Below are 115,343 nucleotides of genomic sequence, written 5' to 3'. Positions count from 1 at the left end.
CAAAGGCGCTCATCGGCGCAGAGACAAGGGATTGCCGGCAACCGCCCCCTCAGCGCCCCGCACTCATCGAATAAGGCCGCTGCTTCGGATCGCTCGCCCACGCCTTATTCGGCGTCCCCTGCATGGTAAACCGCAGTTCCCCGCCCGCCATGATCTCTTCGTGGCGCAGGAAGCTGCGGTCCAGCGGTCGGCCGTTGAGGGTGGCGGCGCCGATGTAGGTGTGGGCGTCGTCCAGGCCGTCGGCGACGACGGTGAAGCGTTTGCCGTTGGGCAGGTTGAGGGTGGCCTTCGGCAGGAAGGGGCGGCCGATGGCGTATTCGTTGCTGGCCGGGGCCACCGGGTAGAAGCCCAGGGCGGTGAAGACGTACCAGGCCGACATCTGGCCGAGGTCGTCGTTGCCGGCCAGGCCGTCGGGGCGCGGTGCGTACTGGCTGGCCATGATCTGCTTGAGGCGCTCCTGGGTGCGCCAGGGTTGGCCGGCGTAGCCGTAGAGGTAGGCGACGTGGTGGCTGGGTTCGTTGCCGTGGGCGTACCAGCCGATCAGGCCGGTGATGTCTTCCATGTGCTCGAACACTTTCGGGTCGACCTTGGCGTCGAAGACCTGGTCGAGTTTGGCGACGAGCTTGGCATCGCCGCCGTGGGCGTCGATCAGGCCGGCCACGTCCTGCGGCACGTACCAGGAGTACTGCCAGGCGTTGCCTTCGGTGTAGTCGGTGCCGTAGCCGCTGGCGGTGGGGTCGAAGGGTTCGCGGAAGGCGCCGTCGCGTTTGCGCGCGCGCATGAAGCCGCTGTTCGCGTCGAAGGCGTGCTTCCAGTTGCCGGCGCGTTTCTCGAACTTGGCGGCGATGTCCTTGCGGCCCATGTCGCCGGCCATGCGCGCGATGGTCCAGTCGTCGAAGGCGTATTCGAGGGTCTTCGAGGCGGCCTCGCCTTCTTCGTCGATCGGCACGTAGCCGAGTTCCATGTATTGGGCGATGCCGTCGTAGGGGCCGTAGCTGGCGCTGGCGACCATCGCGTCGAGCGCTTCGTTGGTGTCGTAGCCGCGGATGCCTTTCATGTAGGCGTCGGCGATCACCGGCACGGCGTGGTAGCCGACCATGCACCAGGTTTCCTGGCCGTGGAAGGACCAGATCGGCAGGATGCCGTAGGGGCTGTGGCGGCGCGAGGCGAGCAGCGAATTGACGAAGTCGTTGTTGCGTTGCTCCGGTTGTACGAGGGTCAGCAGCGGATGCAGCGCGCGGTAGGTGTCCCACAGCGAGAACGTCGAGTGGTAGCGGAAGCCCTTCGCCTGGTGCACGGCGTTGTCGGGGCCGCGATAACGGCCGTCGCTGTCCATGAACAAGCTCGGCCCCATCAGCGTGTGATAGAGCGCGGTGTAGAAACTCTTACGCATCGGCTCGGGTGCGTCGGCGTCGATCGCCGACAGCGCTTCGGTCCAGGTCGCGCGCGCCTGCGCGCGGACGCCGTCGAAATCCCAGCCGGGCACTTCGGCGTCGAGGTTGGCGATGGCGCTGTCTTCGCTGACCGGCGAGATCGACACCTTGACGATCAAATCCTCGCCGTCGGCATCGGCGAAGTCGAGGCTGCCGACGAGCTGGCGGCCTTCGATCTGCGCGCGTTTCGCCGGGTCTTTTTCGCCCGGCGGCGGGAAGCCCTTGTAGGCGACGTCGGCTTCGGTGTCGTGGAAGCCGTGACCGCTGACCGGGCGCGAAAAGCGCATCGCGAAATACAGCTGACGGCCCGGCGCCCAGCCGCGGGTTTCGCGGTAACCGGTGACGGTGCCGTCGGCGCGCAGGCGCAGCCGCGACCACAGGATCTTGCCGGGGTAGTCGTACAGGCTGGTGCGCAGGTCGACCAGCACGTGCGCGGCATGCCCTTTCGGAAAGCGATAGCGGTGCACGCCGACGCGCTCGGTGGCGGTGAGTTCGGCGCGGACCTGGTAGTCGTCGAGGGTGACCGCGTAATAGCCGGGCTGCGCGACTTCGTCGTCGTGGCGGAAGCGCGAGCGGTAGCCGCTGCGCGCGAGCTTGGCATCGCCGCGTTCCAGCTTGACCTCGCCGGCGATCGGCATCAGCAGCACGTCGCCGAGGTCGGAATGGCCGGTGCCGGAGAAATGGGTGTGCGAGAAACCGACGATGCTGCTGTCGCTGTAGCGATAGCCGGCGGCCCAGCCGTAGGCCTGCTTGCGTGGCTGGATCTCGGTGTCGGGGCTGAGCTGGATCATGCCGAACGGCACCACCGCGCCCGGGAAGGTGTGGCCTTCGCCGCCGGTGCCGATGAAGGGGTCGACCGATTCGTAGGCCCGGCGGCCGGCCTCGCCGTCCGGGGCTTTGCCGGCCGGGCCGGCGGTCGCGCCAACGGCGCAAGCGGCCAGGGCGGCGGCGGCCAGCCAGCGCAGGGCGAGACAGGCGCGGCGGGAGGTGAGAGGCTGGGTCGGCCGGGTCATCCGGGGCACTCCGTCTATAGGGCACAGGGGCCCGGACACGGCCGGACCGGCAAAAAACCCGGCGGCCACTTTTAGATCGTTCTAAATGCGGGCAAGCTAACACGCGACCCAGGCCCCTTCATGCTGCAATGCAGAATGCAGGGACGGGGCTGAGGCCGCAGGATGACGGCATTTAGAACGATCCAAAAGCCGCCGAGAGCCATGATTGCCGACCGACCACCCCTTGTGAGGTGTCAACGATGAACGACGCGCCCGCTCCCCGCGGCCGGGTCACCCTGGCCGACATCGCCCGTGCCTGCGGCCTATCGCGCGCGACGGTCTCGCTGGTCCTGCGCGGCAGCCCGCTGGTCCACGCCGACACCCGCGCCCAGGTCGAGGCCGAACTCAAGCGCCAAGGCTACGTCTACCACCGCGGCGCGGCCAATCTGCGGCGCAAGGTGTCGACCGGCGTGGCCCTGGTCATCAACGACCTGTCCAACCCCTTCTTCGCCGAATTCGCCGCGGGCGTCGACGAATGGCTGGCCACGGCCGGCTTCGTCACCCTGCTCGGCAGCACCAACGAGTCGGTCGAACGCCAGCAGGCGGTGCTGACCTCGCTGATGGAGCACGACCCGGCCGGCATCATCCTGTCGCCGGCCGAAAGCAGCGACGGCGCGCGCGTGCGCGCCCAGGTCGGCGAACGCACACCGGTGCTGGTGTTCAACCGCGAGCTGGATTCCACCGACTGGGATTTCCTCGCCCTCGACAACACCCACGGCGCGCGCCTGGCGACTCGGCATTTGCTCGAGCGCGGCCATCGCCGCATCGCCTTCTTCGGCGGCCATCGCGATTCCAGCTCGTGCCGGCAGCGTCGCCAGGGCTATCGCGAAGCCTTGGCCGAGGCCGGTGTCGACCCGGAACCGCAGTGGCTGGTGGAATGCGCGCCGACCCGCCTGGAAGCGGCGCAGCAGACCGGTGCGCTGTTCGTGCGCGACCCCGCCCCGACCGCGGCGGTCTGCTACAACGACGCGGTCGCGCTGGGCCTGATGGCCGGCCTGGTCGCACGCGGGCGCCGCCCGGGCGGCGATTTCGCCGTCATCGGCTTCGACGACATTCCCGAAGCCTCGGTCGCCTCGCCCACCCTGACCACGATCGCGGTCGACCCGCGCGCGCGCGGCCGCCAGGCGGCCGAGCTGATCCTCAAGCGGCTGCGCGACCCCGACATGCCGCCTGCCCATACCGTCGCCCCCGTCCGGCTGCAGGCACGCAGCAGCAGCGAGGTGCTCGTTCTGCCCGGAGAGTCCGCATGACCCGTCGCGACATGTCCTACACCGCCGCGCTCGCGGTGGTGACCACGATCTTCTTCACCTGGGGCGGCCTGACCAGCCTCAACGATGTGCTGATCCCGCATCTGAAAGCCGTGTTCCAGATGAACTACGCGCAGTCGATGCTGATCCAGTCGACCTTCTTCGGCGCCTACTTCCTGATGTCGCTGCCGGCGAGCAAGGTGGTGGCGAAGGTCGGCTACAAGAACAGCATCGTGATCGGCCTGATCGTGGCCGCGGCCGGCGCGGCGCTGTTCTTCCCGGCCGCGCGCATACCGTCGTATCCCTTGTTCCTGGCCGCGTTGTTCGTGCTCGCCAGCGGCATCACCCTGCTGCAGGTTTCGGCGAACCCTTACATCAGCCTGCTTGGCGACCCTGCCGGTGCGCCGAGCCGCCTCAACCTTGCGCAAGCGCTGAACTCGCTCGGCACCACTTTGTTCCCGTACGTGATCGGCCCGCTGATCCTGTCGACCGCGGTGCTCGGCACCGCCGAGCTGGCGGCGATGTCGGTCACCGAGCAAGCCGCGTACCGCGCGCATGAAGCGGCCTCGGTGCAGATGCCGTACATGATCATCGCCGGCTGCCTGCTGCTGCTCGCGGTGTTCGTGTACCAGATGCGCATTCCCTCGCTGGCCGAAGCCACCGAGAGCGCCGACCCTGTGCACCACAGCTTCGCCGAGGTGCTGAGCCAGCGCCATTTGTTCTACGGCGTGATCGCGATCTTCGTCTACGTCGGCGCCGAGGTCTCGATCGGCAGCTTCCTGATCAACTACATCTCGGCGCCGGAAATCGGCAACATCGACCACGCCCAGGCCAGCGAATACCTGGCGTATTACTGGGGCGGCGCGATGGTCGGCCGCTTCATCGGCGCCGCCCTGCTGCGCCGCTTCGACGCGCGGCGCCTGCTGGCGCTGTTCGCGGTCGCCGCGATCGGCCTGCTAGCGCTGACCATGAGCACCAAGGGCACGGTCGCGATGTGGGCGGTGCTGTCGATCGGCCTGTTCAACTCGATCATGTTCCCGACCATCTTCACCATCGCCATCGAACACCTCGGGCCGATGACCAGCAAGGCGTCGAGCCTGCTGATCATGGGCATCGTCGGCGGCGCGGTCGTGCCGTGGTTGCAGGGCGTGTTGTCCGACCGGATCGGTATCCAACCTTCGTTCGTAATTCCGGTGGTGTGCTACGCCTTCATCGTCTGGTACGGCTGGCGCGGTTCGCGCGTGCTCGCCGGCCAGGGCCAGCACGTCACCGCCCAGGCTTCGGGAGTGATGCATTGATGTCCGTTGTGCTATCCGCAGAACCGCGCAACGGCGCAATCGTCTGCTTTGGTGAGGCCCTGATCGATTTTCTCGCACGTCCCTCGTCGGTCGCCGGCGAGCCGCGTCATTTCGTCGAGTACGCCGGCGGCGCGCCGGCCAACGTCGCCGTCGCCGCGGCGCGCCTGGGCGGCCATGCGCGCTTCGTCGGTATGCTCGGCGAAGACATGTTCGGCGACTTCATCGCCGCGCAGTTGCGCGACTACGGCGTCGACACGCGTCATCTGTTGCGCACCGCCGAGGCCAAGACCGCGCTCGCCTTCGTTTCGCTCGACGGCGACGGCGAACGCAGCTTCAGTTTCTACCGACCGCCGGCCGCCGACCTGCTGTTCCGCGATTCGGATTTCGGCAGCGACAGCTTCGCCGAAGCCCGCGTGTTCCACGTCTGCTCCAACAGCCTGACCGAAGAAGCCATCGCCGCGACCACCTTGGCCGGCATGCGCCGCGCGCGCATGGCCGGCGCCCTGGTCAGCATGGACATGAACCTGCGGCCGTCGCTGTGGCCGGCCGGCTTCGACCCGGCACCGCGCTTGCTGGCGGCGCTACTCGAAGCCGATCTGATCAAGCTGTGCGGCAGCGAGTTCGAGTTCCTGGCCCGCCACCTCGGCGGCGAAGAAGCCGCCTTGCAACGGCTGTGGCACGGCTACGCCACCTGCGTGCTGATCACCGACGGCGCCACCCCGATCCGCTGGCATACGCGCACGCGCCAGGGCGAAGTGGCGACCTTCCGGGTCGCCCCGTCCGACACCACCGGCGCCGGCGACGCCTTCGTCGGCGGCCTGCTGCAGCGCTTGTCGACTCTCGGGGTGAATGCCGCCGGCTTCGGCGATTTCCTCGCGCGCGAGGCCGATTTCATCGGCGCGCTGCGCTATGCCGCGGCCGCCGGCGCCCTCGCCACCACCCGACACGGCGCCTTCGCGGCGATGCCGAGCGCGGCCGATGTCGAACGCCTGATGCAGGAACAGTCATGAATCTTCCGTTGCACCCGCTTCCCGATTTCCGCAAGGCCGAGACCTTGCGCGCGCACATCGCCGACACGATGGCGTTCTACGACCCGGTCGCGCGCGACCCGGAGGGCGGTTTCTTCCATTATTTCCGCGACGACGGCGCGATCTACGACGCCTCGCACCGGCACTTGGTCAGCAGCACCCGCTTCGTCTTCAACTACGCCATGGCGGCGATCGAGTTCGAGCGCGAGGAATACCGCGAACTGGCCCGCCACGGCCTGCGTTATCTGCGCGAGAAGCACCGCAACGCGCAGACCGGCGGCTACGCCTGGACCATCCGCGACGGCCAGCCCGAAGACCGGATGAACCACTGCTACGGCGGCGCCTTCGTACTGCTCGCCTATTCGACCGCGCTCAAGGCCGGCATCGACGAGGCCGCGGCCTGGATGGATGAGACCTGGGAGCTGCTGGAGCGGCGCTTCTGGGAAGCGCCGCACGGCCTGTACCGCGACGAAGCCGACGCCGACTGGAACTTCAGCGACTACCGCGGCCAGAACGCCAACATGCACATGTGCGAGGCGATGCTGGCGGCGTTCGAGGCCAGCGGCCAGCGCCGTTATCTCGACCGCGCGTTGACCTTGGCGCAGAACATGACCCAGCGCCAGGCAGCGAAGTCCGAAGGCCTGGTGTGGGAGCACTACGACCGCGACTGGAACATCGACTGGGACTACCACCGCGACGACCCCAAGCACCTGTTCCGCCCCTGGGGTTTCCAACCTGGTCACCAGACCGAGTGGGCCAAGCTGCTGCTGATCCTCGACCGTCACCTGTCGCCGAGCGGCGAAGCGCCGGACTGGCTGCTGCCGACCGCGCGGCACTTGTTCGACGTTGCCGTGGCGCGTTCCTGGGACAGCGAACACGGCGGCCTGTTCTACGGCTTCGCCCCGGACGGCTCGGTCTGCGACGACGACAAGTATTTCTGGGTCCAGGCCGAATCCCTGGCGACCGCCGCGTTGCTGGCCGCGCGCACCGGCGACAACCTGTATTGGCAGTGGTACGACAAACTGTGGGCCTACGCCTGGCAGCACATGGTCGATCACCGCTACGGCGCCTGGTACCGCATCCTCGATCGCGAGAACCGCAAGTACAGCGACGAGAAGAGCCCGGCCGGCAAGACCGACTACCACACCATGGGCGCGTGTTACGAAGTGATGCGGCTGTTGCGTCAGGGCTGATATCGCGTGACGTTATCGTGGGGCCGAACGGGGCGCTATGCGCCCCGTTTGCGTTGCGGCGGGGCCTTTGCTTCAGGGTAGGAGCGACGCGAGTCGCGACAACGCTGCACCGGACTTGCGACTCCTCTCTCAAGCAAGTTCAAGATCAAACGCCAAAAGCTTCTGCCACTAAAGCGGCGGGTTACTTTCTTTTGTCTAAAGCAACAAAAGAAAGGTAACCAAAGAAAAATGCTTCTCTTTGAGTCAAGGGCCCGCACGAGCGGTACCTCCGCGGGGATCTACATACGGGACATCCCTGTCCCGATGAAAAACGGCGCGCATCCCTGCCCGCCGCCCTCCGGGTCTTCTATAGCCTTCGCTAGTGGGAAGCGACGCACAGCAAAAGCAAAAGCAAAAGCAAAAGCAAAAGCAAAAGCATGAGCGAGAATCTCAGCGCGGCGACGCGCCGTCCCTGTAGGAGCGGCGCAAGCCGCGACCGCGAACCTGCGGCTGCCGACGCAGGCAATCGGGATTGCGTGGTCGCGGCTCGCGCCGCTCCTACCCCAAAGCCAAGCCGCTACGTGCCGTTGCCGTTGCCGTTGCCGTTGCCGTTGCCGTTGCCGTTGCCGTTGCCGTTGCCGTTGCCGTTGCCGTTGCCGTTGCCGTTGCCGTTAGAGCTTGGCACAGCACCGAGCTTGCGAGAACACCCATAGACCCGGAGGGCGGCGCACAAGACGTGCGCCGTTTTCCGATAGAGCGAAGGACATTCATTTAACTACTTGTTTTGTAAAGACAAAACTGTCGGTCGATCAGCTTAGTACCAGCATGGGTACCAGCAAATTGTCCCCCAGGAATGGGAGCCAATCGATACCGCGAACTGTCGACATCAAGTGCGGGCCGATCCGCCTTGGTGAGCATCGTCGACGTCACCGACGAGCGAGAGGGCTTGGGACTGCGCCGTCCACATCAATAGGGGGGCGGTGGGTATCACGTAACGGTAGGTCGGTTCGGGAGAAGGAAAAGGATGCTGAAAGCGGCAGCCGTGGTATCGGCGTCCCGCACTAATCAGCGCCCCGAACCTTCGGCTCAATAGCTTCCACCCCCAGGAGCTCAGCAAGTTCCTCGACATCCGGGAAAAAGTCACCAACCTGGCACCCCAGCGCGACCGCGAGCCTCGCAAGCGTAGGTATGGTCGCCGCACGCTTCCCGTTCTCCAACAGCCCAATGTGGGCTCGGTCCATGTGCATGCCGTAGGCCAAGTGGTCCTGGCTGATACCGCGCGCGACCCTGACCTCACGAACCTTCGCCCCCACCGCTCCCAAGACAGGCGGCGGCGGCGATTGCCGCGCCTTCGTTTTCGGGGCGGCGGCCGGCGCCGGGGTTTGGGGTGCGGAGGATCGCTTCTTGTTCATCGGCATAAAACTAGGCCGAAGCGGCTTAAACGCCCTCTGGCGGAGCACCCTCTGGCGGCCGCCATCAGAAAGTGAGAGCCTAATGGGGCTGATGCGATGCACTCGATCTGGCCACTTCCAAGCCGCCCCAGAACCGTCTCGCTCGAAACCATCGAGCCCAGACCGAGGCAAGGAAGAACGAAGCTCGACGAAACAGCCACTGAGCTGCGACGAAGCGCGACTGATCGATGCTCATAGCAAGGATCAAGGTGACCGCTAAGTCACCCCCAGAAGCAACTGTGATCGCGCGCTCTGATCGTCGATCTATGACTGAGTGATGTGGCGTCGGAAACAGACGCGATGGCGGGTAGGAAAAATCCTACAAGGAGGACACGAGAAGCGATCCAGGCACGCTATTCAACGTCCATCGACACCCAAGAGATAGGGCTTCACGAACGCTATATGTGCGACTGCCGCGTTCTCGACCGCACTCTGAACACAACAAACCAACGACCAACCTGTGAGCCGTAGCACATTGAAAAACGGGTAATTTTCGGGGGATGACATTCACATAGGCTTCCGGCAAGACTATGTCCCATTGGTGACAGGGGCAGGAAGCCAACAGCAAACGCTTAAGGACAAGGATATGGAGCATCTAGTTGCAGATGACCACCCAAGCATGGTCATGGCCATTGAAGGGCTGCTGAAAATTCAGTGCGACCCGAAGACCGACACGTTTCGTTCAACTAACAACACCGCAGAGCTTTTTGAACTGATAAGCGCCGCCGATCCGACCAGCACCATGCTGATCCTTGACCTCGTGATGCCCGGAAAGTACAAGCGACTCCCACTACTACAGGAGCTACTTCGCCGCAATCCCGGATTGAGAATCGTGGCGTATACGAGTGAGGAAAGTCCGTTCCTGGCAACGGATGCCTTGTCGATCGGTGTATTGGGGTACGTGGCGAAATCAAGCCGCAAGAAAACCCTCATTGATGCGATCAATCAAGTACGGGACGGCGGAACCTTCCTAGACCCCGCAATCGATGTAGAGAGCATCAAGAAGCATCCGTGGAGCAAGCTAACCGACAGACAGCGCTGGGTCGTGATCGAGCTGTGCAAGGGCGCACCACTCGCTGAGATTGCCTCGGTCGCCGACAGGGATTACGACACGATCTCACAACACAAACGCAAAGCAATGACGACGCTAGGGATACGCGGAGCAACAAAATTGGTCTCTTATCTCTACGAGAACAGGCTAGCGTACCTACTGGATGAGTAAAGGATGAATTCTCCATGGACGGAAACAACGTACTGCCCTTCCCGACCAAGATACCCCAGCAAGATATAGAGACCATCGAAACCATCATGATGGTCTTTCGGGCCCAAGAGATCTCCTTCGATCAAATCGAGTCCACGACGGAATCGCTTGATGCACTGCTCGCACGCCTGCGTCAAGAGCAAGACGTGGAGCAAATAGCTGAGCAGGTATCAAGCTCAGCGTGGCGCTTTAGGACCGTGCAACTGACCTACAGCATAGTCACAGGAAAGCGGCTATCCCTGGTGCTCATCGACCAGGGCAGCTATCGGTTCTTCCACTATCGATCCGAAGAAATCAGCGTCGGACCGTCTGCGAAGTACAGGTAGTGCGAGCGACAGAACAATAAGAGCATCGCGCCAAATAGCTCTCTTGCAACAGTTCAACAAGACATGGAGTCAATATGAATTTTCGCAGCAAAGGTAGAACGCACCCAATCGCAGCCCTGTTGACTGTAGCGACCCTCCTGGGGAGCGGAGCGGCAAGTGCACAGCTCGTGGTCAATGATCCAGTTAACTATGCGGCAAAGCTTCAGCAACTAACGAAAGATGCCGCGGAGTTCGGCAAACAAGCGAAGCGCTGGAGCGAGACCGCGAGCCACTATCAACAACAGCTAGTCCGCTTACAGCGTATGAACTTCGGCGGCCTGCAGATGCAAGATACTTTCGATCCCCGGCCGATGGACTACGGGATGGAGGATCTTTGCCCTGGCAAAGGAGGCGGCATTAGGGAACAGCTGACCTCAAAGCTGCGCCAAGCCCTCCCCAAGCTTGATGGCAACATCGTGGATGAGCAGCAAGCAATATGTCAGCGCATGGTTCACGCGGAAAATTCCAAGTACAACGACTCGGTTCAGATGCTCCGCAGCCTGGCCGTACGCAGTCAGCAGTTCCAGTTGATCGAGCAGCAGCGCGACGCCACGGGAACGAGCCAGGGTGCGTTGGCGGCGAACGACAACGAAGCCCAGCGATTCGTACTGCGAACAGAACTCGAACTGGATCACTGGCAGGCCCGCATGAAAGCCTACAACGACTACATCGAGTCCCTGAAATGGGATCAATCGCGCTTAGCCAAACGTGCGCTACGCGGGAAAAAGGGCTCACTGGACAGCATCGTGCCTTCGGACGCCATAAAGTCCGCTCTGCTGAACTAGCGTTCGCGATTGCTGCGTCCCTTCCCTTCGGAGGTTGAAGGGTTTCGATCAAATCATGTCGTCCTGGTGGAAAATGAATCCCTTCTCGCACTCGCCCCTTGACTGGCTGGCGCAAATGTCCCAGTCGGGCTTAGCAGAGTTCGCTGTCTTCCGAATCATGAACAGCTGGCTATCCAGCCGCATCAGCGAGTTCGGCCTCGACCTCATGGGACGTTCCATGGGCTGGGCAGCGGGCATAGCCCTTACCCTAGTGACTCTCTGGATTCTGTTAAAAGGTTACCGCATTGCCACTGGATCATCCCGTGAGCCAATGATGGGGTTGGTAGTGGATAGCCTCAGGATCGCCCTGGTGATCGGAGCAGCGACCACAATGGGATTCCAGGGGACCAATCTCCATGAATTCTTGAGCAATGATCTCAACCGCGAGATCCATGAGCTCGTCACAGGCGAGAATGGCAAGACGGCGGCCGATAGCATTGATAGGAATCTAGCCTTCCTTCAGATAGCGATATCGTCTATCGATGCCATTCAAATCGTAAATGACGACCCCGAGCTGCTTCAAGAGAAGTCCAACGCGAAGCTTCTAGCCGGCATCGGCATAGCCGGCCCGGCGATCGCCGCCGGGGTGATGCTGCTATTGCTAAAATTCGTGATCGCGATGTGGGTTGGATTCGGTCCAATCTTCATAATCTGCCTGATGTTTGAGCAGACTAAGGACATGTTCAAACGCTGGCTACAGTACGGGCTCGGCACGCTCTTCTCGATGGCGATGCTGAGCTTCGTAATCGGCCTGGCACTGGAGATGATGGCGCGTGTGTCGGCAACCCTCTGGCTAGCGAAGCTTGTCAACATCCCTGGTTTGAGCCCCGAGGGCATCACCAGCCAAGCGATGCAGCAAGGCGGAATGGGCATGATCCTCACACTTCTGATCGTGTCGGTTCCGCCGGTCGCAGCCCACTTCTTCCAAGGTCAAATCGGCAGTTTCATGCATTTCTCTGCCTTCGGGGGCTCCGGTAGCCAACAGGGACCACAAGGCCAAGCACCTGGCTCATATAATCCCGCTCAAATGGCACGCTCGCAGGAACGCCAAGATCTGCCTACAGGCGCACACAGCCCCTTACAGAATCATGGCACCCGGGTTAGTGGGGATACGCGCCCAACGTACTCAGATTCGATCAAGCAATTGGATAAAAGGGAGTGATCCATGCGTGTGCATGCATATCTATCGTTGGCACTAGCACTAGGCGTTGTTCATTCAGCACAGGCTGAAGGGGGCTGCCCTCCGGGCCAGATTCCATATTCAGGAACATCCGTTTCCAGCTGTGGTCCGATGCAGGGGCAGCAACTTGGACCTGCTTGGTCGAACCGGTGGGGCGCCATAGCATCTGATACTAAAGGCATTTTCGGCATCAGTGCGGACGCCAGCAGCAAGCGCAAAGCGCAAAGTACGGCTCTGTCGGAATGCAAGAAACGCGGTGGGATCGCCTGTAAGGTCGGCACTACCTATGCCAACCAGTGCGCGGCGGTATCCACTAGCGAGGATGCATCATCGAGCGCGAGGGCGCCTACCGTAGAGGAAGCGGCAAAGATCAGCATGGAAGGCTGCACAGAGCGAAGTGGCGGAAAAGAGTGCTGGGTCTACTACAGCGGATGCAGCTTACCCGTGCGCGTTCGCTAGACACTTTCGCGAAGAGGCAGGAAACGACAATGGCCGTCAAGATCGCGGATACAGATGAGTCCGTATGGCTATGCGACGAAAATTCATTGCAGAACGCGGCAGCCGTGGCGGTCGTGACGGTAGCGCTATCCGTCCTCGTATCCTTCCTTGGCGCGAAGATGGAGATTATGCCGCTATCGCTGCTCTCTAAATGGCTGGCCGTCGCTGCCGTCGCTTCACATCTGTGGTTCGCGATCCTAAAGACGAGGTATGTCGGTGCGCTCTACATGTTCATAACATGGCGTTGGGGCTCTTCCGCAAGTCCCGAAGTACGGACAGTCCGCACATGGGCCAGACGCATTGCAACCGGAACAGTTGGCGCCTGGGCTGTAGCAGCTATGGTCGCCCCCCTTCCACTGCTGATGCATGTCACCCAGCAGTTCTCGACGACCATCGCGGTAATCTCCATCCCGATCCTGTTCTCAGTCGCGCAATCGGCTTCATCGCTGTCCATGCACCATAGGATGCGAGCCAGTCTTCTGCGGGCACGCTCCATTCCACCTTCATGTCTTGTCAGGCTCTAAGCAGCTCCGGCAGCTTAGGTTTCTCGCGCACACAGGAAAAGACTATGCGAGCACGACTCGTACGACTGCTCGGCACCTCGCTTCTGGCAGGCCTGTCGTCATGCGCAAATCCGACCTCGGAAGCGCGTCCGGTCTTCAAGATCAACTCAGAAGCAAACGACAACTACGAGATCGCAGTTGATATTGACAATGCGCCTGGAAAGTTCGATTCAATCAAGGGTTACGTGCAGTACAACGTAACCAATCATTCCTGCCTCCCAGCGCCTGATGGCGCTAGCGGGATGCCAGCTTCGATCCCGATGGTCGTGCGACCCTTTACGTTCATCCCGGCATCGGGAGGTCAGCTACTGGGTCAGGTACAGGCCGACCTAATGACGGACGAAGACTACTATGGCCGGGGCGTTTGCCATTGGCAATTACAAGAAGTCAGAGTCGACGCTAGAGCGAACGAATCAAACGGCATGACCGAATTCGTGTCGAATATCTCAGCCGAGGCATTAACACTCGGGAAAGCGACCACTACCTATCACCAACGAAGGCTGTATCCCGGCCAGGTCAATACAACCGGCCAGAAGTCCTTCGGTCAGCAGGACAAATCTAAGCTAAGTCCGTCTATAGCCGAAAGTGATCTGTTCAGCGTAACCATATCGCCCAGGAAGGTGATCCGTGAATAGTAAGGAATATGCAGCTCTAGTTGGCCATAGCTACGACACACCTGACGCATACGGCGTAGGAAATGAAAGCGTAAAGATCGGCGATGTTCAGTACCGGGTTGTTGAACATATCGGACGGCCATCGGGTTATCAGGGTGTGATTTACCAACGAGTGGACACGGGCGAAGTCATCGTTGCCCACCGCGGGACCGAGTTTGACCGTCAATTCATCAAAGACGGCGCGTTAGCGGACGGCGGCATGGTAGTCACGCGGGTCAACTCCCAGATTGGTGACGCAAGCGAACTGACTCAGCGCGCGATCGAGTACGCAAAGCAGAACAGCAGTGGGTACGAGCCTGCCCCGCAAGTGACCGTGGTTGGTCATTCTCTGGGCGGTTGCCTCGCACAAGTTACCGCAGCTAGGTTCAACTTGAATGGGGAGACATTCAACCCGTACGGCGCACCAAGCTTAGGCTTGCGAATTCCCGAGGGTGGCAATCAGGTGATCAATCACGTGATGGCAGGCGACCTCGTGAGCGCGGGGAGCAAGCACTTTGGTGAAGTCAGGATGTATGCCGTTAGTCGCGAGATTGACACGATCAGAAGTGTTGGGCGGTACGAGGACAATGGCAGCAGCCTGGACATACGGTTCGCGATTCCCGCTGCTATAGCCGGCGCTGACTCCCACAAGATGCACAACTTCCTCGATATCGACGCGAAGGGGCAAGGCGATCAGTCGGTATTAGACGGACGTCAGGCTAGACAACTAGCCGAACAGCACCGACCGATGTTTGATAAGTATCGAAACGACGTCTATCTATCCCGAGAAGGACTTTCGATTGGCTCAGCGATTCTTCGCGGGACTCAGGGAGTCGCCAATGAAGTATGGCGTCACCTCCCGGACGATAAGCCTGAGAGTCCCTTTAAGGAAGCACATGGGGGACTGGACGGTAAAACTCAACTACATGACCCGCGTCATACGAGCCACCCGGCCCACGAAATGCATGAGACGATCAAGCATGGTGTAGAGCAGGTCTACAGCCAGCAGGGGCTCCCCTTGGGCGAGGGGGTCGAGCGCACGACGGCCGCCTTGCTCGTGAGTTCAAGGCAAGCTGGGCTGGAACAGATTAACCATGTTGTGCCGGGCCGAAACACAAATGCGGGCACTGACGTTTTTGCTGTCCAAGGCGAACTGCATGACCCGGCGCATAAGCGCGCCCAGGTGAACACCGAAGTCGCCGCGCAGATCCCCGTCGAGGCTTCGTTCCGGAAGCTGGCCGAGGCAGATCAACAGCAAGCCGTTGCTCAAAGCCAGCAGAGCCAAGAGCAGACGCGGACTCAAGCCGCTCGCACCGCCTAAGTTCGACCCACCCAACCCGACCTCAGCCGCACCGCCCCGAAAGGGGCGGTCAGGAGCGCTTTGTGTCCCAAATTTACCCCCCGGCGAACATGCATTGGATGCTACCGAATTGGTTACGCCGGCTTTTCTTCTCTGACGCGGTGGAGAGCTACCAGCGGCGACGCGGCCTCTACCAGTCAATGTTCACGGCTGCGCACGCGCGCTCCACTGCCTGGGGCTTGCAACCGCCGCGCTTTGAGCCGGTTCCCCTACGACTTGCATCAGCCGAAGGTATCGCTTCAGTTCAGAGCATGTTGGATTACGGTCTCGCTGATACCCGCGAAGACCTGATCTCGGCGCAACGGTTCGGCTTGACCGTAATGGTGAAAGGAATGCTTGAGGCCCTGCTGCGCGTTCGCGTGGCCTACACCTTGGGCTACGTTTGCCAGGACAGCCAGCGATTCTGCCACACCCCCATCGAGGGATTGGAGCAAATGCTGCGTACTGGCATTGCACCGGGCGCGCGAGTCAACTTGCACGCATGGCTAACGCTACCAAGCCACGAAATCGTAGACCCAACCTTCTGGGCGATGATCCCGGCACTCAGCAGTGCAGACGAGCGCGAAGCCCGACACCTCTTCATGCATCCGGACGAGATGCGCATTCGCACCTATCACCCGCAATGGATCGGAGACGGGTTCGCTCGGCGCATTGGAATTCTCAAGGAGTACGAAGGATGGTGAGCACAAGGATGGTGCACTTTGACGTTGTCTGTCGCGGGTCTTTGAACTGGCGCGTTTCCGTCAACGGCGTGGACGAGCATGTGCCGTTTGCCTCAAGGGAGATGTGCCTAGCCGCCGCCAGCGCGCGAGCCCGCCAACGGCATCTCGATACGGGTGCTCCTACGGAAGTGCGGGCTCCCGGCATCGATGGGACGTTGCTATCACAAGTCAGCTACATGCTTCCGCAGGAGCATCGTACGTTATGTGTCGAGACCGAAAGCGAAAGCAGTCTCCGACTTCGTGAAGCGTGCGACATCTACGGCATGGCTGCTGCGCGCCCATGACCCTCAAAGACCCAGCTTCGATGCTGGTACTGACTCGCAAACCAGGGCAGGCGTTGATGATTGGCGATGGCGTCGAAGTTCGCCTTCTGACGCCGCGATTCGTTGGCGAGGTGCGCATAGGCATAACCGCGCCCGGCCTCCGGATAGTGCGCGCAGAACTGCTTTGTCGGCCACGGCGCGGCCCTAAGGCGAAGGGTCGCACTAGCAGCTAGATCACGAACTGTGCCGATTGGCGGGTCAGTTCTGGGCCATTCGATCACAGACGACTCGTCGCAACAGGGAAGACGGCAGCGTTCTAGGGTAGTCATGAGCCGGTTCCTGTTGTGCACCGCGCTGCTCCTCTGGCTCACACCGAACTATTGCTGCCAACAGGAGGTGTCGATGACATAGCTTCGGTAGAACCGATCAGCACCTCAATCCTGAGCAGTTGTGACGCGACGTCGCGCCAGGGCTGCTTCCATTTCTATACTCAAGGATGGTTCAAATGAACTTCAAAGGAACTCTGGGAAGTCAAACCCGGAGATTGCACACCATGACGGCAAGGACAAGAGGCCTTGCCGTCATGCTGGCAAGCCTTGCCCTTCCGGGCGCGGCATTTGCCCAGGAGAGCGGCCACAAATGGCGCTTCTTCGACACTCCCTACAACACACAGCAGGAAGCCGAGGCCGCGATCCGGGCCATCGGTAACGGCTATGAGTACGTCAGCGTCGTGCGTGATCGTCGCATTTCTGAGCACAGGATCGAACTCGTCTACGGCATTCCAGACGAGCTGGGCGCCCTGCGCGACTGGCACTCTTACATTTCCCCGAATGGCGGCTCGACCACGTCCGAACAGGCGAACCTGGATGCGATACGCGCGTACTACAACAACAAGAGCACAGCCGCAGGCTGCACGCCCAATACGACGATAACCGTTGATGGAGCATGGCGTGGGGTACGCTTCTGGAGCGACGGCGTTGCGCACCAAGAAGCTACCTACTATGACGTGCGATACGTCGCCAAGCCTACTGGCGGTGGGGCCTGCACAACCTACTCGGCCGACGACTCCGCGCTGCGTGATCGCCGCCGTTGCTCGAACGAGCACCTGACCTGGAATACCGGGAACGTTTGCAAGAACGACGTCTACAAGCACACGCTGGAGGCCCCGCTAGTCGCATGCGAGCCGTGCAATCTCGTCGGGAACCCTACAGACATCTCCACGGGCGACAAGTTCGAGACCGAAACTGATTTCGATCTGGGCTGGATTTTGCTCCAGCGCTACTACCACTCGGCCACTTCCAACAACGGCAATGGCGGGTTCGGCCATGGTTGGACGCATTCGCACGACTTCAAGCTTGCGATCAACGCCAACGATTACCCGACCGTCATTGGCCTGGTGCAGCCGAATGGCTCCCATCTGGCCTTCCGCAATCTGGGCTCGAATGTCTTCGAGGCCGCAGACGACAGCGGCGATCGCATCATCGCGAACGGAACCACCTGGGAGCTGAGCCGCTCAGATGAGGTAATGGTCTTTAATGCCAGTGGCCGCGTGGTTGAGCGGCGTTTCGAGAATGGCACCAGCCTGGCCTACGTCTACGACGCAGCGGGTCGACTGACGACGATCAGCCACTCCAGCGGCCGGTCGATGGTCGTTAACTACGGTGGCCTGTCCACTGCCTCACCCATTACCTCGATCACCTCGGCCGGCTCGGCGCTTGCGACCTATGGGTATAACGCGAACGGCCAGGTGCAGACGGTGCAGTTCGCGTCGCCGGAGTCGCGCACCTACCACTACGAGGACACCAACTTCCCGCTGCACCTGACTGGTATCAGCGCCGAGGGAGGGGTGCGGTTCAGTACGTTCTCCTACGACACGCAGGGCCGCCTGATCGTTAGTCAACACGCCGGGGGAGTGGACAAGGTGTCCCTGGCCTACACCCCCCAGGGCGGCGCTGTTGTAACGGACGCTCTCGGCTATCAGACCAACTATGGTTTGAACGACGCCGGTTCCACGCTGCCCAAGCCGCGCAGACCAGGCGATGTGGTCGACAGCAAGGGCACCGTCGCCAGCACTTACTACCCCGAGTCCGTCGACTTCCGCCGTCGCCTCGACACCGTCACCGACCGCAACGGCACCCAGACCAAGCACACGTATGCCGAAGCCAACGACCCGGTCACCGGGCTGCCGGCGCGCACGCATACGGTCAAGGAGGCGGTCGGGCTGGCGCAGGAGCGCAGCAGCACGGAACGTCGCGATGTGGCCAGCAACCGCACCGTGCTGACCCAGGTCGGTAACCGCGAGACCCGCATCGTTCGCAACGCGCGCCTGCAACCGGTCACGGTCACCGCGCGCGACACGGTCAGCAACCAAACCCGCACGACGGCCTATGCCTACTGCGAAGCCGCCGACGTCGCCGCGAGCAACAGCACCTGCCCGATCCTGGGCCTGGTCAAGTCGGTCGATGGCCCGCGTAGCGACGTCAACGACGTCACGACCTTCCAGTACTACGGCAGCGACGACAGCACCTGCGCGACACAGCCGGCGCTGTGCACCTACCGCAAGGGCGACCTGCGCAAGGTCGTCGATGCGCTGGGCCGCACGACCGAGACCTTCGGCTACGACCCGCAGGGCCGTCCGCTGTCGGTTGTCGACGCCAACGGCATCGTCACCGACTACGAGTACCACCCGCGCGGCTGGTTGACCGCGACCAAGGTGCGCGGTGCCGACAACAGCGTCGAGACCGACGACCGCATCACCCGGGTCGAGTATTGGCCGACCGGCCTGGTCAAGCGCATCACCCCGCCGGGCGGCGCCTACATTACCTACACCTACGACACCGCCCAGCGCCTGACCAGCGTGGCTGACAAGGCCGGCAACAAGATCCAGTACACCCTCGACCTGGCCGGCAATCGCAAGCAGGAAGACACCAAGACCGCGTCCGGCACCTTGAAGCGCACCCTGTCGCGCGTCTTCAACACGCTCGGACAGTTGCAGACCGTCAAGGATTCGTTGGCACACGCGACCACCTTCAGTTATGACCCCGACGGCAATCCGGACCTGACCACTGACGCCTTGACTCGCAAGACGGATCAAGACCACGACCCGCTCGATCGTCTGAGCCGCACCTTGCAGGACGTCGGCGGCCTCGCGGTCGAGACCAAGCTGGAATACAACGCGCTCGACCAGGTCACGAAGGTCACCGACCCGAAGGGCTTGAACACGACCTACGGCTATAACGGCTTCGGCGACCAGGTCCAGCTGTCGAGCCCGGACACCGGCATCACCACCTACGGCTACAACAGCGCCGGCCTGCTCGCGAGCAAGCAGGACGCCAACGACGCCCAGGCGCATACCTACACCTACGATGCCTTGAACCGGCCGAAGACGGTGTCCTACAGCGGCGGTACGGCCGACGTCGAGTACGACTACGACACCGTCAACTCGGTCTGCGCCGCCGGCGAGAACTTCGCCCTGGGGCGTGTGACCGCGATGCGCGCCGACGGCACCGAGCTGAAGTACTGCTACGACCGCTGGGGTCAGCTCGTGCGCAAGATGCAGACCGTCGGCACCCGCAGCTTCACCCTGCGCTACGCCTACACCAGCTCGGGCCAGGTGCGCAGCATCACCTACCCGGACAATGCCCTCGTCGACTACGTCCGCAACACCCTGGATCAGGTCACCGAAGTCGGCGTCAAGCCGGCCGGCGGCGTGCGCACGGTGCTGCTCAACAATGCGGCTTACGAACCGTTCGGCCCGGCCACCGGCTGGACCTACGGCAACGGCCGCAGCCTGGCCCGCACCTACGACCAGGACTACCGCGCCAAGACGATCCTCGACAGCGCCAGTGGTGGCTTGTCGTTGGCCTACGGCTACAACGAAGTCGGCGAACTGACCGAACTCAAGGACGGTCTGCAAAGCGCGTTCCTGGCCAAGTACGACTACGACACCCTGGGCCGGCTCAAGATCACCCGCGACGGCCCGACCGGCACGCCGCTGGAGACCTACGGCTACGACGCCACCGGCAACCGCAATAGCCTGCTGCACGGCGGCATCACCACCAGCTACACCTACCCAGGCACCAGCCATCGTCTCAGCAACGTCGGCGGCATCAGCCGCGGTTACGACCCGGTCGGCAACACCCTCAACATCGGCGGCACGGCCAAGGAGTTCGTCTACAACGCCAACGACCGTATGAGCCAGGTCAAGCAGGCCGGTGTGGTGAAAGCCAGCTACCGCTACAACGCCAAAGGCCAGCGGGTCTCGCGGGCCGACAACGCGACGGGTGCGATCACCGGCTACACCCTGTACGACGAAGCGGGGCGCTGGATCGGCGACTACGACGCCAACGGCGCGACCAAGCAGCAAGCCATCTGGCTAGGCGAGGCACCGGTCGGCCTCGTGGTGGGAGCTGGCGTGGCGCAGACCCTGCGTTACGTGCAACCCGACCACCTGGGCACCCCACGCGCAGTGATCGACCCGAGCCGCAACCTCGCGGTCTGGACCTGGGACGCCAAGGGCGAAGCCTTCGGCAACAACCCGCCGAACCAGGACCCCGATCAGGACGGCACCGCGTTCGTGTTGGACATGCGGTTCCCGGGGCAGCGCTTTGATGCGGCAACGGGCATGAATTACAACTACTTCCGTGACTACGATCCCAAGATTGGCCGCTATACACAGGCGGATCCCATCGGCCTCAAAGGCGGACTATCGCTGTACGGCTATGTGGGTAGCGACCCGCTTCGGTCAATCGATCCCTTCGGGCTGGACAAGAAGCCCCCAGTACCCGCCAATACAGTAGTTTGTGGCGCTGGCGGTGAGCTTGTAGTTAAGATCGACGGAGATTCTTCCGGTGGCTATTGCGGAATGAGCGCGTGTCTCGTCGCGCACGAAGAATGTCACGCGAAAGAAATGTCTCAAGACAGCAGGATCGTCAGCTTCTGCTCGATTCCGGCGAATAAGGGCAGTACGATACCTCTGGTTGATTTTGGTGGGCTAGATCAAAAGCAGGCACTTGAACTTACCGCCACCACTGTCGAAATGTCCTGCCTGAAGAAGGCTAAGCACGGGCAAAATTTTGGCTGTCAGCAAGTCATTGACGCCAGAATCAAGAAGATCAAACAAAATAGAGCCGAGTGCGAAGCTGATAAGAAAAAGTGCAACTTCAAATAAGGAATGGACGCATGAGAAATCTATTGCTGATGCTTTTGTTACTCGCCCCCTGCCAAGCTGCTCTTGCGGGTTCCGATTTCGGCATGACTGTTAGCCCTGATGTAGATCTAAAGCAGGGCGATGCGGTCCTTAATTTTGAGCTCAAGTACAACGGATCTGCACCAGCTGTGATCACGAGAAGCTCAGTACCTGGCGTACAGGACACAGCCATCTGGATCGCCGTCGAATCATTTCCGGAATATGGCGACAATTACCACCCTTGCCCTAGACCAGCCGACAAGCTTGTTATCGATGACGGCGTGCTCGGAACCATGACGATTCAGCCAGGCCAATCAATAAAACAGGCCGTAAGCCTCTCGGGTCGCTTCACAAAAATCCGTGAAGTACTCGGCAAGTGCGATCTTGTCGTCTTCTGGAGTTATGCCCCCGAGTCCGAGAACGGCGTCGGCGAGAGGCTCGCCGGCTCCATCGTCTTGCCTGCCCTGAAATAGCTTTCGATCATAATTGCGAGATGGTTAACTAGTCGGCGCCTTCAATCGAAGGCGCCGATTTTCGTTCTGCCCGGACATTTTCTGCCGATCTAGGTTGCCCGACAACGCTCACTTGAAAACCTGCCGCGTCGCCACCGTGCTTATGCCCAGCACACCGACAGTGGCTTAACAGTTCATCGTTGGCGATGACCGGTCGCGGCCACTGAGACTGCGTACCGCAGAATGCGCCCATGGTCACAGATCTTCCCTCACTCGGCTCTAGAGGCATGTCCCCCGGGAACATCGGCTCGTTGCCAGAACTCCCGCCTGGATTCGAGTGGGCTCGCCCGAACTATGGCAGCGTCGATGCGAGCGACAGTGTTGAGATCACTGTGGCGAGGACGAGAGTCGCGCTAGTAGGCCCTCTTGCTACCCGTAACGGCTGGGTGGGTCATATTGGCTGCCATCGCGACGACCTCAAACGACGTCATTACGTTTGGACTAAGACCTTTGAACGAGCAATCGATTACGTCGTTGGCTGGGTGAGTCGATATCCGGACGCGATTCGCGCCGAGGCTGAGGCGAAGCACGATGAGTTGCTAAGCAGACACAGCCACAGACATGTCCGTTGACCCGGCACCATCCTGCGGGTGATCGCAGGGAGCGTTGCATGACGACGCAGTAGAAAGACGTCATCGCCTAGCTATCGCCAGGCTTTGTTCGCGTCATTGGCTACGTTTGCAACACCGTTCGCCCCCTATTCTCAGCCGTCGGACTCTACCCCCTTCGGTTGATAGCCTACTAGGGCGCGCATGCGGCGCGTTACGGTGATGCCACTCACGCTCAAAGCAGAATGGCGACGACGGGCCTGCTGTGAGCGTTGCAAAGTTTCGCGGGTAATTGAATAGGCCGGATTTGCTCGGTTGAATTCCCGAACCTCCTCCAGCACCTCTCTCGCCCCATCTCCGTCTAGTTGTCGGATCGCGAGGAAGTAATGATTGATGAGGCGCTGCCGGCGCCGGGTCATCCGGGCATCGGCCCCTTTCAGCTCGCTGTTCTTCGCGTACTGCTCGGCGACGGCCAGCGGGGACAGTCCCAGTGCCTGCGCCAAGACCCCTGCCGGGCCGACGTCAGTAATGGCCTCGCCATCGAGCGTGGTCGCCCCTTCGCCTGCGTAGCGCAGCGCGCGGAGCGGTGAGCGCAGGAACGCCGGCAGCATGGTTTCGGTGCCGCGCTCGATGTGGCCTTCGTGCATCTGTTGGAGCCCAGTGAATACGTTCTTCGGGATCGCCAATGCGGCACCAAGCACCTGCTCCATCCAGAACAAATACGCATCGCGCCCTTCCAGTTCCCGATCCGGACTGCGGAACCACAGATTCGGCAGGCCGATGCGCTCGGAAACATCAACGCCCAACACGGTTCCCGGCACACCGCGCAGCAGCAAGCGGGCGGCCTCTTCCCCAAGCAGCTCCTGCGCTCCCTGCACGAACTGCTGTTCCGCGGTGAACGGGTCGTCCTCGTCATCGAACACCCCCGCCAGCATGACCGCGAGCCCGTACAGCGGCACTCCGGTGACGCCGGCCATGAGCGCGTACAACCCCATCATCGCGCCGAGCTGCCGCCGGGCTTCAGAACGGGCAGCCGGCGTCTCCGCGCGGAAGGATTCGTGTACGTCGCGGAACAGCCGATAGATCAGGTTGACGTTGTAGTTACGAAACACGAACAACACCTTCGCCACGTCACCTTGCAACCAGCGCGGGCGGTTGGCCGCCGAGTAGTCGAAGTGCACCTCGTAGGTCAGCTTGGCCGCCCGCTGCACCGCGGCGTCGTGCGGATCACCGGCCTCCCGCGCCAGCCGATAGGCCGTCAACGAGGTCACTTCGCGGTTGAACCGCTCGGACTGATGGAAAATCCAACCCAGCTTCGCCATCACGCGTTGTCGCACCGCCGAATACTCCACTCCCTTGTCGCCGACGCCGGCCAGGTCGTGCGCCTGGGTCTTCTCCCAAACGCCCATGTCGATGAAGGCCTGGGCGGCCTTCTGCTCGGCCGGGGTCAACGCGGCGCGCTCGATGTGCCCGCGCCCTTGGGCAAAATCCCGCGTCGCCTGGGCCAAGGCCCGGCTGGCACGGCCGAATCCATAGCGCGAGCCCAGGATCGGCACCCCGAGCATCAAGGTCTGCGTGGCGTTGAGGAACAGGTGCGCCGGATTCGCGCCCAGGTGATAGACGAAGGCCGCACTAGTGGCGACTTGTGCCGCGACGCCGCCCTGCGGGTTCAGGATGAACTCATGCCGCTTACGCAGTTCATTGACCAGCAGCACCCCATCGATCGGCGCGTGTTGTTTGGCCTGCTGTTCGGCGACATCCAGGGCTTCGCCCATCTCCAAGGCGTACTTGAGGCGGGCGAGCTGATAGCTGCCATGGAACATGGCACTGCCGAACGCTCGGAGGGCGTCTGCGTTGTAGCCGGGCACCTTCTTGCGATGGATGAAGCTCTTGCGCAGGCTCAGATCAGGTAAGCGCTCTAGGTAGAGCTGGTAGATCTCATCGCGCAGGAAGTCCGGTGCATCGGCGTTCTCCAGAATCTGCTGCACGTCGCTCACGAAGCGCGGGTCAATGGGCTGCCGCAGCGTGTTCTTCTCGGTATCCACCCCGGTTCGGACCTCCTGTCCTTCGCCCCGCATCTTCTCGGCAAAGGCGTCCAGTTCGGCTTTGCCCTCGAACTTGGAGAATCCCACCATTCGACCGTCACGCTTGACCACCGCAAAGTAGCGGCCAAAGCGCTTCAGCGGAAAGTACGGGGCCTCCACGCGCTGCGCCTGGAACTTCCGCTGCAATCGAATGACCTGCACATTCGCTTGCCGGTTGGCTTTGCGAAGCCCCGCTGCGTGAGCGTATGCGGCGCGCGTCCGTTCCTCCTCTTTTCCGGCGTCGTCCAACTCGGGGTCTTCGTCGATCTCTTCCAGCCGTTCGACGTACGATCGGTCCGCCCGATTCCGGTTGATCTGGATGGCGCGCTTCAGGTTGTCGACCAGCGCCTTCTCGATCAGCTTCATTTGCTCCGTGTACGCATTGCGCGCCGAGACGTAGAGCTTCTGACCCTCGGCAGGCAAGGCCTCGTACCGCTGCCGAAGTGCCCGGTGCAAACGGACCTTCTCCGAGTCTTTCTGGTAGGTCGCCTCGGGCAGCGTGGGATCGACCCCCGCGACCGTGCTGTCGTGCATCAGGTCCGCCAATGCACGCGCCCGTGCCGTGGGTTCTCGGCTCAGCAGCGCGCGCGCACCGCCGACCGTCGCAAACGACAACCAGGCCTGTGCGATGGCATCCGTTTCGACATAGCGTTGGTGGCGATAGGCGTCGAGTTGGTAGCGCAGATCCAGATAGTGCCCGATGCCCGGCATCTGCTTGGGCGCAAAATCGGCCAGCGCATTCATCGGCACCGCGCCGAGCAACGCCGGTTTCAAGTCGGTGAGCTTGGCGATGCCGCGTTTGGCCAGCCAGCTCTTTACGGGCGCTCGTCCCTCCGGCGACGCCTTCAGCCGGGCCGCCGAACGATCCGGATCGGGTCGGCTGAACATCGGCAACCCCGCGCGCGCGGCCTCTCGCATCGCCGGGGTAATGTCCAGAACGTGCGACCCACCGTCGGCCTCGCCCTCAAAACCGAGTTCGCCCCGCTCGCTGCGCGCGCCGAAGCGCTTCGCCCATTGGTTGACCGCCGTAGGCACAATTTGGTCGTAGAACATCTGCAAGCCCCGTTTCCGACGTTCGCGCTTCTGATCGTTGCCGCCGAAACGAAGTGCTTGTTGTTCGCCTGAAGTCCATGCGATTCGATCCAACCCGTGATCGACGGCCCATCGGACCATCCGCTTGAACGCCAGCAAAGACCAATCGGCCGCGTTTTTCATCGGAGCATCGGGGACGCCACTGGACTCATCCTCTCCGTAGATTTCGTACAGCGCCGAGAATCGCTGTTCCTCTTCCTCGGTTAGCTCCTCGTTGCCTTCTGCCCGATACGACAGTGCCCGATATTCAGCTTCCTCGGCCGTATCCGGTCCACGGGGCCGGTAGCCTTCCTTTCGGCCTTGCTGGTGCCAGTCCGATTGAATTTCTTCGATGAAAAGGACACTGCGCCCGTCTTTGTCGGTCCGTTCGCTGAATCGGACGTGCGCGAGGATGTTGGAGTCCTGCGGAAAGTGGTGAGTGAAATATTCGCCTTGGGAGACATCGCCAAGCTCTGCTCTCTCTGCGCGAGTAAGCGTGCTGGACGGGCGCGCTGCCAGCGTTTCTCTACGCTCACGCTGTCCGTGCGTCAGGTGACGGCGACCGCGTGGGATGCTCAACAATAGCTCTCGATAGCGTTCGCCACCGATCACTGAGTACTCCTTGTACAGCTCCTTGAGGCTCCGATCGCCGTTGGCTTGCTCAATCTTCATTGCCGCTTGGTAGAGTTCCTCGCCGAAGGGTTCGTAGAGACTATCGGCCGAGACGAGTACACCCAGCCTGTCCCTATGTTGCAGTCGCTTCAATCGATGCGGGTCGTCGCGCAGTTCGACGACCTCGAATCCGTGCTCGGCCAGCTTGCTGGCATCCTCCTGCAATACAACCGGCACCTTGGCCGTCATCCATTCCTCTGGCGCGAGCGGCTTGGACAAGTCGAAGAGGAGGGTCTCGTAGATCATCAATTCGTTGGACTCGACAAAGCCCTCAAGCTCCTGGCGAGTGATTCGACCTTGCCCCTTCAGCCAATCATCCACCCCCGACCAATCACGTTCGCCTTGACGAAACTCGCCCCGGCGCTGCGCGCCGTCGAGCCATTGCTTCCACTGTTCCGACGAGCCGGCCTTCGGGGCACCCTTGGCCTGGCGGATCGCCTCGGTAAAAGCCGAGTAGAAACGCGGCGCCGGCCGGGAATAGGCCGCAGCCTCGCTCAGCGGCACTGCGCGCGGGCGGGCGCCGTCGCGCACGTACCGGGCCGCCTTGACGATCAGTTGACGCAGTTCGGCCCGGCTGAAGCGAAAGCTGAATCCCAGCGTACGAAGGAAGCGAAGCACGGCCGCGATCACCCGGTCGATGACGCTGTTCTGGATGCCCCGTTCGGCCATGATCGCAATCGCCTCACGCGTGGCGATGACCCGATTGGCGCCCTTATAGCGGCGATCAACGTCTGCAAACAGGTCGGCGTAGCGACCACTGGACCGCATTCGATCCACCGTCGATTCCAATTGCTCCCAGAGTGCCGGCCCGGTGATCGACTCGATACCGTAGTGCCCAACTGCTTCATGTGCGAGCACGGCTTTGGCACGGTCGGCGTCTTCTAGATTCGCCGCGACCAAGTAGACCGTGCCTCGACCGTCATGGAACCCTTCGCTCTCGTTGTAGTCCTCTTCGGACTTTGCAGACGCCGGCAAGTCCTCGCCCGTCTCGACCACGACCACACGGGGTGCGTTGACCGACCAGCGCGCGATGATCGGGGCGATAGCGCGACGGACGGCAGTGGCTTCCATGCCGCGCGCGACGGGCCGGCGCGGACGGCTAAATGCCCCGATCGGCGCCGGGTCGCCGTCAACGGCCTGCTTGCCAGCCCGCAACGCCGCCACGACCTTCTGGAACCGGTCCCGCTTCGCGTCCAGTTCGGCTTGCTGCGGAAACGCACGCGTCATTTCCTCGCTGGCCTGTTTGGCTTCGCGCTCGAACTTCTGGACCCGTGCCTCGGCCTCGGCCACCAGCCGCTCGGACCCCTTGACCATATTCTCCAAACGGGTGACGAAACCGCTCGGGGTAATGCCTTCCCGACCGAGATCGGTCGTGCCAACGCCGAAGCCGTCGACTTGCAGGCTGACTCGGAATTCGTCGCCGCGGTATTCGATGTCGATGGTCGCGTTACGGAACGTCCCGACATGGACAGGGCCATCGGCCGCAGTGGCTCGCTTGAAGGCTGCCAACACAGGTTCGACTTTGACCGCCTTTCGTTCGTCGAAGGTACGTTGCCCCAAGGTCAACGCAAAGGGGCCGTCGCGGTCGAGCTGCTCGACAGCCCGCCGGGTACGGTCCCGGTCTGCGTAGCGTCGGTCGTCGCCCTTATTGAACACACGGACGATGGTTTCCAATTGGTGAATCGACCGCTTGTGCGAGCGCTCCTGCGCTTCCAGATTTCGGACTTGGCTACGCAGGCGCACCGACTCCAGAATCAAGGGATTGCCGGATGCCGATCCCTTCATCTCGGCCGCATTGGCCGCCTCGCTGGATACGTCCTCGATCTCGCGAACGCTGGCGTCGCCGGCACGGAACGACTCAATGCCACCCGCCTTGCTCTCCAGAATCTCCCATTGCCTCGCGTCGTAGGTTTGCTTGGTCGCGTAGCGCAGAATCTCGATCTCGAACCCGTCCGGATCGGCCTCGTAGAACTCGTTGCCCTGCCGGTCGATACGCCCCTGGCGCTGTGCCAGATCGGACGGCCGCCACGGCGCATCCAGATCGTGCAACCCGACCAGCTTGCGCTGGACGTTCATGCCGGCGCCCATCTTCGCCGTGGAGCCCATCAGGACGCGGATGTCACCGCGATTGACCTTGGCGTACAGGTCGGCCTTGCGTTGATCGGTGGCGTAGTCGTGAATGAACGCGATCTGGTCAGCGGGAATGCCATGTGCGATCAGCTTCGCCTTGACGTCGTCGTAGACGCTGAAGCGGCTTTGATCGGCGAGTAGCTCGTCCAGGCTAATGACCGGCTGCGCGGTGTCGGACTCACCTTCGCCATCCTCAGCCTTGGCGCCTTCGGCTTCGGCTTGATCGGCCTCCCAGCGCGCGACGTAGGCGTCGATGTCCTCCGGGGGAATCGCTTGGGACTCGAAGGTGGACTGCCAGTGCTCGCGCTCCTTCGCCAATCGTGCGTTGGCCAGATCGATCGCATCCTGGCGTTTGACATCACGAGCGACCTCGGCGCCGGAGGCGGCATCGATGATGACCTGCGCGCCGCGCTTCTTATGCAGGAAGAACAGTCGATCCGGCCAGGCCGATAGCGCCACCTTGGCGCCTTCCACATGCGCCAACTGACCGGACTCGTTTCGCACGAACCACACCGGTCCCTTCGACTGCGCCGCCTCGGTCGCCCGTCCACGCGCGGAGGCCGGGACCGATAGATCGCAGAAGACGAGCTGGGTGCCGCGACGGGCCTTGTTCGCTTTCCAGATCCGCACGATGTGGCTGACGGCAGTATTGATCTTGGAACCGGCAAAGTCCGGCGCGGACGGATCGATCAGGCGATAGTCCAACCCGGCCTTGCGCGCATCGCCCGTCGCCTTCAGATGGTTGTCGATGCTCGGGTCTTTGGGCATGTTCTCCATGCGCCCGATGATCGAATCGCGCGGGTATTGCTCCTTCGGTGCTCCGGTCTCCGGATCGAGCAAGGGCTGTCCGTTTGCGTCGAGCTGCGGTTTGGGAATACCGATGTAGGCCGCCTGTAGCGGCGAGCGCTCGACGACGATGTTTTGCGGACCGCCGGTCTTGATCTTGGGCAACGGAAACCGCTGCCCCTGCGCCTGGGCATCGCGAATCAGGTCCGCTCGGGTCACGGTGTCGGCAAATTGCCGCCACATCGTGCGCAGCTCGGGCAAGTTGGCGAACTTGCTGAAGCGCTTCTTCTCCTTGAAGCGACCGGCCGCATCCATCTCCCAATCGGCGACCATCGCCCCGAACGTGCCCGACCAGGCGTCGAACTGGGTCAGGTTCAATTGGCGCAAGGCACCATATTGCAGGTAGCGCTGGAAGTGGAACACCTCCGACAACGTGTTGGACACGGGCGTGCCGGTCAGGAACACCCGGTTCTTGCCTTGCTGCACGCCCTCGAGGTATCGCATCTTCACGAACAGGTCGAAGGCCTTCTTAGACCCCTCCGGATTTCCCAGGCCAGCGACGTTGCGCTGCGTGGTGACGAAGTACAGGTTCTTGAACTCATGCGCTTCATCGACGACCAGGGCATCAACGCCCATCTCAGCGAAATCCAGCAGGTCGTCCCGGCCGCGTTCCGCAATACGTTCCAGTCGTTCGGCGATGCGATCCTTACGTTTCTGCAGCTGCTTGAACGACAGTGACTTCTTGCCTTCGCTGTCCCGCATCGCGTCCAGCGCTTCGGTGATTTCGCCCACCTCGGTCGTGAGGATGGCGGCCTCGGCGTCGGCCGGTAGCGGAATGAAGCCGAACGAGGAATGGGCCACGATCACCGCATCCCACTCGCCGGTCGCGATGCGCCCAAACAGTTCGCGCCGTTTACCGCGCTCGAAGTCCTGGCGACTGGCGGCCAGGACGTTCGCGCCGGGGTAGAGCCGCAGGAAGTCGACCGACCACTGATCGACGAGATGGTTCGGCACCACGATCATGGGCTTGCGCCACAGGCCGAGCCGGCGCATCTCCATCACGCCCGCGATGGAGGCGTACGTCTTGCCGGCGCCGACGACGTGCTCGGCCAGCGCGATACCGTCCTGAATCATCCGGTAGGCGAACCCGGATTGGTGGGGCCGCAGTTGACCGTCGGCGAGAATGCCGCGCGCCATGCCCGGAAAGCTCATGTGGGCGCCATCGAACCGGCGCTCGACATTCGTGTTGAAGGTGTCGTTGTAGAACCGCGCCAGGCGCTCGCGCCGGTCGGGGTCTTTCCAGATCCAATCGCCGAAGGCCTGGGCCAGTTCGGCGGCCTTGCCCTGTGCGGCGGCGGTCGCCTCCTTGTTGAGGATCGGTGGCTTGTCGCGCACGCCGCTGGGGTCGTAGACGCTGATCGACTTGTTCATCATCAAGTCGGCCATCAACTCGTCCGCGCCCATGCGCGGCGTCCCCCACCGATCCAGGTTGAGCACCTCGTTCTGGCTCTTGACCTTGACCGCCCACTGCCCGAGCGCGGGCACATGCTGGCCCGTCAATCGGCCCTCGAAGGTCTCCATGGCGAATGCGGCGTAGTCGCTCGCCGGTATCCACGGCGTGCCGAGCTGCACGAAAATATCGGCCGGGTCCACATCCACCGGCTGCACCGCTTCCAGCGCTTCGACGTTGCGGCGATACGCAGGGTCTTGCTCTGCTGCCGCGCGCGCAGCGACGAGCTTGGCTTTGACGTTGCCCGACAGGTATCCGTCCGCAGGTTCGACGGTGCCATCCGGCAGGCCATACGCCAGGTCGCCCAGTTCACGCAGCATGTCCTCGGCCGTGGGGCTGTGGTACAGCGCGCGCATGAAGTCCATGTCGATGCGGCCGTGCTCGTTGAGCGAGGCCAACATCGCGCTCTTGGCATCGCTCGCCTGAGTAACGGGGCGAATCGGGTACTGCACGCGCTTGGTGAACAGGTCGGCCTTGCGGGCCGATTCCGGTCGCGCCTCAATGCCGCGCTTCTTGGCCGCCTCGCGCGAGACGCCGCGGTCATAGTCTCGTTCCAAACTCAACAGCAGCGGCGAGTCCGGATCGGGACGGAACGCGCGCTTGTTGACGTCGCGGCTCAGCAAACCCGAGGCCTTCGTGTACGTGTCGTAGACCCGATTCAAGTCCGTGCGCAGGTCGGCCAGCTCCGCATCGGTACTCGCCTCGCGCAGTTCGGCCGCCAACAACCTCCGCATCGCGTTGCGAATCACGACCATCCCGCGCACGCGCTCGGTGTCGCCGGCCTTGAAGCTCGTCTCGACGTGGGTGACTTCGCCGTTGTGGTCCGGTTGGCGTTGGCGAAGCGTGCCCTGGCCATCGACGTAATAGCCGTAGACCTTGACGCCCGACGCGGGGTTGCCGACGCGCTCGGACGCTTGCTCGGTCTTGCGGGCGGCCTGTTCCATCTGCTCGATGGAGGCACCGGGCGGGCGGTACACCGCTTGAGGCAGGGTGGATACCGCCTCGTTCAAGGCCTGGGTCAGATCGACACCGGGGGTCGCCTGCAACACCGCGCCCTGCGCGCCGTAGGTGGTGTGGGTGCTCCACACCATGCGGCCCAGCATTCGCTCCGGGTGATCGAGGAAGGTGCGGTTCAGGGCGAACGACTCGCCTGCCGCCTCGTCCCGTGCCTCGCCGACCTGCACCCACGCCTCCGGATTGGAGGCCTCTCCGTCCGACAGCCGTTGCAGGAAGACGATGTCGGTGGTGACCGTGGTGCCGGCGTTCTGGGCGAACGCGGTTTGCGGCAGGCGGATCGCGCCGAGGAACCGCGCGCGTTCGGCGATCCACTGGCGGGTCGTGCGCGTGTTCGCGTCGAGGAACGAGTTCGACACCACCATCGCCAACAGGCCGCCAGGGCGCAGGGCCGCGACGGATTTGGCGAAGAAGTAATTGTGGATGCTGAAGCGCGACAGGTCCGGGTACTGCGGGTCGTGCACCGACTGCGCCCCGAACGGCGGATTGCCGATGACCAGGTCGAAGCTGTCGGGCACCGTGCGCAGCTCATGGAACCCGCGCACCTGCACGTTGGCCGTGGGATACAACAGCCGCGCAATGCGCCCGGTGATCGCGTCCAGTTCCACGCCCGTACGCTGGGTCGCCGCGCGCAGAGACGCCGGCATCCGGCCAAAGAAATTGCCGGTGCCCAGGCTCGGTTCCAGCACGCGGCCGTGGGTGAACCCCAGGCGCTGCACCGCCGCCCACATCACGTCGACTACATTGCGTGCGGTGTAGTGTGCGTCCTGCGTGGACCGGCCTGCGGCGGCCAACTCCTCGGCAGACAACGCCGCTTGCAGGTCGGTCGCGCGTTCTTCCCAGCCCTTCTTGGTCGCGCCCGTGGTCGGGTGGCGGAAGGCCTGCGGCAATCCCCCCCAGCCGACGTAGCGTGCCAGCGTGGACTGTTCGTCCCGCGTCGCCGGGGTGCCGCGTGCCTCAACGGCCTTGAGTACCCGGATAGCGCTGAGGTTGTGGTTGAACTTCGTGACCTCACCGACACCCCGGAATTCGAGTTCGTCGGTGAGGGTGAAGTCGGACGGCGCGGTTACAGCGTCAGGGGCAGCCCGGCCATTTGCAGGCACTCGCTCGGCGTCAGATGCAGGTTCATCTGCCGCGTGTCGCACGCTTCGTCCAGAGCGTGACGGTACGTTTTCTTCAGCAGCGGCACGAGTTCGCCGTTTTCGATCAATTGCCGGAACTGCTTCGGGCTGCCTACGTACCAAATCTCCAGCAGATTCCACACGTCCAGGATCGGCAGGTCGCTGGTGTTCAGCGCCTCGAAGTTCTCCCGACCGATGGCTTTGATGACTTGAGTCAAGTAGTTCCCCACTGCGCTGCTCCTTGTCGTTGGACGGCGAATCATAGGCTGCCTCCGGGACGGATGGCAGGGGGGATGGCGCAGACGCCGCTTGCAACGGCGGCGACGTATCGGTGTCGACGTTGCGGTCCGACTCGGGTGCGTTAGTTGCGGCTGCAACTGGCTCTGCCATTCGTCGCTTACGCACCGCTACGAGTCCGCCGCCGCGCGACACCAAGTCGAAGTCCTCGGGCGATTGGCCGTGTTGTTCGATCGCCACCAAGGCGGCACGCCGGGATCGGAATCCTTCGTCGGCCGCCGACTGCGCACCGCGCCGAGTGATCTCGCGCACACCCTTCCAGGCTTCCCGCGCGCGGCTGCCGTCCGGATCGAGGTTCGCGCGCGCGATACCGCCGCCGGCCTTGCGCTGGCCGTTGGCCGCAAATCGGGGCAGCAGCTTGCCCGTACCTTCCAGGTCCGTCGTGCGTATGCGGTGGGTTTGCCCGTAAACGTCGCGCACGCGAAGGAATATGCCGCGTTGATGATTGCTAGCTGGCACGGAGGGACTGGAGTCGGCCGCGACGATGTCTGCCGGCGCACGTGCGACCGCTGCGTGGGGTTGCGCGGCCGGTGCAGATGCGGGTTGGGTCTGGGCAGGCGTGTCCGCGTCTACGGCCGCGCGAAAGCTCGCGGGTGCGGTAGGTGCCGACTCGGCCACGCCCGACGTGGTTGCATCCGCGTCCGCTACGGCGACTCGCGTGTCGGCAACCGTCTCAGGCGCATTGGAAGCTAGTTCGCCAGCGGTGTTCGATGCAGGCGATGCGGCGGGCCGAGCCGTGGAAGTCGCAGCCGACGTCGGCCGGTCGTCGGTCGGCGATGGCAATTCCGATGTGATCGTGTCGGGCACCGACGTCATCGGCTTCGATGGTGTCGCTGCGTCCATTGCCGTAGGCACGACCGGCGAACGTGACGGCACGGTCTTGGGTGCCGGCGTCAATACCGCCGCCGGTTCGAGGGCATCACTCACGGGCGGCGGAGGCGCAGCAATCGGACGCGCTGCCCGCAAGGCGGAATCTTCGGCCTGTATGCGTTTGCGTCGGTCGACGAGTACCTCATTACGCAACTGGCTCATCGAGCGCTTCGTCAAGCCGAAGACCGACACCAATTGCTCGGTCTTCGGCAACGGGCCGCGTTCGGCTTGAGCGGTGAGGTAGTCGCGGACCCGGCTGACCGCTTCCGGGTCTGGATTCACGGGCGGGCGCGGGGCAATATCGGGCAGCCCCGCGCGCGACTCCTCTCCTCGGTTCGGCAAGGACAGGTTCCGGGACGGCGAGCCGGCCTCCCGCGACGCGTCCATCGCGCTGCGCGACTCAAAGCCACGCGTCGGCAGAAGCGTGCTGCTATCGAACTGAGTGGGCTCGGACGCCTTTTGCAGCGCACCGTTCTGTGCGGCCACATGGACCGCGCGCGACAGAGGACCGCTATTCGGATCAGGCAGCACGCCGGCTGATGCGTTCGATCCGCTCGGCGACGGCGGCGCGGACCGAGGCTTCCCGGTGAGCGAGGTCGACATCCCACGCCCCTGCGGAAACCGCATCTCGGGCTCGGCATAGACACGCGGCGCTACCGGGCTGTTGGGTACAACCGTGCCCTCGCTATCGACCACCATCGTGTCCGGAGGCGGCAACGCCAGAAACGTGCCGGGCGGGGGCGGCGGTTTCTTGAGCGAGGTCGACATCCCACGCCCCTGCGGAAACAGCATCTCCGCTTCGGCATACACGCGTGGTGGAACCGGACTATTGGGGACCACTACGCCATCGGGCGAAACCACCATCGTCTCCGGTGGCGGCAACGCCAACGGGGCCGGCGCGTTCGGCGGCTGGGATTCGGGCAGCGCGCGACGGACACCACCCGCCGCACCGAACACACCGCCGCCCAATGCGCCGGCCGCAATGTTCTCGATGTAGTCGTCGACTGCTTCCGTGCCGGTTAGGGCTCGCTGCGCACCCCATCGTTCCACAGCGGCTTGAACGCCTTCAGTCGCACCTTCCGTGATCGCACCCTGTGTCGCACCCGCCAGCAATCGGCGTGCGACGCGCGGGCTGGTCGACGCGCCCTTCAGCAAGCGGCCAACACCGATCCCTTCGGCTGCACTATCCACTGCGCCCGCGACCGCGCCCGCCCCGAGCGCGCGCCACGCGTCGCCGGCATCGAGCGACTCGCCGGTCGTCGCCGCGTCCTCGGCGCGGCCGGTATAGGCGATGCCGGTTTCTTGCGCAGTGTTCAGGCCCAAGCCGGCCACGGTCGCGCCGCCGACCTGTTGCAGCCGCCGTTGCAGCGCGGTCTTGCCGGCCGCCTCGGCCAGTTCCCGCGACACGCCCTTGCGCATCTGGTCCGCGACCAGCGACTCGACCGACTCGGTGATCAGTTTCTTCGCCGCACCGCGCGCGACCAGGCCGCCGACCGCGCCTGCGGCCGTGCCCGCGCCGGGCGCCGCGCTGCCGATCGCGGCGCCGGCTCCCGCCGTCGCCAAGCTCTGCAACGCCTGTCCACCGAAGTTGCCCAGCACATCGCCGGCCCATTCGCCCGCGCTGTCGTCGCCGGCCAACACGCCTTGGAACGACGCCTGGTTCTGCAACGGCCGAACTTGCTCGCGCTCGATGCGCTGGTAGTTCGCCAACGCGCTGTCGCGCCATTCGTCGGCACCGACCGCACCGGCCAAAGCCGCCCCGGCGCCGTACAGCAGGCTTTGGGTCTCCGGGAGGCTGCGCTTAAAGCCACGCGCCGCGGCGCTCAAGAAGCCGGTCGGTGCCGGCTTCTTCGTTGGTGGAGCAACCGGGACGGGGGCAAAGGGGTTGATCAATCCGGTCGTATCCGGAATGTCGTAGGGGTTAATCAGGTCCGTCATGGATTACCAAATTCTTGTTGGTAGAACGCCTTCAATTGCGCGTCGGTAGCACCGGGATTCTTCCGGCGGCCTTCGATAAGGAACTGGCTCAAAGTCGGCCTGGCTTGTGCCGTCGGCGCGAACAACGCCTGCGCGCGTGCATCCAAGGCCGACAGTTGCTCGGCGCGCTGTTCCTCATTGAGCGACAAGCTGTCCATCACGGCCTGTTGCTGTTGGCCCAGGTAGTCGAGCTGGTCTTTGGGCGTGATGCGTCCGCTCAGATCGGCCTTGACGGCCTCCTGCACCGGTCGGCCGCTGGCGTCGGTGATCGGGGTAAAGCTGCCGTCCTGGCGCAACGCGCCGGTTCGGCCGTCGGCCGTGTTGAGCGTGCGCAGCACGCGCTGCCCCTCGCCGAGCTGTTGCTGCTGTACCGCAGCGCTGTCCATCTCCAAGCGCCGCGCCTCTTGGCGTCGCTGGGAAAAGGCTTCGTTGGCCGCGTTTTCGGCGTTTGCGCCGGCTTGGATCAATCCATTCGCCGCCTGCTGGCCCGAGGCGCTGGCTTGATTCATCGCACCCAACTGGCCGAACAACGCCTGCGCCGCCGCTGCGCGCGAACCGGGCCGGCCCTTGTTCTGATAGCTGCCCTGGGAAATCTCGAAGCGCCGCATCAACTCCGCTTCAGAACCGAGCCCGTCGGTCACCAGGGAGCCGGCGTCGGCGCGCGATTGCAGCGCCGCGACCCGAGCGCCTTCCAATGCGCGCTGGGTCGTGTCCGCCACGCGTGGCGCCGTCGACGCCGGGGCGACCATCGATGTCGGCAGCGTACGAATGGCTCCGGTCGGCTGTCCCGCGTTCTGCAACAGGCTCGGCACTGCGCGCGTTGCGCCATTGGCGCCGGTAAACGTGTTGACATCGCCTGGGCGCAGGCTCGGTGCATTCGGCAAACCCGATGCCGCGTTCGCGGAGCGGCGACCCGGCTCGGTCGGCGTTCTTGCCGTCGCAGACGCGGCGGCGGTCACCGGCAGTCCATGGGCCATCGACGGGGCCGCAGCGACCGGGGCGCCCGCATTGCGCATTAGGGTTTCAGTCTGGGTGCGGTTGGTGAAGTCGCGGTACTTACCCGCCATCTGCTGCAACGGCGCGACGTAGGCTTGTTTGGCCGCTTCGGCTTGGGCAAGTTGCCCGTCCAGTTGCCGCAGCGCGCGGGCACCGTTAGGCACCCTCGATAGCTCATAAGGTGCTTGAAACTCGTTCCGGGGGACGATCAGTTCGGGGCTGGCGGTCTCGGCCAAGCGTCGACGCGCACCGGAGAGGGTTTGCGTGCGTTGGGTCGCCGCATCGAAGCCGCTGCGCAGTTGGCCGTACTCGGAATGCAGGCCTTTCAGTTCGGGGTTGAGCGTTCGGCGACGCGGGGGCGTTGTCGTTGGGCTAGCGGCCACAGGTCAGATACTCGAATCGGCGATTTCGCCTTGGAAGTTGAAGTCGGTGCTGCACGACTTGGACTCGCTACGCGTGCTGCTGACGGCGGCGCTGTAGTTGACAGCGGCGGCGCTGGAGGCTGCGAGCTGGCCCATGACCTGAGCCAGCATCTTGCGTACCTCCAACAGCAGGCTGGTGAGCTGGATGTTTTCTTGCACTCGGATCTCCGCGGCTTTGAGTTGGGTGTTAACACGCGCGTTCTCGCGCTCTAAACCAAGCTGAAACGTGCGATCCGCTGCTGCACTGGCCGATTGCTCGACGCTGCCTTGCGCGGTGTAGATACGCGCCTGGGCTTCCACGCGTTGCCCCACTGCGCCCAGGCGCGCTTGTTCGGTCGCCAGCAAGGCGCGTATGCGCTCCAAATCGGACTGGAACACCGTGATCTGCTGCCCGTGCTGGGCAATACGCAGACGCTCGCGGTCCAACCGCGCGCCGTTGCCGGCGGTGACGGCTTGCACCTTCGCCGAGAAGGCCTCGACCAGATTGCGATGGACCGTGACCTTGCTGTTCTCGGCCTCGACGCTGGATCGATAGCCGTCCCACTCCTTGCCGTAGGCATCCCAGCGCGCGCCGTAGGCATCGACTTCGGCCTTGTAAGACTCGATGATCGAGCGCTCGACGTCGGCTTGCGCTTTAACGCCTTCGATACGCGCCCGGTAAAAGTCGGCCAAGCTGTTCAGCGCGCGAATCTGTTCCGCATACAGACGAACGCGCTGTTCGTTGATCTCCCCGCGCGCACGCTCGCCCTCTATCTGGGCGCGATAAACCTCGACCTTGGCCAGTTCGGCGCGGATGCGCTCGGCGAAAACCTGCGCCTCGGTCTGATAGGCCTGCAACCGCGCGTTGAACGCACTGATGCGGGCGTTCAGTACCGCAATGGCGCTGTCGCGCAGGAATTGCGCCGCCTGCAAGGCCAGGCGCTGTTCCTCGGTGTGCAGATTGATCGCCACCCCTTCGAGCGCGATGCCCTGTTGTACTGCGAGCCGCATGTTGGCGAGGGACTCGTCGAACTGCTTGATCGCGACTTCGCGGCTGTACTCGGCGATGCGACTCTGACCGGCCTGCCGGGCGGCGTCGACCCGCGCCGCCAACATGCCCGGTGGCTGGGTGAAGCCGCGCGCGGCGAAGTCCTCGTACAACTGCTCGACGCTGGCGGCCGTTTCCAGTTCGATCCGGCCACGTCCCCGCTCGAACAGCGCACGCTCGATGGCCAGCGGCAGCGCCGACTCGCCGTCGAGCCACGCGCCGACCTTGCCGCGTAGCTTGTCCAGCAGCGCTGAAACGTAGGCCTGCGGCGAGAACGCCCAGTCGTCGTTGAACGGCGGTTCCACGAACACCGGACGCTCGCCGTCGAAATGCGGCAGCCGAATGTCGGGGACGGTGGGCAGGTGCAAGGCCTCGAAGCTCGGCAGCGCCGGCAAGGCATAGCCCGGCGTCTCCGGCACGACCAACGGACTCGGTCGCCGGGGCGGGGTCGGCACCGCCAGGTGCAGCGCGTCGGGCTTCGGCCCGTAGGCGAGCGTCGGCGCCGGCAATGTGTCTTCCGGCAACTCCGCCAGATCGAGCGTTTCCGCTACGAACGTGGGCGGTCGCGCTGGCTCGGCCGGTACACGCAACTCGAACTCGCCGGCATCCACGCGCGGGGCAAGTGGACGCTGTAACGGTGCCTGCACCGCGTTGTAGTCGAAGTTGACGGTGAACGTCGTCGGCAGTGCCGTGAAGCCGGCTAGCTGTGCGCTTTGCTGGATCGCCAGCTCGTACGTGCGCGTCGCCAAGTTCATGAAGGTCTTGTGGCCGTCGCTGACGTACAGCACGGCCGGGTCCGCCGAGAGCACGGGGCAGAAGTCGGTCACAGAGGGGGTTCCGAAGGACGGTTACAATCGCGGTCCGCGCAGTGCGGCCGGAGCCGTCAACTCAAGGACGGCACGAAGTGCTCAAGCAAAGGAGGCTTGATGAAGAAGGTGTGGGGTGTTGTCGGCGTCGTCGGCGCCGGGATGCTTTTGTTAATCGGCATGGGCATCGGCAAGCTCATGGGGCGCACAGGTGCCGAACTGCTGTTCGACGGGACGACAGACGAGAGCCTGTCCACCGCGATCACGCTGACCAATCAACAGCTGCCGCGCATGGTGGACGAGGCGACGCGTCTGGATCGCGTGTCCAGCGGGTCGGGGCGTGTGCTGACCTACCACTACACGTTGGTGGGGTACTACGAACCAAATCCGGACCCCTCTGGATTGATAAACCCTTACAAAGCGACTGATCCACTCCGTATCTATGACGACCTTGAAGGTTTCAAAGCCCGTATCGCTCAGGGCGCCTGCGAGTCACCGTCTACACGGGCGTTTCTCTCAAAGAAGTTGACCGTCGTGTACCAATACCGCGATGTGCACGCCCGCAAGCTGTTCGACGTTACGATCACACCGGAGGGATGCGGCCTGTAGGGGCCAAGACGTGCACCTTCAGTGGCAGCCGTGGAAGAAGCCCAGCGGCAACGGCGGTCCGCCATCGACGCGGATCGTCGCTCGGGCGTCAGGCGGACTGCACGGCAGTACGTCCATCCAAGCCGAGTAGAAGAAGCCCGGCTCCTCCTCGTTCTCACTCGGCCCCAACGGGAACGCATACTCGTCGCTCTCCACCACGAACACAGTGGGCACGACGAACGTATAGGTGCCGCCGAACGAGGCCTGGACGGGTCGGCCACCGGAGGCCGTGGTCGTCATCGCTAGGTCCGCCAGCACGCCCCAGGCAAAGGCGGGATCCAGCGGCGGCAGATCGCCTGCGAAGCTGGCGCGGAAGGTGCTGTCGTTCGCATTCGCCTCTTGCCCCACCAGGGTGACCGGGAACGTACCGGCCATCGGGAACGTTTCCAGTACCGCGCCGTCGCTCGGGCTCAACCGCACGATGCGAACGTTCTCGACGGTCCCGACGTAGCCGTCCGGAAAAGCACCATAGGCTTCAAAGAAGGACGAGCCGTTGATCTCGATCTGTAGGGTCCGGTCGAACCCTACCAGCGGACGAAAGCCGTCCGGTACGGTTTCGCTGCCGGCCGGAATCCGCACTACGTTGCCCACGGTACGAGGCGACTGGAAGAAGACGTGACCGTTCATGCCTTGCGCCGACCACTCGCTCGGCGGCACCGGGTCTTCGCACACCTGGGTCACGCCTTGCAGGTCGGTCCAGAAGCAAAGCGGCATCAGCGCCTCCCGCTGCTATTGCCGCGCACGCGGCGGTCCACCCGCAGGGGCAGGAACTCGATCACGTCCAGGGCGAAGTCCGCACCATCGATGTTCTCGATGACGTAGTCGAAGTAAACCGATTGCAGACCCGCGCCGACCTTAACCCGGCCTTCGCGTACGCTGTCGGCGGCACGCGCCCGCAATCGATAGGCGTGTGCGACGCGCTCACCGGTTCGCGGGTCGGCGGCGACCACGCTCAGCCTCAGATCGCCATTCGCGGTGTAGCCCAGGTACAGGCTGGGAAAGCCCTTCTTGAGCTGCGAACCGAAGGCGGACATGCCCTGGCGAATCCGCGCATGGATCGGCTCGCCGGCATCGGTGTTGCCGCCCAGTCGGTACAAGCCGGTATCGGCGGCGCCGTAGGTGATGCCAGCGAGCCCCAGGTAACTGTTGAAGGGGTAATTCGTGTATTGCGACAGCGATTGGCTCTGCGTGTTCATGACCCAGGCGATGTACTCGCCCGAGTCGAGGTGAATCCGCACGAGCGCCCCGAGGCAGTCTTGCAGCAATACATGCGCGTCAAGGCGCTCGCGAGCGCCGCTGGACAACGCCAGTCGATCCGTCAATGCGACGATGCGTACCACGCCGGGGCGTAGCGCCGCCTGCAGGCGCACTTCGTCCAGCCAACGCTCGGCCGCCACCAGGGAATCGGCGGTCGTCGCCCCCACCGTCAGGCCGCTGATCAATGTGCCGATGCGCAGCGGATCGAGCATCGCACCGAACGCGAGGGCTTCGGCGACCAACGCCAGGGCATCCCATTCCGTATCCACCGCGTCGCCCAGCAGCAATGCATCCACCATGTGCTCCACGGCGGTTGCCGACAGGGTCGATCGATCGCCGAGGGCCACCGCCGTCGCCAGCAACTCGCGCAGGATCAGGCCGAGCGACTCGCTTAGTGTCGCTTGCGAGTGCAAATGCCGCGTGCCCTGCCAGCGCGCGCGCGGCGTTGCCGACAACGCCACGTTGACGTGCAGCAGGGCCGTTTGCACCGCCGAAAGCCGCGACCGGATACGCAGGTCCGCATTGAGACGAACCGCGTCTTCGCCGTTGGTCGGCGGCACCCGCAGCTCACTACCAAAGCCGGTCAGCGTGATCGCACCGTCGCCGACCTGGCCGAAGGCCGATGCCTGTCCGATGCCCACCAACAACCCGTCGCCGTGGGCGGGCGGGAGCACGCCCGCACCGTACCCGTAGGTCGCTGCCAGTTGCAGGGCGCCGTCGCCGATGCAGAACGCGACCGGCGGCGGCGCGACACCGCCGCTCTCCGGTAGTACCCACAGCTCGCCGTCGCCGATGGCCGCCTCTCCCAGACCACGCGCAAAGCCGTAGCCGCTGAGCGTCAGCGCGCCATCCGCGACCGCCGGCTCGGGCGCCTGCGGCGGCGCCAAGATTTCAAACAGTATTGTGCTCAAAGGTCAGGGTCCGGTCCGCGTGCCGATAATGTGCCTTGCCCTGCAAGGCAGCGTCGTGTAAGGATCAAATATGTAGGTCGGATGCCGTATAGGGCGACAGTAAGGAAACTCACAAAAAGCCCGGAATACGGGCGGCAGCAGAAATAAACTCACTTCGCGTGACGTCATTGCCCTCTTCGTTAGGCACTTATGATGAAAAAAATACCTACCGCCGCATGGATAGCTAGCGTGCTCCTGCTGTTGCTTGGAGTGGCACTTTTCTTTAACCAGAAACGCTCCCCAACCACGGAAACAAGCCCGGCCGCGACTTCTACCAGCGCAGATCCTGCACCCCGCGCACAAGCGACGAACGGCGCATCGACGAATGCGGCGCCGAAAGTTGCTCATAAACAAGCGTATTCGCTTCGAGGCAGCGTTTATACGCCTCCGGGAGATGCGGCGCAGGTCATTGAGCGGCTACGCCCGCTTGCAGAATCCGGCGATGGCAGGGCCGCGCTTGAGATATTCGTGAAGCTACAGGACTGCTTTCGTGCGCAGGGAAGCGTCACTGACACAGATGTCAAAATTTACGAACGAATCGGCGTTTCGGCGCAGGCGCTTGCCGCGACACAACAGAAGACACTGAGCGAATGCGCCTCTGCCCAGTCGGCCATGGAAGACCGAGGCAAATGGTTGGAAATGGCAGCGGCCTCAGGAGATGAGCACGCACAGCTGCTTTACTCGGGAAATCCCGGCTTCGTGCTCGGAAATGCTACCGAAATGATTCGCGACCCCGACAAAATCAAAAAATACAAGGAGGTCGCGCGTGGCTACCTCACCAATCTTGCATCGAAAGGCAACATCGACGCCCTAATGGCCCTTGCAGGCGAATACCAAGGCGGAGTCTTGTATCCCAAAGACCCTGTCCGCGCATACGCCTATTACCGCGCTATTGAGCTGGCAAAGCCTGGCGCCATATCGAAACAGCTAATGGATTATCAGGCAAAAGAGGTTCCATATGGCCGACTTTCAGAAGCGGAGGCTTTGGCAAAAAGGATATATGGAAATTGCTGTGCAAACTAAAAAAGGAGCGTTATATGCGTAAGCTTGCAGTTATTTTGTTAGGACTTGTTGTTGCTATCGGAGCTGTCGCCTCGGGCACTATCGTCGCAGGCTCGAACATTACGAATTTGCCTGGATCATACGGGCCCTATACCTGCATCGGCTCATGTCAACTGCAAATGCCCTCTCCTGACCAACCCACATTGGAATACATCAGGTCGATGGATGGGAGCCACTTTGGATATGTACCGAACTATAAGCAAGTGGCTGGCGACAAGTTCAAAATTTGCAATACCGACTGGTGCGTGGATTACTTTAGATCAGACAGCGTGCATCAATTTTGGGGTGGAAACCCTACGCCGGTTGTTACGCCGGGCGGTGATCCCAATGTCGGCGGTGGCGGTGAAGGCGGCGGCGCGTCTAATCCCGGCGGCGGTGGTGGTTACTCCGGCCCGATAGGTGGTGGTTACGGCGGCGGTGGCACGGTGGATGTCGGCCCGGTTATCCCGATCCAGAATCCCTGACGTTCCATAGGGCCATCTGAGGCACGGGTCAGGTTCATTTGCCATCCCAAGTGAACCTGACCTTTTGAACTACGTTGATCTCATCTCCTGGCGCCGACTCGGCCGCCTGCGTTGGACTTGGAACAGCAACTTCGACCGCGCTCAAAGCACGCGGTCCTGCGCGAGGTACAGGGCGGCGCCGACGAGTACCGGCCCGGTCGACAGGTTCGGAGAGACGTACACGCGCCGTCCGTTGATCGAGAACGCCACCTGGCCCGCCACCCGCCGCAGCTCGAACTGGGCGTCGCGTTCGTAGGCGGTCGGCGCGTCCATCCAGCGACCGAACTCCATGCAGGCGACACGGCGGGTGCCGGCAATGGGATCGCTATCGAAGTAGAACGCGTGCGAGAGCGAATCGAACCGGCCCACATCCGCATGGCCGCCCGCGAAGCCGACCGCACCGGCCGCCGCGATGTCGACCTGAAACACGGTGCGTAGATCGCCATCGAGGCGATCCACACTGTTTGCGCCCGCATTCCAGCCTTCGTGGACGTCGACGCTCTCGATGGCGGGCACCGCCGGCACCGCGCCACGCCCCGGAAAGCCCGACAGCATGACCACGCGGCACGGGCCACCCGTTTGGCAGCCCGGCGGGTCGGTGTAGGTGCCGTCGCGCGGTATCCACAGCCCCCGTGGCCCGTCCCGGTAGTAATCGCGCGCCTCCCGATGAACACCGCTGCCGGTCGGCACCTCGAAGACGCCGCGGATCGGTCCGTCGTGCCCCGGATCGGGATAGCCGTTGCCGATGGCGCTCACGCCGGGAAAACGCACGAAGCTCATGTGACCGATCGGACCGTACCAGCCGTCAGGGGGCGAAGCGTCGAGCTGGCTCCATTGGTGGAAGTGCTCGGGCCGATTCGGAAAGCTTCCCTTCTGTCGGAACGCGGTTGAGCGTGGCGACGGCGTCGCGAACAGATGGAACGGGATCGCAGCGACTGGCGGATAAGCCGGCGCCCCAGGCGTCGCCGTGACGGTTGCGACCTTAGTCAATGCGCCCACGATTAACCGCCCGCGCTGGCCTGCGGCAGTCGCCAGCCGAAGTCGCCGACCGGCTGCTCGTTGCCGGCGGTGAGCGCGGCCACGCCCAGACGCAGTTCGGCGCCACTGCTCGGACCGCCGACCGCACCCTGCAAGCGGTGCCCGGTGAGGGTGTCCGATGCGGTGCGGCCGGTGTCGCCGGCCGCACAGAATCGATAGAACGTCGGCGTCAACGTCGTCTGCGTGGCGTCCGCGCCCTCGAACTGCGTGGTGCCGCGCCAGATCTCATTCGGCGCCTTGGTCAATACGCCGTTGATCGGGGTATCAAAGGTCAATCCGGTGCCGGTCCCGTTGAGGCCGATTCGTACCAGCTCGGTATGAGTGTTCGCGATGTCCAGGGCCTCGGCGGCCGTGCGCGGCACCGTGCCGGCAAACAGGATCAGCACACCGCCGTCGAGCTTGGTTTTGATTTGCGCCAACAGGACGTTGGCCAACGCGGGCGTTAGCAGAAGCATGGTAGGTTCCGAGAGAGGGAAAGTGAGCGGCTACAGCGGCGTGGGTTGCCCGAGCAACCACACCGGGTGATAGCGGGCCTGGTCTTCGCCGACGCCGGTCAGTCCGCCCAGGCGCTGCCCGGTGGCGTGATTGGCGATCAGCTCGACGCCACGGGTATAGAGGTTGGTGTTGTACGAACACACCGTGGTGCCGCGAGTCGTAGCAAACCCCGGCATCGTCGTGTGGCCGGCGAAGTCGACTTGCTGGTTCGACGCCGAGTCGCTGGCCGTCGACGCGGTGTTACGGATTGCCAGCCACGCGCCTTCCGACTGCGCGATCCGCGTCTGTCCGAACGTGTCGGCCTTGCGAAACGGCGTAATCAGCGGCGTCGCCAACAGCGACAGGCCGAAGTTCGTCGTCAGGCCTAGGTTCGAGGGGCCAAACGCGTGCAGATGCATCAGCGCCAAAGGCGCGACCGGCGCTTCTGCCAATCGCACCAGCGTCGCGGTGTAGGTCGGCGTCATGGTGAATGCCGTGCGCTCGACCGGCGTCTGCGCCACGACCGTCTCGGTGCCGCGTTGCCACAGCACGACGCGGTACGAGAAGCGCAACGCGGGCGACGGCCCACCAGCGAAGAGCTGTCGCGACTCCAGCAGCAGCAACACGCCCTCGCGCAGATCGGCGCACAGCACTTGGCGGCGCACCCAATCCACGCGTCCCGGCGTGAAGTCCGTGACGTCGCCCACCTCCCACGCAGGTGTCTCCGCGCCGGCCAATCGATAGGCCAGTCCGCGACCACGCCGCACGACCTGCAACACGGCCGCGCCGTCCTCGGCCAGCGGCGCGACCGTCCCGTCGCCGGCCGCCAGTGCCACCTCTGCGCGCGTCACGGCCACGGTTCCGTCCGCACTCAGCGCGAGTTGCAGGCGCGTGTGCGCCTCGGACGGGCGCGTCCAGTCCTCGCCGCGTCGGACGGTCTGCGCCGAACTCGGCGGCACATGCGAGACGGCGACGCGGCCCTCGGTGTCGAAGTGCCAGGGCGCAGTCGCACGCGGTTCGACGCCCTCCCACAGCGTTTGGTGGGAACGCGCGAGCACACGTCGCTTCATCGGCCCCGGCAGTGCCGGGTCGATGACCATCTCGAAGCGGCGCAGCGCGAGGGGCACGTCGCCCATGAAGTACGACGGGCTGGCCCAACCATCGGGATGCGCGGTCGCCGCTTCCGGCGCCGCCGGCCACGACACCTCCGACAGCGCGGCCAACACCACCATCAACCATCGACCGTCGAATGCGGCGCCCAACACCGTGCGCTCGGGGAAGTCCACCTCGCTGGCCAGGCAGTACGCATCCAGATCGAGCAAGGGTTGTCCCAGGCAGAAGACCCAACGCCCGTACTGCGCGAGCGGGCGGCGGCAGCCGTCGACGAAATAGCGGCTGGACGGTCCGTACCAATGGATGCGTTCGCCGTCCCGGCTGCGCCAGTCCACGTTGGCGGCGTAACGCAGTCCGTCCGGAAACCGCGCGCCGTAAGTGCCTTTTCCACCGCCGAACTCCGCGTAGCCTTCGGTACGGCCGTCGTGGAAGAACGTCGTCCAGCCCGGCCGCAGGATCTGTTGCGGAAACCGGGGGTCGAGTCCATACGGATGCTCGACGTCGCGTGCCCACACCACGAAGTCGTCTTTGCCGTGGGGCGGTACGTCAGGCCGGGGAACCAACGGCGGCGGAACAATCGTGACGCGTGGAATGCCGCCGCGCAGTTCCCCGATCACCACCGCGCCGTCGCGCAGGCGCTGGGTCACCTGGTGCGTACGTAACCCCAGGTGCGCGGCGTCGGCGACGACTGCCCCGAGCACCTTGCGCGCGAACGGCACGTAGCCGGCCGCCTGCACCCGGTCGCCGACCACATGGACGTGCGTCCAGTCGGTATGGCGAGCGCCCGGCACGTCAGCCGGCGTCGGTGGCGGTGAAGACGTACTCGATGCCGAGCTGATCGCCGCCGGTCATGTTGAGCCGGGGGTGATCGAAGCGCACCGCGGCCATGCCGATGCCGGTCGTGGTCCCCTTCGCCGACGATGAGACGATCAAGCAGCCATAGAGGTTGTACGGCCCGCCTGCCGCCAGCGTAATGCGGGCCTCGTTGCCGGTGTTGCCCGTACTCTGCGCCGTCGCCAAGCGCGGGATCACCAGGGCGGGACGCGTGGTGGCCGTGTACGCCGTGAACTCGTCGGCCACGACCGGAAACTGCGCGGCGGTCAGGGTCGGATCGGGGGCGTAGTTGCCTTTGAAGGGAGCCAGATACCACTGCGTGATCTGCGCATAGCCGCCTGTGGGCGGGAAGCCCACATTCAGCAGATGGTTCAACCCCTCGTTGAGCAAGGTATTTGCGTCGATCGCCACCGTCTGCTGATGGCCGTCGCGGAAGTCGCGCACTTTCATCGCGCCACCGACGAACACGCCCATGCGCGTCAACAGCACGCCATCGTCGCTGCGGTGATAACGGTGTTGCCGAAGCTCGCGCGCGATTTCGTCGGCGTGGGTGCGCCAAAGGTCTTGGGTCATCGAAGTTCCTTCACCACTTGCCTTCGGGGCAACGCGCGCCGAACAGCCGGGTCTTGAGTTGGAGAAAGCAGCCGCAGCGCGCGCAACTCGCGGTCGGCAGCGTGCTGCCGCCGGGAAGCGCTACGGCATGGGTCTGGAAGTGCGGACAGGCGCGACAGACCGCCAAGCGCGCCTGGACGGTATCGGCGGGAGCGAAAGGCTTCATGGGTCGTCGTGTCGGTAGACGCGGGTGATCGCGCGATCCCGCAAGGCCAAGGCCTGCGGCTGCGCGTCGCGCAAGGTGGCGATGAGCTGTTGTTTGCCTCCGTGGTCGCGGTACAGCAGTGCGCCGCGCGCGGCGGCGTCGAGTAAGGCATCAGGGCCGCCCTCCCTCGGCTGCGGCGTGTGCACCTGGCCGCCCGGTAGCCCGACGCAGACGCGGCCGTTACGGGCGATCCACACCGGCAACGGCGCTTTGGTCGGCAGGTTCCAGACTTCTCCAGAGAGGCGGATCAATGCGCCGGGGATCGCTCCGACCGGATAGGCGATGACCTGCCGCCACTCGGTTGGGGAACTGCCGGCCAGGAAGTACGTGCGTTTCGCGTCCGCGACAAATAACCCCGCACCGTCGCCGCCATCGGCAACGGGCGCGATCAGATCGACCCGACCGGCGAAGCCGACCCGGTCGCGTCCCGGGTGGGTGAGCCCGTAGCGCAGCGGCGGCGAGAACCACACCTCGGCGCCGCGCGCGACGAACTGGCGACCGTTGTGGACACACACGCCTTGACCCGCCGGTAGCGGGCGAAGGTGCAAGGTCTCCAGTACGCGCCCGCTCGCGGGCTCACCGAGCACCAGGTCCGACACGCCCGTGGGAACCGTCGCGGCGACCCGGAACACGCCATCGGCGCCTGAGCTGAGGTAGACACGGATGCGCGGCACCCGCAGCGGATCGAGCGGCTGCGGCAGTTGCGACAACTGCAATCGGCTGTTCGCGGGCACCTCAACGGCGACCGCACTCGATGCCCCAGACTCGCGGCCCCGCGCATCCAGGAAGGTCATCGCCAGTTGGTAATGTCCCGCAACGAGCGCGCCGCCCGATTCCACCACGATGTGCGGTGCCCGGTCCGGCGTCGGACAGGCCCAAGGCATCGCATCCAGGTCCAGACCGATCAGCCCGGATTGAACGCCGTTGCTCCACAGCACCGCATCGTTCAAGCGCTCGTAGGCCACCGGCCAACCCGTCGCCAAACCCTCAACGAGCGGTTCGGTGCGCTCGTCCGGATGCAGCGCGGTCAGGGTGTCGTCGGTAACGAACAAACCCCACGGCCAGGCCGCGTCGCCCCAGGCGCTGTGCACCCGCGACCCCGGAACAGCGATGGTGTAGCCGTCTCGCCGCTGCGGCTTGCCGGCGACGTCAAAATCGACATTGCGGGCTTCGCGCACCGCCAGAGGTGCACCGTTCTCGGCGACCGGCAGCGCGGTCTCGGACGCGAGGTTGTTGACGCCCAGCGGCCAACCGGCCCGAGGGGCCAGTTCGTCGTCTTGCACCCCCACGGTCAGTAGCCGCCGTAGCGCGTGGTCGTCCGACGACGCTCGCGGTGGCGGCGCTGCACATCGGCCGTGGGGCGCTCGCCGAAGCGCCGGGTGAACTCACCCAAGGCGAGCGCCCCGCGCGACACATCCTCCAGTTCGCGGTCCTTGATCTGCAAGGCCCGATACATCATCCAGTCCACCAGCCCTTCGTGGTGCTTGCGGTCGATCTCGGGCTTGTCGTCGGCCTCTGCCAACGGGGACAACGGCGCGCGGTACACCGCCAATTGCAGGCGACCGGCGCGCCGCGGACGCGGCCACAGGTGCAACCGGCCCCGGCCGTCGTCCGCGAGCACGTCGGGGGTGCCGTTGCTGCCCATCGAACGCGAGCGCTCCCGAATCCAGTCCAGGCCCTTCAGTCGCAGGCGCACCAAGCCGGTCCCCTCGGCCCAGACCAGGTCGGCGGCATCCACGAACAGCACGCGAGGGTCCAGTCCGTAGACGCCGATCCCTGGCGTGATCCGGATGACCGTGGGGTCGCCCGGTTCATCGTCGAACAACAGACGAGCGCGGACACAAGCCTCGCGCTCGCCTTCGGTCGCCCAGCTCGCGAACGTCGGATCGCTGATTAGGTACGGCTCGATCTCGTCGTCCAGTCGCTCGCGCGCGACCGCAATCAGTTCGGCCAGATTCATCGCCCGAATTCCTTCGGCCGATCAGGACTCATCGGCGGCGTCGCCCGCGAGACTCGCGTCCACGAGGTCGTGCCATATCGCGTACACCACTTCCTTCTTCGCGCGGAAGCCGCACAGCGCGGCCACCACCTTGAGGTCGGGCATTCCATCGCCGGTCAGGTCGCCCGGCTGCTGCCGTTGCGCCAAGGTGATGAGCGCTTCGCGGATCAGATGCGGCTCGTCCAGCGGTCGGACCGCCGCATCGGAAGCACGCGGCACTATCGCCGCGCGCGTGCGGATCGTGCGCTGGTCGCACTCGCACCCGGCCGCGAGAGCTTCGGCATGAAACAACGGGGGCAACGGGGTCCACTCCGGGCCCACAAACGTGACATGGCCGGTCGTCAGCGCCAGTCTCGCGCCATCGGGGTGACGAAACTGCATCAGAATCTCCATTGGAAAGGGGTAGGAAAAGCAGCAGGTCGAGGGTCAGGCGAGGCCTAGCCGTAGACTTCATCGGCGACGCCCTTCACCACGTAGTGCACGACCAAGCTGCCGCGACCGGCGAATGCGGTCGTGCCGGCGGCGGTTCGGGTCACGCCCAGCGCTAACCCCTGCGGGTACGGTCCGCCGAGCACCGCGAACGGCGTGCGTCCGGCCGTCTTAAAGTCGGCGTTGTCCAAGAAGGACGCGGGCGCGGCGACCGTGCCGACATCGAGTACGTCGGCCGCGCCGGCATTGGACGGGGTTTCGACCAAGTTGAAGGCGTCGACGAGAATGGTCCCCATCGGCAGCTTGAGCGCCGGCACGAAACTACCCGAGGGCAGATCGGCAGCGGTGTAGTTGAAGACGCGCGCGCGCACGTACTGCACGCCCACGGTATCGGGCTTGCTCATCGGGGTTCCTTAGAAAAATGGCCGTCCGAAGACGGCCGGAAGGTCAGATCGCGTGATCGATCGCCATCACGCTGAAGTCCTCGACGCTGCCGCCGTCGTAGGACGAGGGGAACTGCGGCTTCGACCAGCCGCCCATCTTGTTGATCGACACGCCGTAGCGGTTGTTGTAGTCCTCGTACTCTTCTTCCCAGCCGGGCACGCCCAGGTCGGCCAGGGCCAAGGCCTGTGCGCCGAGAACGAGGGTGCGCGATCCGTTGACGTTGCCGCCACCCCACTTCAGACCCGCCGCGGCGCCGAGCGTGTTGTAGACACGCGCGTAGGGGTGAATGACCAGGCCGTTCATCGTCACGATGGCGCCCGTGAAGATCTTGTTAGCCTCGCCACGCACGTCGGCGTTGACGATGGTGCTGCGGAAGTCCGCGTTGCGATACCAACGCGCCATCGTGTTTTCGTGCGCCAGGACGACGTAGTAGTCCTTGCCCGCCAAGCGCAGCGGCGTGATGCGCTTCGTTGCGGCGCGCGCCTTGATCTCCGGCAACATGTCGTAGACCGGGATGTCCGCCGGCTCGATGGCCGACGTATCGCCGGGCACCAACCCCTCCACGGCATCCCAACGGAAGTGCCGGTTCGCACTCGGCGGTCGAACGTCGTTCGCGTACTCCAGGTCGGTCCAGGGGTCTTGGCCTTCCGGCGTGACCCGAGGACTGCCATCGGTGTTGAAGGCGTAGCTGATCCCGGAGGCGGTCAGGATCGCCTGGTCCTCCCAGGTGTCGGCCAGCCACAACGCCATCGCCTTGCGGGTCGGGCGTCGGAACTGGATCACCGACTTCTGATCGGCCAGTCGGCCCTTGTTCTTGATGCCGTTGCGCAGTTGGTCGAAGTTGACCCGCTGCCAGTGCGAATCGAGCGTGCGCTCGCGGCCCTGGAGCTGGTTGTCACCGACCACACCGCCGCCGGTGATGCGGGGAATCAGGGGGAAGTAGGCACCGACCTCACCCTTGCTATTTTTGGTCAGTTCGGTGATGTGCTCGATGATGGCCTCGGAGCCTTGGCCCAGCATCTTGGTGAAGAAAAACTTCTCGACGTACTCCTCGTACGCCTTATGGCCCCAGGCCAGCTTCTGCTGGGGCTGTTGCCGGCCGAAATCGGTAACGGACACGGGGAATCCTCCCTGGCGGGATACGGTTCAAGTCATGGGCGTGACCTCTGTCGCGGGTCGAAGCGGAAGCGCAGCCAGAACGGGACTGCGGGCCGGGGTTGCCCTACCAGGGGCGCGTGGGGTATCGCAGCACGCGCACTGCGGAAGCGCTGTTCTCAGCGAGCGAGCCACGCCCGAAGTCGTGCCGGGCGGCGGCGAGTGTAGTCAGTTCGTTACAATCGGCTGCCAAGGAGGAACAACCAATGCGACTAGGGAGCAGGGTCAGTATCGGCGGCCTGTACTACGCAGGCACGGAAACCGCCGTGGGCGGTCAACAGGCCGATCTATTCAATTCCACCGATCTGGTCGCCACGGGCGACATGGGTGACGGATCGCTCGTACGCGCGTATCAAATCAGCGTCAGCGAACTGCGCCAACGACTCGAAGCCCTGGGCTATTCATTGGATCGAGTGCGCGCGGACATCAATGCGACGATCCGACGAGGCTACGCCTACCTTCAGGTAGACGATCCGCCAGAGCGAAAGGCCTTCCTCGACTACGGCAGTACCGTGACCGTGAAGCAACTCATCGCCCTGGTACGCGAGTGGAAGAACGACGACAGCCACTTCTGGGAGTTCAGCTCAAGCAACGCGCCTGCGGTACTTTTGGAGTTCATGCGAGGCGGTATCCGCACGGAAATGTGGCCGAACGTCCACGACGGGGTCGACGGCTATCACTTCGAGCGGTTGATCTGTGAGGTACACGACGACAGCGACATTTTCGAGATTGATTTCACTGACCTGGTCCATCGCGGCCATGTCAAGCCCGACCAGCGTCCGTTGCAGGACAACTACGACCACTTGCTCTCGCAAGTGAGCCCCCGCGCGCTGCGCTTGGGGCAGCGACTGTCCGAGGAAGAATCGGACGTCCTGGAGTTCAAGGGGATTGAGTCCGCGAATCCGTGTCGGGCCATTGGCGATGGGCTCAGCAAGTACATCATCGGCTACTTGAACCACAAAGGCGGACGCATCCTCTACGGGGTCACCGACGACGGCATCGTCCAGGGCGTCGCACTGAGCCGCTCCCATCGCGATGAGTTGTCGAGACGCGTAAATGCCGTCTGCGCGAACGTTACTCCCCGGTTCTCGATGGATGCCATCAACTTGGAGTTTCGGCCCATCATCAACCTTGGCAAGGAATTGCCCGACACGTTCGTTATCGAGCTAGCGGTCTCGCCGGGAAAACCGAACGAAATGTACTTCCGGCAGGGCGACACTTGGGTCCGGAGCGGCACCGAGACCCGCTCACTCAAGGGTCATGAGTTATTTGTTCACATCGCTCATCGATATAGCGCGACCGATGATTCGCTGAGGGCGTTTACCGAAAGCGTTCTGATTGCTACGGGGGAAATTGCGAGACTAAAGCAAGAGGGTGAGCGCTACGAAGGTGAACTCTCGAACAAGCATGCTGAAATGGAAGATATGCGGAGCGCGCTATCCGGGGTGTGGAAGCTGCTGAAGGAGACCGACATGATGTGTCCGAAGTGCGAAGCTGCCGTTAAAGAGCGACATCCGTTCTCTGAGGTACATGTCGTAGAGAACGGGAGCCTTTGCGAGATTGACTTCGAGGTTATCGACTACTACTGCGGGTATAAGGTTAGAACCGACCAAAGAGACCCTGTCTCGCCGTGCCTGAGTAACCCGTAATCGCCCGCGAGGACCGCTAGTCGGAGAGAACGATTAGAGAATGTCCTCGCCCAGCAAAGCCCGCTGCGTGCTCTCGGGGATCTTTTTGAAGTCCCCTGGCTTGATTTGGGACAGGTCGACCGTGAGGTCGCGACTGCCGGTCCCGGCCCCGCCCGCGACCTGGGGCGGCGCGGCCGACGCCGATGCCGCCGCGCGCGCCGCCGCCGCTTGCCGTGCCCGCAGCGCCGCCTGCGGGTCGGGGATGGCTTGGGGCTGTTCCGGCGTCGGCGCCAGCCAGCCGAAGGCCTCGAAAGCCTGCTCCTGCATCTTGGCGATCAGCTCATCGTCGTTGAGGCTTCCGTCGCCATCGGTATCCAACACCGCCAACAGGTCGGCCACGGCCTTCTTGCGAATAGGATTGGCCATGAAGGTGCTGTGCGCGGTCGCCCAGGCCCCGATCTTGTCGTTCCAACTGGCCTGTGCGGCTTGCTGGCGGGACGCAATGCGGTCGGATTGAACGACATGGCGGGCCTCCTCGACGGTCAAGGCGTGGCCCAGCTCGCCGTACTTGATCGTCAACGCGTCGCGCTGGTCGTGATACTCGTCGGCATCGAGGTCGCCTTCGTCCCACTTCTTCTTCAGCACGGCGGTCTCGGCCTCCCACAGCGCTCTGATCTGGCCGCGCTCGGCACCAAAGTCCCGATCCTGCACCCCAGCCGGGACGGCCGTATCGCGCGCGTCCCGCTCGCGAAGCTGGCGTTCCAACTCCGAGACCCGGTTGAGCACTTCGTCCAACCGCGGCTTCGGGATCATCGGGACCGCGCTGCGCGCGGCGGCGGGGACGGATTCGTCCGATTCGCTCGAATCCGGCGATGTGGACGCCGTTGCCTCGCCGTCGAGGATGGCGTCGTCGCCATCGTCGGCGAAAGCGTCGGGGTCGGCAGCGCGCAGGGCCTCGCGCTGGTCGTCGGTCAGGTGAAGGGAGTTCGAGAGTGGCAGGTCGATGGCCATAGGTATCCGGCGGTTAAGGCGTGGCGGTAAGCCCGGCCCTCAACCCCGTTCCGGGGTTGTCGGGCGTCAGGGGATAGGTGTTCTCGGGGTGCGCGGGTATGGCAGGCAGGCCGCCGGGAGGTGCGTTGGGCACGATGGGCGGCGCGTCCTGGTCTTGGAACCCGCCCGAGCGCAGCAACGCATCGGCGATTTCCGCCGTCTGCGGGATGGTCGAGATGATCTCGGCCGTGCGCAACGCGCTGAACTGCGCTTCGATGGCGGCGCCTACGGCCTTGTTCTGGGCCAGGCGTGCCTGCGCGTGCTTGAGCGCGGCTTCGGCCTCGGCGACCGGGTCGGCTTTGCCCTCGGCTTCGCGCAAGGCGTCGGCGATCTCGGACTTATTGGCCAAGGTGGAGGCCTTGACGATCAGGTGGTGCGGAATGGGGACGCCCATCTCCTTGACCATCGTGCGCAACTGCTCGAACTGGCTGTTGTCGAAGGTGACGGTGTACGGCTGTTCGGTGACGGTGACGTCGTATTCGCCCAACGTTAGATCATTGAGAATCGTGCCGTCGTCTTGCGGCATGTTGAGTTGTAGCGGCACACGCCGATCGACGCCGAACTCATCGGGCTCGCTGATGCGCAGGATGCGGGGACCGCCCATGAATCGCTGCACCAACTTGCACATGCGGGTCGAGACCAGCTTGCGCGTCCTCCCCAGGTTGTCGAGCGTGACGCCCAGCGCCTGCTGCGCGGCGTACTGACGGGCCTGGATCGCGACGCCGCTCATGTCCGCGCCACCTTGCCCACTCAAGCTCTCGTTGATCGCGGTCACGGCCTGCATGTGCCCGGCCGCGAACTCGATCATCTTCTCGATGCCGGTCGGGGGCTGGTTCGGCTCGATCTTCTGAAAAGGCTGAGTTTGGGGCTTGCGCAGGAGGACGAGCCCGGTCTGAGCGCCGGTCTCCGTGAACTCCGCGTCGCTCATGTTCGCCAGCGCGTCGGCTTCGCCCTGCCAGCCGCCATTGGCGCTGGCATTGACGATGTGCGCGTACTGGCTGATAAATTTGTTGAGGATGTCTTGGACGTTGACGGCGTTGTCGAGCATCCCGATGGTTCGGCCGCGCCTGAAGTACGGGAAGTACGGAACGACCGTGATGTGCTCGTAGGGACTGATCTGGTCGTAGAGACAGACCTCCGGCGCACAGACCTGCCAGCGCACCCGGCGCATCCGTCGCTTGGTCACATACACGCCTTGGTCGATCAACCAGCCCAGATGCTCGCGCGGGAGCCCCTCGACGATGCGCAGATCGCCGGTCGGCCAGCGCGCGACCAAGGTCGGGTGATACTCATTGCTCTGGCGGTCGACAATCCGATAACGGCGCCAAGGCCCTTCCGTACCGAAGTAGCCCACGCTCATCGCGTAACTCGGCGGCATCGAGGCAAAGCCCTCGCGACGTACGCCGACGTCGGTCCACCAGTTGTCGGTATCGCAGTAGCTTCGGGACGAGCCGACGATTTCGTCGGCCGCTGCTTTGCCGTAGTGCTGCTCGATCTCGAATCCGGTCAGCCAGCGGGTCGTCGTGCAATCGGCCCAGGTGTCAGGGTCGTAGCCCTTGGCGTCGGCGTCGGGCAGGACATCCAGCGGATCGAGCGTGATGATCCGCGGCTCGCCTTCCTCGTTGTCCGAATAGTCCATTCGGATATCGAGGAAGCCGCGCTGCTGGATCAGGCCATCGGTGAAGCAGTCGGTTTCGGCGTAGCGGTACTCGGTGTTCTCCAGCGAGTGCTTGACGACCTTGGACAGCACCTTGGCCTGTGCTTCGTCCGCACGCCCGCCCTTGGGCTGGTACGCAATGTCGACACGGTTCTGGATCTGATAGCCGGCGGCGGCGTTGATGGCTTGTAGACAGACATTGACTTCATGCGCCGGCCGTCCGCTCTCTTCCACTGCGCGACGGTCCTGCGCTCGCCACTGCCGTCCGCCACCGAGGTAGTAGTCCTCCAGGCGACGGGCGTGGTGCATGTACGCTTCGTGGCCCCGCGTGCGCAATTCGTCCAGGCGCCAGAACACCTCGCGAGCAACATCGCGATGGCGGGTCGTGTAGGTCATTCGGTCGAATCAGGCGGTCATGTGATTGCGGCGCGCGCTGCGGGCGGCTAGGGCCAGCTTTCGCCGCCATTCGGCCGATCCGGCGGTCACGGCCATCTGGGCGCCGTCGTAGCCCTGCGCGAACTGGCGGAAGGCATCGGCGTAGTTGGAGTGGCTGTCGTGCACAGGTTCGTCAGCGAAGGCACTGATGATCTTGCTGTAGCGTTTGCGGTACGCCGCCAGCGATGCCAATCCGTCCGCGCACTCGGTTTCATCGATCCAGCACGACGCCATCGCCGCTCGGGTCTGTTGAATGCCGACGATCAGCTTGTGCACGCGCGGGACGATGCGGAACTCATGCCCCGGCATCGACTCACGCAGCAACTGGATCATCGTCTTGCCGGTCTGACCCGAGTGGTGCGCCCCATCGTGGGGCAGGTAATGGGTGCCGTAGACGTAGCCGTGCTGCTGTTGCAGCTCCTGCAGCTCTTTGACGTAGTGGTCAATGCCGTAGCCGCTGTTCTGGTAGCTGCGAATGAAGCGATGGGTCAGTCCGACCTGCTGGTGGAACCAAATCGAGTTGAAGTCGCTGAAGCCCAAGTCCCAGAAGGTGTTGACTGGCACCCCAGGCACATGCGGCACCTTGCCGACGCGCTGCTGCGCGCGCATCGCCTGCAGCTCGCGGAAGTAGAAGGCCCCCTCGACCCGGTTGCCGCGCCACAGCCCGAGAAGCAGCGCATCGCGCTCTTCGGGCGGGAGCCTCATCAAGGTTTCGCGATAACCCGTACCGCGCAGATGCTTGTTGTCGGCGAGCTTGGCGGGAATGAAAGCCCGATGGAACGCGCGCTTGACGTAGCGATAGCCGCCTTGGCCGTCCTCTTCCTCGAAATCCAGCACATCCGGGATTCGGGTCGGCCCGCCCGCTTCCTCGATGGCGAAGCGTTGCATCACCCAAAGCTGGCCGACGCCGTCCGGGTTCGTCGTCGCGCGCATGTAGCGCGGCAGATCGCGAGCGGTCGTGCGATTGCGCGACATCAGGTAGAGGTAGCAAACCGGCGTCGCCCAGAGCGTCAGCTCATCGAAGCCGATGACGTTCCAGGCGCGACCGCGATACTTGAAGCGGTCGTTGTCGTGGTTGAGGTAGCCGAACTCGACCATCGCTCCCCACGGGGTGCGCCAACGATGCTCGTTCTTGTCGTAGGTGGCGCCCTCGATGAAGGCCGGATACAGCTCATGCGAGCGGTCGATCAGGTCTTTCAGCTCGGGGTAGCTGCGTCGAAACAGGATGGCCCGGTGCTGGGGATGCTGCGGGCCGCCGTGCGCCAGTGCCCACGCGTCGATCAGCAGCGCTTCGGACTTGCCGCCTCCGACGGCGCCGCCGTAGAGCACCTCGTAGTCGGCCGACGCCAGGAACTCCGACTGCTTGGGCGTCGGCTGCCACACCACCTCCTCGCCGGTCGGGGTGATGTCCATAGGGAAGGTGGTTCACTGTGTCGCTCGCCCGCCGAGCCCCAACCCGGCGCAGATCGGACCTCAGGTGGTGCGTTCGTCGGTCTCCGGTGAAGCCGGTGCGGCTGTTCTCCCTGCGCCAGGCCGAGTCAAACGAAAGTTGGTCGGTTGAGTCGGAAGCACCTCCGGTAGCGGTAGAACCTGGGTCGCTGCGGCGCCCAGCACGTCCTGGCCGATCTGCTTGGCCGGCACCACCACGACACCGACCCGGTGGGTGTGGGTCACGGCCTTCTTCTTTTCGGGGAAGGCGTTGAGTAGCTTCAAGGCCGTATTGATCGCCCCGAGCTTGTCGGCGAACTTGAACTTGTGAATCTCGCCGACCTTGGTGCGGTCGCTGCCGCTGCCCTCGTACAAATCGGCCACGTCCACCGACGAGATGAATTTGCCGGCAGACTCCGGCCAGGCGCTCGGGGGCTTCAGCGCTCCGGACTCCGGATCGAACAGTTGCGTGGGATCGGCGTGCACCAGGGCCGCCAGTTCGCGCATGACACCTTCGACAGTGAGGTGGGCGGCCTCAAGGGTGGTGCCGACCAACCAGTCCACGACTGTCTTCACGTCCGGGCGCTGCGCCAACCCGCTGCTCTGCGCCTTGGCTGCTTTCGCCGAGTAGCCTGCGATCACCGCCGCCTGCACCAAGCTCGGTGCGGTCGGAACCGCGAGCGCAAAGGCGGCTTGCTTCGCCGACAGTCGACGATAGGCCGCGCGCACCGCTTCCGGCGCGGCGGATAGGGACTCATTCATTGACTGGCCCTGTTAGACGCCGCATTGACCGTCGCATTCGTCTTCCCACAAATTCAGCTTGCCCTTGTCGGCCGGAGTCGAGAAGTCGACAGCGTCCAGCGGAATCAACGAGGCGTGCACGTAGCTTTCGCCCACCAAACGGCCGTATCCGGGCGTACGGATGGCGTGATCGATCGCCACCGCCCGAGCGAAGTCCGCGGGATCGTCGTCGCGCAGCCGCCGCCATTCGCGATCACTGCGGAAGGGGCAAGGGTAGCAAGCTGACTTGGGAGGTTCTGGAAAGCCGTGTCGGCGCATCCATTGCAGGCAATCCCAGCGCGTCAACCGTCGTTCGACTAGCGGGTAGACATTAGTCTGCCAACGATCTCGCGCGATCTTCATGCGCCCGGCCTCATCCAGGCTGATTCCCATGATCATTTCGACCTGGTGGTCAGAAGGCACGCGGCTTCCCGGTCCGACTCCCAGCAACGTGCGCACATGGCGGCGTATCGGATCGATCTTGTAATCACCCGTACATTGCCGACGCAGCATTCCCCGTGAGCCATCCGGGTTTCGGACGAAGAAGGGAGGTCGAGCGTTGTTGATTCTCTCGCCCCTCGAGGTCGCGAGGATTTCGTCTCCCAGGTTCCCTGCCGACACAGTGGTTACGGGAAACGGTAATTGCCGCTTGAGCCAATCCAGGTGGCGATAGACCGAAGCCGGCTCGACCTGGGTGTCTGCGAAGACCGCCACCTCCGGCGGCTCAATCTGTCCTCGGGCCATCATCAGAGCAATGGCTGTCGATTGCACCCCGGCGCCTAGGCTGAGTACGCGCAACGTCTTCGTCATTCGATGTAGGTATTGATGGGCGTCTAGAGCGCAATGACGCTTTGCTTGTCCAGGCGCCGCAGACACTGCTCACACGCTTGGCGGTGGAGTTCACAACGCCGCAGCTTCTCGGCCAGAACGGGGATCACGGTCTCGCCCAGCGCATCGAAGCCGGCAGGGTCATCCGGGGCCGATTCCCAACGCACGCCCGTATCGCCCTGCGGCCCGATGCAGGGGGCGAGGCAGCGGGTATCACAGAGCGCCGGGAAGGCCCCGGCGCGCGGTGCAGCGGCGCAACCGGCGAGTACGATCGCCAGCGCGGCCACCACGGGACGTGCTTTGTTCAAGTGACTAAACGCGCCAGGATGCTGCGCAGACGCCGATTCACCTCGCGCTGCCGCTTGAGCCGATCCTGAAGGTCCGCGTGCAACGGCGAGAGCGAGGGTGGCGATAGCGTCGGGCTAACGCCGACACCCGTTGCCTCGCGCGTCAGGACCGGCGCCAGGCGCTTGGCCAAGCTGTCCAGCAGGCTCTGGGTCTCCAGTTGTTCGTCACCCAGTGCGACACAGGTTACGACCAACGGTGCCGACGGCGACGTTGCTGCCGCTGCCACCGCCGACATCGGTTGCGCGCCCTCCACCGACGCCGCTTCCGTCTTGTCGGTCGGCGCAATCGTGGGGGATGGAATCCATTCGGGCGGCCTGCCGGCACCGCTATCGAACCGGCTGGCACTCGGATGAAACGTCAGCATGAGAAAGCGGGTCTCAATTAGAGGGGGAACGCCATTTCGTCGCATCACATCACTCTCTTTTCGTGGACTCGGACGGTCCGAGCCCTTCGTTAACGGCTTGAATTCGATCTGCACCCGGCGCGCATGGCGCAGGCAGTGGAGTCAGCGAAGCGGCACGGCGATAGACGACACGCGTGGTGCGCCCTCGTTCGACCAGGGCGTCCATTTCCGCCAGCAATGCGGCGCTATCGCGGGTCGCCTGGGTCGCCATGTCATTGACGGCGACCAGGGCGGCCCCCAAGGCGCGGTTCTCGGTCCGCAGCGGCGCCGTCACCGCGCGCTTCCACTGCCAAACGTTGAGGGCCACGCTGCCCAGTAGCAGGGCCAGCACAATCAGCGCCCGGTGCCGCACCGCGGCTCCCAGGACGCCCGTAAAGAAGAGGCTGGCCGTAGGCACGTCACAGTCCTCCGGTGCGGATATGCATCCAGCGCGCGCGCAAGCGGCGCCACTGGACCCGCCTTCGGATCACGCTCCGTCCCATGGTCGCGAGGGCCGCTCGCGCCTGGGCGGCCCAGCCGAAGCGCTGCTCGTACAGACCGGCCGCGACCCAGGCGCCGCCGATCTTGGCGACCAGCCCCCAGGCCATTGCCGCGCCCGTGTCGGCGACCGGCAGGAACGCCAGCGCCACCACGCCGACCGCAAGAAGCAGCAGACCCGTATTGAATCCAACCGAGCCCGCGCTGTTTCCGCGACCACCCAGCAAGAAAGCACCACAGACCCAAGCCAAGACCGAGCTGGCGAGAACGTCGACGACGGACAGGATCGCGATCACTGCGGACCCCCTTGACCATCTCGATCACCGCCCCGCGTCCAGAACGTCAGGAACGCGTCGGTGGCTTGATCCAGCTTCGGCGGCAGCCAAACCCGAAGCACGCGCCACAGCAGCGCCAGCAAGCCCGCACCGGCCTCAACGGGAATCTCGTCCACGCCGAAGCGATGAAGCGGCGTCAGTCGCCCGATGATGACGAACAGCCAACCGCCGATGAGAGCGTCGGAGACGATGCCCAGCAAACGAACCGGGATCTGGGTGTGCGCGATGGGAGGACGGGCGACGTAACTCAGCGCTGCGCCAATGAGCGCGGCCAGCAGCGCCTCCAACGGAATGCCCAAGACCAGCAACGTCGCGCCCGTCGCCGCGCCCGATGCCGCCGCGACCTGACTCGTCAACGCCGACACGGTCTGCGTGGAGGCACTGCTCATGCCACGGCCTCCAGTGCGAGGCGCCAAGCCTCGGTGAAGCGCTTCGCGCATTTCGCCCGGCCCTTGGCGGTACGCGCCGCGCCCGGTCGCCAATTGCGCAGGTAGTACGCGAACGCCGCCGCTTCCGCACTGAGATGCGCATACGGGAGCGGCGAAGGATCGGTGCGCAGCAGCAGGCGCGCGAACTGGCAGGCGAACAGATCGTCCACCTCGACGCGGCGGTGTACAGCGCCGGCACTGGCGTGTATCCCGGCCTGCCGGCACAGCGCCTGGGCCTGTGCGTGCGTCTCCGGGTGTTGCAGGACGCCGCTCGCGCCAGCGACCTCGAACTGCCACAGGCCGCGCGCGGGACCGGGCTTCAGCGGCGTGCCCTGGCGGCGCGTCGCCAGTTGGGTTTCTTGGATCGCGATGGCGACCAGCAGCACGATCGCATCGCGGGTCGACCACGACGCAGGGAATCGCGCCAGGGCGGGCACGATGACTTCCCGCACCAACGCGGTCGGGAGAGCGGGTAGACGCAGCATGGGGAAATCCTGGGCAATGCGCCGCGCTCGGCCTTCCGCGTTGAGCGGAAGGGCCTGTGTCGGCGAGATCGGGGGAAGGCGCGGAGGGCCGAAAGACGAAGCCCCCGGCCGGGGGAGTGGCCGAGGGCTTCAGGATCAGTCCCGACTAGGGGGAAGGACTGATCGCGCTGGGTTGCGGGGGGAGGTAGGGACAACCCAGCGTCGCAAATCCTAGCGGACGGGGGTGCGCTAGGTCAAATGTTTTTAACCTTGAGCCAAGCACGACTCGCTTTCACCGCACGCACGACACGGAAAGTTCCTATCCCATGCCTACGTGCGGCCAACACCGACGCTGCGCGACGCCCAACATCGCCGTTGTCGCATCGACCCGAGTTATCCACAGAAATCGGCCAACAGCTACCAGAGAGATTTATAAATCAAAAGCTATTGGAGATAACTACAGGTTTTAGGGGAGTCCTAATTACGCGCAAACATGGGGGCCAGATTCTACGCAACAGGGGGTCCGGATTCCGTGTGGATAACTCGCCATTTCCACAGGCTTATCCACATTTTCAACATTCGATCACTACGGTTTTCAAACGTTTTTTCAGGGCAAAACGCCTCCTGTTCCGCACAACTCGTCGTGCAGAAGGAGGCCAGATTCCGCGCACGCTTTGACCACAACCTCATCGGAATGAGGTTGGAGTCAGTGGCGGGAATTTCGGGTTAAATGAAGTTGGTTAGAACTTTTGGTGGCACGGGAGGGGGCGACGGAATCAGCTTGAAGCCGCCGAAGACACGTTCAACTTTGGCTTGCGGATAGACGGTCAAAACGTCCTTGAGGCTTTTGACGAAGTTGCGTTTGAACGCCTTGTTGTTGGAATACTCTTGAGCGAACTGATGTCGTGCGTTGGCCCAGTACAGCGTCGTGGGACGCTCCAAGCGATGCAGCCGTTGAGCTAACCAGGCATAGATGTCCAGTGACAGCGCACTGTCCTGAATCCCCCGCAGCGCGCGCGCATCGAGCGGTACAGCAGACTCTCGAATACTGGCGGCGAACTCCTGGGTGAGGGTGATCGAACCTGGCCACGGAACGCAGCGTCCATGTACTGCATCCTCCTCGGGCCGCATATCGAAAGCGGAGATCCAGCGATCCGTTGGCTTGGCCTTACGGGCTCCGGTCGGCAACAGATAGCCGATGGTCAGACGACAGGACGCCAGGGCCAGGGCATGTTGTTTGAAGGCCGTCATACCGCCGTTGGCTCCGCCGCTGGCGTCAACAAACAGTTCGTTGGTGAGGAAGTCACGCATACTCCCGCCCAACGTGATCGTGCGGTTGTCGGTACGCAGGTAGCTGCGAATCAGATGCAGCAGCAGGAGGCGCGGCTTGGTCCCATACGGCAAGCCGGGTTTGATGTAGGTTTCTCCGTTCCACAGCTCGCCGGCTTCGAGTCGGATAACTGCGCTGCCACTTTGTCGCTGAAAGGCATCGCCCTCAGGCCTGGAACGTGGCAATCCGACTTTGCAGAAAGCCGAGTGCAGGAACGCCACTTGGTCGCCAGCCGGATCGGTCGCGCGGATGACTGCCGCTAGCTCCGTGAGCTTGCTGGCCTTTCGCGACAGTTTGGTGGTCTTGGCTGCCGCGCGCGCGGACGACAGGTAGGCCATTCGCGCGGCTAATCCATCTTCGCGGACGGCTCCTTTCTGACGATTGTCTGCAGCCGACTCGGATGAGCCCGGCATCGGCCCCTTCGGGCGCCGGGGGAGGTGTTTAGGCAACGTCATGACCCTTCCATAGCGTGATCCGATTCGATATGGCGCAGCAGCAGGATGGCACCGCGATACTCAAGCTCTCGCAGCAACGCTAATGCGCCTTCGTGGTAGGTGTTGAGGTGGTTACGGAACGGGTGCTCGCCGATGACGAGCTGCTGGGCTCGCCGCTTCTTCGACCAGGGCAACACCCCCTGCCCAATGCAGTGGTCGCAGCTGCGCATGTCGGCCATTGCCTGCGCGCTGCCCAAACCGGTTAGCACGAGCCGCTCCCCGCCGCCCTGGCAGACCGTGCAGTGGTTTGGATGGCGGTACTCTTCGATCACCGCGCGCGCCCAGGCCGCAAGGAAGTCCGGAGTCAGCACCCGGCCGGCCAGCTTGTCGTCGATCGCCGCGACGAACGCATTGGCGTCAGCGAGCGGCGGATGTGGCACCTGGCCTTTCGTCCACGCCCGCAAGCCCCGGACCAGTTCGTCGTCGAGTCGCGCCCGATCTCGGCTCACCCGAGCAGCCAGTCGCGTACCGAGCATGTCGGCCAAGCGTCGAAAGGCAGCCGTTTCGGACGGGCGTTCGATAGGCATCTGTTCGACCACCTCCTCGCTGGACGGCGGCGTGTTCTGCGCCGCACGGACGCCCGAACGAATGACGCGGGGGCGCCAATGCGTGACGGCGCGATGGCCAACGACCGTCAACGGCCCTTCAAATTGTCCCGGCCACCACCGCAAGCACAGCACCTGAATGGCAAATCGATGGCCAGGGCTGTTTCGGCCAGCCGCGCCTAGGGCGCCGGCAATGTCGAGTGCGGTCTCCTGTTGCGGCGCGGTACTCCGTGCGCCGCTGAAGGGTTCGGACATGCCCCTAGGGTGCAACCGCGCCAGCATCTTGGCGATGTTGCGGCGGCGGGTCGGCATGGCTCTATGCATGCTCATTCGATGCGCTCCCGCCCGTAGATACGACTGAACTCCGGATCGAATTCGCATCCGTGCTTCATGAAACGCGCAGGTATGGGCTTTCCGCACAGCGCGCGTCCCCACGCCTCGGTTTCCCGATCCCGGCGGGTGCAGCAGAAGCAACCGCCGCAGGCTTTCACTCGTTGCACCAGTTCGCGCCCCTGCCGGCGCATCGCCGCTCGTTCCGGCCGGCTCAAAAACACTGCTGCGCCGACCGCAACAGACTCCTTGCTCATATCGCGTCTCCTTGGCTCGATCCATCATGTTTAAAATATTTAACCTTGAGGGCACCAAAAAAACGGCACTACTTGTCCGTCCAAGTAGGCCGTTATGGCATCGCGTGCTTCAATCCAGTCATAGGCAACTACGGTGGCGTACCCGTTCGATCGTACGAAGTGGCCGAACTCAACCTGGTGCGGGGAGAGGCCGCCCCGAGACCTACGACGCTCTCCCGGTTCTTTCAACTCAGTCCAGAGCCCTGCATACGCTTGACCCTCGGCACCATGACGCGGCAGCGGTAACAGGTAGTCCCAAACACCTCGGCGTACACCTTGGCGTTTAAGCTCGGCGCCGGTACGTGCAGATCGCGCGCCACCGTTCGGCACATGCAGGAGGTAACGCAATGCGGGGCGGCACGCAGCGGCGCAATCTGCCCAACTCACCAGCGCGCGGCCGTGTTGCCCTTCGATGTCGCGGCGCCGGGCACGTATCCCGCCCGGGGTCGGAGTTCGCACCCCGCGAGTTGAGGTGGTGCGACGGGAAGCCGAGTAGCGGCGCACTGACCTCATTTGCTCCGCTCCAAGACCAAACGAGATTCCGCTGAGCGCAATGCCGTTGCCAGTACCTCTATCGATGTTTCTTCATCAAAGATGCAGACGAATCCAGCCGATGCGACGCTCGATGCGTAGTCCTTATGGCGGCTGTTGAACGCAATGACTTGGCCCAGTTGATCCAAGGTCAGTACGTGCGGCGGTTCATTCAAGCCGCGCTTCGACCGCAGCATGTCGTGTGCGAGATACGCTGCCGAGAGCCAGACGTTCATGAGGCCAATCGGCCTTTCGACAAGGGGGGAACCACGTTGCGTGGATGTGCTTCTACTTTCTGTGTCCTTCACTGTTACAACTCCAATCGGTCCTAGTCTTCTTATTTTTCTTCCTTCCCCATCCCCTCGATGAGCTTCGGTGATTCCCCCCGCCGCCGTCTATGTATTCAGTTTTCCTTCGTTGTGAATGCATTAAGCAGTGCGACACGTTTGCAATCTGCACGCGAGTAGAAAGCACATTCAATGCAGTGTGAGCACGAGTACTCCGCGTGGCTGGCGCATCGTAGTGATCGAAACTAAAATGGGATGGAGGTCACGTTATTTAGGTCGCAGCGTCCGGGTTGCGCATCTGGCTATTGCGCACCTCGCGAGCGCTCAGTCCGGTGCTCGCGTCCACCAAGTCATCCCGTAGATCGGCGTAGTGCTCAAGCAACTCACGGGCACGAAGCTCGGGGATGTACTCACCCCACATCGTCGGCGCCTGGCGCGTCAGGGGATGCCCCAGGATCGGCACGAAGGCGCGGGCGACACCCGCATAGGTTCTGAATCGCCTCAGTACATCGGCTTTTCGCAACAGTATTGGCATTTGGGCTGGCAGGGATTAGGTTAAGCTGGCTTGTCATTAGGTATAGTTCCTTTAACCTTAATATCATCACTGGCGGAAAATGAACAGACGTCACTTGCGTACAGTCGCTGTCCTCGATCCCCAAACGCTTGGGCAGCGCATACGCTTCGCGCGTACCGAGAACAACCTGACTCAGGAAGACTTGGCCGCCGGCATCGGCAAGTTGACCAGGAGCAGCAAGATCAACAAGTCACTCATAAGCATCTGGGAGAAAGGCGGGGTATCCAGCCCAACCCATGCGAACCTCATGGCAGTTCAGTCGATTACGGGGTTCTCGGCCAAGTGGCTTGCTACAGGCGTAGGTGAGCGAAAGATGAGGCTCACCTCAACTGACTTGAACGTGGAGCGGCTCACCCAGGTGCTCAAGGCATTGAACCCCGAAGCGCCAAACCCCAGGGGCGAAGCTCTCGCCATCTCGGTCTTGTACAAGATCCTCACCGACAACCCTGACACCCCGGCCGCTACGCTGGATCAGGTCGCCGGAGCCCTCCCTAGAGACCTCAACTGACATCCCTTGACCTGACTGGGTTCGGCCCCTATGGTTAAACATATTTAACCCTGGGCTGTTCATGGATTACCAACTGATCCGCGCGAAGACCGTGGTGGAGCGAACCGGCCTGGGCCGGAGCACGCTGTACGCCCGATGCCAAGCCGGCACCTTGCCTGCTCCCGTCCCGCTGGGGCGTTCGACGCCTGGGTGGGTCGAAAGCGAAATTCAGGGCTGGATTGACGACTGCATCGAGCAGCGCAATCGCATCTACGGCCCGAGTCCCTTTGCTAGTACCGAGCCGGCCAGCTTCCTCCGACTCAAGGCGGTGGTCGCACGGACGGGCCTGAGCCGGAGCACCCTGTACGCCCTCGGGCGTGACGGGCACTTTCCTCGGCAGGTCGACCTTGGCGGCGGCGTGTCGGCCTGGGTCAAGGGGGAAGTCCAGGCATGGATTCGTTCCCGGATCGATTTGCGCAGCCAACGATCATCGGCGGGCGCGGAGCGGTTGCAAAGCTAACCCCTCAAAACGGCGAGTCGCCCCAGGAGGCGACCCGCCCGACACTCCGCTCAGGCCGCCAGCAACAATGCCCCGCTCGCATTGCCAGTCAGAACGCTGAGCTGTTGGCCGCGCGCGAGCCTATCGATCTGATTAGCCCAGGTCATCATGATCTGAGTGCGCTTCGCCAAATATCGCGCCTGGTTGTAGGCGTCGTCGCTGGCGTGGGCCAACTGCATGTCGATGTGCTCGGGGCGGAAGCCCATCTCGTTCAACAGCGTCGAAGCAGTCGTCCGGAAAGCGTGGCCGCTCAGACTGTTCCGCTCGTATCCGATCCGCCGAAGAACATAGTTCACCCCGTCTGCACCCATTGGCATGCGGGAGTCTTTGTTGTGCGGGAACAAGTACTCCGTGTGCCCGGTCAGCCCGTACAACTCGGTCAACAGTTCAATCGCCTGCGGCGGCAACGGCACCAAGTGCGTTCGTCGCATCTTCATGCGTTCTGGCGCGATGATCCACAATGACGTTTTCAACGCCGGCAGAATTTCGGTCCACCGCGTGTTGCGCAACTCGTTAGTGCGAACAAAGAGCAGCAACAGCAGGCGCACCGCAATCACGCGAGCACGAGGCTGCTTTGCCGTCTGCAATCGCCCGATAAGTTGAGTAATGCCTTCGGGGCGAAGTGGCGTCTTATGCGCGGTCTTGGCACGCTTACGCTTGCCGCGCTGACGCATCACAAACGACGGATCGTAATCCGCTCGACCGGACGATATGGCTGCGAAGAAGACCTGTGAAATGATCTGACGAACGACATCGGCTGCCGTTGGTGCGCCGCGCTTTACAACAGCATCTACTGTCGCGACGACGTCGACCGTCTTGATCGATCGCATCGACATAGCACCCAGTCGCGGGAGCACATCATTGTCCAGGTAGGTACGCATCCGAGCCTCGTAGACCGACGACCAGCCGACCTTGGCCTTCTTCTTGCCTTCTGCCGGAATCGAGCGCTTGCTCTCGTACCACTCCTCCGCAAGAGCCCTGAACGTATCTTGGTTGGCATCAATGACTTGCTGACGCGTGCGTGCACGTTCGTGCGCGGGGTGGTGCCCAAGCTTCACCAGCGCGCGGGCACGCATATGTTCCTCGCGCGCTTGCTGGAGCGACATCACCGGGTACGTACCCAATGCGTACAGATTCTGTTTGTTATCGATGCGATAGGCGTATCGCCAGTACTTCTTTCCGTTCGGGCGAGTTTCGAGAAACAGTCCGCCGCTATCGGAAATTCGATACGCCTTCGCCTGCGGTTTTGCTTGCCTGATCCGCAGATCAGTCAACTGGGCCTTCGCCTGCATCCTTCCGTATCCTTGGCTCGTTTGATACCAGCAACTATACCAACAGATTCGTCGGCTGCTGCAAGGTGCGCCAGCTCGATGCAAGACACGAAATCCCTTAATTAAAGGTACTTTCGCGTAAAGCACGGACACGGCTGGACGATGCGAGACACGCAAAATATAGATTCGCTGTTTTCCGATAAGACAAGGATGTCTTATCGGAAAATCCCCGCGGGCGCACCGAACTCGCAGGGGAGCTTCGTCAAGGAAGGCCTTTTCTTTGGTTAGCTTTCTTTTGGGCCAGCAAAAGAAAGTAACCCGGCCGCGTCAGCGGACGGAAGCTGTAGATATTGCTCCACCGCTCTGCGGTAAGAAGCGCAGCAACCGCCGGCAGCGTGGTCGCGGCTTGCGCCGCTCCTACCCTTAAAGCCACCTCATTTGCCGTTCACCGCATGGTTGTTGCTCTCCGCTTTAGCGGACGGAAGCTGTAGATTTGGCTTCACCGCTCTGCGGTAATAAACGCCGCAAAGGCGTGCAACGCGGTCGCGGCTCGCGCCGCTCCTACTCTTGGGTTGCGTCGCTTTTCTGCGAAAACGACACGAGTCTCGACAGACTAACGCCATCCGACGCGGCGTATTCATCTTCCGCTCGTCGGAAGAGCCGCCCTCGCCCCACCATTGACGGCCGCCATCGACGCGCCCGGGCCTATCCTGAGCACCCGCCCCGAGGATCGCCCGCCATGGACACCCAGCAGATCGCCAACCGTTACGTCGAGTTGTGCCGCGCAGGCAAGCACGAACAGATCCAGGACGAGCTCTACGCCGACGACGCCGTCAGCATCGAGGCGCCCGGCAAGCAAGCCGGCCCGCTCGGTAACGTCGAAGGCCTGGCGGCGATCCGCCAGAAAGGCCGCGACTTCATGGCCGACGTGATCGAGATCCACGACAGCTGGTGCAGCGACCCCGCGGTCGGCGGCGACTGGTTCAGTCTGGCCATGAGCATCGATGCGACCTACAAGAGCATGGGCCGCATGCCGATGGCCGAGGTCGCGGTGTACAAGGTGCGCGACGGCAAGATCGTGCACGAGCAGTTCTTCTACGGCTGAGCGCGACACCAGGGCCGCACATCGCGCGGCACCCGCTCGACCCGGCACCGCGCGACGCAGCGCAGTGCATTGCTGTGCGCTGCGCTGCGCCGAGAGAATTCCGCGCTGCGCGCTTCAGTGCAACGCTCGCGGTGTCGGCAGCAACGATCCGACGCCTTCAGCGGCAGGCTAAGCCGCACGCCGCGAGGCACCAGATAGACCGGCCCCGCAAACGAAACAGGCCCCGCTAGCGGGGCCTGTTTCCTTACGCAACCATGGCGACGCCGATCAATCGATGTCGAGGAAGCTGCGCAGCTGTTCCGAGCGGCTCGGGTGACGCAACTTGCGCAGCGCCTTGGCCTCGATCTGGCGGATGCGCTCGCGCGTCACATCGAACTGCTTACCGACCTCTTCGAGGGTGTGATCGGTATTCATGTCGATGCCGAAGCGCATGCGCAGCACCTTGGCTTCCCTCGGGGTGAGGCCGGCGAGCACGTCGCGGACCGTCTCGGAGAGGTTGATGTTGGTGGTGGCTTCGACCGGGGACTCGACGTTGGTGTCCTCGATGAAATCGCCGAGGTGCGAATCCTCGTCGTCGCCGATCGGCGTCTCCATCGAGATCGGTTCCTTGGCGATCTTCATGACCTTGCGGATCTTGTCCTCGGGCATGTCCATCTCTTTCGCCAACTCTTCCGGCGTGGCCTCGCGGCCGTACTGCTGGAGCATCTGACGCGAGATGCGGTTGAGCTTGTTGATCGTTTCGATCATGTGCACCGGGATACGGATGGTGCGCGCCTGATCGGCGATCGAACGGGTGATGGCCTGGCGGATCCACCACGTGGCGTAGGTCGAGAACTTGAAGCCGCGGCGGAACTCGAACTTGTCGACCGCCTTCATCAGACCGATGTTGCCTTCCTGGATCAGATCGAGGAACTGCAGACCGCGGTTGGTGTACTTCTTGGCGATGGAGATCACCAGGCGCAGGTTGGCCTCGACCATCTCCTTCTTGGCCTTGCGCGCCTTGGCTTCGCCATAGGCCATCGCACGACTGATTTCCTTGATGTCGGCCAGGGTCAGGAACGAGGCCTGCTCGATCTCGATCGTGGTCTGCTGCTCGGCGATGATCTGGTCCTTGACGTCGCGCAGACCCGACGACCACTTCTGCTTGCGCTTGAGCAGTTCGTCGACCCATTCCAGATTGGTCTGGTTGCCTTCCCAGGCGCGGATGAAGTCCTTACGCGGCATCTTGGCGATGCGCGTGGCCAGATCGAGGATCTTGCGCTCGTGGTCCTTGATCGAGCCGACCACCTCGCGCAGGTTGCGCATCAGGTTGTCGGTCAGGGCCAGCGGCAGCTTCAGGGTGACGAACACGGCGGCGATGTCTTCGCGCAGCTTGGTCGCCGCCTTGGCGCCGGCGCCGCCCTTGCCCTGGGCCTTGAGGAACTTGCCGTACAGGTCGGCGATGGCTTCCATGCGCGAGGCGACTTCGACCGGGTCCGGACCGGAGGTGGTCTCTTCGGTCTCGGCATCGTCGCCGGCGGCTTCGACTTCTTCGTCGTCGTCCGCGTCGGCATCGGCGTCGGCCACCACGACCGGCGGCGCCGGCGGCTCGGGCTCTTCGTCGAGATGATCGTTGAAGCCGACCACGATCTCGGCCAGGCGCTTCTTGCCGGCCTTGTGCTGCTCGTAGTCTTCGAGGATCAGCTGGATCGTGGAGGGGAACAGGGCAAGCGAAGCCTGGACCTGGTTCAGGCCCTCTTCGATGCGCTTGGCGATGGCGATTTCGCCCTCGCGGGTGAGCAGCTCGACCGTGCCCATCTCGCGCATGTACATGCGCACGGGGTCGGTGGTGCGGCCGCCTTCGCCGTCGAGTGCGGTCAACGCCGCCGCAGCTTCTTCAGCCGCGGTGTCGTCGACTTCGCGATTACCGGTGTTGCCGTCGGCGAGCAACAGCGTTTCGGCATCGGGGGCAACTTCGTGCACCTCGATGCCCATGCCGTTGATCATGCCGATGATGTCTTCGATCTGTTCCGCGTCGACGAGATCGTCGGGCAGGTGATCGTTGACCTCGGCATAGGTCAGATAGCCCTGCTCCAAGCCCTTGCTGATCAGGAGCTTGATATCGGACGGAGGGGGCTGACGTTCGTTGGCCATGGGCTGCGCCACCGCGCTATTGAGGGTAGGGAACGCTCCAGTATATCAGGTCCGGCCTGGGAGGCCGGGTCTTAGGACCGGAGGAGAAAGGTGACCGGGCCGTCGTTGACCAGGTTGACGACCATATGGGCGCCGAAGCGGCCGGTTTCCACCCCTCCGGCATGACGTTGCCGGCAGGTTTCGACCAGACGGTTGAATAACGGTTCAGCCAGGCCCGGGGCGGCGGCCGTGCTGAAGCCCGGGCGCATGCCGCTGCTGGTGTCGGCGGCCAGGGTGAACTGGCTGACCAACAGCAGGCCGCCGCCGGTGTCGGCCAGGCCGCGGTTCATGCGGCCGGCTTCGTCGGCGAAGACCCGGTACCCGAGCAGGCGTTCGGCCATGCGGGCGATCTGGGGTTCGCCGTCGCCGGGTTCAAGCCCGACCAGGGCCAGCAGGCCGGGGCCGATCGCCCCGACCGTTTCGCCGTCGACGACGACCGAGGCCTGGGTGACGCGCTGGATCAGACTCAGCATGCGGGCTCGTACGATCTGGAAAGTCGGACGCGAGTGTAAAGCCTGCATCGTGCCGGCATCGGCGGCGTGCCGGCTTCGATAGGTGCCGCATCCGGCACCTATCGCGAAGTCCAGCCGCCACGGTCCCGCACAGACCAGCGGCTACACTCGCCCGATGACCCGATTCGTCGCCCGCCTGCTGTATGTTTTCGCCAGCGCGCTCGGCCGCCTGCCCTGGTCCTGGCAGATGCGCCTGGGCGACGCCATCGCCGCGCTGTGGCAGCGCCGCAACGCCCGCGAGAGCCGGGTCGCCCGGGTCAACCTGGAGCTGGCCTACCCGGACCTGCTGCCGGCCGAACGCGAGCAGTGGCAGCGCGCGATCGTGCGCACCACCTCGCGCCAGGCGGTCGAGACTCTGCGCCTGTGGACCCGGCCCCATGCCGAGAATCTCAGCCTGTTGCGCGAGCAGCACGGCACCGAGCTGTTCGATGCCGCGCTCGCTTCCGGACGCGGCCTGATCGTGGCGGCGCCGCACTACGGCAACTGGGAACTGCTGAACCAGTGGCTGGCCTTCCGCACTCCGCTGGCGATTCTGTACCGCCCGCCGGAATCGGCGATCGGCGAGGCCTTCCTCAACCTGGTGCGCGCCGACACCGAAGCCGAACGCGTGACCCAGGTCCGCGCCGAAGGCTCGGCGGTGCGCCAGTTGTGGAAGCGGCTCAACGCCGGCGGCGTGGTCGGCATCCTGCCCGACCAGCAACCCAAGGCCGGCGACGGCGAGTTCGCGCCGTTCTTCGGCGTGCCCGCGCTGACCATGACCCTGCTCGGACGCCTGGCCGAACGCACCGGCGCGACCGTGCTGTTCGCCTATTGCGAACGCATCGACACGCATCCGGATCACCCTGCGTTCGCGTTGCGCATCGAAGCCGCGCCGGAGGGCATCGCCGATCCCGATCCGCAACGCACCTGCATCGCCCTCAACGCGGCGGTAGAACGTATTGCGCGACGCGATCCGGCCCAATACCAGTGGACCTACAAACGCTATACGCTGCGTCCATCCGGCAATGGCGACGACAATCCCTATCGTTCGAGATAGGACGCCGGTCCGTCGGCTCGACAAGGATGCCTCATGCGTTACGCGCTATTGCTGCTTGCCCTGCTGTGCGGCCCGGCCGCGGCCGCCCCGCAGGGCGACGACCAGGCCGAAGTCAACGCCGTCGATGCGGCCTGGAGCCGCTACACCCGGCTCGCCGCCAAGGACGACGGTGCGAGCGCCGAGTCGATCGCCGAGTCGACCGCGCAGCATTACGCCTTCCTGCGCGATGTGGCCCTGTACGGTTCGACCGAACAAGTCCGCCGCCTGCCGCTCGCCGACCGCCTGACCGTGTACGGCCTGCGCGCGAAGTACGAAGCGCCGACGCTGGCCGGATGGGACGGCCGCGGCGCCTACCGCCATTGCGTGCAGGACAAGCTCTGCCACGTGGTGATGCGCCACGCCGACGGCAACTTTCCATCGCTGAGCCACGTCGCCATGATCGATGCCGACCGCGCGCTCGGCGAAGTGCAGCCGCCGACCGGCGAGCGTTACGTGTTCGGCCCCGAGTTCGTGCGCGAAGACAGCCGTTGGAAGACCCGTCCGGAACGCCAGACCGAAGAGCTGTCGAGCTTCATGGCCGCGGCGGCCGCGCAAGCCGGCGGCGAAACCACGTTGCTGCAACACCTGCTCGGCGACTTCCTCGGCGACGGCCAGGCACCGTCGACCCTGAGCGCGCTGGAACTGGCGCCGCGCGACGACGAGGCGCAGCGCAATCGCCTCAACGAGCGCTGGCCCGATTACCAGGCCTACATCGACACTCAGGTCGCGGCGATCAAGCGCAAGGCCGAGGCCGGCGAAGCGCTGGCCCAGTACTTGTACGGGCGTCTGCTCTACACCGGGCTGGAATCGCGTCGCATCGCCGCCGACCGCGACGCCGCCCTGGCGGTGCTCGAACGCGCCAGCGACAGCGGCCACGCCGAATCGGCGCTGGCGGTGGCGAACATCCTGCTGTCGACCCACGACCGCCTGTCGCTGAGCCCGCAGACCCTGCGCCGCGCCCTGCCGCATCTGCGCCGCAGCGCCGAAAGCGGCAACCCGCAGGCGATGATGGGCTACGCCGATTTCATCCGTTCCGGCGCCGCCGGCCTGGCCAGCGACTGCAGCCAGGCCGTCGAATGGCTGCGCAAGGCCGAGGACGCCGGCATGGCCCAGGCGCGCAACGACCGGGTCTGGATCCTCGCGACCTGTCCGATCGCCGGCCAGCGCGACGCCAGGCAATCCTTGGCGCTGGGCCAGCACATGATCGCCAAGCGCGAACGGCTCAGCGCGGCCGAACTCGACACCGTCGCCGCCGCGCTCGCCGCCAACGGCGACTTCGCCCAGGCGATCTCGTTCCAGAGCGATGCCCTGGCCCGGCTCAAGGACGGCGAGCTCGACCCGAAATCGCGCCTGCGCATGCAGGGCCGCCTCGCGCTGTATCGTCAGGGCCGCGACTACACCGAAACCGAACCGCTGTACGCTAAAGAACCGTGATGACGGATACGCCCGACCCCACCGCCGCGACCGAACCCGCGTCCATCGAACCGGGCCCGACCCGGCCCGATCCTGCGTCGACCAGCATCGACACCGGCTCGACCGGCTGGCAGCAACTGCCCTCGCGCGCCGTGCTGTTGTGCACGATCGACGTGAGCGTGTCGCTGGCGGTCGTGTTCGCGATCGCCGGGGTGATGCTCGGCGTGCTCACCCTCGGTTCGTGGGTCGCGGTCGCCAGCGGGCTCAGCGGTGCGCTGCTCGGCGCCGGCATCGGCACCTGGATCGGCCTGCGCCGCTATCGCAACACGCTGTGGCGGCTCGACGCGCACGGCTTCGCGGTGCGCCGCGGCGTGGCCTGGCAACGCGAAACCCTGGTGCCGCTGACCCGGGTTCAACACCTCGACCTCAAGCACGGCCCGCTGCAACGCCTGCGCGGCCTGGCGACCCTGGTCGTGCACACCGCCGGCACCCGCCACAACGCGGTCTCGATCGACCATCTCGACGCGCAGGACGCCGAGCGCTTGCGCGAACGCCTCGGCCGCCAGCTCGATCACGACGAAGACGCCTGATGAGCGCGCCGGGTTCGACCGTCCTGCCGGACGAGGAAAGCACGCGCGCCGACCGCCGCCTGCATCCGATGTCGTGGCTGTTCGTGCTGATCCAGCAGCTTAAGCAGTTCATCCTGCCGCTGGCGGCGCTGCTGTTCCTCGGCCGCGGCGACCGCAACGAACTGTGGCCGCTGATCGGCGTCGGCGCGCTGGTGCTGGTGGCGCTGTGGCGTTATTTCACTTACCGCTACGGCATCGGCAGCAATGCCGTGGTGGTGCGCAGCGGTCTGTTCAACCGCAGCCTGCGGGTGATCCCGTTCGTGCGGATCCAGAACGTGGCCCTGCACCAGACGGTGCTGCACCGATTGTTCGGCGTCGCCGAAGTGCGCATGGAATCGGCCGGCAGCAAGGAGCCCGAAGCGCAGATGCGCGTGCTCAAGCTCGACGACGCGCTGGCTCTGGAAGCGCTGGTGCGGCGGCGCGGCGCGGTCGTCGTCGAGGGCCAGGCCGAGGACGGCGCCGACGTGCTGCTGCGCTTGTCGCCGGCCGAAGTGCTGCGGCTGGGCCTGGTCTCCAACGGCGGCCTGGTCCTGATCGGCGGCGCCCTGGCCGGCTTGTCGCAGTACTCCCCCGATTTCAACGCGCGCATTCCCGGGCGTGTCGGCAGCCAGGCGACCCGCTGGCTGTCCGGCCATGTCGAGGCCTACCACCTCGATGCGATCGGCGTGGCCCTGATCGCGGTGGGCTTGATCGCGGCGATCGCCGCTGGGCTCAAGCTGCTGTCGATCGTGCTGGCGTTGCTGCGCTACTACGGCTTCGAGCTCAGCGAGCACGGGCGCCGCCTGACCGCCGAACGCGGCCTGCTTGGGCGCTGGCGCACCACCGTGCCGCGCCGGCGCATCCAGGCCTGGACGCTCGAGGAAGGGCTGATGCACCGCTTGCTCAAGCGCCGCAGCCTGAGTGTGGACACGGTCGGCGCCGAGGCCAACGAAGACGGCCGCTCGCTCAAGGAACTCGCGCCGGTCGCGACGCCGCAGGCCTGCGATGCCTTGATCGAACGCCTGCTGCCGCGCGCCGACTGGGACCGCCTGGAATGGCGCGCGCTGCCGGATGCGGCCTGGTGGCGGCTGTTTCTGCCCGACGTGCCGTGGACCTTGCTCGCGGTGTTCTCGCTGTACTGGCAGGTCGGCGCCTGGAGCGCGCTGGCCCTGCTGTGGCTGCCGTGGGCGGCGTTCAAGGCGCAGCGGCGCACCCGCCGCATCGGCTACGCGATCGGCGAGGTCTTGGTCGCAGTGCGCGAAGGCTGGTGGCGGCGTTCCTGGCGTTTCGCCGAACTCGACAAGCTGCAGGCCTTGCAACTCACCCGCTCGCCGCTCGACCGCAGCTGCGGCACCGCGACCCTGTGGCTCGACACCGCCGGCGCCGGCGCGCTGGCGCCGCCATTGCGCATTCGCTTCCTGCCCGAAGACGAGGCCCGACAGATCCACGCCCGGCTCGCGGCGATCCTCTCGCAACGCCCGCTGCGCTGGTGAGGCGCAGCGCGGCGCTCAGGCGCCGCGTCCCCAGTACCCCAGCTCGCGGCGGATCTGCAGGCCGCGCAGCAGCGACGACCACGGCTTGCGCTGCAGACGGCCGAGACGGCCGCCGAGCAAGTCCTCGGTCGCGGCGATCACACGCTGCGACGAGCGCCCGTCGCGATAGGGATGGATCGCGTCGGCATAAGCGTCGATCGCGGCCTGCAACTCCGGGCTCGGTGCGAACGCCTGTTTGAGCTTCGCCGGCAGCGCCGCCGGATCGTCGAAATCGATCATGTGCGGCTTCGGCGTGCGGTTGCGGAAGGTCACCACCGGTTTGCGCTGGACGATGAACTCCGACACCACCGAGGTGGTGTCGGCGACCAGTACGTCGGCCGCGCGCTGCGCCGAGATCAGCTCTTCGGTTTCGACGAAGGTCGCATTGGGGCCGGACAGCGCGCGGTAACGCTCGAACAGTTCCGGCGCGCACTTGGGATGCAGGGTCAGCAGCCAGTAGCGCTCGCCGGAGTCGATCTGGGCGGCGATCGCGTCCAGCAGATGCGGCGCGGCGCTGAGGCGTTCGGTGAAGGTCGAGGCGAACAACACGGTCTGGCGGCGGCCGGCGAGGCGGCGCCATTTCGCCGCGCCGCCGTCGTCGTCGCCGAACAAGGGGTCGAGCTTGGGCCAACCGGTCTCGACCACGACGAAATGCCCGGCCTGCGCGGCCAGCGCGCGGAACGGCGCGGTCGTCGCCGGGCCTTGCGTGCAGTACAGATCGAACAGGCCGCGCACGCGGAAGTGGCCGCGCGCATCTTCGCGCTTCTCGACGTTGAAGCCATGGAACAACTGCACCTTGGCGCCGGCGACGAACGGCGGCACCCAGTTCGCCGCGCTGAACACCGCACGCGGCTTCAGCGCGACCGCCGCGCGCAGGCCGTCGCGCCCGGGCGCGAGCATGCGCACCGGCGCCGGCAGGGCTGAGGCCGCGGCGCCGTCGGCGAACCAGGCATGGGCGGTGTGGCCGGCCGCATGCAGCGCATCGGCCAGCGGCCGCAGGATCGGCAAGGCGTAGCGCTCGGTGGCGAACAGGAGGTAGTCGGACATGGAGGGAACGCCGAGAAGCCAGGAACGAGTTTAGAGGAACGAGTAGCTGGCCCGGAGGTTCACTCGTTCCTCGCTTCTCGTTTCTCACTCCTCTCAACTCGCTCCCCGCCGCCGGAGTATCCTGCCCCCAAGCCGCCACACCCCCACCCAACCGCCGGACCGCCACCATCGACACGCCCTCGCCCGTCGCCGAACGACCGCGCCTGTCGGCCTGCATCATCGCGTTCAACGAAGCCGACCGAATCGGCGACTGCATCGCCTCGCTGGCGTTCTGCGACGAGGTGGTGGTGGTCGATTCCTATTCCAGCGACGCCACCGCGGCGATCGCCGAAGCCGCCGGCGCGCGCGTGCTGCAGCGCGCTTTCGACGGTTTCCGCAGCCAGAAACAGTTCGCGGTCGAACAGGCCGCACACGACTGGGTGTTGTGCCTGGACGCCGACGAGCGTGTCGATGCGCCGCTGCGCGCCTCGATCGAAGCGGCGCGCGCGCGCGGCTTCGACGCCGCCGCCGGCTACCGCTTCGCGCGTCTGTCGGCGTATTTCGGCAAGTTCCTGCGCCACGGCAATGCGTATCCGGACCGGGTCCTGCGCCTGTTCGACCGCCGCCGCGGCGGCTGGCGCGGCCAGCGCGAGATCCACGAAGCGGCCAGCGTCGACGGCGCGGTCGCGACCTTGGCCGGCGACCTCATCCACTACCCCTATCGCTCGCTCGAACAGCAACTGAGCAAGACCGAGCGCTACGCGCGGATGATGGCCGAGCACGAGCATGCGCGCGGCAAGCGCGCGAGCCTGAGCAAGCTGGTGTTGGCGCCGGCGTGGCGCTTCTGGCGCGGCTACGTGCTGCGCGCGGGCTTCCTCGACGGCTGGCACGGCCTGGTCTACGCCTACGTGCGCGCCAATTACGTGCGCCAGAAGACCATCATGCTGTGGATGCTCGACCGCGGCCAACCGCTGACCACGCCGCCGCGCCGGGACGACGCCGGCACGCCGCGCGGCTGAGCGCCTATCAGGTCGCGGCCTCGTCGCTGCGCGCCTCGCGCAGGCTGAAGCCGTACAACAGGCCGACCGCGACCGCATAGAACGACGCGACCAGTTGGTGCGCGAACATCGACTGGGTCAGGCCGCTGGCGATGTAGACCAGCACCAGCACCAAGCCGCCGAGCGCGCTGCTGCGCGAACGCCCGGCCGGCAACGCACGCAGGCGCTGGGCGAACAACACCAGCGGCAATAAATAAATCGCCAGGATCGCCAGCAGGCCCGGCAGGCCCATGGTCGCGGCCCATTCCGGCACGTCGCTGTGGGCATGAGTGAGCCGGCAGAAGCCGACCCGTGCCGCCGGCGGACGGCATTCCGGCAAGGCGCTCACCGCGCGGCCGAAACTGCCGACGCCGATGCCGTCGAGCGGATGCGCGACGAAGGTTTGCCCGGCCAGCGACAACAGGCTCAGGCGCGCGCCGAGCGAGGAAGCGCTGTCGCCCTCGCGGAGCCGGTGGACGTCCGAGCGCAATTCCTCGATCCGGGTCTGCTCGGCCAGCGGGCCGATCCACAACGCCGCGACCGCACCCAAGGCCAAGGTCGCCAGTACCGCCCACGAGACCCGGCGCGCGCGACCGCCGCTGACCAGCAAGCCGATCAGCAGCACGATCAACACGCCCGGCCAGGTGCCGCGGCTGCCGCTGAGGGCGACGGTCACCACGCCGAGCGCGCAGGCCAGGGTGGTCCACAGCAACTCGCCGGACGGGCGGCAGAACACCGCCAGCACGATCAAGGCGATCACCGCCTCGGCATAGACGATGGCATTGGCGGTCCAGCCGGCGGCGCGGTCCATGCCGCCGCCGACCTGGTAGACCGCCACCGCGAAGGCGCCGGCCAGGCCGACCAGGGCGCCAGCCCACAGCCAGCGCCGCGACGGCCGGTAGGCGTAGGCCATCAGGGCGAAGAACGGCAGGGTCAACAGGCGCAGGCGGTTGTCGGCCTCGCGCCAGCGCACATCGTGCAGAAAGGTCGAGACCGCCACGATCACCGCCACCGCGATCGCCATCAGCAACAGCAGACGCAGCGCGCCGCCGATCTCGCGGTAACCGCGGGCGATCTGGCCCGGCGCCATCAAGAACGCAGCCAGCGCCAGCGCGGTGAACGGCAGCAGCCCCCACGGCGTGGAGATCAACAGCGCCGGCAGGCAGAACAGGGCGATGTCGAGCGTGCGGCGAGCCAGGGCCAGGCGGCGCGACTCGCCTGCGAGGGCCTCGGGGCGGTAAGAAACGTCGGGTACTTGCGGTTGGGGCACGGATCAGTCCGTATCGTCTTCATGTGGCCGCAGCGGCGGTGCGGCGGGACAGGTTTCGCGCGCAGCGTACGGCACCAGCCACCAGATGCGGCGATTGGAGCGTCCACCTATTTGGGCGCGGTTGCGGTCGACGCAGGCCGGCAGCGCCGGATCCTGTACCAACAGCCAACGCGTCCGCGGGGCCTGGGCTTGCCAGGCCAGGCCTTGTTTCAGTTGCTCGGGCCAACGCATTTTGAAGCCGAAGGTGGTGGTGCGCGACTGCGCCCGCAACAGATTCTGCTCTTTCCAGGCGACCAGGCCGAGCTCGGCATCGGGACCGATGCGCTCGGCGACCTTGGTCATCACGCCGCGCGCCGACGAGGAGTCGTTGAGCACCGGCGCCACCAGCACGCCGTTCAACACCCACAGCCCGCACAGGGTCGCGGCCATGCCGAGGATCGGACGGCGCAGCCCGGCCCACAACAGCGCCGCCACACCCCAGGCGGCGATCGCCAGCACGCCCGCGGCCAGTCCGTGCGCACCGTCGGTGAAATCGCGTTCGGCGATCAGCTTGCGCTCGAAGCCGGGGGTGCCGAACCACATCGACAGACCCACCCCGAGCAGGGCCAGGACGATCGCCGCGGCGAAGGCGAAGCCGATCCGGCGCGGCCAGGCCCGGCGCAGGATGCCCGGCAACAACGGCGCGAACATCAGGCAGGCCATCGGCAGCGCCGGCAGGATGTAGACGTCGCGTTTGCCCTCGGGGATCGAGAAGAACACGACCACCAGCAGCCACCAGGCCAGCGGTAGCACATAACGCGGATCGAGCCGGGCCAGGCGCCGGCGCCAGGCCGGCAGCGCCCAGGGCAAGGCGAACATCAGCGGCAGCCACATCGAGAGCATCACCCCGAGGTGGTACCAGGGCGGCTGGTGGTGATCCCAGGAATTGGAATAACGCTGAGCGGTCTGGCGGAACAGCAGGTCGTCGAGGTAACCGCGGTAGGCGGGGTCGGGATGGGTCAACGCCACCGTCACCATCGGCGCGATCCACAAGGCGACCGCGAACGCGAACGCGAGCGGCCCGAGCCAGAAGTAACCGCGGCCGATGCCGGCGCGCACCGGCATCTCGACCCAGGCCAGGCCGCGGTGCGCCACGCCGCCGGGTGCCAGCGCGGCGCGCAGCGGCCGCAGCACCGCGGCGAGCGCGAGCGGCGCCAACATCAACAGGGCGAGCGCACCGACGCCCTTGGTGATGGTGCCCATGCCGGCGGCGAACCAGCCCAGCACCCACCAGCGCCAGGACGGGCCGGTCAGCAGATGGCGCAACAGACCGTAATTGGCCAGGGTGATCCAGAACACCACCAGCGGATCGATCTGCGCCTTCTTCGACTGGTAGACGAAGTGCACGGTCAACAGCAGCGCCCAGCCGGCGTAGTAACCGACCCGCGGCGTCCACAGGCGCCGGCCGAGGTCGACCACGCACCACAAGGTGCCGAGCGCGGCCAGCAACGAAGGCAGCAGGAAAGCGACCCGCCACTGGCCGGTGGCCAGATAGGACAGCGCCTGCATCCACATGAAGAACGGCGGCTTGTCCGAGTACAGCTCGCCGCCGCGATGCGGGAACAGCCATTGGCCGCTCTCGACCATCTGCATGGCGACCAGGGCGAAACGCGGTTCGTCGGCGGGCCAGGGATCGCGCAGGCCGAGACCGGCCCCGAGCACCAGCCAGGCGACGATCCAGAACAACCAGGCGGGACGGGAACGGGCGCTTTCGAACATGCGCAGGCCTTTGAGCGTGTGCAGATCATAAGCGGCGGCCCGCATCGGGAGGAGAGGCGGGCCCTTCAATCTGGGCCTGCGCTCACTCTTGCACTCACTCTTGGGCTCAAGCGTTACGGCGCAGGCGGGCGTAGAAGAAGCCATCGCCGCCGCCGTCGCCCGGCAGCCGCTGGCGGCCGACCTCGCGGTCGTGGCCGAACTGCGCCGGCAGCGCCTCGGCGCGCGCATCGTCGGTACGGGCCAGGAACTCGCGCACCTGGCGCTCGTTCTCCTCGGTCAGGATCGAGCAGGTCGCGTACAGCAGCGCGCCGCCCGGGGCGACGGTCTGCCACAGCGCATCGAGCAGGCGCGCCTGCAACTGGGTCAGCGCGGCGATGTCGGACTCGCGCCGGTGCATGACCACGTCGGGCTGGCGGCGGACGATGCCGGTCGCCGAGCACGGCGCATCCAGCAACACCGCATCGAAGGGCGTGCCGTCCCACCAAGCCTGCAGGTCGGCGGCATCGGCCACGCGCAACTCGGCGCGCTCGGCCAGGCCCAGACGGACCAAGCCGCTGCGCACGCGTTGCAAACGCGCCGCATCGACATCGAGCGCGGTCAGGCGCAGGGCCGGGTCGCGTTCGAGCAGGTGCGCGCTCTTGCCGCCGGGCGCGGCACAGGCGTCGAGCACGCGCGCCCCGGGCGCGGCCGCGATCGCGTCGGCGACCAATTGCGCAGAGGCGTCCTGGATCGACACCGCGCCCTCGGCGAACCCGGGCAGCGCAGCGATCGCCGCCGAGCCTTGCAGACGCAGCGCATCGGGCAACCCGTCGACCGCCTCGGCTTCCAGGCCGGCCTCGGCGAGTCGCTCGCGATAAGCGTCGCGGGCGACGCGGCGCGCGTTGACCCGCAACCACATCGGCGCCGGCACCGCGCTTTCGGCGAGGATCGCCTCGTAGTGCTCGGGCCAGTCGCGGCGCAGGCGCCCGCGCAACCAACTCGGCCAGTGCGAATGTTTCGGGTCGACCGCCGGCAGGCCTTCGCGCTGGGCGCGGCGCAGCAGCGCATTGACCATGCCGGCCTGGTGCGGATACCCCAGGCCGCGCGCGGCCTCGACGGTGGAGTCGAGCGCGGCGTGCGCCGGCAATTGCAACGGATCGAGCTGGGCCAGGCCGACATACAGCAGCACGCGCAGTTCGCCGTCGCGACGGGTCAGCGGCCGCGCCATCCAGGCGGCGAGCGCGCCCTCGTAGCGCAGCGGCTGGCGCAACACGGCGAAGCAGATCGCCTCGACCAGGGCGCGGTCGCGCGGGTCGGACAAGCCCGGCAGCGCGGTCGCCAGTTCGGCCTTGAGCGAACGGCCGCGATGCATCACCGCGTCGAGCACGCGCGCGGCGATCGCGCGCGGCCGACTGCCGCTGTGCAGGCTGTCGCCAGGCATTCGGTCGGTCGGGGCGCGCCGGTCGCTCATGCTCAGCGCGCGACGGCGAGGTCGCGCCGGCCGTTCAAATAATCCGCGGCGGTGATCGCCTTGCCGCCGTCGCGTTGCAACACGCGGATGCGCAAGGCGCCTTCGCCGCAGGCGATGTCGATGCCTTCGCGCCCGGCCTGCAGCACGCTGCCGGGCTCGACCGAATGCTGCAGCGGCACGGCGATCGCACCGTGCACGCGCACGCGTTCGCCGGCGATGCTCGCATCGGCCATCGGCCAGGGATTGAAGGCGCGCACCTTGTTCGCCAACGCCGGCGCCGGCTGGTTCCAGTCCAGGCGCGCCTCGGCCTTGTCGAGCTTGTGCGCATAGGTCACGCCTTCCTGCGGCTGCGGCTGCGCGATCGGGCGCATGCCGGCGCGCAACAGGCCCAGCCCATCGGTCAGCACCTGTGCGCCGAGCGCAGCCAGACGGTCGTGCAGTTGCCCGCCGGTCTCGGTCTCGCCGATCGACAGCGTTTGCGACAGCAGCACCGGCCCGGTGTCCAGGCCCTTTTCCATCTGCATCAGACACACGCCGCTGTCGCGGTCGCCGGCCTCGATCGCGCGCTGGATCGGCGCCGCACCGCGCCAGCGCGGCAGCAGCGAAGCGTGCACGTTCCAGCAACCGTAGCTCGGAATGTCGAGCACCGACTGCGGCAGGATCAGGCCGTAGGCCACCACCACCATCAAGTCGGGCTGCAGCTCGCGCAGCGCCGCGCGCGAGGCCGCGCTCTTGAAGTTCTCCGGCTGCATCACCGGCAGACCGCGCGACAGGGCTTCGCGCTTGACCGGCGACAGCGCCAGCTCGCGTCCGCGCCCGGCGGGGCGATCGGGCTGGGTGCAGACGGCCACCACCTCGTTGCGCTGCGCGGCGGCGCGCAGGCTCGGTACGGCGAAGTCGGGAGTACCGGCGAATACGATGCGCATAGGTTCGGGAATCGAGTTAAAGAGAAGTCCGCGCGGACCGCCGCGGGTCGGGTCGGCGCGCTCGCGGTGCGCGCCCGGCGTTCGAGACTGCGCAGGCGTTCAAGACTACAGAAAAGCAGAACGGGAGCCGGACACCTGCGCGCGCCGCACGGCGCCACGCCGATCCCCCGCTCCCGCTTCGATGCCTGGCGCTCAGGCCGACTGGCGGCGCTGCTTGGCGAGCTTCTTGCGCACCATCTCGCGCTTGAGCGGCGAGAGGTAGTCGACGAACAGCTTGCCGTCGAGGTGATCCATTTCGTGCTGCACGCAGACCGCGAGCAGACCGTCGGCGCTGAGTTCGAACGCCGCGCCGTCGCGGCCGATCGCCTTGACGGTGATCTCGTTGGCGCGGGTCACGTCGGCGAAGATGCCGGGCACCGACAGGCAGCCTTCCTGGTAGACCTGCTCGCCGGATTTGGCGACGATCTCCGGATTGACGAACACCATCGGCTGGTTCTTTTCTTCCGACACGTCGATGACCATGAAGCGCTGGTGCACGTCGACCTGGCTCGCGGCCAGGCCGATGCCGGGGCATTCGTACATGGTCTCGAACATGTCGTCGAGCAGCGTCTGGAACTGCGGCGAGGTCACGTGCGCGGCTTCGACCGGCACGGCCTTCGTCCGCAGACGGGGATCGGGGAATTCGAGGATTGGGAGCAGGGCCATGGCGTCGAAAATGGGGGCGTGGGTCACATACGCAAGCTTTGGTTGCATTGTAACCCCGTTATAGGCTGCAAAGGCCTGCTAACGTTTGCACCTTCTGGGCTATAGTCCGGGTGCCCGCAGAGGGCAAACCTGGAAGGGGAATCAGGTAGATGGCCGCCATGTTTAAACCGATCCGCGCGGTTTTCGCCGCCGCGTTGCTGACTGTTGCCACGTACGCCATTGCGGCGGAACTGCGTGGCGACCACCCCGACACCTACGTGGTGAAACGGGGCGACACCCTGTGGGACATCTCGGCTCGCTTCCTGAAGCGGCCGTGGCTGTGGCCGGAAATCTGGCAGGCCAACCCGCAGATCAAGAACCCGCACCTGATCTATCCGGGCGACGTGATCTCGCTGGCCTACCTCGACCGCGTCGCGGCCCAGGTCAAACCGGGTCCGCGCCAGGAGGCCCCGATCAGCGGCATCCCGCTGTCGGACATCGAGCCGTTCCTGAAGAACCTTCGGGTCGTGGACGAGTTCGAGCAGATGCCCTACGTGGTCGGTCTTGAAGAGGACCGCCTGCGCGTTACCCAGGGCCAGGTCGCCTACATCAAGAACCTGCCGGACCAAACCCCGGGCACGCGTTATGCCGTGGTCCGCCCGACCCAGCGCTATACCCGCCTGGATCGCGTGGCCTGCTGCGACATCATGCGCGCCGCCGACCTGGACTTCCGCGGTCGCCGCACGGTCGACTTCGAAGCCATCTGGACCGACGTGGTCGTGCCGGACAAGGGCCGCGAGCTGCTCGGCTACGAGCTGATGCAGGTCTCGACCGGCACCGTCAGCCGCGGCGCCGAGAACGGGATGGAGGCCAGCACCCTGGTCATCGACGACACCGGCCGCGAGATCCGCGTCGGCGACCGTCTGATCCCGGTCGAAGCCCAGCCCTACGACCTGCAGTTCTTCCCGCACCCGCCCAAGGCCCAGTTCGACTACGGTCGCGCCCAGGTCCTGGCGGTGGCGGACCTGGTCAAGCACGGCGGCCCGCGCGACGTGATCGCCCTGTCGGTCGGCGCCCGCGACGGCATCGACAACGGCACGGTGTTCTCGACCTGGCGGATCGGCACCCGCGCGGTCGACCGGGTCAAGGTCGGTGCGGACCGCGACCCGACCCTGGTCGGCAAGGCCTCGCGCGTGCGCCTGCCGGACGAGTTCTCCGGTCACGTGATGGTCTTCCGCACCTTCGACAAGGTCAGCTACGGCCTGATCATGGACGGCGTACGCCAGACCAAGGTCGGCTACGAGCTCAAGCATCCCGATGCGGCCTATTGATCGGTTTGTCTGACCACTGAGGAGAAGCCTGCGGGCTTTTCCTACAGCGATCCACGACGGCGCCTTCGGGCGCCGTCGTCGTTTGCAGGCTAGGCTGGTGCATGCCTTCGCCCCAGATCCAGTTGTCCGACGACGACCTCCACGCCCTGTTGACCCTCATCGCCGCCGGCGGCGCCAGCGCAGCACGGCGGCAATTGCTCGAACTCCACCCCGGCCCGGCCGCGGCCTTGGCCGCAGGTACGGGCCAGTGGCAAGCCGCCGGGCTAACCCCCAAGCAAATCGAGGCCTTGCGCGCCCCCGACCAGGACGCCCTGGCGCGGGCCCTCGATTGGCTGCACGCCCCGCATCATCACCTGGTCGGCTGGCACGACCCCGACTACCCCGGCCTGTTGCGGCGCGCGCCGAATCCGCCGCTGGCGTTGTTCGTCGCCGGCGAGCCGGCCCTGCTCTGGCATCCGGCCGTGGCCGTGGTCGGCAGCCGCTCGCCGACCCCGGGCGGGCGCGACAACGCCGCCGATTTCGCCCGCGCCCTGGCGCGCTCCGGGCTCGCGGTCGCCAGCGGCCTGGCCGCCGGGGTCGACACCGCCGCCCACCGCGCCGCGCTCGACGCCGGCGGGGTCACCCTGGCGGTGCTCGGCACCGGCCCCGACATCGCTTACCCACGCAACAACGCCGACCTGCACGCGCGCATCGCCGCCGAAGGCGCCTTGATCAGCGAACACCTGCCCGGCACCCAGGCCCGCCCCGAGCACTTCCCGAGCCGCAACCGCATCCTCGCCGGGCTCAGCCTCGGCACCCTGGTGATCGAGGCGGCCGAACGCTCCGGCGCGCTGATCACCGCGCGCCTGGCCAGCGAATGCGGGCGCGAGGTGTTCGCCGTGCCCGGCTCGATCCACAACCCGCTCGCCCGCGGCTGCCATCGGCTGATCCGCGAGGGCGCCGGCCTGGTCGAAAGCGCGGGCGAAGTCGCCGCCGCCCTGGCCCCGCTCGCGACCGAGCTGGCCGACGACTTGCGCCGTCGCCTGGGCATCCCCATCTCTGCCAGCCACGCGGCCGTCATGGAGGGCGATCACGATGGCGACGACCCGGCTCAGGGAGTTAACGGCCGCCCGGATTTCGCAGATCCCGACTACCAGTCCTTGTGGGACGCCTTGGGCCACGACCCAACCGGTATGGATCTACTGGTCGAACGGACTGGATTGACGACCGCGGAACTGTCCTCCATGCTGCTGGTCATGGAGCTTGAGGGTCGCGTCGCGGCGCAGCACGGCCGTTATTTCCGCAACCGCTGAACCACGCCATCGCCGAGCGGTCCGACTGAGGCAGGTCGGCCGCCCGACGGTCAATCAGCAACTCCTACTCACCGCGCCGCATGCGGCGCAGGCCGAGGGAAATGAAAGAGAGCATCCTGGACGTCCTGCTGTACCTTTTCGAGCATTACTTCACTGAAGATGCGGACCTTGTCCGCGACCGCGATTCGCTCCGCAGCGGCCCCTTGTTCGATGAGTTGGGCCAGGCCGGGTTCAGTCCCGCAGAGATCAACAAAGCGTTCGAGTGGCTCGATGCGCTGGCCTTGCAGCGCCCGGCCGTCAGCCCGCCGCGCACCGGCGGCCCGACCCGGGTCTATTTCGGCCCCGAACTCGACAAGCTCGACGTCGAATGCCGCGGCTTCCTGCTGTTCCTGGAGCAGCACGGCATCCTCGACGCCGGCCAGCGCGAACTCGTGCTCGACCGCGCCATGGCGCTGGACCAGGACGAACTCGACCTGGACGACCTGAAATGGGTCGTGCTGATGGTCCTGTTCAACCAGCCCGGCTCCGAGGCGGCCTACGCCTGGATGGAAACCCAGATGTTCGCCGACGAACCCGAGCCGGTGCACTGACGCCGGCCTGGCGTCGTCGCGACGGCGACGCCACCCAAGCCGCGGCCCCCGGCTGCGGCACGAGCCGCCATCGCCGCTCGCCCACGCTTCCCAGGTCGATCCGAAGGCCGATCCGCCGGCCGACATGCTAGTTTCTTGCGTCCACCGCGCGCCTGGGGCGGCCGCGGAGGGCATAGCCGCGTCCGGCCGATGGCACCCGTGCTCCGGGTCCGACCGCGCCGGCGGCTCACTCACAAGGACGATCGCGAGATCAGGGGGACAGCATGACCAATTGGTATTACCACGACGCCGCCCAGGGCCGTGTCGGCCCGATCGATGCCGACGCCGTGCGCGGCCACTACCGCGAAGGCCGCATCCAGCGCGACACCTTGCTGTGGCGCGAAGGCCTGCGCGAATGGCAGCCGCTCGAGCGCCTGTCGAGCGAACTCGGCCTGGACGAGGACTTGCTGTCGTCGGCGCCGCGTCCGGTGGTACCGCCGCCGTTGCCGCCGCAGACCCCGACCGCATCGGGTCCGCCGCCCTATTCGACGCGGTCGGCCAACCCGGCCGACGCCGCCGCCGCGCATTTCAACCAGCGTCAGGCGCCGCCACCGCGCCGCGGCCTGTCCGGCTGCGCGATCGTCGCGATCGTGCTGGCCGTGGTCGCGCTGCCGGTGTTCGGCATCCTCGCCGCGATCGCCTTGCCGGCCTACCAGGACTACACGGTGCGGGCCAAGATCACCGAGGCCATCAACGGCTCGGGCCAGTACAAGCTCCAGGTCGCCGAGTACGTGGCCGCCAACGAGGAATGCCCGGGCAACGACAGCAAGGGCTTCCAGCCCGCGGTCGCCTACGCCAGCCCGCGCGTGGCTTCGGTCAAGTTCGGCGAACTGGAAGGCTGCGGCATCGAAATCGAGCTGCGCGGCATCGGCAGCAAGGCCGACGGCCAGAAGGTCTGGCTGGAGTTCGACCCCTCCAGCGGCGAGTGGACCTGCAGCTCGGAAATCGAAGACCGCCTGCTGCCGCAAAGCTGCCGCGGCTGATCTGAGCGGGCGGCGATGCCGGCGCCCGACCGTATCCACGTAGAACCTCTGTATACAACCGACGAACCAGGACAGGACCGAGATTCGCGATGAGCCAGTGGTATTACAGCGACGCCGAGCGCAACCGGCACGGACCGCTCGACGGCGCCGACATGGCCGCGCGCCACCGCAGCGGCGAGCTGGGCCCCGAGACCTTGGTCTGGCGCGACGGCCTGGCGCAGTGGCGCCCCTGGCGGGAGCTCGCCCATGACCTGGTCGCCGAGCCCGGCTTCGCGGCCGGGCCCGAGCGCCCGCAGGAAGCCCAGGCCGGCGCTGCAGCGGTTCCGGCGGACCGCCAGACCGCCCCTGCCCAACCCCAAGCCGCGGCCAGCGTGACCGCCGCGCCCGCGGCGGCCACGGCCACTGCGGCGCCTGCCGCATCGGACCTCGACGACACCAGCGCGGCGGCCGAGCCCGCCTCGCCCTATGCCGCACCACGCGCCGGCGTCGCCGACGACACCACCGTCGTCCACGGCTTCGAGGTCGTCCATGTCGGCTTCTGGAAGCGTCTGGCCGCCTACATGATCGACTCGCTGCTGGTCGGCATCGCCTACTACGCGGTCAGCATGGTCCTGACCGTCGGCCTGATCGGCTTCGGCATGTCCTCGGCCTCGGGGCTGTCCTCGGCGGCGTGGCTGGAGAACCCCGGCGTCGCCATCGCGGTGCTGATGGGCGTGGTCTACACCTGCATCGGCCTGATCAGCGCGGCCTATTACGTCGGCTTCGAGTCCTCGTCGATGCAGGCCACCCTCGGCAAGCTCGCGGTCGGGATCAAAGTCGTCGACGCCGACGGCCGCCGCCTGACCCGGATGCGCGCGCTGGGCCGCTGGGCGTCCAGCCTGCTGTCCTACCTGAGCCTGTGCGTCGGCTTCCTGATGATCGCCTTCACCGAGCGCAAGCGCGGCCTGCACGACATCCTGGCCAAGACCCAGGTGGTCGACCGCTGGGCCTACACCGGCCGACCGGAGATGCAGCGCCGCGATCTGGGACCGGTCGCGATCGTGGTGCTCGTACTGGGCGGCCTGCTATGGCTACTCTATGTCGGCGTCGTGCTCGCGATAGCGTTGCTACCGATGTTCGGGAACTGAGCCGCACCGCTCTGTAAGCTGAACAGGCTGCATGCCATCACGCCCTCTTCAAGTGTTTCAGTGCCAATTTATTGGCGTTTCCGGCAGGCCGCGCTTGACAGCTGCGGCCGGCTCATGATTCCACTAGAAAAAGGAAACCTGAACGCCCGCGGCCGAACGCTGCGGGCGTCGCCTTCTTAACCCCTGCCTCACGAGGCACCGCTGCCGTGCAGCGCCCGCGCCGGGCCTGCGGAGTACCCATGGCCAAGAACCTCCTCATCGTCGAGTCGCCCGCCAAGGCCAAGACGATCAACAAGTACCTCGGCAAGGACTTCATCGTCCTCGCCTCCTACGGCCATGTCCGCGACCTGGTGCCCAAAGAGGGCGCGGTCGATCCCGACAACCACTTCGCGATGGACTACGCCGTCATCGAGAAGAACGAGAAACACGTAGACGCGATCGCCAAGGCCGCCAAGAGCGCCGACAACCTGTTTCTGGCGACCGACCCGGACCGCGAAGGCGAAGCGATCAGCTGGCACATCGGCGAGATCCTGCGCGAGCGCGGTCTGCTCGAAGGCAAGCCGCTGCAACGCGTGGTGTTCACCGAAATCACTCCGCGCGCGATCAAGGAAGCGATGAGCCACCCGCGCGCCATCGCCAGCGACCTGGTCGATGCGCAGCAGGCGCGCCGCGCGCTCGACTACCTGGTCGGCTTCAACCTCTCGCCGGTGTTGTGGCGCAAGGTCCAGCGCGGCCTGTCCGCCGGCCGCGTGCAGTCGCCGGCGCTGCGCATGATCGTCGAGCGCGAGGAAGAGATCGAAGCCTTCGTCGCCCGCGAGTACTGGAGCATCGAGGCCGAGTGCGCGCACCCGACCCAGGCCTTCACCGCCAAGCTGACCAAGCTCGACGGCAAGAAGTTCGAGCAGTTCACCATCACCGAGGGCGACACCGCCGAGGCCGCGCGCAAGCGCCTGGTCGCGGCCGCCAACGGCGCCCTGCACGTCACCGACGTCACCAGCAAGGAACGCAAGCGCCGCCCGGCCGCGCCGTTCACCACCTCGACCCTGCAACAGGAAGCCTCGCGCAAGCTCGGCTTCACCACCTCGCGCACCATGCGCGTGGCGCAGAAGTTGTACGAGGGCATGGCGCTCGGCGACGAGGGCACGGTCGGCCTGATCAGCTATATGCGTACCGACTCGGTCAGCCTGTCGCAGGAAGCCGTCGCCGAGATCCGCGACGTGATCGCCCGCGACTACGGCACCAAGGCCCTGCCGGACAAGCCGAACACCTACCAGACCAAGTCCAAGAACGCGCAGGAAGCGCACGAAGCGATCCGCCCGACCTCGGCGCTGCGCACGCCCTCGCAGGTCTCGCGCTTCCTCGACGACGACGGCCGCCGTCTGTACGAACTGATCTGGAAGCGCGCCGTCGCCTCGCAGATGGTGCCGGCCACGCTCAACACGGTCAGCGTCGATCTCGCCGCCGGCTCCGAGCACAGCTTCCGCGCCTCCGGCACCACCGTGATCGATCCGGGCTTCCTCGCCGTGTACGAGGAAGGCAAGGACGCCAAGGCCGCCGAGGACGAGGACGAAGGCCGCAAGCTGCCGCTGATGAAGACCGGCGACCGCATTCCGGTCGATCAGATTCATACCGATCAGCACTTCACCGAGCCGCCGCCGCGCTTCTCGGAAGCCTCGCTGGTCAAGACGCTCGAGGAATACGGCATCGGCCGTCCTTCGACTTACGCCTCGATCATCCAGACCCTGCTGTTCCGCAAGTACGTCGAACTCGACAGCCGCCGCTTCCGTCCCAGCGACGTCGGCCGCGCGGTGTCGAAGTTCCTGTCCGGTCACTTCACCCAATACGTCGATTACGACTTCACCGCCAAGCTCGAGGACGAGCTCGATGCGGTGTCGCGCGGCGAGGAAGAGTGGGTGCCGTTGATGGAGCGGTTCTGGGGGCCGTTCAAGCAACTGGTCGAGGACAAGAAGGAATCGGTCGATCGCAGCGAAGCCACCGGCGCGCGCGAACTCGGCACCGACCCCAAGAGCGGCAAGCCGGTCAGCGTGCGCCTGGGCCGCTACGGGCCGTACGCGCAGATCGGCACCGCCGAGGACGAGGACAAGCCGACCTTCGCCTCGTTGCGTCCGGGCCAGAGCATGCACACGATCTCGCTCGAAGATTCGCTGGAACTGTTCAAGCTGCCGCGCAAGCTGGGCCTGGACAAGGACGAGGAAGTCAGCGTCGGCGTCGGCCGCTTCGGCCCCTTCGCCAAGCGCGGCAGCGTGTACGCCTCGCTGAAGAAGGAAGACGACCCCTACACGATCGACCTGGCGCGCGCGGTGTTCCTGATCGAAGAGAAGGAAGAGATCGCCCGCAACCGCATCATCAAGGAGTTCGAGGGCAGCGACATCCAGGTCCTCAACGGCCGCTTCGGCCCTTACATCAGCGACGGCAAGCTCAACGGCCGCATTCCGAAGGATCGCGAGCCGGCCTCGCTGACCCTGGAGGAAGTGGTCAAGCTGATGGAAGAAACCGGCAAACCGATGCGCGGCCGTTTCGGCAAGAAGGGCGCGGCGAAGAAGGAGCCGGCCAAGAAGGCGGCCAAGAAGACCGCCGCGGTCAAGAAAGCGCCGACCGAGAAGGCACCGGCCAAGAAAGTCGTGAAGAAGGCCGCGGCCAAGAAGGCGCCGGCCAAGAAAGCGGCGAAGAAGGCGGCGAAGAAGGCGGTCAAGAAGGTCGCGAGCAAGACCGCGACCGCAACGGCGAGCCAACCCGCGACCCAGCCGGCAAGCAAGCCGGCCGCCAAGAAGGCGGTCAAGAAAGTCGTCAAGAAAGCGGTCGCCTGACGGCCGCACGGCGTGACGGGAAGCCCGCTTTCGGGCTTTCCGCCGCCGTTCCATGCGCCGGCGTCTCCTCGCATGGCGACCGCACGCACAGATTCGCGCCGATGCGGCGTCTAGGATCGTGCGCATTCAAGACGCGATCGAAATCGCGCTGATCGATGGACGACCGAAGTTGTTGGGGGGTGTCTTTCACCTATCCCGACGACAGGAGTCGCCATGAACCGCATTTCCCGCACCTCGCTCCTCGTATCCGGCGCCGCCTTGTGCGCAGCGCTGTTGCCCGTGTCCGCCGTCCGGGCGCACGGCACCTTCGTCAATCCGCAAAGCCGGATCTACAAGTGCTATCTCGGCAATAAAGAGAACCCGGCCGACCCGGCCTGCCGCGCCGCCTGGGCGGTCGCCGGACCGCAGCTGTTCTACGACTGGAACGGCATCAACCAGGCCAACGCCAACAGCAACCACCAGGCGGTGGTGCCGGACGGCAAGCTGTGCAGCGGCGGCAACCCGACCTTCCGCGGCCTCGACGTGCTGCGCAGCGATTGGCAGGCGACGACCCTGCGCTCGGGCAGCAGCCACACCTTCACCTTCTATGCGACCGCACCGCACGCGACCAAGGAATGGACGTTCTACGTCACGCCGCAGGGCTGGAACCCCAGCACCGCGCTGCAATGGAGCAGCATGCAGCAGTTCTGCAAGAGCGCGAAGGTGCCACTGTCGAGCGGCAACAACTACCACATCACCTGCACCCTGCCGAACCGCACCGGCCGCCACGTGATCTACAACACCTGGCAGCGTTCGGACTCGACCGAAGCCTTCTACACCTGCATGGACGTCAACTTCAGCAACGCGCTGGCGGACCAGAACTCGGCCTGGCGCGATGCCGGCAACCTCAACGTCGCCAACGACTATCCGGTCGGCACCACGGTCACCCTGCGCGTGTTCAACGCCGACGGTTCCGACGCCGAGAAGGTCGAGACCGTGCTGCGCGCCGGCGAGACCTCGGTGATCGACTGGCCGCGCCGGGTCGGCGACCAGGTCAACGCGCGTTCGCGTTTCGCCCGCATCGGCGAGAAGCGCGGCGCCGACCTGATCCAGGCCAAGTCCGGCAGCGCCGGCAACCACGTCTGGCTGACCGGCAACCGCTCCTACGCCTTCGACGTGCGCCTGCCCGAGTCGGCCCAGCCCTACGCCGACGAACACGCGCATCACGGCCACTAACCCGGCCGCTTGAGCGGACGGAAGCTTTGCGGTTGTAGTGGCTTGACCGGCCCGACCGACAGCGGGGCCGCTCCGTGTGGAGCGGCCTCGTGCGCGCATGCGACACTCGCCGCTGCGACCGCACGGAGCCGCCATGCCCGCCCCTGCCCTGTCCATCGCCGATGCCGCCGCCGCGCTCGCACGCGGCGGCGTCGTCGTGTACCCGACCGAAGCGGTCTGGGGCATCGGCTGCGATCCACGCGACGAAGACGCGGTGCACCGCCTGCTCGCGATCAAGCGGCGGCCGGTCGACAAAGGCGTGATTCTGATCGCCGCCTCGATCGCCCAGCTCGATGCCTGGGTGGACTGGGACGCGCTGCCGGCGCCACGGCGCGAAGCCGTGCTCGCCAGTTGGCCGGGGCCGCATACCTGGGCGGTGCCGGCGACCGCGGCGGTGCCGTCGTGGATCAGCGGCGCCCATCGCAGCGTCGCGGTGCGGGTGACCGCGCACCCGCAGGCGCGCGCCCTGTGCGAGGCCTTCGGCCATGCCCTGGTCTCGACCAGCGCCAATCTCGCCGGCCAGCCGCCGGCGTTCCGCCGCGCCGAGCTGGACCGCGCCCTGCTCGCGCTCAGCGACGGCGTCTGCGACGGCGAAACCGGCGGCCTGACCGCCCCGACCCCGATCCGCGAGGCGCTCAGCGGCGAGGTCCTGCGCGGCTGAGCGCCTCGCGGATCGGTGCCGGTCCGAATGCCGCCGCAACGCTGAACGCCACGCCCTCTGCGGCTCTCGACCCCAATGATCGGGCCGCGGATTCGACTTTCCCCTAACCCAGCGGAGGCGCAAGATGCGCGCATGTCCCGTGCCCGCCGCCTTCGCCTCGTACCGGCCGCGCTCTTGCCGAGCGTTCTCGCCGCCTGGCTGAGCGGCGGCCTGCTGTGCGCAGGCATGTGGTCCACCGAGGTCCAAGCCGCCGAGGTACTGATCTACCGCTGCACCGACGCGCGCGGCCACATCAGCCTGCGCGACACGCCGTGCAGCGGCGGCCAGCGTCAGCAGACGATGACCATGATGCGTCCGGTCGACCCGCCGCCGCGCCCGCTCGACACCGCAGTCGCCGCGCCCGCGCAGGACGCCGCCGAGCGCCGGCCGCAACGCTTGATCGTGCACACGCCGCAACCGATGTACGAATGCATCCGTCCCGACGGCAGCCGCTACACCAGCCACAACGGCGACGGCAATCCGCGGATGATGCCGATCGTCGACCTGGGATACGGCGTGCCGGTCTACAACAACCGCACCTCGCTCGGCGGCCGCATCGGTGCGCCGACCCCGCGCCTGGGCGATCCGGGCGCGCGCATCGCCGTCGCCGGCCGCCACGGCAACGTCGCCTATGCCGGCACCGCTCGCTCCGGCGGGTATTATTCCGGCGGCTACGACTACGGTTACGGCGTCTATTACGGCAGCCAGCTGGTGCGCGACGAATGCCAGCAACTGCCGCAGCAGGAAGTCTGCAGCCGTCTGCGCAACCGCCGCTACGAAGGCGACCGCCGCTACAACAGCGCGCTGCAAAGCGAGCGCGCCCAGATCACCCAAGAACAGCGCGGCATCGACGCGCGCCTGAACGCCGATTGCGGAGCTTACTGATGCGTGTGTGGTGGTGCCTGCCCGTCCTGTTGCTGGCCTGCGCCGGCGTGTCCGCCCAGCCCGGCAAGGTCGTGATCTACCGCTGCACCGACGCCCTCGGCCAGCTGACCGTGCAGAACAACACGCCCTGCCCGAAAGGCAGCGCGCAGGAAAAGCGGGTGATCGATTCGGCGCCGTCGAGCGCGGCGCCGCCGTTGTTCATCACCTCGCCGGTGCCGCCGATCGCTCCGGCCAACGCCCCGCCGCCGCATCCGCCGGTGTCTTCGCAACTGCCCTCGGTGAGCCGTCCGCCGGCGGCCAAGCCGGCCGCGCCCAAATCCACCATCGCCGACGCCGACCGCCTGCCGCCGCCGATGCTGTTCGAGTGCCGCACCTACGACAACGGCCGCTACCTCAGCGACGACGGCCATCCGCCGCAGCGCTGTGCGGCGCTGCAGACCACCGGCCTGGGCACCACCGCATCCGGCGCCGGCGTCGCCTGCCAGATGGTCGACGACCAATGCCAGCGCCTGCCCGACGAAGCGCTGTGCGAAAACTGGAAGCAGCGTCTGCGCGAAGCCGAGTCCGCTTTGCGCTTCGGCCGCAGCGACAGCCGCGACGCCTCCGCGGCCGAAGTCGCACGCATCCAGCGCATCGTCACCGAGAGCACCTGCGGCAAGTAGCCCGGCATCGCGGCGGTCCTTCGCGGTTCGCGGCTCCCCGATTCGCGGATACGGATTCGGATTCGGATTCGGGGGCGATGACGTCCCGACTCCAGATATCCATGCGGTCTATGGTGAGAGTGCTGTCAGGCCCGGCATACAGCCACCGGCGCCGGCATCAACGCGCCGCCGGCGGCACAGCATCAACGCGCCGCCGGCGGCGCGACGGCGTAATCCTCGACCTGCATTCCGAAGTACGAACGCTTGCCCCGCAGTTCGATGCGCCCGCTGTCGCGCAGCGCTTCGAGCGTGACTTTCGGCACCGAACACACGCGACGGTGCAGCAGGAAGCCGTCGCCGGGCAGCAGCACCCCGCTACGGCAGCCGCGATAGCTTTGTTCGTGTACTCGCACCGTTTCGATCTGGGTCGCCGGCTGCGGGCCGGCCAAATGGTGCAGCGACAGCGGTACGCAAAAGCGCAGCACGATATGCAGAACGAAGAAAAAACCCACGAGCAGCAGCGCCAGTATCGCCGCATCGCGCCGGTCCGCCCATGACGCCAATTCCGGCTTGCCATACCGAACGGCCACCGCCATGGTCGCCGCCACCGCCAGCAACGACAGCACCGGGCCGAGCCAGGCTGCTTGCAGCGACGGCACGAAGGGGTCCATCGCCGCCGCCGCGAGAACCAGCAGCAGCAGCACGATGACGGCTAACGGCCGATATACGGTCGCAGCCCTCGATAGCTTGGGCTGAGACTTCAGCTTGGGCGGGTGCTCGGGCTTGCCCACGCGCTCAGAAACCGTAGCGCTGGAAGCCGCCGTCCACCGCGATGCATTCGCCGGTGATGTAGCCCGCCGCCGGCAGGCACAGGAAGGCGACCGCGGCGGCCACTTCCTCGGCTTCGCCGATCCGGCCCAGCGGGGTGCGCAACAGCACCTCGTCGAGATAATCCGGGTCGGCCAGCTTGTCGGAGGTGCGACGGGTGCGGATGTACCACGGCGCGACCGCGTTGACGCGGATGCCGTCCTCGGCCCACTCGACCGCGAGGTTGCGGGTCATCTGGTGCATCGCCGCCTTGCTCATGCCGTACGGCGCACCGGTGCGCACGTGCAGGTTGCCCGACACGCTGCCGATGTTGACGATGCTCGAGGAAGCGTGGCGGGTCAGCAGGGCATGCGCGTAGCGCGAGAGCTCGAAGGCCGAGAACAGGTTGATCTCGAAGATCTGCCGCCACTCGTCCTCGGTGTAGTCGTTGGTCGGCTTGCTGCGGTTGCCGCCGGCGTTGTTGACCAGGATGTGCAGGCCTTCGCCGAAGTCCTCGACCCAGTCGAGCAGTTCGCGGCGCTGTTCGTCGTCGGCGACATCGGCGACGAAGCCCTGCACCTCGCGCTCGGGGAAGTCCTCGAGCAGCTCGGCCCGCGCCGACTCCAGCGCCGCGGCGTCGCGCGCCGCCAGCAGCACGTCGGCGCCGAAACCGAGCAGTTCGCGCGCGATCGCGCGGCCGATTCCGGCGCTGCCGCCGGTCACCAGCGCGAGCTGTCCGTCCAATCGCCAACGCTTCGGGTCCATGCCGTCCTCCAGATCAGTCTCGGATCGACGCGCGGGCTGCGCGACGGGCGTAGCATAACGGCGTTCGCCGACCCAGGAAGCCCGCCATGACGCCTCACCGGATCGTACCGATAGCCTCCGCATCCCTGGCGACCGCCGCGCTGCTGTGCGCGCTGACGGCCTGCTCCAAGCCGCAACCGCCGGACAAGGAGCGTCCGGTCGAACCGCAGGCGACGCAGCTGCGCGACGCCATCCAGCAACCGATCGAGCAAGCCAAGTCGACCGAGAACGCGGTCGACGAAGCCGCGCAGCAGCAACGCGCGGCGATCGAGGCCGCCGGCGGCTGAAGCCGGCATCCGGGCGCAAAAAAACGGGCCGCGATGCGGCCCGTTCGGTTTACCCGGCGCATGGATCGAACCGGCTCAGAGCTCGCAGAAGCAGTAGGCCAGCGCCTTGATCGGCACGCCGCTGGTCGGCTTGATCGAGCTCTTCAGGAAGCGCAGGTCGGCGGCCGCCTGCGGCATCGCCTCGCTCAGCAGGCCGCGGGCGAAGTCGGACTGGCCGAGCAGCGCCGCACCGGCGCGGCTCTGGGCCAGGCTGGCGAAGAAGCGCTCGAACGGGGTCGGCATCTTCTCGACATAACGCACGCGGTAGTCCTCGACCTTGCCGAGCTTGGCGCGGGCGGCGACATCGGCGATCGCTTCGGGCAGGCCGCCGAGGGCGTCGACCAGACCGCGCTCCTTGGCTTGCGCACCGCTCCACACGCGGCCGCGCGCGACCGCGTCGATGTCGGCGACCGGGCGCTTGCGTGCGGTGGCGACGCGACCGGTGAAGTCGGCATAGCCCTTGTCGATGACGTTCTGGATCACCGCGCCGACTTCCGGCGACAGCGGACGGGTGATGTCGAAGGCACCGGCCAGGCGAGTGGTGCCGACGCCGTCGGTGTGCACGCCGATCTTCTCCAGCGCGCGCGGCACGGTCGGGATCATGCCGAAGATGCCGATCGAACCGGTGATGGTCGAGGGATCGGCGTAGATCTTGTCGGCGTTCATCGAGATCCAGTAACCGCCGGAAGCGGCCAGGTCGCCCATCGACACCACCACCGGCTTGCCGGCGGCCTTGAGGGCGACGATTTCGCGGCGGATCTGCTCGGAAGCGAACACTTCGCCGCCGGGCGAATCCACCCGCAGCACCAGCGCCTTGACGTGATCGTCGTCGCGCGCTTCGCGCAGCAGGGCCGCGGTGGATACGCCGCCGATCGTGCCCGGCGGCTGTTCGCCGCCGGTGATCTCGCCTTCGGCGACGACGATGGCGACCTGCGGACGGGTGTCGGCCGGATTGACCACGCGGTCGAGGCCGGCGACGTAGGACTCGAACGAAATCTGGCGGAAGCCGCCGTCGGCATCTTCGTCGGCGATGCCGCGCTTGGTCAACAAGGTGTCGACTTCTTCGCGCGTCTTCAGGCCGTCGACCAGCTTCTGCTGCACCGCGTACTTGCCCAGGTCGCCCTTGACCGCGGCCAGGCGCTGCGGCAATTCGTCGATGCCGGCGGTGAGCTGCGCCGGATCGAGCTTGCGCGCCTTGGCGATGTCGCCGAGGTAGCGCGACCACAGATCGTTCATCCAGAACAGGTCGGCGGTCTTGGACTCTTCCGAGGCGGCGTCGAGGATGTAGGGTTCGGCGGCCGACTTGAACTCGCCGACGCGGAACAGATGCACATCGACGCCGAGCTTGTCCTGCAGGCCTTCGCGGTAGTACTGGCGATAGCGGCCGAGACCTTCGATCAGCAGCCCGCCCATCGGGTCGAGGAAGACCTCGTTGGCCTGGGCCGCGACCAGGTACTGCTTCTGGTCCATGCTCTCGGAGAAGGCGATGACTTCCTTCTTGCTCGCGCGCAGGCGCGCGACCGCATCCGACAGCTCGCGCATCGAGGCCATGCCCGAAGTCTGCAGCTTGTCCAGGCGCAGCACGACGCGCTCGATGCGCTTGTCGTCCTTGGCCGCGTCGAGCGCGCGCAACAGGTCGCGCAGCTGCACTTCCTCGTTCTTGTCGCCGAAAATGCGGCCGAGCGCGCGCGAAGCCGGGTCGCTGCTGTATTGCTCGACCAGGGTGCCCTCCGGCGCGATCACCAGGGTGGTGCGCTCGAGCAGGGGCTGTGCGCGACCGCCGAAGACCACGGCGAGCAGGAAGAAGAACAGGAAACCGAAGAACACCAGGTTGAAGATCAACCGGCGGGTGAAATTCATCGTGTCCCAGGCGCCGACGAAGAAACGGGCCAGGGGGCCGCGACGCGGGGCGGTATCGTTCATTGCACAGGCTCCATGTGTACAGGCGCAGACTAACCCGGCGTGGTGCCGGGTTTCATCCGCCATTCGTAACGCAGATTTTCAAGCGGTAATGGGCTTTCTTTGCGCCCGTCGTTCAGGCTTCACGGGTGCAACCGGTCTCGCGCGGGTCGACCTCGTGCGGCGATTCCTCGGCCATGCGCCGGGCCAGGCGCTCGGGTTCGCTGGAGCGCATGAAGCGCGTGCACAGCAGCACCGAGGCCACGGTCAGGCCGGCGATCAGGCCGATCCACATGCCCTTCGGGCCCCAGCCCAGGCCCAGGCCGAGACCGGCGCCGACCGGCATGCCGACGCCCCAATACGCCAGCGCCGCCAGGATCATCGGCCTGCGGGTGTCCTTGAGCCCGCGCAGCGCGCCGGCCGAGAGCACCTGGATGCCGTCGGGGAACTGGAACGCGGCCGCGTACAGCAACAGCGAGGCGGCCAGGGTCGCGACCGCGGCGTCGGCAGTGTAGAAGCTCACCAGCAGGTCGTTGGCGGTCAGCAGCAGGATGCCCGAAAGCAATTGGGTGCCGACCACGATCGCATAGCCGGCGAACGCGGCATTGCGCACGCCGTGGTAGTCGCGCCGGCCCAGGCAATGGCCGACCCGCACCGTGGTCGCTTCGGCCAGGCCCATCGGCACCATGAAGCACAGCGCCGACAGATTGATCGCGATCTGGTGCGCCGAGGCCGGCACTTCGCCGAGGCGGCCGATCAACAGCGCGGTGACGATGAACAGACTGCCTTCCATCAACACCGTCACGCCGATCGGCAGGCCGGTCGCGAGCAGACCGCGGATGGTCGGCCAGTGCGGCGGGTCGAAACGCTCGAACAGGCGCAAATCGGCGAAGCGCCTGGCCTTGCGCAGCACCAGGAAGAAGCCGATCGCCTGCACCCACAGCATCGCCGCCGAAGCGATGCCGAGCCCGCCGGCGCCCATTTCCGGCAGGCCGAACTTGCCGAAGGTCAGCACGTAGCCCAGCGGCAGCAGGATCAGCAGGCCGCCGGCGCTGAGCAGCATCGTCGGCAACGTCCAATGCAGGCCCTCGCTGAGATAGCGCATGCAGAAGAACAGGGTCAACGCCGGTACGCCCCAGCGGATGCCGTGCAGGAAGTCGCGCGCGCCGGGAATGATCTCCGCGGCGATCCCCATCGCCCCCAGCGCATGCGGGATCAGGGTCAGGAACGCAAACAAAAACACGCTCAGCAGCACCGCCATCCACAATGCCTGGCGGAACAGCCCGCCGATTTCGCCGCGGCGGCCGGCGCCTTCGAGCTGCGAGACCGACGGCGGCACCGACAACAGGGTGCCGATCGGCACCATCATCGGCAGCCACCACAAAGCGGTGCCGATGGTGACCGAGGCCAGGGTGGTGGTGCTGTGGTGGCCGGCCAGGGTGTTGTCGACGAAGCCGATCAGGCCGGTGGACACATGACCGGCGACGAGCGGCGCGGCCAGGACGACGGTGGTACGGATCTCCGCGGCCAGACCGGCGCGCGAAAGGGAAGGGGATGACGCAGACATGAGAGGACCAACGGCACGACTGCGGCCGCGCATCCGGTCTAGGGCGCTGGCGCCGGGTCGCGGCGGACGGCTATCTTACCCGCTCGAAAGTGAAGGCCGGGGAGCCTGATCGATTCCAGATGACCGACTCTTCATCTTCAAGCGCCGGCGGCCACGGCGATCTCACCCATTGCGAGAACTGCCAGACCTTGTTGCAGGGGCATTACTGCCATGTCTGCAGCCAGTCGGTGGTCAACCCGATCCGCCACGCCGGGCACGCCCTGGAGGAAGTGTTCGAGTCGTTCTGGCACCTGGACGGGCGCATTTTCCGCACTTTGCGCGATCTGCTGTCTCCGGGCCGGGTCGCCCGCAACTACATCGGCGGCCACCGCGTGCGCTATGTCGCGCCGCTGCGCCTGTTCGTGATCGTCTCGGTGCTGACCTTCTTCGTCGCCCAGTTCGCGATCCACATCGACGAGAATACCCAGGGCTTCTCCGTGCATACCGCGCAGGAAACGACGGTGCGCCTGGGCAACAGCAAAAAGCAGATCAAGGACGCCGACAGCATCGCCGAAGTCGAAGCGGTGCGCTCGCGCACCGTCAAGGAACTGCAGGCCCTCAGCAAGTCCGTGCCACACAACGCGCGCGACACCATCGACGAATCGATCAACGCCGTCAACCGCCAGGCCGACAAACGCATCGAAAAGCTGCGCATCGACCAGGGCCTCGACGCGAAGCAGGTGGCCGAGCAGAAAGCGGCCGGCGTGCGCGACGCGTTCGTGCCCAAGACCGGCACCCTCGAAGCGGCCAAGACCCTGGCCGAGGTCGAACGCGTGCGCGACGAGCGCATCGCCCCGCTGCAGGCCGGGCTGGCCAGGCTGGCGCCGAAATCCACCGCCGCGATCGAGCAGGCCAACAAGATCCGCCTGGTCAACGCCGAAGCCGGTTGCCGTGCGGCCCAGCTGCAGCAGTTGCACGCCTTGACCAGCGAAGGCCCGGCCGCACGCAAGTCCGATCCGGAACGCTACGGCGAAGCCGATTGCGACGACATCGGCGACCCCCTGTCGTTCAACGGCAAGACCTGGAATGCGCAGACCAACCCGCTGATCGTGAGCTGGTGGCCGAAGTTCGCCAACGACTGGCTCAACAAGCAGGTCGGCCGCGGCGAAGCCAACATCAAACGCCTGCGCAAGGAACCCTGGCGCTACGTGCACACGCTGATCAGCGCGGTGCCGACCGCCCTGTTCCTGATGGTGCCGCTGTTCGCCTTGTTGCTGAAGCTCGCCTACCTGGGCTCGGGCCGCGGTTATCTCGAACATCTGGCGGTCGCGCTCTACAGCCACGTCTACCTGTGCCTGTCGATCCTGGCGATGTTCCTGTTGATGCTGCTCGCCGGCGCGATCACCCCGCACTGGCCGGGTTTCGTCTGGATCAGCGGCTCGGGCATCGGCCTGTTGTGGGCGTGGATGCCGATCTACCTGCTGATCATGCAAAAGCGCGTATACGGCAACGGCTGGCTGGTGACCCTGCTGCGCTACAGCGTGATCGGCACGCTGTACTTCTTCCTGCTGACCTTCGCCGCGATGATCCTCGCGGTCGCCGCCGTGGTGCGGATGTGAGCGCGCACCCGGCTGGCGAGACGACATCCGAGGTGATCTACGAGGTCGAGCTGGACCTCGACGCCGCCGTCGCCGACGAGTACCTGCAATGGTTGCGCCCGCATATCGCCGAGATCTGCGCGCTGCCGGGCTTTCTCGGCGCCGACCTGCACGAAACCCTGGAACCCGCGGCGGCGGACGGCCGCGTCGCCTTGTGCGTGCGCTACCGTCTGCGCGACCCGGCCGCGCTCGAGGACTACCTGCGCGAGCACGCGCCGCGATTGCGCGCCGACGGCATGGCGCGCTTCGGCGGCCGCTTCAACGCCTCGCGCCGGGTGTTACGCACACTGCCGCGCTAGCGCGTTGCGCAGTTGCGTTGATGCGCGGTTGTTCTGATTCGCCGGCGACGCCGCCGGGCTCAGGCGGTGGCTGTCTTCGCCCCGGCCACCGCCGTCGGCGCGTAATGGCGCATCTCCTCGATCGCGCCGATGTAGCCGCGGATCGCGGCAAGAAAATCGCGGAATTCCGGGCTGCCGCGGAAGCCCTGCAGATGGCCTTCGGCGCTGTCCCACTCGATCCGCAGCAGATAGCGATGCGGTTCGTCGACGCAACGCGACAGCTCGTAGGCCAGACAATGCTCCGATGCGTCCAGCACCAGGGCCGCGCGGGCGTAGTCGCGCTCGAAGGCCTCGCAGGCGTCGGGCGCGAGGGTGTAGCGGATGTATTCGACGATCATGCGCGTGCGTCTGGACGAGGGTCGCGCCGAAACTAACAGGCCGCGGCGACGGCAGATGTAACAAGGCTTGCCGCCGCCACCGCCGTCACAGCGCTCAGCGCTGCAGTTCTTCGCTGAGCCAGGCGCCGCGGTTCGGCGCCGGGGTCGACAGCAGGCCGCTGCGCAGGCGCTGGCGATCGTGCGGCGGGGTGCGCTGGACCAGCATTGCCAAGTCCTTGCGCTGGATCGGGGTCAGCGCGCGCAAGGCCGCGCGCATGGCGGCGTGCTGGGCTTCGGGCATCTGCGCCAGCAACGGCTGCAAGGCCGGGTAGTCGGCGCCCAGCGCGGGGCCGAGCAACCAACCGCGGCGATCGCTGCGGTCGATGGCGTCGAACTGCGCGCGCAAGGCCAGTTGCTGGTCCGGCGGCAGCGCGGCGTAACGCGCCGCCGCGGCCTGGACCTGGGCGCGTTCCTCGGCGCTCAGGGCCTGCCAGGCGAGATAGCGTTCGCGGCGCTCGCCGCGTTGCGCGGCGCTCAGCGCATCCCATTGCGCTGCGCGATGGTTGAAGTCGCGGCGCTGCTCCGGGTTCCAGCCGGCCCAGCGCTTGCCATGGTCCTGCAGCCGTGCCTGCACCGGCGGCGGCAGCCGTTGCAGGACCTCGCCGAGGTCGGGCGGCAGCGCCGCGGCCGGGGTCAGCACCGTCGTAGCCGCCAGGGCCAGGCCAGCCAGCCAACGACGGCGCGGGAAATCACTGCGGCGCATCGTTGCTCTCCAGGCCTTCGGTTTCGGAGCTGTCGGTTTCGGGTGGCGACGACACGCCGGCCGGGGTCTCCGGCACCACCGCGGCATCGACGGGGGTCGGCGCCAGCAGCGGGATCCTGCCGGCGTCGCGGGCAGCGAGCCAGCTGTTGAAATCGACGTCGGCCGCGGCGGCCTGGCCGTCGGGATCGGCGAGCAGCTCGAAATCGCGGTGGGCGATCAGCCCGGCCTCGTGGCTGTAGCGCTCGGCCGGAGCGGCGGCGTCGGGCAAGGGGCTGACCCGCACCCTATCGGGGCCGCCGAGCCAGCCGCCGGCGAACCCGCCGAACGGCCAGAAGGTCGCCGCGAACGCCAGCACGCACAGCGCCAGCAGGCTCCACAACAGCGGCATCAGCCAACGCGGACGCGGGCGCGACGGAGCCGCCGCATGCGCAGCGACGCTGGCGGTCGCCGCCACGCCCTGCAAGGCCGCCTCGCGTACTTGGCCAAGCCGAGCCAGGCGTTCGGCCGGCAGGGTCTTGATCCGACGGTGCACCTGCTCGCGCAGTTGCTGCCAGGCCTGAGGATCGGCGCGGCCGTCGGCATGGCGCGGCAAGGCGCGTTGCAGGGCCAGGCGATAGGTGGCCGGGGCCACCCCGAGCACCGCGGCGGCCTCGCCCTCGCCGAGCCCGGCGGCCAGGCGCAGCAGCAGCGCCGCGCGCGGGCCGCTGCCGAGATCGGCCAGCCGGTCGGTGGCCTCGACCGCGATCGCGACCGGGGTGCGATGGCGCAGGCCGGGCTGGGTCAGCAGCAGCGCCCAGAACCGGGTCGGCCAGTCGCTGAGCGAAGCATCGGCGGCGACCTGGCGGAAACCGGCCATCGCCGAAGCCAGCGCGGCGTCGCCGGCGGCGGCATCGCCGGCCTGCAATTCGGCCAGCACGGCGCCGCGCCGCTCGACCCCGCGAAGGAACGCCGAGAGGGCCGCCGGAGCGGTTTGCCGGGGGGCGGAAGAACTGGGGGACGGGGGTCTGGAACTCATCGGAACGGCTTCACCATACGCCGCATCATAGCGAGGCTGGCGGCTCGCAAAAGCGCTTGACAAAGCGTCGACGCGCGTCAGCGCGAAGCGGGACGCGGCCTGCAGGCAAAAGCGGTTGTGCACAGCAGTAATGGAAACGTCATCAAGCCTCGGTTCGCCGCCCGCCGGAGCCGCATGACAGTCATGTTTCACGGTTAACGCATTGATAAATATAAAGATAACTGCGTTGGCACTTTTTTCACCAACCTAACCCGAGGGCTTATTTCAACGCTCTCGCGCATCGCTGCCGACCCGCCATGCACAGATTTATCCACAGCCCGTGTGGATAAGGGGGATTTCCCTTCGTATACCGCAACTTACGTGACTATTGTCACGTAATAGCGAGCTATGGTCCGCAACTCCTTCGGCTGCCGCCGATCCTCCGCGATCGCTAGACTGATGCCATGCCCGAGGCCCTCTTTCCGCCGCCAACCACCGTCTGGCGCGTCGCCCTGCCGCTGCCCTTGCCGCGGCTGTTCGACTATCTGCCGCCCGCGAACCAGGCCGACGGCGACGCCGCGGTCGGCCATCGGGTGCGGGTGCCGTTCGGCCGCCGCGAGCTGGTCGGGGTGGTCGCCGAAGTCGGCGCACCCGAGTACGAAGCCGACCCGGCCGCGCTCAAGGCCGCCCTGGGCCGGATCGACGCCGACCCGCTGCTGCACGGCGAGCTGTTCGATTCGCTGCGCTGGCTGGCCCGCTATACCCATGCGCCGCTCGGCGAGGTCCTGGCGACCGCCCTGCCCGGCCCGCTGCGCCACGGCGAACCATTGCCCGACACCCATGCCTGGGCCTGGCGCCTGACCGAGGCCGGTCGCACCGGCCGCGAAGGCCTGCGCGCCGGCCGCCCGCGCCGCCTCGCCGACCTGCTGCAGGACAGCGCCTGCGACGAAGACCGCCTCGACGAGGCCCTGGACGATTGGCGCAGCGCCGCGCGCGCCCTGGCCAAGCGCGAGCTGGCCGAGCGCATCGCGGTGCCGGCCAGCGCTCGCGCACCGGCGCCGCAACCGGGGCCGGCGCTCAACGACGAACAGCAGGACGCGGTCGACGCGGTGCTGGCCGCCGACGGCTTCGTGCCCTTCCTGCTCGACGGCGTCACCGGCAGCGGCAAGACCGAGGTCTACCTGCACGCGATCGCCGACTGCCTGGCGCGCGGCAAACAAGCCCTGGTGCTGGTGCCGGAGATCGGCCTGACCCCGCAGACCCTGGCGCGTTTCCGCGCCCGCCTCGGCGTGCCGATCCATGCCCTGCACTCGGGCCTGTCCGACGGCGAACGCGCGCGCACCTGGGCCGCGTTCGCGCGCGGCGAGGCGCAGGTCGCGGTCGGCACCCGCTCGGCGGTGTTCCTGCCGCTGCTGCAGCCGGGCCTGATCGTGATCGACGAAGAACACGACGGCAGCTTCAAACAGCAGGACGGCATCCGTTACCACGCCCGCGATTTCGCCCTGGTCCGGGCCAAGGCCTTGAACATACCGATCCTGCTCGGCAGCGCCACGCCGTCGCTGGAGTCGTTGCGCAACGTCCAGGCCGGGCGTTACGGCCATCTGCGCCTGCAACGCCGCGCCGGCCAGGCGCAGGCGCCGCAGGTACGGGTGGTCGACGTGCGCAAGCGCCCGCTCGAAGCCGGCCTGTCGCCGGAGCTGGTCGACACCATCGCCCAGGCCCTCAACGCCGGCGGCCAGGTGCTGGTGTTCAAGAACCGGCGCGGCTATGCGCCGGTGCTGCTGTGTCACGACTGCGGCTGGACCGCGCACTGCCCGCGCTGCAGCACCCCGCTCAAGGGCACGCCGATGACCGTGCACGGCGGCGGCCGGCGCCTGCAATGCCACCATTGCGGCACTCGCCGCCCGGCCCCGGACGCCTGCCCGGACTGCGGCGGCCTGGCCCTGCAATCGCAAGGCGCCGGCACCGAGCGCATCGAAGAGTCGTTGAGCGCGCGCTTCCCCGATTACCCGGTGCGCCGCATCGACCGCGGCACCACCCAGCGCCGCGACGCGCTCGAACAGCATCTGGCCGAGTTCGGCACCGCGCCCGGCATCCTGGTCGGCACGCAGATGCTCGCCAAGGGCCACGACCTGCCGAACCTGACCCTGGTCGCGGTGGTCGGCATCGACGAAGGCTTGTTCAGCGCCGACTTCCGCGCGCCGGAGAAACTCGCGCAACTGTTGATCCAGGTCGCCGGCCGCGCCGGCCGTGCCGACAAACTCGGGCAGGTGCTGCTGCAGACCCATCACCCCGAGCATCCGCTGCTGCATACGTTGTTGACCGGCGGCTATGCCGCGTTCGCCGAAACCGAACTCGCGCAGCGCGAAGCCGCCGATTTTCCGCCGTTCGCGCACATGGCCCTGCTGCGCGCCGAAGCACAGGAAGTCGACGTCGCCAACGCGTTCCTGGCCAAGGCGCGGCGCGAGATCGATGCCTGCACCGACCCACGCCGGCGTCCGCCGCCGGGGCAGCGCCCGGCCCTGGAAATCAACGGCCCCTTGCCGGCGCCGATGCCGCGCCGCGCCGGTTACCAGCGCGCACAATTGATCCTGACCGCACTGGAACGGCGCCACCTGCACGCCGCGCTCGACGCTGCCCTGCCGGCGATCTACGCCTCACCGGAAGCGCGCAAGGTGCGCTGGTCCTTGGATGTGGATCCGATCGATCTGTACTGAGCCGCGCTCAGGCTTTGGGGAGGCGACGCCCTGAGTCGTCGCAACCCAACCACGCGCCCTGCTGTACCCCCCCTTTGAAAAAGGGGGGGTAGGGGGGATTTGCTGTTGCTGTTGCCCGATGAGCTTGGCGCAGTTCCGACCTTGCGATGCGATCGTAGACCCGGAGGGCGGCGCACAGGACGTGCGCCGTTTTCCGATAAGACAAGGATGTCTTATCGGAAAATCCCCGCGCGCGCTGCGAACTCGCAGGGGAGCTTCGTCAAGGAAGGCCTTTTCTTTGGTTAGCTTTCTTTTGGGCCAGCAAAAGAAAGTAACCCGGCCGCGTCAGCGGACGGAAGCTCTGCACTTGCTTGATCGAAACGCCGGAGGCCGACAGGGCGTGGTCGCGGCTTGCGCCGCTCCTACCCTAGAAGCGGCGACCACGGCGCCTCAACCTCGCAACGCTTCCGGCTGGAACCAGGGTAGGAGCGGCGCAAGCCGCGACATCGTTGCGACGGTCTCGGGGCGCCTCGCTCAACCAAGATCTAGATCAAACGCCAAAAGCTTCCGCCACTGAAGCGGCGGGTTACTTTCTTTTGTCATAAGCAACAAAAGAAAGGTAACTGCACTCTCAAGGTACAAGTGCATCACCCAAGCGGATCAAAGGCTTAAACCTCCTTCCTGGTAAACCGGCCTTGATTCAGAGTAAGCCTTTGATCAGTCGAGAATTTCTGATTTGCCGTCCGCCTAGGAAAAAGCGGGTCATCAGATGAAGAGTGATGCACTTGGTCCTGGTCAGTGCAAACCAAAGAAAAATGCTTTGTTTTGAATCACAGGCCCGCGCGCGCGATGCCGACGCGGTGATTTTTCATACGGGACATCCTTGTCCCGATGAAAAACGGCCCGCATCCATGCGGGCCGCCCTTCGGGTCTTCTATTGCCTTCGCTAGTGCGGAACGACGCACAGCCACAGCCACAGCCACAGCCACAGCCAAGGCCAAGGCCAAGGCCAAGGCCAAGGCCAAGGCCAAGGCCAAGGCCAAAGCTAAAAAATAAAACCATGGCCGAGGATGGAATTCGACGCCGTCAAAGGAAGATCGTGGCCGTCCACGGTTCGCGGTCGCGGCTCGCGCCGCTCCTACCCTTGCGGCATCGCCAATCGCGCCAGCGTCAGGTCTTGACCTTGACCTTCGGCTTGCTCGCCGCCGGCTTGTTCGCGGGCGGTTTGCTCGCGGCGGGCTTGTTGGCCGGTGCCGGATTGACAGGCGGTTTGCTCGCCGCCGGCTTGCTCGCCGGCGTCTTGTTCGCGCCGCCCTTGGGCTTGTCGCGCACCCATACCATCAGATTGTCGCGGCGCAGTTCGAACAGACCCATCGCCTCGATCAGGTCGCTCAGCTTGCGGTAGCCGTAATTGCGCGGGTCGAACGAGGCCTGGTTGCCGATCTGCTGCCCGATCGTCGCCAGGCGCGACCAGCCGTCGTCGCCGCTGGCGGCTTCGACCGCACGCCGCAGCATCTGCACCAGCCGCGTATCGCTGCGCAGGTCCTTGGCGCTGCGCACCGGCGTGGCGGTGGCGTCGCCGGGTGGGTCGTCGGCGCTGGCTGGTTGCGCCAGGGCTTCGACATAAGTGAATTTGGAGCAGGCGTTGACGAAAGGCTCGGGCGTCTTCTGCTCGCCGAAGCCGTAGACCTTGGCACCTTCGGTCAGCAGGCGCATCACCAGCGGGGTGAAATCGGCGTCGCTGGAGACGATGGCGAAACCGTCGAGGTTGCGCGCATACAGCAGGTCCATCGCATCGATGACCATCGCCATGTCGGAGGCGTTCTTGCCCTTGCTGTAGGCGAATTGCTGCATCGGCCGGATCGCGTAGTCGTGCAGCACCGCTTCCCAGCTCTTTAGGTTCGGGCTCTTCCAGTCGCCGTAGGCGCGGCGCACGTTGGCGACGCCGTAGCTCGCCACCTCGGTCAGGATCACGTCGATCTTCGCCGCCGGCGCGTTGTCGGCGTCGATCAGCAGCGCGATGCGTTTTTCCTCTGCGGCCATGCGATTCCCCTGCGGGCCGGTCCCGGCCCTGTCTCGGCCCAGCCTAGCGCAACCCTGTCGTCGGCGCCTCGACGCCGTGCCGGCGCCGAAACGAGCGCCACGGTCATGACGCGCTAACCTCGATCAGTGAGAATGGCGGGGACCCTAACGACACGACATGACCCCACCCCCATGACCAACCAGCTCGAACAACTGCGCGCACTCTCCGCCGTCGTCGCCGACACCGGCGACATCGAAGCCATCGCCCGCTTCCGTCCGCTCGATGCGACCACCAACCCCTCCCTGCTGCTCAAGGCTTCGGCCCTGCCGGCCTATGCGCCGCTGATCGAAGCCGCGGTCGCCGCGGCGCAAGGCGCCGACACCGCCGCACGCGTCAACGATGCCGGGTTGCGGCTGGCCGTCGCGATCGGCGGCGAGATCCTCAAGCTGATCCCCGGCCGCGTCTCGACCGAAGTCGATGCGCGCCTGAGTTTCGATACCGATGCGACCCTGGCCCAGGCCGGCCGCATCGTCGAGCTGTACGACCAGGCCGGCATCGGCCGCGAGCGCCTGCTGATCAAGATCGCCTCGACCTGGGAAGGCATCCGCGCCGCCGAGCAGCTCGAACGCGAAGGCATCCACTGCAACCTCACCTTGCTGTTCTCGTTCGCCCAGGCGGTGGCCTGCGCAGAGGCCGGCGTGTACCTGATCTCGCCGTTCGTGGGCCGCATCCTCGACTGGCACCTCGCCAACGGCACGCCCAAGCCGGCCACGCCGGCCGACGACCCCGGCGTGCAGTCGGTCGCGCGCATCTGGCAGTACTACAAGCGCCACGGCTACGCCACGGTGGTAATGGGCGCGAGTTTCCGCAACACCGGGCAAGTGCTCGCACTCGCCGGTTGCGACCGCCTGACGATTTCGCCTGAATTGCTCGGCGAACTCGAAGCCGGCCAGGACACGGTCGCGCGCGCGCTCAACGACGACGGCCAGCGCGGCGCGCCGGATGCGAAGCTCGACGAGGCCGCCTTCCGCTGGCAGCACAACGAGGACGCGATGGCGACCGACAAGCTCGCCGACGGCATCCGCCGTTTCGCCGCCGACCAGCGCAAGCTCGAAGACCTGCTTACCCGTCATCTCAGCTGATCGAGGTTCCATCGTCATGAGCGACTCCCGCAAGCACGTCGTCATCGTCGGCGGCGGGTTCGGCGGTCTGTGGGCGACGCGCGCCCTGGCTTCGGCCGAGGTGCGCATCACCCTGATCGACCGTCGCAACCATCATCTATTCCAGCCCCTGCTGTATCAGGTCGCGACCGCCGGCCTGTCGGCGCCCGACATCGCCGCGCCCTTGCGCCACATCCTGCGCAATCAGAAGAATGTCGAAGTGCGCCTCGGCGAAGTCACCGGCATCGCCGCCGACGCGCGCCAGGTGAGCCTCGCCGACGGCGACGTCATCGACTACGACTACCTGCTGCTCGCCAGCGGCGCGACCCACGCCTACTTCGGCCACGACGAATGGGCCGACGATGCGCCGGGCCTGAAGACCCTCGACGACGCCCTGCACATCCGCCGCCGGGTCCTGCTCGCCTTCGAACGCGCCGAAGCCGCCGAGACCGAGGAAGAACGCTCGGCCTGGCTGCACTTCGCGGTGGTCGGCGGCGGCCCGACCGGGGTCGAACTCGCCGGCACTCTGGCCGAGATTTCGCGCAAGACCCTGCGCCGCGAATTCCGCCGCATCGACCCGGCGCAGGCGCGCGTGCGCTTGATCGAAGCCGGCCCGCGCGTGCTCGCGAACTTTCCCGAGTCGCTGTCGGAAAAAGCCCGCGCGCAGTTGCAGCGGCTCGGGGTCGAAGTCGTCACCGGCACCCCGGTGGCCGAGATCGACGGCCGCGGTTATCGGCTCGGCGCCGAGTTCGTGCCCGCACGCACGGTGCTGTGGGCGGCCGGCGTCGCCGCGTCGCCGCTCGGCGCCCTGCTCGATGCGCCGCGCGACCGTGCCGGCCGGATCCTGGTCGAACCCGACCTCAGCGTGCCCGGGCATCCGGAGATCTTCGTCGCCGGCGACCTGGCCAGCGTCAAACAAGCCAACGGCCAGCCGGTGCCCGGCGTCGCCCCGGGCGCCAAGCAGATGGGCGCCTACGTCGCATCCGCGATACGCGCGCGCCTCGGCCATCGCGCGGTCGAGCCTTTCCGTTACGTCGACTTCGGCAACCTGGCCACCATCGGCCGCCGCGCCGCGGTGGTCGACCTGCGCGGCTTCAAGTTCTCCGGCTTCCTCGCCTGGGTGTTCTGGCTCGCCGCCCACGTGTTCTTCCTGATCGGCTTCCGCAATCGCCTGATCGTGATGCTCAACTGGTCGTGGGCGTATTTCACCTACCAGCGCCACGCCCGCATCATCTTCGGCACCGGCGAGCCTGCCTGCGCCGACCCGCCGCCGCCATGAAGACGGCAACACGACGCGGTGCGTACATCGGGTCGGTTGCACCGGTAACGACGACGAAGGGCGCCTCGCGGCGCCCTTCGTGTTTGCGGCGGACTCGGTAGCTGTCCGCGAGGTGCTTCAGACGCGATCGATCCGGCACATGAAACACCCGGTGCGGGCGTTGTGCGCGTGCACTTCGGTCGCGTCCGCATCGTCTAGCAACTCGGCCAGCGCCGCATCGGCGTCGGCGCCGGCGACCACTCGCGCGCCGCGCATCCAACCGTCGGCGTCGTAGGCGCGCAAGGACAGAGTGCGGGTGCGCAGGAACGCCGGTAGTGCGTCGTCGTACGAGGCCGCGGTGGCGCCTTCGCGCACGTAGATCGGGCCGCTCGAGCGATACGGGCCGTCGCAGGCGTGGTGCTCGAAGGTCAGCAACAGTACCGAGTCGCCGGGCGCGGCGTCGGCCAAGCTGATCCGGCAGGGGTAACCGTTCGGCGAATCGGCGACGATGCGGCGCATACCATGCGCGCGCAAGCTGGCGTCGTCGAGCGCGCCGAGGGTGGCGAAAGGTTCCGGCGACAAGCCGGTGATGCGGTAGCGAGACATGGCGTAATTCCCTGAAGACAGGCAGGCACGTTAGACCCGCGGTAACGGCGGCGATATCCGCTTCTTGCGCGTCGCAGCCGCGAACGCCGCGGCCGGTTGCGGCGCCGCAAACGACGACGGCCCGGTTTCCCGGGCCGTCGTATTCGACTATGGCGAGTCGCCGATCAGGCGGCGAACAAACCGCGCATCTTCTTCAGCGCGTTGGCTTCGATCTGGCGGATGCGCTCGGCGCTGACGCCGTACTCGTCGGCCAGTTCCTGCAAGGTGATCTTGCTGTCGGCATCGAGCCAGCGACGCTTGATGATGTCGCGCGAACGCGCATCCAGGCCGGCGAGGCCTTCGCGCAGCAGACCGAGCTTGTTGCCTTCCTCGTCCTCGCGCTCGTACGACTGCGACGGATCTTCGTCGCTCGCGCGCAGGTACGCGGCCGGCGACGGCGGCGCGTGATCGTCGTCTTCGTCCGAAGGCGCATCGAAACCGATGTCGCGGCCGGACAGGCGCGATTCCATTTCCAGCACTTCGCGCTCGGAGACGTTGAGGTCCTTGGCGACCAGGCGCACTTCCTCGGCGTTCATCCAGCCCAGGCGCGTCTTGCTCTTGCGCAGGTTGAAGAACAGCTTGCGCTGCGCCTTGGTCGTGGCGACCTTGACGATGCGCCAGTTCTTGAGGATGAACTCGTGCATCTCGGCGCGGATCCAGTGGACCGCGAACGAAACCAGGCGCACGCCCTGATCGGGGTCGAAACGCTTGACCGCCTTCATCAGGCCGATGTTGCCTTCCTGGATCAGGTCGCCGATCTGCAGACCGTAGCCGTTGTAGCC

96 protein-coding genes (1 of these 96 running past the window's edge) are annotated in these 115,343 nt (G+C 65.6%); 44 read left to right on the top strand and 52 right to left on the bottom strand.

Annotated elements, in window-relative coordinates:
• Positions 1-49: 49 nt before the first annotated feature.
• Positions 50-2,446, bottom strand: coding sequence for a GH92 family glycosyl hydrolase (locus ACTOWK_RS07375; RefSeq protein ID WP_441329531.1), 2,397 nt, complete (start codon positions 2,444-2,446; stop codon positions 50-52).
• Positions 2,447-2,685: 239 nt separating this feature from the next.
• On the opposite strand from ACTOWK_RS07375, the gene ACTOWK_RS07370 reads away from it, so the two are divergent.
• Genes ACTOWK_RS07370 through ACTOWK_RS07355 form a run of 4 tightly spaced genes read left to right on the top strand, consistent with a single transcriptional unit; the run spans position 2,686 to position 7,251 of the window.
• On the top strand, positions 2,686-3,735 hold the full coding sequence (locus ACTOWK_RS07370) for a LacI family DNA-binding transcriptional regulator (RefSeq protein WP_441329530.1): 1,050 nt from the start codon (positions 2,686-2,688) through the stop codon (positions 3,733-3,735).
• Positions 3,732-5,030, top strand: coding sequence for an L-fucose:H+ symporter permease (gene fucP, locus ACTOWK_RS07365; RefSeq protein ID WP_441329529.1), 1,299 nt, complete (start codon positions 3,732-3,734; stop codon positions 5,028-5,030). Before ACTOWK_RS07370 ends, fucP begins: the two co-directional genes overlap by 4 nt.
• On the top strand, positions 5,030-6,040 hold the full coding sequence (locus ACTOWK_RS07360) for a carbohydrate kinase family protein (RefSeq protein WP_441329528.1): 1,011 nt from the start codon (positions 5,030-5,032) through the stop codon (positions 6,038-6,040). The genes fucP and ACTOWK_RS07360 overlap by 1 nt, the downstream gene beginning before the upstream one ends.
• Positions 6,037-7,251 carry an AGE family epimerase/isomerase gene (locus ACTOWK_RS07355; RefSeq protein WP_441329527.1) on the top strand — a complete coding sequence of 405 codons (1,215 nt, stop codon included), beginning with the start codon at positions 6,037-6,039 and terminating at the stop codon, positions 7,249-7,251. The genes ACTOWK_RS07360 and ACTOWK_RS07355 overlap by 4 nt, the downstream gene beginning before the upstream one ends.
• Before the next feature lie 1,040 nt (positions 7,252-8,291).
• Here the strand turns inward: ACTOWK_RS07355 and ACTOWK_RS07350 are convergent.
• Positions 8,292-8,642 (bottom strand): helix-turn-helix domain-containing protein, encoded by a 351-nt coding sequence (locus ACTOWK_RS07350; RefSeq protein ID WP_441329526.1) that lies wholly within the window; start codon positions 8,640-8,642, stop codon positions 8,292-8,294.
• A 625-nt stretch (positions 8,643-9,267) separates the two neighbouring features.
• Here ACTOWK_RS07350 and ACTOWK_RS07345 point away from each other — a divergent pair.
• The 12 genes from ACTOWK_RS07345 (at position 9,268) to ACTOWK_RS07290 (ending at position 22,031) form a co-directional block, all read left to right on the top strand.
• The gene (locus ACTOWK_RS07345) at positions 9,268-9,903 is read left to right on the top strand and encodes a response regulator (protein ID WP_441329525.1); all 636 of its coding nucleotides are present in this window, start codon (positions 9,268-9,270) and stop codon (positions 9,901-9,903) included.
• A gap of 14 nt (positions 9,904-9,917) precedes the next feature.
• Positions 9,918-10,268: a hypothetical protein gene (locus ACTOWK_RS07340; protein WP_441329524.1), complete on the top strand. Its 351-nt coding sequence runs from the start codon at positions 9,918-9,920 to the stop codon at positions 10,266-10,268.
• A 74-nt stretch (positions 10,269-10,342) separates the two neighbouring features.
• Positions 10,343-11,092 (top strand): hypothetical protein, encoded by a 750-nt coding sequence (locus tag ACTOWK_RS07335; RefSeq protein WP_441329523.1) that lies wholly within the window; start codon positions 10,343-10,345, stop codon positions 11,090-11,092.
• A 55-nt stretch (positions 11,093-11,147) separates the two neighbouring features.
• The gene (locus ACTOWK_RS07330) at positions 11,148-12,293 is read left to right on the top strand and encodes a type IV secretion system protein (protein WP_441329522.1); all 1,146 of its coding nucleotides are present in this window, start codon (positions 11,148-11,150) and stop codon (positions 12,291-12,293) included.
• Between the two features lie 3 nt (positions 12,294-12,296).
• Complete coding sequence (locus ACTOWK_RS07325; RefSeq protein WP_441329521.1) at positions 12,297-12,770, top strand: DUF4189 domain-containing protein; 474 nt, start codon at positions 12,297-12,299, stop codon at positions 12,768-12,770.
• A 29-nt stretch (positions 12,771-12,799) separates the two neighbouring features.
• A complete protein-coding gene (locus tag ACTOWK_RS07320; protein ID WP_441329520.1) occupies positions 12,800-13,333 on the top strand; it encodes a hypothetical protein in 534 nt (177 codons plus the stop codon).
• A 44-nt stretch (positions 13,334-13,377) separates the two neighbouring features.
• Positions 13,378-14,007: a hypothetical protein gene (locus tag ACTOWK_RS07315; RefSeq protein WP_441329519.1), complete on the top strand. Its 630-nt coding sequence runs from the start codon at positions 13,378-13,380 to the stop codon at positions 14,005-14,007.
• Positions 14,000-15,346, top strand: coding sequence for an XVIPCD domain-containing protein (locus tag ACTOWK_RS07310; RefSeq protein ID WP_441329518.1), 1,347 nt, complete (start codon positions 14,000-14,002; stop codon positions 15,344-15,346). The genes ACTOWK_RS07315 and ACTOWK_RS07310 overlap by 8 nt, the downstream gene beginning before the upstream one ends.
• A gap of 62 nt (positions 15,347-15,408) precedes the next feature.
• Entirely contained in the window at positions 15,409-16,068 is a 660-nt protein-coding gene (locus ACTOWK_RS07305; protein WP_441329517.1) for a hypothetical protein, read from the top strand.
• A 343-nt stretch (positions 16,069-16,411) separates the two neighbouring features.
• Positions 16,412-16,603 (top strand): carbon storage regulator, encoded by a 192-nt coding sequence (locus ACTOWK_RS07300; protein ID WP_441329552.1) that lies wholly within the window; start codon positions 16,412-16,414, stop codon positions 16,601-16,603.
• Positions 16,604-16,875: 272 nt separating this feature from the next.
• Positions 16,876-21,540, top strand: coding sequence for an RHS repeat-associated core domain-containing protein (locus ACTOWK_RS07295; protein WP_441329516.1), 4,665 nt, complete (start codon positions 16,876-16,878; stop codon positions 21,538-21,540).
• An 11-nt stretch (positions 21,541-21,551) separates the two neighbouring features.
• Positions 21,552-22,031, top strand: coding sequence for a hypothetical protein (locus ACTOWK_RS07290; protein WP_441329515.1), 480 nt, complete (start codon positions 21,552-21,554; stop codon positions 22,029-22,031).
• A 742-nt stretch (positions 22,032-22,773) separates the two neighbouring features.
• Here ACTOWK_RS07290 and ACTOWK_RS07285 read toward each other — a convergent pair.
• From ACTOWK_RS07285 to ACTOWK_RS07275, 3 genes are all read right to left on the bottom strand, one after another.
• Positions 22,774-36,111, bottom strand: a complete 13,338-nt coding sequence (locus ACTOWK_RS07285) for a PLxRFG domain-containing protein (protein WP_441329514.1) — start codon at positions 36,109-36,111, stop codon at positions 22,774-22,776.
• Positions 36,108-37,382, bottom strand: coding sequence for a hypothetical protein (locus ACTOWK_RS07280; RefSeq protein ID WP_441329513.1), 1,275 nt, complete (start codon positions 37,380-37,382; stop codon positions 36,108-36,110). Before ACTOWK_RS07280 ends, ACTOWK_RS07285 begins: the two co-directional genes overlap by 4 nt.
• 150 nt (positions 37,383-37,532) lie before the next feature.
• Positions 37,533-39,422: a hypothetical protein gene (locus ACTOWK_RS07275; protein ID WP_441329512.1), complete on the bottom strand. Its 1,890-nt coding sequence runs from the start codon at positions 39,420-39,422 to the stop codon at positions 37,533-37,535.
• Positions 39,423-39,521: 99 nt separating this feature from the next.
• On the opposite strand from ACTOWK_RS07275, the gene ACTOWK_RS07270 reads away from it, so the two are divergent.
• A complete protein-coding gene (locus ACTOWK_RS07270; protein WP_441329511.1) occupies positions 39,522-40,010 on the top strand; it encodes a hypothetical protein in 489 nt (162 codons plus the stop codon).
• An 18-nt stretch (positions 40,011-40,028) separates the two neighbouring features.
• Here ACTOWK_RS07270 and ACTOWK_RS07265 read toward each other — a convergent pair whose 3' ends face one another.
• A complete protein-coding gene (locus ACTOWK_RS07265) occupies positions 40,029-40,763 on the bottom strand; it encodes a hypothetical protein (protein WP_441329510.1) in 735 nt (244 codons plus the stop codon).
• On the bottom strand, positions 40,763-42,217 hold the full coding sequence (locus ACTOWK_RS07260; protein ID WP_441329509.1) for a hypothetical protein: 1,455 nt from the start codon (positions 42,215-42,217) through the stop codon (positions 40,763-40,765). Before ACTOWK_RS07260 ends, ACTOWK_RS07265 begins: the two co-directional genes overlap by 1 nt.
• Positions 42,218-42,445: 228 nt before the next feature.
• Here ACTOWK_RS07260 and ACTOWK_RS07255 point away from each other — a divergent pair, with 228 nt between their 5' ends.
• Together ACTOWK_RS07255 and ACTOWK_RS07250 are read left to right on the top strand one after the other, a co-directional pair.
• The gene (locus ACTOWK_RS07255) at positions 42,446-43,279 is read left to right on the top strand and encodes a hypothetical protein (protein WP_441329508.1); all 834 of its coding nucleotides are present in this window, start codon (positions 42,446-42,448) and stop codon (positions 43,277-43,279) included.
• 14 nt (positions 43,280-43,293) lie between these two features.
• Positions 43,294-43,782 carry a hypothetical protein gene (locus ACTOWK_RS07250; protein ID WP_441329507.1) on the top strand — a complete coding sequence of 163 codons (489 nt, stop codon included), beginning with the start codon at positions 43,294-43,296 and terminating at the stop codon, positions 43,780-43,782.
• A gap of 141 nt (positions 43,783-43,923) precedes the next feature.
• On the opposite strand, the gene ACTOWK_RS07245 is transcribed toward ACTOWK_RS07250, so the two are convergent.
• The 10 genes from ACTOWK_RS07245 to ACTOWK_RS07200 all read right to left on the bottom strand — a co-directional run bounded on the left by ACTOWK_RS07245 (position 43,924) and on the right by ACTOWK_RS07200 (position 52,088).
• Positions 43,924-44,601, bottom strand: coding sequence for a hypothetical protein (locus ACTOWK_RS07245; protein WP_441329506.1), 678 nt, complete (start codon positions 44,599-44,601; stop codon positions 43,924-43,926).
• A 221-nt stretch (positions 44,602-44,822) separates the two neighbouring features.
• The gene (locus ACTOWK_RS07240) at positions 44,823-45,293 is read right to left on the bottom strand and encodes a hypothetical protein (protein ID WP_441329505.1); all 471 of its coding nucleotides are present in this window, start codon (positions 45,291-45,293) and stop codon (positions 44,823-44,825) included.
• A 51-nt stretch (positions 45,294-45,344) separates the two neighbouring features.
• Positions 45,345-47,237, bottom strand: a complete 1,893-nt coding sequence (locus ACTOWK_RS07235) for a hypothetical protein (RefSeq protein WP_441329504.1) — start codon at positions 47,235-47,237, stop codon at positions 45,345-45,347.
• Position 47,238: 1 nt separating this feature from the next.
• Positions 47,239-47,853 (bottom strand): hypothetical protein, encoded by a 615-nt coding sequence (locus ACTOWK_RS07230; RefSeq protein ID WP_441329503.1) that lies wholly within the window; start codon positions 47,851-47,853, stop codon positions 47,239-47,241.
• Positions 47,854-47,863: 10 nt separating this feature from the next.
• Positions 47,864-48,058, bottom strand: coding sequence for a hypothetical protein (locus ACTOWK_RS07225; RefSeq protein ID WP_441329502.1), 195 nt, complete (start codon positions 48,056-48,058; stop codon positions 47,864-47,866).
• A complete protein-coding gene (locus ACTOWK_RS07220) occupies positions 48,055-49,380 on the bottom strand; it encodes a hypothetical protein (protein WP_441329501.1) in 1,326 nt (441 codons plus the stop codon). Before ACTOWK_RS07220 ends, ACTOWK_RS07225 begins: the two co-directional genes overlap by 4 nt.
• Before the next feature lie 8 nt (positions 49,381-49,388).
• A complete protein-coding gene (locus ACTOWK_RS07215) occupies positions 49,389-50,057 on the bottom strand; it encodes a phage adaptor protein (RefSeq protein ID WP_441329500.1) in 669 nt (222 codons plus the stop codon).
• Between the two features lie 21 nt (positions 50,058-50,078).
• Positions 50,079-50,477: a hypothetical protein gene (locus tag ACTOWK_RS07210; protein ID WP_441329499.1), complete on the bottom strand. Its 399-nt coding sequence runs from the start codon at positions 50,475-50,477 to the stop codon at positions 50,079-50,081.
• Between the two features lie 56 nt (positions 50,478-50,533).
• Entirely contained in the window at positions 50,534-50,929 is a 396-nt protein-coding gene (locus ACTOWK_RS07205; protein ID WP_441329498.1) for a hypothetical protein, read from the bottom strand.
• A gap of 43 nt (positions 50,930-50,972) precedes the next feature.
• Positions 50,973-52,088, bottom strand: a complete 1,116-nt coding sequence (locus ACTOWK_RS07200) for a phage capsid family protein (protein ID WP_441329497.1) — start codon at positions 52,086-52,088, stop codon at positions 50,973-50,975.
• A 302-nt stretch (positions 52,089-52,390) separates the two neighbouring features.
• Between ACTOWK_RS07200 and ACTOWK_RS07195 the strand changes: the two genes are divergently transcribed.
• The gene (locus ACTOWK_RS07195) at positions 52,391-53,773 is read left to right on the top strand and encodes an RNA-binding domain-containing protein (RefSeq protein ID WP_441329496.1); all 1,383 of its coding nucleotides are present in this window, start codon (positions 52,391-52,393) and stop codon (positions 53,771-53,773) included.
• Between the two features lie 33 nt (positions 53,774-53,806).
• Here ACTOWK_RS07195 and ACTOWK_RS07190 read toward each other — a convergent pair whose 3' ends face one another.
• From ACTOWK_RS07190 to ACTOWK_RS07115, 16 genes are all read right to left on the bottom strand, one after another.
• Complete coding sequence (locus ACTOWK_RS07190; RefSeq protein WP_441329495.1) at positions 53,807-54,763, bottom strand: hypothetical protein; 957 nt, start codon at positions 54,761-54,763, stop codon at positions 53,807-53,809.
• Between the two features lie 13 nt (positions 54,764-54,776).
• The gene (locus ACTOWK_RS07185) at positions 54,777-56,855 is read right to left on the bottom strand and encodes a portal protein (RefSeq protein WP_441329494.1); all 2,079 of its coding nucleotides are present in this window, start codon (positions 56,853-56,855) and stop codon (positions 54,777-54,779) included.
• Positions 56,856-56,864: 9 nt separating this feature from the next.
• Complete coding sequence (locus tag ACTOWK_RS07180; RefSeq protein WP_441329493.1) at positions 56,865-58,307, bottom strand: terminase large subunit domain-containing protein; 1,443 nt, start codon at positions 58,305-58,307, stop codon at positions 56,865-56,867.
• A 60-nt stretch (positions 58,308-58,367) separates the two neighbouring features.
• Positions 58,368-59,084: a terminase small subunit gene (locus tag ACTOWK_RS07175; protein ID WP_441329492.1), complete on the bottom strand. Its 717-nt coding sequence runs from the start codon at positions 59,082-59,084 to the stop codon at positions 58,368-58,370.
• A 12-nt stretch (positions 59,085-59,096) separates the two neighbouring features.
• Positions 59,097-59,912: a hypothetical protein gene (locus tag ACTOWK_RS07170; protein WP_441329491.1), complete on the bottom strand. Its 816-nt coding sequence runs from the start codon at positions 59,910-59,912 to the stop codon at positions 59,097-59,099.
• A 23-nt stretch (positions 59,913-59,935) separates the two neighbouring features.
• Positions 59,936-60,238 carry a hypothetical protein gene (locus ACTOWK_RS07165; protein WP_441329490.1) on the bottom strand — a complete coding sequence of 101 codons (303 nt, stop codon included), beginning with the start codon at positions 60,236-60,238 and terminating at the stop codon, positions 59,936-59,938.
• The gene (locus ACTOWK_RS07160) at positions 60,235-60,642 is read right to left on the bottom strand and encodes a hypothetical protein (protein ID WP_441329489.1); all 408 of its coding nucleotides are present in this window, start codon (positions 60,640-60,642) and stop codon (positions 60,235-60,237) included. Before ACTOWK_RS07160 ends, ACTOWK_RS07165 begins: the two co-directional genes overlap by 4 nt.
• Positions 60,643-60,691: 49 nt before the next feature.
• Positions 60,692-61,078 carry a hypothetical protein gene (locus tag ACTOWK_RS07155; RefSeq protein WP_441329488.1) on the bottom strand — a complete coding sequence of 129 codons (387 nt, stop codon included), beginning with the start codon at positions 61,076-61,078 and terminating at the stop codon, positions 60,692-60,694.
• A gap of 1 nt (position 61,079) precedes the next feature.
• Positions 61,080-61,454 (bottom strand): hypothetical protein, encoded by a 375-nt coding sequence (locus ACTOWK_RS07150; RefSeq protein ID WP_441329487.1) that lies wholly within the window; start codon positions 61,452-61,454, stop codon positions 61,080-61,082.
• Complete coding sequence (locus ACTOWK_RS07145) at positions 61,451-61,882, bottom strand: hypothetical protein (RefSeq protein WP_441329486.1); 432 nt, start codon at positions 61,880-61,882, stop codon at positions 61,451-61,453. The genes ACTOWK_RS07150 and ACTOWK_RS07145 overlap by 4 nt, the downstream gene beginning before the upstream one ends.
• Positions 61,879-62,406, bottom strand: a complete 528-nt coding sequence (locus tag ACTOWK_RS07140; RefSeq protein ID WP_441329485.1) for a hypothetical protein — start codon at positions 62,404-62,406, stop codon at positions 61,879-61,881. The genes ACTOWK_RS07145 and ACTOWK_RS07140 overlap by 4 nt, the downstream gene beginning before the upstream one ends.
• 705 nt (positions 62,407-63,111) lie before the next feature.
• Entirely contained in the window at positions 63,112-64,053 is a 942-nt protein-coding gene (locus ACTOWK_RS07135) for a replication protein RepA (protein WP_441329484.1), read from the bottom strand.
• A 113-nt stretch (positions 64,054-64,166) separates the two neighbouring features.
• The gene (locus ACTOWK_RS07130; RefSeq protein WP_441329483.1) at positions 64,167-65,066 is read right to left on the bottom strand and encodes a hypothetical protein; all 900 of its coding nucleotides are present in this window, start codon (positions 65,064-65,066) and stop codon (positions 64,167-64,169) included.
• A 14-nt stretch (positions 65,067-65,080) separates the two neighbouring features.
• The gene (locus ACTOWK_RS07125) at positions 65,081-65,341 is read right to left on the bottom strand and encodes a hypothetical protein (protein ID WP_441329482.1); all 261 of its coding nucleotides are present in this window, start codon (positions 65,339-65,341) and stop codon (positions 65,081-65,083) included.
• A gap of 548 nt (positions 65,342-65,889) precedes the next feature.
• Entirely contained in the window at positions 65,890-66,147 is a 258-nt protein-coding gene (locus ACTOWK_RS07120; protein WP_441329481.1) for a hypothetical protein, read from the bottom strand.
• Positions 66,148-66,469: 322 nt separating this feature from the next.
• The gene (locus ACTOWK_RS07115; protein ID WP_441329480.1) at positions 66,470-66,733 is read right to left on the bottom strand and encodes a hypothetical protein; all 264 of its coding nucleotides are present in this window, start codon (positions 66,731-66,733) and stop codon (positions 66,470-66,472) included.
• A 79-nt stretch (positions 66,734-66,812) separates the two neighbouring features.
• On the opposite strand from ACTOWK_RS07115, the gene ACTOWK_RS07110 reads away from it, so the two are divergent.
• Both ACTOWK_RS07110 and ACTOWK_RS07105 read left to right on the top strand, forming a co-directional pair.
• On the top strand, positions 66,813-67,280 hold the full coding sequence (locus ACTOWK_RS07110) for a helix-turn-helix domain-containing protein (protein WP_441329479.1): 468 nt from the start codon (positions 66,813-66,815) through the stop codon (positions 67,278-67,280).
• Between the two features lie 61 nt (positions 67,281-67,341).
• Complete coding sequence (locus ACTOWK_RS07105; RefSeq protein ID WP_441329478.1) at positions 67,342-67,779, top strand: helix-turn-helix transcriptional regulator; 438 nt, start codon at positions 67,342-67,344, stop codon at positions 67,777-67,779.
• A 50-nt stretch (positions 67,780-67,829) separates the two neighbouring features.
• Here the strand turns inward: ACTOWK_RS07105 and ACTOWK_RS07100 are convergent, their stop codons facing one another.
• Positions 67,830-69,110, bottom strand: a complete 1,281-nt coding sequence (locus ACTOWK_RS07100) for a tyrosine-type recombinase/integrase (protein ID WP_441329477.1) — start codon at positions 69,108-69,110, stop codon at positions 67,830-67,832.
• Between the two features lie 718 nt (positions 69,111-69,828).
• On the opposite strand from ACTOWK_RS07100, the gene ACTOWK_RS07095 reads away from it, so the two are divergent.
• Positions 69,829-70,194, top strand: coding sequence for a SnoaL-like domain-containing protein (locus ACTOWK_RS07095; protein ID WP_441329476.1), 366 nt, complete (start codon positions 69,829-69,831; stop codon positions 70,192-70,194).
• 267 nt (positions 70,195-70,461) lie between these two features.
• Here the strand turns inward: ACTOWK_RS07095 and rpoD are convergent, their stop codons facing one another.
• A complete protein-coding gene (gene rpoD, locus ACTOWK_RS07090) occupies positions 70,462-72,327 on the bottom strand; it encodes an RNA polymerase sigma factor RpoD (protein ID WP_441329475.1) in 1,866 nt (621 codons plus the stop codon).
• A gap of 71 nt (positions 72,328-72,398) precedes the next feature.
• Positions 72,399-72,839: a D-aminoacyl-tRNA deacylase gene (dtd, locus tag ACTOWK_RS07085; RefSeq protein ID WP_057916320.1), complete on the bottom strand. Its 441-nt coding sequence runs from the start codon at positions 72,837-72,839 to the stop codon at positions 72,399-72,401.
• A 154-nt stretch (positions 72,840-72,993) separates the two neighbouring features.
• Between dtd and ACTOWK_RS07080 the strand changes: the two genes are divergently transcribed.
• The 4 genes from ACTOWK_RS07080 to ACTOWK_RS07065 are packed head-to-tail and all read left to right on the top strand — an operon-like array spanning position 72,994 to position 77,467.
• On the top strand, positions 72,994-73,914 hold the full coding sequence (locus tag ACTOWK_RS07080) for a lauroyl acyltransferase (RefSeq protein ID WP_441329474.1): 921 nt from the start codon (positions 72,994-72,996) through the stop codon (positions 73,912-73,914).
• Positions 73,915-73,947: 33 nt separating this feature from the next.
• Positions 73,948-75,387, top strand: coding sequence for a tetratricopeptide repeat protein (locus ACTOWK_RS07075; protein ID WP_441329473.1), 1,440 nt, complete (start codon positions 73,948-73,950; stop codon positions 75,385-75,387).
• On the top strand, positions 75,387-75,956 hold the full coding sequence (locus ACTOWK_RS07070) for a PH domain-containing protein (RefSeq protein ID WP_441329472.1): 570 nt from the start codon (positions 75,387-75,389) through the stop codon (positions 75,954-75,956). Before ACTOWK_RS07075 ends, ACTOWK_RS07070 begins: the two co-directional genes overlap by 1 nt.
• Positions 75,956-77,467, top strand: coding sequence for a PH domain-containing protein (locus tag ACTOWK_RS07065; RefSeq protein ID WP_441329471.1), 1,512 nt, complete (start codon positions 75,956-75,958; stop codon positions 77,465-77,467). The genes ACTOWK_RS07070 and ACTOWK_RS07065 overlap by 1 nt, the downstream gene beginning before the upstream one ends.
• Before the next feature lie 15 nt (positions 77,468-77,482).
• Here ACTOWK_RS07065 and ACTOWK_RS07060 read toward each other — a convergent pair whose 3' ends face one another.
• On the bottom strand, positions 77,483-78,553 hold the full coding sequence (locus ACTOWK_RS07060; RefSeq protein ID WP_441329470.1) for a CDP-glycerol glycerophosphotransferase family protein: 1,071 nt from the start codon (positions 78,551-78,553) through the stop codon (positions 77,483-77,485).
• Positions 78,554-78,720: 167 nt separating this feature from the next.
• Between ACTOWK_RS07060 and ACTOWK_RS07055 the strand changes: the two genes are divergently transcribed.
• Positions 78,721-79,551, top strand: a complete 831-nt coding sequence (locus tag ACTOWK_RS07055) for a glycosyltransferase family 2 protein (protein WP_441329551.1) — start codon at positions 78,721-78,723, stop codon at positions 79,549-79,551.
• Positions 79,552-79,558: 7 nt separating this feature from the next.
• On the opposite strand, the gene ACTOWK_RS07050 is transcribed toward ACTOWK_RS07055, so the two are convergent.
• The 5 genes from ACTOWK_RS07050 to def form a co-directional block, all read right to left on the bottom strand.
• Positions 79,559-80,839 (bottom strand): O-antigen ligase family protein, encoded by a 1,281-nt coding sequence (locus tag ACTOWK_RS07050; protein WP_441329469.1) that lies wholly within the window; start codon positions 80,837-80,839, stop codon positions 79,559-79,561.
• A 3-nt stretch (positions 80,840-80,842) separates the two neighbouring features.
• The gene (locus ACTOWK_RS07045; protein ID WP_441329468.1) at positions 80,843-82,597 is read right to left on the bottom strand and encodes an ArnT family glycosyltransferase; all 1,755 of its coding nucleotides are present in this window, start codon (positions 82,595-82,597) and stop codon (positions 80,843-80,845) included.
• A gap of 106 nt (positions 82,598-82,703) precedes the next feature.
• A complete protein-coding gene (gene rsmB, locus ACTOWK_RS07040; RefSeq protein WP_441329467.1) occupies positions 82,704-84,017 on the bottom strand; it encodes a 16S rRNA (cytosine(967)-C(5))-methyltransferase RsmB in 1,314 nt (437 codons plus the stop codon).
• 32 nt (positions 84,018-84,049) lie between these two features.
• On the bottom strand, positions 84,050-84,973 hold the full coding sequence (fmt, locus tag ACTOWK_RS07035; protein WP_441329466.1) for a methionyl-tRNA formyltransferase: 924 nt from the start codon (positions 84,971-84,973) through the stop codon (positions 84,050-84,052).
• A gap of 192 nt (positions 84,974-85,165) precedes the next feature.
• On the bottom strand, positions 85,166-85,678 hold the full coding sequence (gene def, locus ACTOWK_RS07030; protein WP_441329465.1) for a peptide deformylase: 513 nt from the start codon (positions 85,676-85,678) through the stop codon (positions 85,166-85,168).
• Positions 85,679-85,836: 158 nt separating this feature from the next.
• On the opposite strand from def, the gene ACTOWK_RS07025 reads away from it, so the two are divergent.
• The 10 genes from ACTOWK_RS07025 (at position 85,837) to ACTOWK_RS06980 (ending at position 97,348) form a co-directional block, all read left to right on the top strand.
• Positions 85,837-86,988: a LysM peptidoglycan-binding domain-containing protein gene (locus tag ACTOWK_RS07025; protein ID WP_441329550.1), complete on the top strand. Its 1,152-nt coding sequence runs from the start codon at positions 85,837-85,839 to the stop codon at positions 86,986-86,988.
• Positions 86,989-87,089: 101 nt separating this feature from the next.
• Complete coding sequence (gene dprA / locus ACTOWK_RS07020; protein WP_441329464.1) at positions 87,090-88,280, top strand: DNA-processing protein DprA; 1,191 nt, start codon at positions 87,090-87,092, stop codon at positions 88,278-88,280.
• Positions 88,281-88,381: 101 nt separating this feature from the next.
• A complete protein-coding gene (locus ACTOWK_RS07015) occupies positions 88,382-88,870 on the top strand; it encodes a DUF494 family protein (RefSeq protein WP_435397398.1) in 489 nt (162 codons plus the stop codon).
• 263 nt (positions 88,871-89,133) lie between these two features.
• Positions 89,134-89,892, top strand: a complete 759-nt coding sequence (locus tag ACTOWK_RS07010; RefSeq protein WP_441329463.1) for a pilin — start codon at positions 89,134-89,136, stop codon at positions 89,890-89,892.
• An 89-nt stretch (positions 89,893-89,981) separates the two neighbouring features.
• A complete protein-coding gene (locus ACTOWK_RS07005) occupies positions 89,982-91,019 on the top strand; it encodes an RDD family protein (protein WP_441329462.1) in 1,038 nt (345 codons plus the stop codon).
• 239 nt (positions 91,020-91,258) lie between these two features.
• Positions 91,259-93,847 carry a DNA topoisomerase I gene (locus ACTOWK_RS07000; protein WP_441329461.1) on the top strand — a complete coding sequence of 863 codons (2,589 nt, stop codon included), beginning with the start codon at positions 91,259-91,261 and terminating at the stop codon, positions 93,845-93,847.
• Positions 93,848-94,060: 213 nt separating this feature from the next.
• Complete coding sequence (locus ACTOWK_RS06995) at positions 94,061-95,062, top strand: lytic polysaccharide monooxygenase (protein ID WP_441329460.1); 1,002 nt, start codon at positions 94,061-94,063, stop codon at positions 95,060-95,062.
• A 133-nt stretch (positions 95,063-95,195) separates the two neighbouring features.
• Positions 95,196-95,762 (top strand): Sua5/YciO/YrdC/YwlC family protein, encoded by a 567-nt coding sequence (locus ACTOWK_RS06990; protein WP_441329459.1) that lies wholly within the window; start codon positions 95,196-95,198, stop codon positions 95,760-95,762.
• Positions 95,763-95,894: 132 nt separating this feature from the next.
• Positions 95,895-96,686 (top strand): DUF4124 domain-containing protein, encoded by a 792-nt coding sequence (locus tag ACTOWK_RS06985; RefSeq protein WP_441329458.1) that lies wholly within the window; start codon positions 95,895-95,897, stop codon positions 96,684-96,686.
• Complete coding sequence (locus ACTOWK_RS06980; protein ID WP_441329457.1) at positions 96,686-97,348, top strand: DUF4124 domain-containing protein; 663 nt, start codon at positions 96,686-96,688, stop codon at positions 97,346-97,348. Before ACTOWK_RS06985 ends, ACTOWK_RS06980 begins: the two co-directional genes overlap by 1 nt.
• 182 nt (positions 97,349-97,530) lie before the next feature.
• Here the strand turns inward: ACTOWK_RS06980 and ACTOWK_RS06975 are convergent, their stop codons facing one another.
• Positions 97,531-98,118 carry a hypothetical protein gene (locus ACTOWK_RS06975; protein WP_441329456.1) on the bottom strand — a complete coding sequence of 196 codons (588 nt, stop codon included), beginning with the start codon at positions 98,116-98,118 and terminating at the stop codon, positions 97,531-97,533.
• 4 nt (positions 98,119-98,122) lie between these two features.
• Positions 98,123-98,899: an SDR family oxidoreductase gene (locus ACTOWK_RS06970; protein WP_031372121.1), complete on the bottom strand. Its 777-nt coding sequence runs from the start codon at positions 98,897-98,899 to the stop codon at positions 98,123-98,125.
• 86 nt (positions 98,900-98,985) lie between these two features.
• On the opposite strand from ACTOWK_RS06970, the gene ACTOWK_RS06965 reads away from it, so the two are divergent.
• Positions 98,986-99,225: a hypothetical protein gene (locus ACTOWK_RS06965; RefSeq protein WP_441329455.1), complete on the top strand. Its 240-nt coding sequence runs from the start codon at positions 98,986-98,988 to the stop codon at positions 99,223-99,225.
• A 75-nt stretch (positions 99,226-99,300) separates the two neighbouring features.
• Here ACTOWK_RS06965 and sppA read toward each other — a convergent pair whose 3' ends face one another.
• Together sppA and ACTOWK_RS06955 are read right to left on the bottom strand one after the other, a co-directional pair.
• Positions 99,301-101,187, bottom strand: a complete 1,887-nt coding sequence (gene sppA / locus ACTOWK_RS06960) for a signal peptide peptidase SppA (RefSeq protein WP_441329454.1) — start codon at positions 101,185-101,187, stop codon at positions 99,301-99,303.
• A 112-nt stretch (positions 101,188-101,299) separates the two neighbouring features.
• A complete protein-coding gene (locus tag ACTOWK_RS06955; RefSeq protein WP_441329453.1) occupies positions 101,300-102,730 on the bottom strand; it encodes an MATE family efflux transporter in 1,431 nt (476 codons plus the stop codon).
• A 119-nt stretch (positions 102,731-102,849) separates the two neighbouring features.
• Between ACTOWK_RS06955 and ACTOWK_RS06950 the strand changes: the two genes are divergently transcribed.
• A complete protein-coding gene (locus tag ACTOWK_RS06950) occupies positions 102,850-104,328 on the top strand; it encodes a DUF3667 domain-containing protein (RefSeq protein WP_441329452.1) in 1,479 nt (492 codons plus the stop codon).
• The gene (locus ACTOWK_RS06945) at positions 104,325-104,666 is read left to right on the top strand and encodes a DUF4286 family protein (RefSeq protein WP_441329451.1); all 342 of its coding nucleotides are present in this window, start codon (positions 104,325-104,327) and stop codon (positions 104,664-104,666) included. Before ACTOWK_RS06950 ends, ACTOWK_RS06945 begins: the two co-directional genes overlap by 4 nt.
• Positions 104,667-104,725: 59 nt before the next feature.
• Here the strand turns inward: ACTOWK_RS06945 and ACTOWK_RS06940 are convergent, their stop codons facing one another.
• The 3 genes from ACTOWK_RS06940 to ACTOWK_RS06930 all read right to left on the bottom strand — a co-directional run bounded on the left by ACTOWK_RS06940 (position 104,726) and on the right by ACTOWK_RS06930 (position 106,701).
• On the bottom strand, positions 104,726-105,043 hold the full coding sequence (locus ACTOWK_RS06940; RefSeq protein ID WP_441329450.1) for an antibiotic biosynthesis monooxygenase family protein: 318 nt from the start codon (positions 105,041-105,043) through the stop codon (positions 104,726-104,728).
• A 94-nt stretch (positions 105,044-105,137) separates the two neighbouring features.
• On the bottom strand, positions 105,138-105,785 hold the full coding sequence (locus ACTOWK_RS06935) for a DUF3106 domain-containing protein (RefSeq protein ID WP_441329449.1): 648 nt from the start codon (positions 105,783-105,785) through the stop codon (positions 105,138-105,140).
• On the bottom strand, positions 105,772-106,701 hold the full coding sequence (locus ACTOWK_RS06930; protein ID WP_441329448.1) for a hypothetical protein: 930 nt from the start codon (positions 106,699-106,701) through the stop codon (positions 105,772-105,774). Before ACTOWK_RS06930 ends, ACTOWK_RS06935 begins: the two co-directional genes overlap by 14 nt.
• A gap of 542 nt (positions 106,702-107,243) precedes the next feature.
• On the opposite strand from ACTOWK_RS06930, the gene ACTOWK_RS06925 reads away from it, so the two are divergent.
• Positions 107,244-109,496 (top strand): primosomal protein N', encoded by a 2,253-nt coding sequence (locus ACTOWK_RS06925; RefSeq protein WP_441329447.1) that lies wholly within the window; start codon positions 107,244-107,246, stop codon positions 109,494-109,496.
• Positions 109,497-110,645: 1,149 nt separating this feature from the next.
• On the opposite strand, the gene ACTOWK_RS06920 is transcribed toward ACTOWK_RS06925, so the two are convergent.
• Entirely contained in the window at positions 110,646-111,518 is an 873-nt protein-coding gene (locus tag ACTOWK_RS06920) for an NYN domain-containing protein (protein ID WP_441329446.1), read from the bottom strand.
• Positions 111,519-111,689: 171 nt separating this feature from the next.
• Between ACTOWK_RS06920 and tal the strand changes: the two genes are divergently transcribed.
• Both tal and ACTOWK_RS06910 read left to right on the top strand, forming a co-directional pair.
• The gene (gene tal, locus ACTOWK_RS06915) at positions 111,690-112,640 is read left to right on the top strand and encodes a transaldolase (protein ID WP_441329445.1); all 951 of its coding nucleotides are present in this window, start codon (positions 111,690-111,692) and stop codon (positions 112,638-112,640) included.
• Between the two features lie 16 nt (positions 112,641-112,656).
• Positions 112,657-113,937 carry an NAD(P)/FAD-dependent oxidoreductase gene (locus ACTOWK_RS06910; protein WP_441329444.1) on the top strand — a complete coding sequence of 427 codons (1,281 nt, stop codon included), beginning with the start codon at positions 112,657-112,659 and terminating at the stop codon, positions 113,935-113,937.
• A 117-nt stretch (positions 113,938-114,054) separates the two neighbouring features.
• On the opposite strand, the gene ACTOWK_RS06905 is transcribed toward ACTOWK_RS06910, so the two are convergent.
• Together ACTOWK_RS06905 and rpoH are read right to left on the bottom strand one after the other, a co-directional pair.
• The gene (locus ACTOWK_RS06905) at positions 114,055-114,522 is read right to left on the bottom strand and encodes a DUF1203 domain-containing protein (RefSeq protein WP_441329443.1); all 468 of its coding nucleotides are present in this window, start codon (positions 114,520-114,522) and stop codon (positions 114,055-114,057) included.
• 164 nt (positions 114,523-114,686) lie between these two features.
• Positions 114,687-115,343, bottom strand: partial view of an RNA polymerase sigma factor RpoH gene (rpoH, locus tag ACTOWK_RS06900; protein WP_441329442.1) — the 3' portion only. The gene runs 222 nt beyond the window's last position; only the last 657 of its 879 coding nucleotides appear in the window; its start codon lies off the right edge, out of view; its stop codon occupies positions 114,687-114,689.

The organism is Lysobacter sp. CA196, assembly GCF_052078695.1.
Classification (GTDB): domain Bacteria; phylum Pseudomonadota; class Gammaproteobacteria; order Xanthomonadales; family Xanthomonadaceae; genus Lysobacter.
Note: the sequence above shows the minus strand (reverse complement) of the source record. Positions and strands in the feature narration are given on the sequence as shown.

Coding starts and splice junctions, on each gene's coding strand:
- ACTOWK_RS07375 (WP_441329531.1), bottom strand. CDS start 2,446: ATGACCCGGCCGACCCAGCCTCTCACCTCCCGCCGCGCCTGTCTCGCC.
- ACTOWK_RS07370 (WP_441329530.1), top strand. CDS start 2,686: ATGAACGACGCGCCCGCTCCCCGCGGCCGGGTCACCCTGGCCGACATC.
- fucP (WP_441329529.1), top strand. CDS start 3,732: ATGACCCGTCGCGACATGTCCTACACCGCCGCGCTCGCGGTGGTGACC.
- ACTOWK_RS07360 (WP_441329528.1), top strand. CDS start 5,030: ATGTCCGTTGTGCTATCCGCAGAACCGCGCAACGGCGCAATCGTCTGC.
- ACTOWK_RS07355 (WP_441329527.1), top strand. CDS start 6,037: ATGAATCTTCCGTTGCACCCGCTTCCCGATTTCCGCAAGGCCGAGACC.
- ACTOWK_RS07350 (WP_441329526.1), bottom strand. CDS start 8,642: ATGAACAAGAAGCGATCCTCCGCACCCCAAACCCCGGCGCCGGCCGCC.
- ACTOWK_RS07345 (WP_441329525.1), top strand. CDS start 9,268: ATGGAGCATCTAGTTGCAGATGACCACCCAAGCATGGTCATGGCCATT.
- ACTOWK_RS07340 (WP_441329524.1), top strand. CDS start 9,918: ATGGACGGAAACAACGTACTGCCCTTCCCGACCAAGATACCCCAGCAA.
- ACTOWK_RS07335 (WP_441329523.1), top strand. CDS start 10,343: ATGAATTTTCGCAGCAAAGGTAGAACGCACCCAATCGCAGCCCTGTTG.
- ACTOWK_RS07330 (WP_441329522.1), top strand. CDS start 11,148: ATGTCGTCCTGGTGGAAAATGAATCCCTTCTCGCACTCGCCCCTTGAC.
- ACTOWK_RS07325 (WP_441329521.1), top strand. CDS start 12,297: ATGCGTGTGCATGCATATCTATCGTTGGCACTAGCACTAGGCGTTGTT.
- ACTOWK_RS07320 (WP_441329520.1), top strand. CDS start 12,800: ATGGCCGTCAAGATCGCGGATACAGATGAGTCCGTATGGCTATGCGAC.
- ACTOWK_RS07315 (WP_441329519.1), top strand. CDS start 13,378: ATGCGAGCACGACTCGTACGACTGCTCGGCACCTCGCTTCTGGCAGGC.
- ACTOWK_RS07300 (WP_441329552.1), top strand. CDS start 16,412: ATGCTGGTACTGACTCGCAAACCAGGGCAGGCGTTGATGATTGGCGAT.
- ACTOWK_RS07295 (WP_441329516.1), top strand. CDS start 16,876: ATGAACTTCAAAGGAACTCTGGGAAGTCAAACCCGGAGATTGCACACC.
- ACTOWK_RS07290 (WP_441329515.1), top strand. CDS start 21,552: ATGAGAAATCTATTGCTGATGCTTTTGTTACTCGCCCCCTGCCAAGCT.
- ACTOWK_RS07285 (WP_441329514.1), bottom strand. CDS start 36,111: ATGACGGACCTGATTAACCCCTACGACATTCCGGATACGACCGGATTG.
- ACTOWK_RS07270 (WP_441329511.1), top strand. CDS start 39,522: ATGAAGAAGGTGTGGGGTGTTGTCGGCGTCGTCGGCGCCGGGATGCTT.
- ACTOWK_RS07265 (WP_441329510.1), bottom strand. CDS start 40,763: ATGCCGCTTTGCTTCTGGACCGACCTGCAAGGCGTGACCCAGGTGTGC.
- ACTOWK_RS07250 (WP_441329507.1), top strand. CDS start 43,294: ATGCGTAAGCTTGCAGTTATTTTGTTAGGACTTGTTGTTGCTATCGGA.
- ACTOWK_RS07245 (WP_441329506.1), bottom strand. CDS start 44,601: ATGAGCTTCGTGCGTTTTCCCGGCGTGAGCGCCATCGGCAACGGCTAT.
- ACTOWK_RS07230 (WP_441329503.1), bottom strand. CDS start 47,853: ATGACCCAAGACCTTTGGCGCACCCACGCCGACGAAATCGCGCGCGAG.
- ACTOWK_RS07225 (WP_441329502.1), bottom strand. CDS start 48,058: ATGAAGCCTTTCGCTCCCGCCGATACCGTCCAGGCGCGCTTGGCGGTC.
- ACTOWK_RS07215 (WP_441329500.1), bottom strand. CDS start 50,057: ATGAATCTGGCCGAACTGATTGCGGTCGCGCGCGAGCGACTGGACGAC.
- ACTOWK_RS07210 (WP_441329499.1), bottom strand. CDS start 50,477: ATGCAGTTTCGTCACCCCGATGGCGCGAGACTGGCGCTGACGACCGGC.
- ACTOWK_RS07205 (WP_441329498.1), bottom strand. CDS start 50,929: ATGAGCAAGCCCGATACCGTGGGCGTGCAGTACGTGCGCGCGCGCGTC.
- ACTOWK_RS07190 (WP_441329495.1), bottom strand. CDS start 54,763: ATGGCCATCGACCTGCCACTCTCGAACTCCCTTCACCTGACCGACGAC.
- ACTOWK_RS07185 (WP_441329494.1), bottom strand. CDS start 56,855: ATGACCTACACGACCCGCCATCGCGATGTTGCTCGCGAGGTGTTCTGG.
- ACTOWK_RS07180 (WP_441329493.1), bottom strand. CDS start 58,307: ATGGACATCACCCCGACCGGCGAGGAGGTGGTGTGGCAGCCGACGCCC.
- ACTOWK_RS07175 (WP_441329492.1), bottom strand. CDS start 59,084: ATGAATGAGTCCCTATCCGCCGCGCCGGAAGCGGTGCGCGCGGCCTAT.
- ACTOWK_RS07170 (WP_441329491.1), bottom strand. CDS start 59,912: ATGACGAAGACGTTGCGCGTACTCAGCCTAGGCGCCGGGGTGCAATCG.
- ACTOWK_RS07160 (WP_441329489.1), bottom strand. CDS start 60,642: ATGCTGACGTTTCATCCGAGTGCCAGCCGGTTCGATAGCGGTGCCGGC.
- ACTOWK_RS07145 (WP_441329486.1), bottom strand. CDS start 61,882: ATGAGCAGTGCCTCCACGCAGACCGTGTCGGCGTTGACGAGTCAGGTC.
- ACTOWK_RS07140 (WP_441329485.1), bottom strand. CDS start 62,406: ATGCTGCGTCTACCCGCTCTCCCGACCGCGTTGGTGCGGGAAGTCATC.
- ACTOWK_RS07135 (WP_441329484.1), bottom strand. CDS start 64,053: ATGGCCTACCTGTCGTCCGCGCGCGCGGCAGCCAAGACCACCAAACTG.
- ACTOWK_RS07130 (WP_441329483.1), bottom strand. CDS start 65,066: ATGCCGACCCGCCGCCGCAACATCGCCAAGATGCTGGCGCGGTTGCAC.
- ACTOWK_RS07125 (WP_441329482.1), bottom strand. CDS start 65,341: ATGAGCAAGGAGTCTGTTGCGGTCGGCGCAGCAGTGTTTTTGAGCCGG.
- ACTOWK_RS07120 (WP_441329481.1), bottom strand. CDS start 66,147: ATGAACGTCTGGCTCTCGGCAGCGTATCTCGCACACGACATGCTGCGG.
- ACTOWK_RS07115 (WP_441329480.1), bottom strand. CDS start 66,733: ATGCCAATACTGTTGCGAAAAGCCGATGTACTGAGGCGATTCAGAACC.
- ACTOWK_RS07110 (WP_441329479.1), top strand. CDS start 66,813: ATGAACAGACGTCACTTGCGTACAGTCGCTGTCCTCGATCCCCAAACG.
- ACTOWK_RS07105 (WP_441329478.1), top strand. CDS start 67,342: ATGGATTACCAACTGATCCGCGCGAAGACCGTGGTGGAGCGAACCGGC.
- ACTOWK_RS07100 (WP_441329477.1), bottom strand. CDS start 69,110: ATGCAGGCGAAGGCCCAGTTGACTGATCTGCGGATCAGGCAAGCAAAA.
- ACTOWK_RS07095 (WP_441329476.1), top strand. CDS start 69,829: ATGGACACCCAGCAGATCGCCAACCGTTACGTCGAGTTGTGCCGCGCA.
- rpoD (WP_441329475.1), bottom strand. CDS start 72,327: ATGGCCAACGAACGTCAGCCCCCTCCGTCCGATATCAAGCTCCTGATC.
- dtd (WP_057916320.1), bottom strand. CDS start 72,839: ATGCTGAGTCTGATCCAGCGCGTCACCCAGGCCTCGGTCGTCGTCGAC.
- ACTOWK_RS07080 (WP_441329474.1), top strand. CDS start 72,994: ATGACCCGATTCGTCGCCCGCCTGCTGTATGTTTTCGCCAGCGCGCTC.
- ACTOWK_RS07075 (WP_441329473.1), top strand. CDS start 73,948: ATGCGTTACGCGCTATTGCTGCTTGCCCTGCTGTGCGGCCCGGCCGCG.
- ACTOWK_RS07070 (WP_441329472.1), top strand. CDS start 75,387: ATGACGGATACGCCCGACCCCACCGCCGCGACCGAACCCGCGTCCATC.
- ACTOWK_RS07065 (WP_441329471.1), top strand. CDS start 75,956: ATGAGCGCGCCGGGTTCGACCGTCCTGCCGGACGAGGAAAGCACGCGC.
- ACTOWK_RS07060 (WP_441329470.1), bottom strand. CDS start 78,553: ATGTCCGACTACCTCCTGTTCGCCACCGAGCGCTACGCCTTGCCGATC.
- ACTOWK_RS07045 (WP_441329468.1), bottom strand. CDS start 82,597: ATGTTCGAAAGCGCCCGTTCCCGTCCCGCCTGGTTGTTCTGGATCGTC.
- rsmB (WP_441329467.1), bottom strand. CDS start 84,017: ATGCCTGGCGACAGCCTGCACAGCGGCAGTCGGCCGCGCGCGATCGCC.
- fmt (WP_441329466.1), bottom strand. CDS start 84,973: ATGCGCATCGTATTCGCCGGTACTCCCGACTTCGCCGTACCGAGCCTG.
- def (WP_441329465.1), bottom strand. CDS start 85,678: ATGGCCCTGCTCCCAATCCTCGAATTCCCCGATCCCCGTCTGCGGACG.
- ACTOWK_RS07025 (WP_441329550.1), top strand. CDS start 85,837: ATGTTTAAACCGATCCGCGCGGTTTTCGCCGCCGCGTTGCTGACTGTT.
- dprA (WP_441329464.1), top strand. CDS start 87,090: ATGCCTTCGCCCCAGATCCAGTTGTCCGACGACGACCTCCACGCCCTG.
- ACTOWK_RS07015 (WP_435397398.1), top strand. CDS start 88,382: ATGAAAGAGAGCATCCTGGACGTCCTGCTGTACCTTTTCGAGCATTAC.
- ACTOWK_RS07010 (WP_441329463.1), top strand. CDS start 89,134: ATGACCAATTGGTATTACCACGACGCCGCCCAGGGCCGTGTCGGCCCG.
- ACTOWK_RS07005 (WP_441329462.1), top strand. CDS start 89,982: ATGAGCCAGTGGTATTACAGCGACGCCGAGCGCAACCGGCACGGACCG.
- ACTOWK_RS07000 (WP_441329461.1), top strand. CDS start 91,259: ATGGCCAAGAACCTCCTCATCGTCGAGTCGCCCGCCAAGGCCAAGACG.
- ACTOWK_RS06995 (WP_441329460.1), top strand. CDS start 94,061: ATGAACCGCATTTCCCGCACCTCGCTCCTCGTATCCGGCGCCGCCTTG.
- ACTOWK_RS06990 (WP_441329459.1), top strand. CDS start 95,196: ATGCCCGCCCCTGCCCTGTCCATCGCCGATGCCGCCGCCGCGCTCGCA.
- ACTOWK_RS06985 (WP_441329458.1), top strand. CDS start 95,895: ATGTCCCGTGCCCGCCGCCTTCGCCTCGTACCGGCCGCGCTCTTGCCG.
- ACTOWK_RS06980 (WP_441329457.1), top strand. CDS start 96,686: ATGCGTGTGTGGTGGTGCCTGCCCGTCCTGTTGCTGGCCTGCGCCGGC.
- ACTOWK_RS06970 (WP_031372121.1), bottom strand. CDS start 98,899: ATGGACCCGAAGCGTTGGCGATTGGACGGACAGCTCGCGCTGGTGACC.
- ACTOWK_RS06965 (WP_441329455.1), top strand. CDS start 98,986: ATGACGCCTCACCGGATCGTACCGATAGCCTCCGCATCCCTGGCGACC.
- sppA (WP_441329454.1), bottom strand. CDS start 101,187: ATGAACGATACCGCCCCGCGTCGCGGCCCCCTGGCCCGTTTCTTCGTC.
- ACTOWK_RS06955 (WP_441329453.1), bottom strand. CDS start 102,730: ATGTCTGCGTCATCCCCTTCCCTTTCGCGCGCCGGTCTGGCCGCGGAG.
- ACTOWK_RS06950 (WP_441329452.1), top strand. CDS start 102,850: ATGACCGACTCTTCATCTTCAAGCGCCGGCGGCCACGGCGATCTCACC.
- ACTOWK_RS06940 (WP_441329450.1), bottom strand. CDS start 105,043: ATGATCGTCGAATACATCCGCTACACCCTCGCGCCCGACGCCTGCGAG.
- ACTOWK_RS06935 (WP_441329449.1), bottom strand. CDS start 105,785: ATGCGCCGCAGTGATTTCCCGCGCCGTCGTTGGCTGGCTGGCCTGGCC.
- ACTOWK_RS06925 (WP_441329447.1), top strand. CDS start 107,244: ATGCCCGAGGCCCTCTTTCCGCCGCCAACCACCGTCTGGCGCGTCGCC.
- ACTOWK_RS06920 (WP_441329446.1), bottom strand. CDS start 111,518: ATGGCCGCAGAGGAAAAACGCATCGCGCTGCTGATCGACGCCGACAAC.
- tal (WP_441329445.1), top strand. CDS start 111,690: ATGACCAACCAGCTCGAACAACTGCGCGCACTCTCCGCCGTCGTCGCC.
- ACTOWK_RS06910 (WP_441329444.1), top strand. CDS start 112,657: ATGAGCGACTCCCGCAAGCACGTCGTCATCGTCGGCGGCGGGTTCGGC.
- ACTOWK_RS06905 (WP_441329443.1), bottom strand. CDS start 114,522: ATGTCTCGCTACCGCATCACCGGCTTGTCGCCGGAACCTTTCGCCACC.